Genomic DNA, 115,343 nt, shown 5'->3' with positions numbered 1-115,343 from the left:
AATTTGTTTTTTCCTCAACTCAACAATTTAGTGTTCAGTTGCAGCGCTTCATCTGCAAATAAACACATTTTAAGAAATATATCAACAGTTTATTAATATATCTTAGCTAAAATTGATCTTTTTTTTGTTAGGGGGAGTGGGGAGTGGTGAGTGGGGAATAGTGAGTGATAAGTGGTGAATTCCCTACTCCCTACTCCCCTTTCAGGAAGCGATTACCTTTTGTAGTTCAGTAGTGACATCTTCTTGGGACTGGTTGCCATTGACTGTTAGGAGTTTTTTGCGATCGCCGTAATAATCAATTAAAGGTGCAGTTTCAGCGCGGTACACTTCTAAACGACGACGAATCACCTCTTCGGTATCATCTTTTCGTCCTCTAGCTAGCAAACGTGCGATTACAACTTCATCTGGTGCATCTAAATTGACTACCCTTTCGCCACTCTGATGTATTTCTTCCAGTAACTTCTCCAGAAAACCTGCTTGAGTCACTTTCCGGGGAAAACCATCAAGAATCCAACCATTTTTTGCATCTGGTTGACTGAGGCGCTCCTGTACCAAGTCTTCCACTAGCTGGTCGGGTACTAACTCGCCGCTATCAACATAACTTTGAGCTTTGATTCCTAAAGGAGTCTGCTCTTTCATGGCTTGTCTTAATATTTCACCAGTAGAAATATGGGGAATATTCAAGTGTTCAGCCAGGGTTTGAGCTTGCGTTCCTTTACCCGCTCCAGGTGGCCCCAAGAAGATTAATCGCGTCACTATTATTTCACCATTCCTTCATAGCGCTGAGAGATCACATAAGTTTGAACTTGTTTGGCTGTCTCAATTGCCACACCAACTAAAATTAACAAAGAGGTGGCACCTATTCCTTGGAAAGTTTTCACATTCAGAGCGCTTTCCACTGCGGTGGGAATAATAGCAACGAAGCCTAAAAAGATCGCACCCAAAAAAGTGAGTCGGTTGGACACGCGTTCTATATACTCGCTAGTTGCCTTACCGGGACGAATTCCGGGAATACTAGAACCCATTTTCTTCAAGTTCTGCGCCACATCTACTGGGTTGAGAATCAACGAAGAATAAAAGTAGCTGAAGAAAATGATGGAAACCATGTACACCAAGGCATAGACCCAGGAGCTAGAACCACTTGGACTCAAATAAGTGTTAACTATATTCGCCAAATCGGCATTTTTAGTAAAATTGGCGATCAGCAGTGGCAAACTGAGGATGGCAGCAGCAAAAATAATTGGCATGACGCCGCCTTGATTCAGCCGCAGGGGCAGATAACTACGCTGCTCTGCCAAAACTCGCCTACCTACTTGGCGACGAGCCGAAATAATTGGGATGCGGCGCATTCCTTCCTGCACAATCACAATACCAACAATTGTTGCTAGGAAGACTAAGAGCAGCACTATCACCCGACCCACTGTTTCCCGACCGCCAACTTGTACCAAGTCAATGGTATCGCCTAAAGCTTTTGGTAATGATGCGACAATATTGACAAAAATCAACAATGATGCTCCGTTACCAATACCACGTTCTGTAATTAGTTCTGATGCCCACATTACAAACATAGAACCAGCAGTCAGAGCGATCGCAGTTTCAGCTACGAAAATTGGCCCTGGCTTTAAAGCAAATTGCTGGATGAATAATGCCGAAAAAGCTGTACTTTGAAGAATTGCCCAACCTACAGTTACATAGCGGGTAATTTGCGATATTTTTCGCCGACCTGCTTCGCCTTCATTTTTCTGTAAATTTTCTAAAAATGGAATTGCTGCGGTAAGCAATTGGATGATAATAGACGCATTAATGAAGGGCAAAATCCCTAAAGCAAAGACTCCCAAAGTCGAAAGTCCTCGCCCGGAAAATATATCCAATAAGCCAAATATGGAATTATTGCCCGATATGGCTTCGGCAAATCTCGGTCTATCAATCCCTGGTACGGGTAAGAAGATACCCAGGCGAACCAAAATTAAAATACCGACGGTGACAAGCAGCCTACCTCTAAGCCCGGCTGCCTGTGCCATCTGCATAAAAGTTTCTTGAGCCGTTGGGGCTTTATCTCGACTGATCATAGAGTGCTACCTTTATAGTGAACCAGGCGCTGACAGCGAGTTGGCTTCCATTTAAGTGCGCTGTTCCGGCTCACTCATAAGACTTCACAACTACCACCAGCTGCCTCAATTTTGCTACGAGCTGAACCTGTGAAAGCTGCCGCTTGTACCTTGAGCGGAATGCTCAATTCTCCGTTACCTAAAATTTTCAATGGCCCCTTGACAGCAGTCAGGATACCTGCGGCTTTCAATGAGGTCAAAGTTACTTCCGTATTCGCGGGAAGGGAGGCTAGCTTCTCTACATTAATCGTAGTGTAAATCTTCTGATTAACAATCGGAAAGCCCTTGAGCTTAGGTAAGCGGCGGTACAATGGCTGTTGACCACCTTCAAAACCTGGTCGGGTACCACTACCAGAGCGAGACTTTTGACCCCGCATACCTAAACCTGCACTGGCACCTTGACCGGCAGAAATACCTCTAGCTACACGCTTCTTGCGTTTCTTTGAGCCTTTTTGCGGCTTAACATCATGGAGTCTCATAATTTATCAAGTTCTGATTTGTCGTTTGTCATTCGTCGTTTGTCATTTGTCATTTGTCCTTTGTTATTCACTAATGACTAATGTACAGACGCGATTAATCGCGTCTCTACTGACCAATGACTAAATTAGATGTAGAGACTTTCAATAGGAATACCGCGATCTTCGGCGACTTCAGCAAGGGTACGCAGTGTAGATAAGGCATTAACTGCGGCTCTAGCATTATTGAGCGGATTATTAGAGCCAAGTTGCTTGGCTAAGACGTTCCGAACTCCTGCCAATTCCAGCACAGTCCGTACAGCACCACCAGCAATTACCCCAGTACCAGGTGAGGCTGGGCGCATCATCACCTTGGCACCGCCACCGACACCATTGATAGGATGGGGGATGGAGTTAGATTTGGTGATTGGGATATCAATCAGGTGTTTTTTGCCGTCGGCTACGCCTTTTTTGACAGCACCAATTACATCTGAGGCTTTGCCTACTCCGACACCAACTTGACCGCGTTCGTTACCAACGACAACGATCGCTCGGAAGCTGAGTTTTTTACCACCTTTGACCACTTTACTTACGCGTCGGATTTGGATAACCCGTTCTTGCCAAGTGGTTTCTTCTTTTTTGGCACGCTTTGTTCTACTTTTACGCTCTGTTGCCATAATTTAGTGCTCTGGTGAACGTCATTTGTCAGTTGTCATTTGTCATTTGTCCTTTGTCATTTGTCCAATAACTAATGACTAATGACCAATGACTTTAGAAATCTAAACCAGCTTCGCGGGCTGCATCAGCTAATGCTTTGACACGACCATGATATAAGTTACCACCGCGATCAAAGACTACTTTGGTGATGCCTTTTTCTAGCGATCGCACTGCGATCAACTTCCCAACTTGCACCGATGCGTCGCGGTTTGCACATGACGCTAAACTAGATTTCAGTTCTGGTTCTACAGTCGATGCTGCCACGATGGTTTGATGCTGAGTATCATCAATTATCTGGGCATAAATATGCTCATTAGAACGAAATACCGCTAAACGCGGACGTTCTGGGGAGCCAACAACTTTGCCACGAACACGTCGATGACGACGGTTTTTTGATTCTCTACGAGTAAGTTTCATTTCTATTTCTTACCACCCTTACCAGTCTTACCAGCTTTCCGTCTGACCACTTCACCGGCATAGCGAATGCCTTTACCTTTGTAAGGTTCTGGTGGACGAACGGCGCGAATTTTGGCGGCTGTGTTACCGACGATTTCTTTGTCATAGCCACTGACAATAACGTTAGTGGTACCTTCTACAGCAAACTGAATTCCTTCTGGTGGTTCAATTTGCACCGGATGGCTGTAACCCATATTCAAAAGTAGGTTACGCCCTTGAAGTTGTGCCCGGTAACCAACACCTTGAATTTCCAAACGGCGCTGAAAACCAAGGGATACTCCCTCGACCATGTTGGCAACTAAAGTGCGGCTTAAGCCGTGTAGCTGCTTTGAGGTACGAGTTTCATCCCGACGATTTACCTGTAATATGTCTCCCTCTTGAGAGAGTGAGACATTAGCTGTGAGAGTGCGAGAAAGTTCTCCTTTCGGGCCTTTCACCACAATATTCGTACCATCGATCGCCACTTGAACTTTGGCGGGAATAGTAATTGGACGTTTACCAATACGAGACATTACTTTTGTCCTTTATCCTGTTATGAGTTACGAGTTATGAGTTATGAGTTTTTTTAACTAACTTTTCACTCCTCACTCTTAACTCCTCACTTAATAGTGACTACCAAACGTAACAAAGCACTTCGCCACCCAAGTTCTGACGCCGCGCTTCGCGGTCAGTCATAATCCCACTGGATGTAGAAATAATGGCAATGCCAATACCGCCTAGTACCCTTGGTAATTCTTTTCTATTGGAGTAAACACGCAAGCCTGGCTTACTCACTCGCTTTAAGGCGGTGATTAGAGGCTGACGATTTTTACCTTTGTACTTCAGGGAAATCACTAGGTTGTGTTTTACCCCTTCTTCTGCTTCTTCGATTTCAGCAATAAAGCCTTCCTCCCGTAGCACTTTGGCAATGCTTCGGGTCATTTTTGTCGCTGGCACTTGTGTAGTCTGATGCCGCGCCAGGTTGGCATTGCGGATGCGCGTCAGCATATCTGCAATTGTGTCGTTAGCCGCCATCGTTCCCTCTATAGATGAACTTATTGATCGCGAAAGGGCATTCCTAATTCTTTAAGTAAGGCGCGTCCCTCTTCGTCGTTTTTTGCTGTGGTGATGATGGAAATATCCATCCCACGCACTTGATCGATGCTGTCGTATTCGACTTCTGGAAAAATTAGCTGTTCTCTGACACCCAGAGTGTAGTTACCACGTCCGTCAAAGCTTTTAGGGCTAACGCCACGAAAATCTCGAATTCTGGGCAGTGATAGGCTAACCAATCGGTCGAAAAAGGCATACATCCGTTCGGCTCTGAGGGTAACCATGATCCCCACAGGCATCCCTTGACGAATTTTAAAGCCAGCGATCGCCTTTTTCGCCCGCGTCACCACTGGTTTTTGACCTGTTACCAGGGCAATTTCATTGATGGATGCTTCCAGCGACTTCGCATTTTGAGCTGCTTCACCCAAACCTCGGTTAATAGTAACCTTTACCAACTTCGGTACTTGATGAACGTTGGTATATTGAAACTGATTGATCAGTTTGGGGACGATTGTCTCTTGATATAAGCTTTTGAGTCTTGTTGTCGCCATAGTTTTTTGTCCTGATATCCCTGGGCTTGGTCAGGGAACTTTTATTGTCCTTTGTTATTTGTCCTTTGTCTTTTGTTATTTGTCTTTATAACTAATGACTAATGACCAATGACTAATGACTATTTATCCAGAATCTCGCCAGTTTTCTTGAGTTTTCTGACTTTTTTACCTTCTGAGGTAAAGGTATAACAAACACGACTAGCAACGTTTTGCTTGGTGGAATAAAGCATCACGTTGGAGCTATGAATTGGGAATTCTTGGGTAATAATTCGCCCTGATTCCCCTTCCTGCTGAGGTTTTACGTGCTTGGTTTTAATGTTGACACCTTTGACGATGACTTTACTCAGTTGGGGAAGTGCCTGGATAATTTCACCAACTTTTCCTTTGTCTTTGCCAGCAATCACTTGTACAGTGTCGCCAGTTTTAACATGCATTTTGTGGAATACTTTGGGCGTACCCTGTTTGGTTGCCATTAAAGCACCTCCGGAGCCAGAGAAACGATTTTGGTAAAGTTTTTATCGCGCAGTTCCCGGGCTACTGGGCCAAAAACCCTTGTACCTCTGGGATTACCGTCTTTGTTGATGATTACAGCAGCGTTATCATCAAAGCGAATACTCATGCCACTGTCACGAGATACAGCTTTACGAGTGCGGACAATTACTGCCTCCACAACATCAGACTTTTTTACAGCCATGTTGGGTGTAGCATCTTTGACAACGGCGATAATTTTATCACCGATAAAACCATAACGGCGGTTGCCTCCGCCTAAAACGCGGATGCACATTAGTTTGCGGGCACCGCTATTATCTGCGACATTCAGGTAAGTCTGGGGTTGAATCACAATTATTCTCCCTTGTAATGTTGTTAGAAACTAACAACGATGAGGTTTAAGTAGGCTTGACGTTCAGGACTTCTGTGATTTTCCAGCGCTTGGTTTTGCTCAGGGGTCTAGTTTCCTGAATGCGAACGCGATCGCCTACTTTACACTTATTTTCTTCGTCGTGAACTTTATATCGTTGGGTGTTAACCACAATCTTGCCGTACTTGGGGTGAGGAGCGCGGTTTTCTATGGCAACTACCACAGTTTTTTGCATTTTATCGCTCACTACCAAGCCAACTCGTTCTTTAACTGCCATAATCTCCTACTTTTTTTCTTTAGCCGATTGACTTGCTGCCCGTTTGCGTTCTGTTTCTAGCGTTAGTAACTGGGCTAGGCGGTGGCGCAATTGTCGGAACTGATGAGGCTTTTCTAATTGTCTTGTAGCTTTTTGCAAGCGCAACTGAAATAGTTGTCTTTTGATCGCGACAATTTCTTCAGAAAGCTTCTCGTCACTTAATTCTCTTGCTTCTGAAATCTTGGGAAGAGGCATAAGTTACTCCTGCTCCTGTGGTTGAGAGCGCACAATAAACTTAGTTTTTATAGGCAGTTTAAATGAAGCCAAACGCATAGCTTCACGGGCGATTTCTTCCGAAACCCCACCGATTTCAAACAAAATTCGTCCTGGCTTGACTACAGCTACCCAAAACTCTGGATTACCTTTACCGGAACCCATCCGGGTTTCAGCAGGACGCATGGTTACAGGTTTATCAGGGAAAATCCGAATCCAGATTTGTCCACCCCGACGAATATAACGAGTCATTGCCCGCCGGGAAGCCTCGATTTGCCGTGAGGTAATCCAAGCAGGTTCTTGCGCTTGGAGTGCGAAATCACCGAAGTTGAGGGTGCTACCACGGCTGGCTAGTCCCTCCATCCGTCCGCGCTGTTGTTTGCGGAATTTAGTTCTTCTAGGGCTTAACATGGTTTGTTACTTGTCATTTGTCATTTGTCCTTTGTCATTTGTCATCTGCCATTTCCTAATGACTAATGACTAATGACTAATGACGATTTATCCTTCATTTGATCGGTCTTCAAATTGCTGGCGACGACGTTGTTGTTGACGACGACGGGGTTCACGATCGCGATCGCGGGGGTCACGTTCGCGATCGCGGCTTACTGGTGGTAGTGGATCTGGTTCCTGTCCAGGAATAATTTCTCCCTTAAACACCCAAACCTTGATACCCAAAATGCCGTAAACAGTTTTTGCCGTGCAATAAGAGTAGTCAATATCAGCCCGTAAGGTATGTAAAGGTACTCTACCTTCACGAGTCCACTCTGTCCGGGCAATTTCTGCACCGTTTAGCCGTCCGCTGACTTGAATTTTAATACCTTGAACACCAGCGCGTTGGGCACGCTGAATTGATTGCCGCACTACTCGACGAAAGGAAACCCGGCGTTCCAATTGTTGAGCAATGTATTCCGCAATTAGGTAGGCATCAGCATCAACTCGTTGAACTTCAACTACGTTGATCCGAATTTGGCGATTACCACCTAACACTCCTTGGAGTCCGGTACGTAAGGATTCAATACCTTGTCCACCACGACCCACTACTACGCCTGGCCTAGCTGTACGTACTTCTAAGTCAATTTGGTCGGCTTTGCGCTCAATCCGCACTTCGGAAATTCCGGCGTTGTTTTGAGCCTGTCTACCCAGCTTTTGTTCTATGTATTGACGGAGTTTGTAGTCTTCTTGTAAAAGTTCTGGATAGCGGTCAGGAACAGCAAACCAACGGGATTGATGTTCATGTGTAATACCCAGGCGAAAACCAACTGGATGAATCTTCTGTCCCACGAATGCTTCCTCTAAGATTTCTTACTTTACGTAATTTATTCGTGTAAGCGTGCTTATTTTTCTGGTGCGGCTCCAACGGCCACAGTAATATGACACGTCGGCTTGCGAATTTGGTAAGCTCGACCTTGCGCTCTTGGTTGGAACCGCTTCAACGGTGGCCCTTGATCGGCATAAGCCTGAGTAATCACTAGTTGAGTCCGATCTAACCCAGCGTTGTGTTCAGCATTAGCAGCAGCGCTTCTGAGAACCTTCAATATGGGTTCAGTGGCGCGATAGGGCATGAATTCCAAGATGATTAGCGCTTCTCGGTACGAGCGCCCCCGGATTTGATCGAGTACCCGACGCACTTTGTAAGCCGAGATGCGGATAAAACGAGCGATCGCTTTTACTTCAGTAGTATTAGTAGCCATAATTTTCTCCAATTTTGTCATTTGTCATTTGTCATTTGTCACTTGTCTTTAGCTAATGACTAATGACTAATAACTAATGACTACCTACCCGCTTTTTTGTCGCTTTTTCCATGACCCCTGTAGGTGCGTGTTGGGGCAAATTCACCCAATTTGTGTCCTACCATCTGTTCATTTACAAAAACTGGAACGTGTTGGCGTCCGTTGTGAACAGCTATGGTATGACCTACCATTAGAGGCAAAATTGTTGAAGCTCTTGACCAAGTTTTAATAACTTCTTTTCTGTTATTCTCGTTGAGCTTTTCAATTTTCTTTAAGAGATGATCCGCAACGAAAGGACCTTTTTTTAGAGAACGACCCATAGTTCAATTTTGGATTTTGGATTTAGGAATTAGGAGTGAGAAGTGAGGAGTGAGGAGTGAGGAATTAGGAGTTAGATTTTACTCTCAACTTATAATTCTTAACTCATAACTCTTAACTCCTAACTCTTTAAGACTCACGGCCACCGCGACCGCGTTTAGAAGACTTACGGCGACGACGCACAATGAATTTGCTGCTAAGTTTCTTGCGATTGCGTGTCTTCGCGCCCAATGTGGGTTTACCCCAAGGTGTAACAGGTCCTGATCTACCGATAGGAGCCCTACCCTCACCACCACCATGTGGGTGATCCACTGGGTTCATGACGCTACCTCTAACCTTCGGACGGCGACCTTTCCAGCGATTGCGTCCTGCTTTACCTGCACTCAGGTTTCTCGCATCGGTGTTGCCCACTTGCCCAATGGTGGCGTAGCAATCACGCCGAATTAAGCGGACTTCTCCCGAAGGCAACTTGAGAGTTACATAATCACCTTCTTTTGCCACCACTTGAGCGCTAGCACCAGCAGCACGCACGATTTGACCACCTTTGCCAGGAGTCATTTCTACGTTGTGAACACTAGTACCCAAGGGAATCCTCGATAGAGGTAAAGCATTACCATCTTCAAAGGGAGATTCGGGGCCAGAAATAATTATTGTTCCAACTTTTAATCCGTTGGGATGAAGGATGTACCGTTTTTCGCCATCTTGGTAATACAAAAGGGCAATTCGGGCATTGCGGTTAGGATCGTATTCAATTGCTGCAACTTTGGCAGGAATATTATGTTTATCCCTTTTAAAATCGATGATCCGGTAAAGTTGTTTGTGTCCGCCACCCCGACGACGACTGGTAATCCGCCCTGTATTATTCCGACCTTTGGCACGATGCTTTGAGGTCGTTAGGGATTTTTCTGGCTCAGTTTTTGTGATTTCCGCAAAGTCAGAAACTGTAACTTGGCGAGTGCTGGGGGTATAAGGGCGATAAGAACGAGTACCCATAATCTATTTTGGATTTTGGATTTTGATTTACTTAATTTCGGATTTTGAATTTTGGATTTAATGAGTGTTTAACTAATTGCGACCATCTTTGGTATTTATTCAGTAAACTTCTCAATCTAAAATCTAAAATCTAAAATTCCTAGACTTCTGGGAATAGAACTTGTCTAATCTTGTCTTCATCCCCAGGTGCGACTGTAACAATGGCTCGCTTATATTGGGGCTTGTAACCGATAAATTTACCAACGCGCCGCTTTTTACGTGGTGGTAAGTTAGTGTTGACTTTTACAACCTTGACCTGAAATAAGTCTTCGATCGCAGCCTTGATTTCTGGCTTGGATGCCTTTGGAATTACTTCAAAGGTGTACTTATTTTGCTCCATCAAGATAGTCGCCTTCTCGGTGACTATTGGGCGACGTACTAAGTCGGCAAGATCGCGGGGGTCAAAGCTAGGCACTGTAGACCTCCTGAATTTTTTCTAGGGCTGATGCCGTAACTACAATTTTGTCAGCGTGCAGTAAATCAAAAACATTTAACTGGTCGGCTGCAATTAGTTTTAAATTTTCAATGTTGCGGGCTGACAAATAAACATTATCTGTATCCGCAATTGCAGACAAAATTAACAGTGCCTTGCTTTCTGGTACTACTCCCCAACGGGCAAGGGCTGCTACTAATTCTTTAGTTTTGGGGCGAGATAGCTCGGTGCTAAATTCTTCTACTACGATTAAGTCTTCAATACGACCGACAAATGCTGTCCGCAGTGCTAAACGTCGCTCTTTGCGGTTCAACTTCAGGTCGAAATCTCTAGGCTTTGGCCCAAAGATCACACCACCACCACGCCACAATGGTGAACGAATAGACCCTGCACGAGCGCGACCAGTACCTTTTTGCCGCCAAGGTTTACGGCCACCACCTCTGACTTCAGCACGAGTTTTTGTACTGGCATTTCCTTGACGAGCATTAGTCAATTGCCGTACCAAGGCACGATGCACGATATGAGACGCTGTTTCTTCTTTGGCAACGCGCAACTCGAAGGTCGTCTCACCGACCTGTTCTCCTTGCCAATTTTTAACTACGCTTTCAACCATTTTTGTTATTTGTCCTTTGTCATTTGTCATTTGTCATTTGTCTTTTGCCATTTGTCCTTAGCCAATGACTAACGACTAATGACTCTTGACTAATAATGACTTTTGACTATCCCACTACTTTTGCAGGTACAACACTTACTAGAGCGCCTGGTTTACCAGGAATGGCTCCCTTGATTAGCAATAAATTGCGTTCTGCATCAACTCGCACTATGGTCAGCTTACGGATTGTGATGCGTTTACCACCTAAACGCCCTGCCATCCGTTTACCTGGATAGACACGACCTGGTGTTGTACCAGCACCAATAGAACCTGGCGCTCTGTGGTTTTTGGAACCGTGTGACATGGGCCCACGACCAAAGTTGTTGCGCTTCTGGTTTCCTGCAAAACCGCGACCGATGCTTGTGCCGACTACATCGACAATTTGACCCGCACTAAAAATATCTGCTTTAATCTGTTGACCTAAAGCATAATCACTAGAACTATCAGTGTGATATTCATTTAGGTGACGCAATGCTGGGGCAGATGATTTAGCCAAATGACCCAGTAGTGGTCTGTTTAGTGCCTTTGGTTTAACTTCGCCAAAACCAACTTGAATGGCAAAGTAACCGTCGGTTTGTTTCGTTTTCACTTGTGTAACAGTGCATGGCCCTGCTTGAATGACAGTCACAGGAATGGCTACTCCTGCTTCGTCAAATATTTGGGTCATGCCCAGCTTGGTGCCGAGAATACCTACAGACACAGTAACTGGTTCTCCTTTCTACTTGCTGACCTTGGAATTGGACTCTAGAGGACACGCTTTGTACGCATCAGTTTAGGCTGAGTTAGCCTGCGAAATTTGGAATGGTTTCTGTAAACCAGTCCAAATACTTTGGGACACAACAAACCGTGTCCGTACTGCTTGGTGAATCTGTTTAGCTTCACTCAATAGATCACCAGAACAGCTACAATTCTCTTCCGTTTGGGAAGGAGTAACTTCTGGAATCAATGCAAGGCGCTACAGCTTTAAGCTGTGTGCAGCAATGCTTTCGTCCAAGCAATTGCTCTGGCACTTTCTCGAAGCAGCGCTGTCGGCGGGTTTTCCGATTTGTGTACGTGCTAATGACGGTTTCCCGGAGATTGGCTACTGCCCTGTTGCAGTTGGACTTAAGCGGTGTTTACCGCCCAGTATCCATTAACTGAGACTGACGTAATGCCATGAAACCAACATTGCTGCTCAGTTTTACTTCCTTAAATACCTTAAACCATTGTTTAAGATTTCGCCTGCTTTTTCAGAGGCACGGGAGCAAATTCACTCTGAAGCTTAGGATTGGCTTTGATTGTTCATCCATAAGTTCCAATGTTGACCTGAAAGCTTTCTTAGTTTACCAGTCTATGATCAATCTGAGTTAGATTATCCAATTTGGATTGAGTTATCAGCTTTTGATGCTAACACTATCTCAAAATGACAGTAAGAAGGGAGTGTAATTTGCGTCTTTGGTCACAATCTAATAATATAAATTATTTATTTATGTTTGTCTAGTAATTTATAGAGTTATTTTTGGGGAGTGGGGAATGAGGGAGCAGGGGAGGCAAAGGGACAAGGGGACAAGAGGTGAGAACTTGAAACAAATCTTTCCCCTTGTCCCCAATTCTCCTCGTCCCCAAGTCCTCTTACCCATGCGCCATGCCCAATGCCCAATTCCCAAAAAAATGCTTTTAATCTATCGGTTCTGGGTAAATAATAGAGATATCTAAGTGGGATAAGACGAAAATCTATGGCACTAATTACCACTGGCAATGGTTTAATCCGCGATTTGGAAAAATTTGGCGCTCTTGGGGTGTATGTACCTCTGGAAGGGGGTTATGAAGGTCGATATCAGCGCCGACTACGCGCAGCTGGCTATACTACCCTCCACATTACCGCCAAGGGACTAGGTGATATAGCTGCGTATCTCACAAGAATTCATGGAGTCAGACCTCCTCATCTTGGTAAAAAAAGCACTGGTAGTGGTGCAGCAGTAGGTCATGTATACTATTTGCCACCAATTATCAGTTCTCATCTAGAACAGCTACCACCAAAGTCTAAGGGGCTGGTGTTGTGGATTATTGAAGGGCATATTCTTTCTAATGAGGAACTTGAGTATTTAACGAATTTGCCTCAGCTTGAACCACGAGTAAGAGTAGTCATTGAGAGAGGTGGCGATCGCGCCTTCCGTTGGACTTCTCTAGAAAAAACTCTGTTAGCTAGTTAGTCTTTTGTCATTAGTCATTAGTCATTAGTCATTTGCTCATGACTAATGACTCAATCCAATCAGCATACACCCCTCCGATTTTTATTCCTGGAGGGGATTTTATTGCTTTAACAAGTGGTAGGGGTTTAAGTCAAGAGCTTCTATCAAGCAGCGCGTGAAAGTGTCGGGGTCTAAATCCCCGTCACAAAACGTAATTGTGAATTGCGAATTGCAAATTGCAAATTGTTTTAATGACACCTTGCGATCGCCTAATCTATAACTAGCAACTTGGGTTCATACGAAAAATTCGTCTAGAAAATTTATAAGCACAGGTTTCCTTTGCTCAGACCTTTCGCAAAATTACAAACAAAAAGCTAGATAATTCAAGCACTATCACTGCATCGGTTGTGTAAATTGAATCAAGACTATCTGAATAGATATCAAAAATATGCTAGAATACCTAAATAAAATATAGAACTTAAAGACAGTTACTCTGTGATTTCGATGTGAAGCAGCACAAAGGTAATAACAATTCCTTAACCGACAAATAAATAAAAATATTCACCAATTCTTCAAGATGGAAAAAATAACCGACAAGGTTGAGATTCTGTCCAGTTATCTAGATAAGTTCTTATTTTTATCATTTAAGAAGAATACTGGACAAAAAGTCGCAGACAATTACAGTTAAGAATAGGCATACTGAAAGAGGGAGAAAAGTTTAAACCACTCCCTTCCAAATCGGCGTGAAGGTGATTAAGCAACAATGAGACGTAAACCCACTGGTAAATCGGCTACTACCTCTAAACCCTCTATTTTCCAATCCCCAATGTTTAACCTCTTCACCATCGCAATTATGGGAGGAGTGTTGATTTTGGGAATTGGTATTGGCATTGCTTTTAGTTCTACAGCCACGTTGGCGCCATCAAATGTGGCTTCTCGTGAATTCATTGATTTGAAAGCACCTAACCCTGAAATTTGCGTGCAGTACGGAGCCAGCGCGATGGTGATGGACGCTAGACTGTTCGTCACTCTCAACCCCTTCAATGTCTATGTTGCCCAGCCGAGTATGCGTCCTGGATGTGTGATCCGACAAAATAACTGGGCGCTTTTAGAGCAACGTAAGCTGGTGACATCTGATCAGGTAAGAGATTGTAAAAACCGCCTGAATACCTTTGGCTTTACAGGTAACTTGGACAGTGACAAACCTGATATTAGGTGTATATATCAGAATGAAGCTGCTCAAAACTTCTTTACGGCTCAACCAGGAGCAGTTGGAACACCTCAAGAAACTGACAGATTTTAGAATTGGGAATGGGGCATTGGTTATAACTCTCCTTCCCCTGCTCCCCCTACTCCCTCATCCCCCCACAGACGCGATTAATCGCGTCTCTACCCACTCCCTACCTATTTTTAGGAAGGGGTTGACCAAACTCGATTACCTGGGGATTGGGAACATTGGGAATGTTTGGAACTGGAAATTGTGACATACCGAAAGAAGGAATGCTATTCAAGTTACCGGGTTTATTTGGGAAAGACGGAGGGGGAAGAATTAAAGCAGGTTGTTGAGAGGATGTATTAGGAGTTAGGGGAGGTACAGTGACAAAAGGCTGCCCTGAGCTATTAGTAATTGTTGAGGGCAGGTTATTTGATATAGGCGGAACTGTGAGTAAGGGTGCTTTTAGATTATTAGTGGTTACGGGTAGGTTAGTAGGCGGCTTTTTGGGTGTTTGAGGTTGTTTCTTGGGTGAAGGTGGGGAGTTCGCTGGTTTCACGGCAGTAGTTTTACCAGAAATAACCGAACGTAATACCCAGCGAGTGAAGTTTTTTCGGGAAACGGGTTGCAGTTGTATCTGTTTGGGATTTAAAACAGTCCCTGGTGCTAAATCTAGGACAATGCGTGTATCATTTGCATTCAGTTGAGAAACGCGAATGCTTTTGATTGATCCAGAATAATTTTGTTGTGTGGTAACTTTGCCCAACTTAGTATTCGGTATATCTACAACCAGACGAGAGGGTTGTGCCAGGTAGAAATAACGGGGGGTTGTGCCTGCTGAGAGGGTGATTTCGAGTTGCTGTGTTTTTGGGGAAAAACGCCAATTTTCTAGCTTTGCCACTGGTGTAGCAGCAGTAGTGCAAGTTTCGAGGGCGATCGCTGCATAAAAACTTAATATACTGATGCTAAATAGCTGCTTGCGCCATTGGCAAAATTGCCTAGTCTTTACCTGATTCATTCTTTTTATCTGCTCCATAAAACACATACAATGCGCTCACAATCCCAAAGACGCGATGAATCCTGTAGAGGCGATGAATCCTGTAGACGCGATGAATACTGTAGACGCGATGAATCCTGTAGACGCGATGAATACTGTAGACGCGATGAATCGCGTCTCTACAAAGGCGATGAATCGCGTTTTTATCCACTTCCCAATTCAATTAGCTTTTTCGGACACAGCAGTAAATTTCAGAGTTTGTGGAACGCCCTTTACGGTTAATTGACCTGTCATATTAGCTTTATCCACAAGTTGCATTTGAATTGTAACTGCGGTTAGAGGATCATTTTGGGGGTGAGGAATATTACAAATTGGGGGTGAGGAATATTACAAAGGATTGATTTACCAACTTTTCCAGATAAATTTAATTGTTGATTTCGGAAGATGCCTGCCAGAGAGTGCTTTTCGTCAGTGTCGGCGTTAGGGTTTGCCCGTAATACAGAGGCATTTAAGTAAATACCCGATTGCTGAATGTTTAACTTTAGAGTATCCGATTTTTCCCAATTAGGCAAATTCTCTGACAAGGTTAGACGATACCGACCGTTAATTGCAGGAGGAGCCTTGAGATTGTTTTCCCCGTAAACGGTTACAGTTTTAAACAACACTAGCACTGAACTTATTGCTACTCCGTAAAAAATTAAAGATTTGAGGTTGAAATGATTCATGAATTTCAACTCCTCAATGTTGGCTCTTGACTACTAACTTCAGGAAGTATAGAGGCAAGGTGAGCGGTGACTTGGCTGTAACGGCGGGTAATCAGCAAGGAAGAACGACTGGAAACAAGGAAACTGCTACATCGGGAGCAACTAAACCAAATAAAGATGGGCCGAGCATAATTCCGGCGACAATCTCACCAATTACTAGCGGTTGCTTATCCCTCTTCTGTCACTCTCCGGGAGAGCGATCGCTAGAAGCCTCATGAGGCAATCAATACAAGCTATACTATAAAATTAACTATCTGGTTTCTTTAAGAGAATTCTTTAAAAGACTGGAAAATATCAAGCTTGTTAGATACAGCCAAGGTTAATTTGTGCTTTGTTGTAATGTCAATTATTGTTATACTTAAATATGCTTTAGCGCCTCTTCATACAGAATCGGTATAACAAGCGGACACGATATCACAACCACTCACCACCCCGGAAACGCCAACGGGGAAAGATAATTCGCATCAGGCTTTGTGAACTAATAAAAACCGCTAGCCACACGACGGTATAGTGCAATAAAAAAACTGCTAACGGTAGTTCTTCTTTAGGTAAAGGTATTGGTAAAAAGCCAAATAGTTTTACTCCGCAGAACACAAAGACTAATTCCCATATACCAGCTAAGAGTTGATAGGCTGCGGGCCAATCCCGATCCCATCGGAATTTTTGGAGATAGTTATAAAGCATATCCCAACCTAAGCCAAAGAACGCGACATAACCAAGTATCCAAAAATAAACCGAGTTAGGACTAGAACCAATCCAACCCATTGCAAAAGGCAAAGATACAAGTACGCCCACCGTTGCAAGTAATAATAATCGAGTTTGCCAACGACCAAATAATGTTGGTGTCATAGAAGTTAGGAGTTAGGAGAGACGCGATTAATCGCGTCTGTACAGGAGTATTGAGTAGAGACGCGATTAATCGCGTCTGTTAAGAGTGCTGAATAAAAAATAGGGAAAAGATGGATTTAAAAATTCAGCACTATTGTAGTGCTTTTTGCAAGGATGGGAGATACGAGAATATTAGATTAGCTCCAAAGCACCAACACATATATATTATTACGATCGCTCAAGCTGGTAATCAAATTTAGAATGGTAAGTTGCTATAGCATCCCAATTGATCACATCTTCTAGCAAAGCTTGATAACCTAGTGTATTGGGATGTAGACCATCTTCACTCAAGCGTTTAAGCCGCCAATTTTCACCACGTTCCATCCATTGCTCAAAAATATCTAAATAGGGAATCTGCCGTTTAGTACAAGCAATGCGAGTTGCTTCTTTGTAGCGATACTGATCGGTATGATTATAGTAAAAACAATCTAAAAATGGCATCTTGGCTTCATCCACTGGCACCATGCCCACAAATAACACAGGACATAGTTGCTGTGCTAAATCTAAAAGAGTTGCAATTTCCTTTTCAAACAATGCAAAATCTGTGTAACTTCGGCCATCGGGACGCGCCAACCGCGCTGAGTCATTTACGCCTACTGATAAAATAATCAAGTCAGGAACACGGTTTCGTAGTTCACCCCGGTGGCGGAATTCAACTTCTAGCCTTTGGGCTACTTGTTGCGTGCGATCGCCTCTTACGCCTAAATTATAAAGAACATGACCCGCACTATCCGGCAACATCCACCATCGCCGTAGTTGCTCAATCCAGCCTCCTTTTTCCGGGTCGCCGAATCCATAAATTAAGCTGTCCCCCAGTGCGACAATCTTCATGGGCTGAAAGTGATTTGGTGGTACAGACAGCTGCATTGAGGAAGAAGCTACAAATGTGTGCATTTAACAACTATATTTTATATCTTTACAAGATTCTATACATTTCTATACCATAGATGGCTATCTTTAGTGTCCAAGCATATATGGGGTTTCTACTTGTTGATATGGTTGCAAAGTTAATATTGCCGCAGTTGAGCCTCAGAAGGTCAATGTCGAGCCTCTGAGGGTGAAAGTTGAGCCTCAGAAGGTCAATGTCGAGCCTCAGAAGGTCAACGTTGAGCCTCAGAAGGTGAAAGTCGAGCCTCTGAGGGTGAAAGTTGAGCCTCAGAAGGTCAAAGTTGAGCCTCAGAAGGTCAACGTTGAGCCTCAGAAGGTGAAAGTTGAGCCTCTGAGGGTGAAAGTTGAGCCTCAGAAGGTGAAAGTTGAGCCTCGGAAGGTCAAAGTCGAGCTTTGGAACTCGAAATAGCTAGGCAATATCTACGAAGGGCTACGTCTACGCGCTTTGGCAATGAGTTTGAGAATCGAACCGCAGAGGCGCAGTATTTCGACTTCGCTCAATAACCGGGCGCGGAGGAAGAGTTTGAGAGGGTGTGTTGGTGCAGCTTATTAAAGGTATCGCTATTTGTGTGTCTTTGCTTAATTTTGTCATCTGTCGTTAGGATATGTTACAGGTGTAAAAATTATTTCTACTGTTAGCAAAGATGAATATTGACCCTGTAGTTAATGCACTTAAAAGTATTGCTAAACCTGCGGCTTCTCTAGTTATTAATCAAGCTCAACGCAATGAAACTGTAGTTAGAACTTTAAAAAAATTCAATTTTGACCCAGTACAACCGCCTAAAGATGTTGATGGTGTTTATGTTTATTCTTTAATTGAGTATGGTGTGGATAAGCAGGAAGTACTGCTGAATCTTTTTCGAGAAAGAGAAATTAAAAATGCTTTTTGGAGTGCTTATACTTCAAAGGATCCTTTGGGTTTCTACAAGGTAGTAGAAAAGTTTTTGCAGGGGAAAGATTCAGAATTTGATATCCGATTGATGAGAATTGAACTGCGAGCAGAGTTAGAGGAGTTTGGGGAAATATTTATTAAGGTTGCTAAAAGAAGTAAATCAACAGAGTTTGAACCTTTCCCTGAATGGAATTTAGATGAGTATCCAACAGAATTTAAGTCATTAATTAAAGAAAAAATTCGCTCGTTTTGTGGTCGTCAGTTTGTTTTTGACGCATTTAAGCAATTTTGCAATAAAAATCGCAGTGGTTATTTTACAGTAGTGGGTGATGCGGGGATGGGGAAGAGTACCATTGCTGCTAAATATGTCTGGGATCATAAATCACCATGCTATTTTAATATTCGCCAAACTAGTAGCAATCGAACGGAGCTATTTCTTGAAAGTATTCGCAAGCAATTAAGTAAGCGTTACCAGTTGCAGAATGTCGAGAAGGCTAATTTAGCTGATTTACTAGAACAAGTTAGTAAGAAAATTCCTGTTAGTGAACGTCTGGTAATTGTAGTTGATGCTTTGGATGAAGTGGAGCAAGAAGCTGGGGGTAATCTTTTAGATTTACCAACGGCGCTACCAGAACGTGTCTATTTTATGCTGACTAGACGACCATATACTATAGATAAAAAACGCTTGTCTGCACCAGATGTGACGATGGAGGAGCTAGATTTAAGGGCAAATGACTATGTTAATTTGAGCCGTGAAGATATCAAACAGTATATTAGGTTCTTTTTGAATTACGATGAAGACCATCATAAGGCACTTAGACGATGGATTAAAGACGGCAAAATTGATGATAATGATTTTGTTGAGCAGGTAGCAACCAAGAGTGAAAATAATTTTATGTACCTGCGCTATGTCTTGCCAGGAATTGCTAAAGGTGACTATAAAGACCTGAAGTTAATGCAATTACCCAATGGTCTTCAGGACTATTATCAAGTTCATTGGGGACGTATGGGGATGGATGCAAAGCCCCAAGAAGTAAAAGTATTTATCCTGTTTATTTTAGTGGAGATTGGCACACCAATTACCTGGAAGATGATAGCAGATATTGCCAAACAGGATGAAGATGATGTGCAATCAGTTTTAGAAGAGTGGGTTGAATATTTGAAGCAGCAGGATATCAAAGGAGAAATCTGCTATAGCATTTATCACGCTAGTTTTTTAGACTTTTTGAAAGCAAAACGGGTTTTGGATTCCAAACGGAAGCTATTTCAAGAGGTTAATCAACGCATTGCAGACTACCTTATCGGGAAGATGGCGTGAAATGGGAGAATTTGCTGACAAATTAGCGGCACAAAATCCTGCCTTTCAACGTGCTTACTTGGGTAGTTTAGCGCCAAGCTTGGTAAAGTCGGGAAATTTAGAAAAGTATTACAAAACTCTGACTGATTTTGATTTCATCACTGCCAAGATTAACTATCCTGAGTTTGGGGTGCAGCCGCTAATTGACGATTATGATTTGATTGATGGTGAAGAGACATTAAATTACTCAGAATATAACTCTGAAAAAGTCAAAAGTCTCAAATTGGTTCAAGGAGCATTAAGACTGTCAGCACATATTTTAGTAACAGATAAGCAACAATTAGCGAGTCAATTGCACGGACGGTTACTAAATCAGAAAATGCCAGAGGAAATTCAGGCATTATTGGTACAAATAAGGCAAAGGACAACTACCCCTTGGCTGTGTACCTTAACCCCTAGCTTAACCCCATCAGGAGGACGCTTACTCCGCACCCTCAATGGTCATAGTAGCTCGGTAAATGCCGTCGCCGTCACCCCCAATGGGCAACAAGTGATTTCCGCATCTGATGATAACACCCTGAAAGTCTGGAATCTGGCAACAGGGGAGGAACAATTCACCCTCAATGGTCATAGTAACTCGGTAAATGCCGTCGCCGTCACCCCCAATGGGCAACAGGTGATTTCCGCATCTGATGATAACACCCTGAAAGTCTGGAATCTGGCAACAGGGGAGGAACAATTCACCCTCAATGGTCATAGTAACTCGGTAAATGCCGTCGCCGTCACCCCCAATGGGCAACAGGTGATTTCTGCCTCTTATGACAACACCCTGAAAGTCTGGAATCTGGCAACAGGGGAGGAACAATTCACCCTCAAAGGTCATAGTTACTCGGTAAATGCCGTCGCCGTCACCCCCAATGGGCAACAGGTGATTTCTGGATCAATTGACTCTCTAAAAGTCTGGAATCTGGCAACAGGGGAGGAACAATTCACCCTCAAAGGTCATAGTAATTCTGTAAATGCTGTCGCTGTCACTCCCAATGGGCAGCAGGTGATTTCCGCATCTGATGACAGCACCCTCAAAGTCTGGAATCTGGCAACAGGGGAGGAATTATTCACCCTCAAAGGTCATAGTTACTCGGTAAAAGCCGTCGCCGTCACCCCCAATGGGCAGCAGGTGATTTCTGCATCCAATGACAAGACTCTCAAGGTCTGGAATCTGGCAACAGGGGGGGAACAATTCACCCTCATTGGGCATAATTCTTATGTGAATGCAGTCGCGATCATTCCCAATGTACAGCAGGTGATTTCCGCATCCAATGACAAGACTCTCAAGGTCTGGAATTTAGCAACTGGGGAGCAACAATTCACTCTCACTGAGCATAATTCTTCAGTAAATGCAATTGCTGTCACTGCCAATGGTCAGCGGGTAATTTCTGCATCCGATGACAAGACCCTCAAAATCTGGCATTTAGCAACAGGTTTAGAACTATTTTCTCTAAGAGGTCATCGTACCTCAGTACGTGCTGTGGCTGTTACCCCTGATGGCAAACAGGTGATTTCTGGTTCAGTGGACAATACTCTTAAAATCTGGAATCGTCTAACAGGTCAGGAACTTGCTACCCTTACTGGTCATTTTGCTTCAGTAAATACAGTAGCTGTTACCCCTGATGGCAAACAGGTGATTTCTGGTTCAGTGGACAATACTCTTAAAATCTGGAATCGTTTAACAGGTCAGGAACTTGCTACCCTGACTGGTCATAATTTTTCAGTAAATGCAGTCGCAGTCACCCCCAATGGGCAACAGGTGATTTCCGCATCTGATGACAACACCCTGAAAGTCTGGAATCTGGAAACAGGGGAGGCACTATTCACCCTCAATGGTCATAATTTTTCAGTAAATGCAGTCGCAGTCACCCCCAATGGGCAACAGGTGATTTCTGCCTCCCGTGACAACACCCTGAAAGTCTGGAATCTAGTAACAGGGGAGGAACTATTCACCCTCAAAGGTCATCGTGACTCAGTAAATGCCGTTGCCGTCACCCCCAATGGGCAACAGATGATTTCTGCCTCCTCTGACAACACCCTGAAAGTCTGGAATCTGGCAACAGGGGAGGTCATTGCCACCTTCATAGGGGAAAGTTCCATTAATTGCTGTGCAGTTACACCCGATCGCATGACAATTGTGGCAGGAGAACAATCGGGTAGAGTGCATTTTTTGCGCCTTGAAGGGATGAGAGAGGAATCAAAGGAGAAGTAATTTTATCTGCCAAGGATTTCATTGACGGTAATATTCACATCGCTTAAGGCTTTAATTGATAAACTTTGACCGCCAGCGAACTTTTGCATAAGCTGATATCCTGCGGCTGTTGATTGTTGATAAACTTCCACAATTTGCTCGTTAATATCTACTAACCAAACTTCAATTATGTTTGCTTCTGCATATAAAGGAATTTTCTCTTCCCGGTCATACATCACAGTCGAATCAGATACTTCAATTAATAAAAAAATATCCTGGGGTTGGGGGTGTGCAGTGGCGTAAAAATCATCACGGGGTTTGAGTAATGCTACATCTGGCTGAGGTTGTGAGTTATTGTTTAATGCAACTGGATTTTGAGCCGCAACTATGACGCGCTTACCTAACAACTGCACCAACAGATTAATCAGGCGATTTACACAAGCCGCGTGTTTTGTCCCAATAGGCGACATCTCTATAATCTCTCCCCGTATCAATTCCACTCGGTCATCTTCTGTGAGAATCCCCGACTCAAGCATTTTCTGATATTGCTCAACCGTGAATTTTCGTCTTAATAACTGCACAGTCATGATACCCCCAGTCTTGCCTTATCTTTTAATTATTCTCCAAAATAGAGAATGGGGATAAATATTCTAGCGAATGGTGGCGATATTTTTTCTTTTCCACTAGCTCAGAACTTCTACTTTTCTCCTAATTCAACATAATATTAAGCAAATAGGAGTCTTCCATGAAAACAGTACCAATCCAATTACCATCAACGGTATTCTCGGCACTCCGCAAGAACCCTGAAGAATTCGTTCAAGAAATGCGAATCGCTGCCGCAGTAAAATGGTATGAGTTAGGCGAAATATCTCAAGCAAAAGCAGCAGAAGTGGCTGGACTAACACGCGCAGAGTTTATTAATGCTTTATCGCGTTACCGAGTTGATTTTATGCAATATACTCCAGAAGAACTAGCCCAAGAAATCGCAAATGTCGATTAAGCACATTATTATCAACTCTTCACCTCTGATTGTGCTGTTTAAAAGTAAACAAGCAGAATTACTCCCACAACTATTCAAAGAAATCATAGTTCCAGAAGGTGTTTTTACAGAAGTTACCTCAGCAGGAGAAGATGATGCGGCATCAAGACAATTACCCAGCGTTTCTTGGATACAAGTAGTGAAAATTACGGCTGTAACTCCTGAAGTTGCTGCTTGGGATTTGGGTTTAGGAGAGTCACAAGTATTAAGTCTAGCTTTGGAAACTTTAGATTGTGCAGCCATTGTTGATGATAGAGCCGCAAGGCGTTGCGGTCAATCGCTGGGCATTACTACTATTGGCACAGGAGGCTTACTAGTACTAGCAAAACGACGCGGCATAATTTTAAGCGTATCTCCCGGAATTCAAGCTTTACGTGATGCAGGTTTATGGTTATCTGATACTTTAGTGAATTTGCTTAAACAACAGGCTGGAGAATAGGTACAAAAATAACTATGAATTCACCACCCAGACCACCCACTACTAATCATCTCAGAGGACATCCAAGGGAATTTAAGCAAATCATTCAAGAAAAAAGCCAAAACTTTGTCGGTCGTGAATTTGTCTTCACGGCTATTAATAACTTTCTCGACCGCGATCGCCACGGTTACTTCACTATCATTGGCGCACCCGGTAGCGGTAAAAGTGCCATCCTCGCCAAATATGTGACAAACAATCCTCAAGTTATTTATTACAATGCCGAACTTGAGGGTAAAAATCGTGCTGACGAATTTCTCATAAATATCTGCACGCAACTCATTAATCAATACTCGCTTAATTACACCTCTCTCCCAGATAACGCCACAGAGGGAAGTTGGTTTTTCTCTAGTCTTCTCCAGCAAATCAGCGATGAGTTAGAACCTCATCAAAAACTGATAATTGCCATTGATGGGTTGAATTGCATTGACCGCAACAGCCAACCACCCAGTACAAATCTGTTTTATCTCCCCCGCTATCTCCCGGATAAAGTCTATTTCCTCCTCACTCGTAGACCTTTCTTGCGCGAGAAGTCGGGTTTATTAATTGAAACACCGTCGCAAAGTCTTGATTTAGCAGATTATCCAGAAGAAAATCGGCGGGATATTCAAGCATATATTCAAAATTACCTAACCCCCCTAACCCCCCTTCCCTACGAGGGAAGGGGGGGACAAGATTACTCCCCTCCCCTTGTAGGGGAGGGGTTGGGGGAGAGGTCAAGTCTTAAATCTTGGCTGAGTAATCACCAGATTAATGAGCAAGAATTCTGCGATCGCATCACCACTTTGAGCGAAGATAATTTTATGTATGTTAGCCAGATCATAGATGCGATCGCAGAAAATTTCTACCCGGAATCTTTCGAGTCCAATCAACTCCCGCCTGGTTTAGAAGCATATTATCAGCAGCATTTACACAAAATGTTTCCACCCGAACAAGACACGGAACATAGCACAGATGTGTTAAATGTCTTAATACAGCAGCAAAAAGCAATATCAGTGGAAGCTTTGGCGCAGACCACCGCAGCGATCGCACAAATCATTGATACTGATGAGTATGAAGTCGAAGAAGTGCTAGAAAATTGGCTAGAGTTCTTACAACAACAAAAAATCGCCTCAGAAACCCATTACAGTCTCTATCATTCCAACTTTCGAGACTGGCTAGGTAAACAAGCATTTAAAACCTTCTGAAAACTTTTATAACTCTCTCGGTTAGTAAAGAGAATTAAGATATTAATAATGGAGCTAAGCGGATTCGAACCGCTGACCCCCTCAATGCCATTGAGGTGCGCTACCAACTGCGCTATAACCCCTTATAATCCATTATACATATTCACTTAATTATTGGTACTTTGTCAAGCTTTTTGTGAAAAATAAATTTTTAATATCTCCTCAACCACTGGGCAATTACAACGAAACTTGCAACAAATAGGTCATACAGTGCCCCATCAAAAAGTAAACTACTAACATGGCAGCAGCAGCCAGAGCAACTAATGTACCAGCCAACATGAGAGAAAATTCTTTACTCTCGTAGGCTTTTTCCATTAAGTGCAGTGACCACGCCACCAGGGCGACATCAAAAAGTAAAATAGGAAGCAACATATTTTTTAATAATTGTTAATACTTGTAAAATAATATTAACACCCTTTTCAGGAAGTGTGCCCAACCTTAGATAGATGTCAATAAGTAGTAAATTGTGGTTCAAGATAATATTCTTACTGGCACGTTGCGATCGCGCAAGTAATTTTTGATTTCTGCTACGCTTAATTGTCCGTAATGTAACAGAGATGCGAGTAATGCTGCTTCAGCTTTGCCTTGGGTTAGGGCTGTGTAGATATGTTCACAATTACCTGCACCACCTGAAGCAATAACTGGAATTTCTACAGCATTGGCAATTGCCCGTGTGATCTCAATGTCATACCCAGCTTGGGTTCCATCAGCATCCATACTTGTTACTAGCAGTTCACCGGCCCCCCGTTTTTCAACTTCTTGTGCCCACAGTAGAGCATCTAAGCCTGTATTTTCCCTGCCACCCCGCACATACACATCCCAACCTGGATTCTCCGGGTTATTTCTGCGTCTGGCATCAATTGCAACAACTATGCACTGATTACCAAAGCGATCGCTGGCCCGATTAATCAACTCTGGATCACGCACCGCCGCAGAATTAATACTAACCTTATCTGCGCCCGCTCGTAACAAAGCTTTAACATTTTCTAAGGATTGAATGCCACCACCCACAGTCAATGGAATAAAGACCTGTTCAGCAGTTCGGTAGACTACATCTAAAATTGTAGCTCGGTCTTCATGAGTAGCTGTAATATCCAGAAATACTAACTCATCAGCACCGGCTTCGTTGTAAACCTTGGCCAGTTCTACCGGATCGCCTGCATCTTGGAGATTAACAAAGTTAACTCCTTTTACAACCCGTCCCGCCTTTACATCTAAGCACGGTAAGATTCTTTTAGATAACATAATAACTTTTGTACTTCTGGGTAATTGACCGGAATTTAAATTTTAAATTGGCGCGGGTATTCTCAAACTAAAATTTTCACGGGTATTGGGCAAAGAGAGTGTTGAGTTAGGAGTTAGGAGTTAGGAGTTATTTATTCTCCCCCTAATCCCCAGTCCCCAGTCCCCAGTCCCCAGTCCCCAGTCCCCAGTCCCCAGTCCCCAATCCCCAGTCCCCGAAAACCTAGTCCCTTAAAAGTAGATAGCTGAATTATGGCGATAATCTCCTCGAAAAAACAGCCTCCAGAACCCAACGGAGAACCAAAGCAGCTTCGAGAGTCGGCGAAAGCACCATCCACAGAAAATATTCTGAAGCCTGAAGCTGCTATTGATGAACAAGAACAGCAGGAAGAGGGTATTCGGCCACACCGATTTGCTGATTACATTGGGCAAAAAGATTTAAAGGATGTGCTAGATATTGCCATCAAAGCAGCCAAGTCTCGTGGTGAGGTGCTGGATCATTTGCTGCTGTATGGGCCGCCGGGATTGGGAAAAACCACAATGGCAATGATTTTAGCATCGGAAATGGGGGTAAATTACAAAATTACCAGTGCGCCAGCCCTAGAACGTCCACGGGATATTGTTGGGCTACTGGTGAATATGAAACCAGGTGATATTTTATTTGTTGATGAAATTCATCGCCTCTCGCGGATGACAGAGGAAATTCTCTATCCGGCGATGGAAGATTATCGGTTAGATATTACTATTGGTAAGGGTTCTAGCGCTCGGATTAGAAGTTTGCCGCTATCAAAGTTTACCCTAGTGGGTGCTACAACCCGTGTCGGCGCTTTAACTTCACCACTGCGCGATCGCTTCGGTTTAATTCAAAAACTGCGATTTTACGAAGTTGACGAACTGACTCAAATTGTACTGCGAACCGCTCAATTACTCAAAACCCCAATTACAGAAGATGGTGCCACAGAAATTGCCCGTCGTTCACGCGGAACGCCACGGATTGCTAATAGGCTACTAAAACGGGTGCGTGATTATGCGGAAGTAAAAATATCTGGGGAGATTAATGAAACCATCGCATCGGAAGCACTGCAACTATTCCAAGTAGATCCTTGCGGTTTAGATTGGACAGATCGGCAAATGCTGAGTGTGATAATTGAACAATTTAATGGCGGGCCAGTGGGGTTGGAAACAATGGCAGCAACGACAGGTGAAGATACTCAAACAATTGAAGAGGTGTATGAACCTTACCTGATGCAGATTGGGTATTTAACTCGGACTCATCGTGGGAGAATGGCAACTAAGGCAGCATATAAGCATTTGGGGTTTACACCGCCTAATGAACAATTGTCATTATTATGAAGAAAGGGAAAGGGGGAAAGGGGAAAGGGGAAAGGGAACCAGTGACTTAAAAGCAGGGGTTTCAAATATGGACACTGATTTTTATCGCACTACGTGGCGGGTAAAATCTTCTTTTTTTGTTCTCCGCAATTAAGACAGGCGATGCACTGAGCGTAGCCGAAGTGGGCTTTATACCTTGTGGGGAAAAGTTCTAAATTCTGTGCCCTTTCCCCCTTTCCCCTTCCCCTTTTCCCCTTCTTGGTAATTATGGGCATTGGGCATGGGGCATTGGGCTTTGAACTCCTTTAATGAGTCTTTGAACTCCTTTAATGAGCCTTTGAACTCCTTTAATGAGTCTTTGAACTCCTTTAATGAGTCTTTGAACTCCTTTAATGAGCCTTTGAACTCCTTTAATGAGTCTTTGAACTCCTTTAATGAGTCTTTGAACTCCTTTAATGAGTCTTTGAACTCCTTTAATGAGTCTTTGAACTCCTTTAATGAGTCTTTGAACTCCTTTAATGAGTCTTTGAACTCCATTCCTCTGCTCCATGCTCAATGACAAATGACAAATACTTCGGCTTACCTCGGCTTCGCTCGGCACAAGTCGCTCAGTACAAGTGACAAATGACAAATTAGGTAAACCTAAATGATTAAGTTAATTAGTATTTTTCTGAGTCTGTTACTTGTGTTTGGCTGGGGTACTCCAGTCATGGCACAATCTCAACCGGCCATTACTCAAGAACAGTTAAAACAAGGCGATGAGTGGGCAAATCAAGCCTTTGCAGCGACGAATCAAGGTGATTTTGCGACGGCTGAAACTTACTGGACAAAGATTATTGAGCAATTTCCCACTAATGCGGGGGCGTGGAGTAACCGGGGAAATTCGCGGGTGAGTCAGAATAAATTGCAAGAAGCTCTGAAAGATTATAACAAAGCGATAGAATTAGCACCAAATGTCACCGATCCATATTTGAATCGGGGGGCGGCGTTGGAAGGGATGGGAAAATGGGATGATGCGATCGCAGATTATAATCATGTCTTAGAACTCGATCCTAACGATGCGATGGCGTATAACAATCGGGGAAATGCCAAAACAGGTTTAGGAAAATGGGAAGATGCGATCGCAGACTACAAAAAATCTAATGAGATAGCCCCAAATTTTGCTTTCGCCCGTGCTAACTACGCTCTCGCTCTTTATGAAACAGGTAAAAAAGAGCAAGCAATCCGTGAGATGCGAAATATCGCCCGTAAATACTCCAAATTTGCTGATGTGCGTGCCGCCCTCACAGCTGCATATTGGGTAAATGGAGAACAAGGTGAAGCCGAAAGCAACTGGGTAGCAGCTTATGGACTTGATAGCCGCTACAAAGATATCGACTGGGTAAAAAATATCCGCCGTTGGCCTCCTAGCCTGGTTACAGCTTTGGATAAGTTCTTGAAAATTCAGTAGGCACTTGTAACTCAGCAAAATTTTTTCTTTGCCTATATAACTGTTTTCTGGTATACATCATTGTAAATATACAGAAACAGCATTTATGACTCATTTTGGGCTGATCTGTCCAGCAACAACTGGTCATCTCAACACTATGCTCCCCTTGGGTAAAGAACTCCAAAAGCGGGGTCATCGCGTCACCTTATTCGGTATACTTGATGCTAAATCCAAGACACTAGCGGCAGAGTTAGAATTCCAAGCTGTTGGTGAATCTGAATTTCCCACTGGAGCGATCGCTGAATCGATAACTCAGTTAGGTAAACTGAGTGGACTCGCGGCACTGCAATATACTGTCAACTTCCTCAAAGATCAGGCGGCTGTTATGCTCAGAGATGCACCAACAGCAGTCAAGGAAGCAGGTGTGGAAGCACTTTTAGTAGATCAAGTTTCACCAGAGGGAGGTTCTGTTGCAGAATTTCTGGGCATTCCTTTTATTACAGTTTGCAGTGCTGTGGTACTGAATCGAGAACCGAGTGTCCCACCTTATTTTAAAACCTGGAGCTATAATCCAGCCTGGTGGGCGCGATTACGTAACCGAGGTGGCTATGCATTGCTGAGTCGCACCGTAAAACCTATTACAGGGGTAATCAATCAGTATCGCCAAGAGTGGAAATTGCCCCCACAGTTTAGCTCTAACAATCGCTATTCCCAACTAGCTCAAATTAGTCAACAGCCTGCACAATTGGAATTCCCAAGGGAAAATTTGCCCCAGTGCTTCCATTTCACAGGGCCTTATCATAGTCCAACTGGTCGGGAAGTTCCTGATTTCCCTTATGAAAAATTAACCGGACAACGATTGATTTACGCCTCAATGGGGACTGTCCAAAATCGCCTATTGGGAGTTTTCAAGTCTATTGCCGAAGCTTGTAATGATTTGGATGCCCAGCTAGTGATTTCGTTAGGTGGTTCTGCAACTCCAGAGTCTCTGGGGAGTTTGCCGGGAAATCCCCTGGTAGTTGGTTATGCACCCCAATTAGAATTGCTGCAAAAAGCGTCTCTCACCATTACCCACGCAGGCATGAATACTACTTTGGAGTCCTTAAATAATGGGGTACCAATGGTTGCCATTCCGGTTGCTAACGATCAACCAGGAGTAGCAGCGCGTGTAGCTTGGGCTGGTGCTGGTGAGGCTATACCCCTGAGTCGTGTGAATGTTCCTAAACTGCGAACTGCTATCCAAAAGGTGTTGAAGGAGGATTCTTATAAACAGAATGCAGTCAGGTTACAAGAGGCAATTCAGAAAGCAGGGGGTGTAAGTCGAGCTATTGATATTGTGGAACAGGCTGTTTCTACAGGGAAGCCTGTTTTGGCTTAAACAAAGTAATCAACAGTATTAATTGTGAACAAACTAAATAATATGGACTGGAACAATAATTCAATCGTAATTTATGCTAATTTTCCCTTTCATGTGGAAGATTGGTCACCTACTTCTGTCAAAAATGGTATTGGAGGCAGCGAAGAGGCTGTCATTTACTTAAGTCAAGAACTGGTGAGATTGGGTTATCAAGTCACAGTTTTTAATAGATGCGGTGACATGGAAGGGGAATATAATGGTGTAGTTTATCAGTCTGTTGATAAATTTAATCCTCAAGACAACTTTAATGCCTTAATCTTTCATCGCGCTTGGACGCAACCGATGATGATGAAAGTAAATTCAAAAAAAACTGCTATTTGGATGCACGATAACCCTAATTTATTTCCTGCAATAGAAGATTCTCAGCAATCAGAATTTTTAGCAAGTTTTGACAAGCTGTTTATGCTGTCAAATTTCCATAAAGCGATGCTACCCAACTGGATTCCTGAAGAAAAAATCTTTCTGACAACTAATGGTATTAATCTAGAAGATTTTAATTTAACAGGAATTTTTAGAAACCCCAAAAGACTGATTTCCATTAGTGACTATACAAGAGGCATTGAAAATTTACTTACTCAATGGGACAAGATTACCCAAGAAGTACCTGATGTTGAATTGCATATTTTCTATGGTTGGCAAGGAATTGATGCGCTAATTAATTCACCTTACATTAATAGATTTCCACAATTACCAGATAAAAAGAAGCAAATTTTGCAACTTTTTGAGCAAAGAAACGTATATGAACATGGCAGAATTGGACACAAGCAGTTAGTTGAAGAATTATTTAAATCTGGAATCTGGGTTTATCCTTGTCATACTCCTGTTGAGATATTCTGTATTAGTGCTTGGAAAGCTCAAGCGGCTGGTTGTGTTCCTGTAGTCACAACTTACGCCGGCTTAGATGAGACTGTTAAATCTGGTATCAGAATTAAGGGGCCTGCTGGAGATGAACAGACAAATAATGCTTTTATTGAAGCTGTAATTGACTTATTGAAAAATCCAAAGAAACAAGAAAGTCTGAGAAAGGAAGCATTATCTTTAAAAGATTACTTTGGTTGGGATAAAGTTGCTAAACAGTGGCACGAGGAATTTTTCTCAGTTTAAATAAAATCCAGGATTGTTTGTGAGTGTAGCCCGTCATAGACATCGCTCTCACCCTATCTCATCCCATTCTCCCAGTCTTTAAACGGAACTAGAGCTAGTCTGAAGGATAGGCTGATTTTGAGGACGCTTACCCTTCACCACCATCTGCACACCCCCTCTTGGGCTAAATAGCAAACCCTTACGTACTGGCTGCACTGGTTTGCTATCAGCCAATTCCATCTCCCAGTGAGATAGCACTTTTGCCAACACCAGTTTCATCTCAAACAAGGCAAATGCCATTCCAATACAGCGACGGTTCCCGCCACCAAAGGGTAAATACTCATAAGGAGAAAATTGCCGTTCTAGAAAACGCTCTGGTTTAAATTGCTTCGACTGTGGATATAAATCTTCTCGATGATGGGTCAAATAAATAGAGGGATTGAGCAAAGTACCAGGCTCAAAGTTGTATCCTCCAATTTGTAGCGGTGATTTAACCAATCGATTTAGTGCCGAGGTTGCTACTGGGTAAAGACGTAGCGTTTCAGAACAGACAGCATTCAAATAAGGCAATCGAAAAATAGCGTTTGCATCTGGTTTTTCACCCAAATTATCTAGTTCTTGCAGCAGTTTTTCGCGCACCTGGGGCCGATGATGAATCCAGTACAGCGCCCATGATAAGGAAGTTGCAGTAGTTTCGTGACCCGCCACTAATAGGGTCATCAGTTCATCACGTAATTCCAAGTCTGTCATTGGCTCTCCCGCCTCATCACGAGCAGCCGTCATTAAAGATAGAATATCAGTCCGAGATGAGTCAGGTTGTGCTTTGCGTTCTTGAATCTCGGCGTAGATAATTTGATCAATCTGCTGTCGTAAACGCAAGTATTTTCCCCAAGGACTCCACGCTCCTAAATCCTGTCGAAGTGATGGAAAAAGAAGCAGAACTGTTCTTAAAATAGGGATTTTGGGATTCAGGATTCCAATCAGGAGTTCATTGAGTTTCTCGTAACGTGGCCCATCTTCTAGACCAAATACGGCCTTCAAAATTACTTGGAAAGAGATTGCTTGCATTGATGGCAAAGCTGCAAAGGTTTCTCTAACTTGCCACTGATTAATCACTTGCTCAGTGATCTCACGGATTAAATCACCATAAGCAAGCATTCGCTCTCCATGTAAGGGCGGTGTCAACAGTTTTCGTTGTCGCTGATGAGGCTTTCCTTCCAGTGCCAGTAGTGATTGCCGTCCTAATAAAGGCGATTTAATCCCTGCTGGCTCACCAGAGTCTAAATATTTTGGATCTGTAGTAAAAATCTGTTGAATCGCTTGAGGATTGCTAATGAAAACTTGAGGAGGAACATTTTGTCCAAGCTGAAGGGTGAAGATATCACCGTAACGTTTAGCACAATCTTCTAAATATTCCAATGGGTTAGTTAGCCATTGATACGTCTGTACCCAAGGGTGAGTTTGAGGGCCATTAGGCAGTTTAAGTGCAGACATTTTTATTAATCTCCCAATGATTAAAGCAAGATTGTTATCAGCCAGTTATTCATGCACCCCTAGCTTGATTAATCTTAGACCACAGATTGGGCAAATGAACTTACCAACTCTTGAATCTGTCTTGGAGTCAATTCTTGCACATTACGCAAAACTACTGCTGCTCCTGCTGCTATTAGCGTCTCACTGTATGCATCACTACGCGCTGCTGTTTCCTGGACATGAGGCGGTAAAACCCCCACTCCAATCCAAGTGTGAGCAGAATCTAGATTCCGCGCTTTCTCGACGGTATACATATCTGCTACCGTATCTCCCACATACACGATCGCTAATCTTTCCTCAATTCCATTATCTAACTCCCGAACTGTAGCGAAAAGTCCAGTGGGGTCAGGTTTACCTGGTGCGTCTTCCATCGCAATCAACACCGGAGATTGCAAACCCAGGCGTTTTTCTAAGACATAGTTAGCAGAAGCACGAGTTGCACCGCTAAAAAATCCCCAAGCAATCCCGGCTTGGGTAAGTTGTTCTAAATAGCTAGGTTGTAATAATAAAGGTTCATTACAGATATACCCAGTAAAATTATTTGGATCTGAGCCTCGGTAGCGGGATTGAAAAAAAGCAACGATCGCATCATAATCTAGTTGCAGTTGTTCGCGGCTCTGTTTTTGGGTTTCAAAGTAGCGGTAAATTAATTCCTGCGATGCTTCCCAATCGTTATTCCACACGCCTTCAGACTTGAGTTGGTCAATATCTAGTGGGGTTGGACGATATGCTTGGGTGGTAAAATGTTCTACGGTATCTGCGATCGCCCGGCGATAGGAACCGCTAACATCGCGCACAACGCCATCAATATCGAAAATAGCGATCGCTTTTACAGAAGTTGGTTGAGTCATGGGTAGGGAGGAAAAGAGTTTTACATCATCTTAAGTGCCAAATTTGGATACTCCCCTATTTAAGATACCTATAAGTATCAAAAATTATCAAGGCTCTTATTTTGGCTAAGGTATTGAGCAGAAAACCTAATTTTAATCTGTTTTAATTTCAGACGTTGCATGGTGACTGGTAACAGCTTCATCCTGAATACTCCAATTTTTAGATTGCCACCAAAGAAAAACTGCCAACATTATTGAGGACAAGGTAATCAGAGCCATTGCCCTAAAAGTAGTGTCTATACCTATAATTAATGCGGCAACAGGTAAATTTGCCAGATCAAGCATTTTGGGGGATACAGACGTGATCTCAGTGCTAGTTAATAACTGAGCATTAAAGAAAGTGACTCTCGAAAAAAGAGTGCTTAATAAGCACATGCCGATAATGATCCCCAATGATCTTGATAAAGCCAATAAACCAGAGGCAATCCCTAATTTTTCACGCTCTACCGTTTCCATAACTGTATTACTGATCGGTATTACAGAGATTATTAGCCCCAGTTCTATGAGAATTCCTCGGACACAAAAGCCGATAGTGGTTGATTCAGCATTCAAACTACTGGCAGTCCAACAACCAATTTCTAGTAATAAAAGGCCAATGAAGCTGACTATCTGTTCACCAAAACGGTCGGCAATAGAGCCTGCGATTGGTGCAACTATTACTGATGCCAATGGTAATAACGTCAGTAACAAGCCGACCTTTTGGGCAGAATAGTGCAAACCTAACTCTAGAAATAAAGGGAGGATTAACTGGATAATACCAACGATGCCATAAATCATTGCAAACAACAGTAAATTCAGGCTGAAGCGTGAAAAGCGGAACATTTTTATATCAAGTATTGGTTCTTCTATCCAAGATTCTAAAAGTAAAAAACACAGTAAAAAAACTATAGCTAGGGTAATCAATATTACCTCTAGAGGATCGCCAAAGCCCAATTCTTGTACTCTTGTCATTCCCAACACAAAGCAACTGAGTGCAAGGGACATCAATAACAATCCCATCACATCAAAATTCTTACGAACCCCGGTACTAACAGAAGAGGGGAGACATCGGGCAACAATGACAGTAGCAATAATCCCAATGGGTAGATTCACCCAAAAAACTAACCGCCAACCGCCAAAACTAATCAGCAATCCACCCAATCCTGGCCCCAAGGCCAATCCCAGAGAAGCAAGTCCAGTCACCCAGCCCAATACACGTCCGCGATCTTCTTCAGGAAAGATTTCTGTAATGATTGCATTACGTAATGCCCATACAAATACAGCGCCGAGTCCTTGTAATCCTCGAAAGGCAATTAAAAAGCCGATATTGGGTGCTAGACCACAAAGCAGTGAACTGATAGTAAACAACACCAAACCGCTCAAAAATAACAGTTTTTTACTATAGATATCACCTAAACGAGCTACACCAAGTACCAGCACAGTCAATACAAAAGTGTAAATTAAAATTATCCACTGAGCAGTTGCGAAGGTGGTATTAAAGTATTCGACGAGTATAGGAATAATTGCACCGACTATGTAGAACTCCGTAGCAATCATGAATGCACTCGTGCCGATGCCTAAAGTCGCCCACCATTTTTGAGATTTACTTAGTTCATCTGTCATATTTTATTTATGCCTATAAAATGCTGAATATTTTTCAGCAAAAGCAAAACTGACTCCAATCTGGTTTTTCAGAAGTTTGAACTTCTAAAGGCCTATAATCATCTTCGGTGTCAGGGATTCATCCTCATCTAAACCAAATTGTTCATGGCTGGGATCGAAAGTTTCTGGATCTATATAAGTGCCGAAAATGCGATCGCAAAAGGTGAATATATCACCAAGATTTTTATGTTGATATTGAATGTCAGCAGAATGATGTATTAAATGATATCTTGGTGTTACCAAAATCCATTCTACTGTTCTCATCCAAGGTAACCATTGAATATTACTGTGAACAAAAAAAGTAAAAAATGAATAAGCAAGTACACAAGTAAAGGTTATATCCAAAGGAATTGCTAATATAGGAAACGCTATAAAATCCGATTTGGCGATAATCTTAGCAATCAAAGAATTTTTATTTCCCTTGAGCCAATACATAGGCTTTTGCAAATGATGCCACTTATGAACTCGCCAAAGAACAAAAGTATGATGCATGAACCAATGATTAAAATAGGCAATCAAATCCTTTATCAAAATAGCAATAATCAGCCTGAACCATAAAGGCAGATGTAAAACTGATGTCCAACCTACGGAATGAGTAACTGCTTCGATAATAGGGAAAATGAATAAATCGCTTATATAAGAATAAATTTGGGCAGAAAGAACTATAAACAAAAAAATTATCGGTAGTTCTCTGATATCTTGGAGAAATATAGGCAAATGTTGGATTTTGCGGAAAGGTTGTTTAATTTCCCATAGCCAGAGGATCGTACCCGATATCAACAGTGTTAAGAAAGGGATTAAAAACTGTTGTATAAGATGGATAACAAAATTCATAATTAGAAAATAAATGCAAATATAAATTCAACATTTTATGCGGAAAAATTAATTTTTATAGTGATTTATCAAGCCAAGAATATTATGATTTTTTACTATATTTATCTACCTCTGCCATAGTAAAAACTTCCTCATTAGTAAGAATTCTGTTTTCAGCACGGGCTTTAGTTAAGATTTGGTCAGCAATTTCATCTGTTATTTCTATCCCTTTGCGATACAATAAAAACCTGACATTTGCACGACCACTATAGGGGCCAACCTGAATACCATAGTCCAATCCAATTAAACTTGGATCAACTGCGGAGTAAACACAAGCCGCTATATCTTTGTTATGTTGATCTTCAGCTTTAAGAATAGCTGACGCATGAACTCCCATCTGCGTTAGGAAGCTATTTGCTCCAAAAATTGGATATTTATCGGGAATTTTTAACTTACAAAGTCGAGCAACTTCCATACAGTATTCTCTGAGTACCACTAAATTTCCATCATTCCAAAGACCCTCCATTTGGAGATTAATCATGATTAAATCTAAAGGTGCATTACCAGCACGTTCTCCAATACCGAGAATAGTACCCTGGATACAATCAACCCCCGCATTTACAGCCGCGAGGGAATTTATTAATGCTAAACCTCGATCATTATGACCATGAAAATCTAAGCGGACTTTGAAACCATTTTCATCTAAAAAATGTCGCAGATGCTGAACTATTTGCTGTGTTCCTGTGGGAGTTAAATAGCCTACTGTATCGCAAATGGTAATCTCTGTTGCTCCTTCCTCAATTGCAGCCTGACATAAACGTTCTACTATTTCTGGTTCTGCTCTAGAAGTATCTTCAGGAGAGAAATTAACAGGTAAACCCAGTTGAGTTGCTAAACCAACACCAAAGCGAGTCAGTCTTTCTAGTTCATCTACTTCCCACTTTTCTACATAACGACGGATAGGAGAACAAGGAATGAATAAATGAGCAATTACAGGATGACTGCTACTCTGACGAATACTCTCAATAGCATAGATATCTGTTTCCACCATACGTCCTAGTAAACCAAATCTGATATCTAATCCTCTAATTTCTGCTCCCTGACAAAGAGCCAGAGCTTGCTTATACGCTATTTCCTGCCCAGGAAATCCCACTATGGCATCGTTAATTCCCGAATCGTTGGCTAGGCTGAGTAAGTCCAATTTTTCCTCTAAAGAGGGAATACGATTAACTCCACCTTCTAAACCATCTCGTAAAGTTTCATCACATAGCTTAATAGATTTTAAGTTGTTGCTTGATGATTTATTCCAGTTATATATCAAATCTTTTGATTGCATAATTTAATTTGCCTAAAATGCTTTGATATTTTTCAATGATTTGCAGTTTTTAGATTGGGGGATTTTGTAGAGTTGATCAGCAATTCTTCTGTTTTCCAGACACTTTTCTCTAACTTTAATATCTCTAATCCTTCTTTCAATAATTTCATCCCCTGCATGAAATTATCTGTATCTCTTGCTAAAGCAATCCTGATATATTTCTCACCTTGAGGATGATTGCTCCAGTAAAAGAAAGTTCCCGGTAAAATGTAGACTCCCTTAGCTTGAAATAGGAACTCTTGTAACTCTGTAGACTTGATACTGGAATCCTGAATTTCACACCAAGCTACACAAGTTTTTGTCATTGTCTCTGGTAGGTGTAGAATTGTCCCCTCTAACGTTTCTTTAAGAATAGTTTGATTTTTTTTGAGCAAGTACCTAGTAGAGCTAAATTGGCTACGGTGCGATTCCAAAATATATTCACTCAATAAATTCAGAATAAAAGGGGAAATGCTCAGAATATAAGCAGTATAGATGCTATACATTTCCTCGTATAAACAATCAGACACTTTTAACATGGCTACTTTGGTATTCTGAATAGGCCAATATTTTCCCGTATCTTCAATTGCCATATAGTTGATGCCAGATTCTTTCAATACCTGATAAGTATCATATAACTCAACTTCATCGTCATACATCAGAAAATTAGCAAAGCAGTAATCAATTATCAGGAGTTTGTTGTAGTCTTTACAAAACCTGACGATTTCTGCAAAAATCTTCTGGTTTTTAATACCTAATGTTGTAAATCCTGTGGGATTATTCGGATCAACAAGAAAAATTGCATCTGTTTTAATATATTTTTTTAAGTTCTCATAAATACTATCACCATCATGGAGAAGTTCTTCTTTTAGAGGATAAATGGGTACTTCTAAATGCTTAAATACATTAAAAAGGCTATCAAAACAGGGTTCAATTAAACTCACACTTAATCGCTTTTTTACCAAATAATTTGCAATATGAATTATGGCAATTGAAGCCGCATAATGTAGCATAATATTGTTTGGTTGTAAGGCACTCTTTAAGCCACGAGTAGTGTAGAAAGTTACTATAAATTTCTCGTTTGAATCCTTTTGTTTTGTTCGTTTTGCATCTAACCATATCTCGGGTAATTTGGTGATGATATCCATTTGTGAAGAAGATTGAGTCTGTTGATTAAAAGCATTAGCAAAATTGAATTCTTGATCTATAGCTTCAGCTTCGTGTTGGGTAAGATCCGTCAAATTGAGTATGTTCATATGTATTAATTAGTATGTAAGCTGTACTCTATGTAACCGTTCACGGGGGGATAGAAAAATGCCCAATATGAAAATCTGGTATTTCCCTTGACCGTAATTAATCTGAAGAAAGCAGGTTAAATCTGCGATGGGCAAAACCCACCGCTCACATCAAAATTGAGCAAACAACTAATTCCGCAAATACTTAGCCAATAAATCCTGACCCTGAGCGCCCATATCATCAAGCTTCTGCTCAATAAGCTTCATCGCCATCGGCGACGGTTTAGAGCGTCCATTTTCCCAACGGTTAATTGTGCTATACGTAACGCCTAGAGAGGTTGCCAACTGTTCTTGCGTAAGCCCGAAAGCAAGCCGCAAATCATAAATTATCTGCCCCACTTCTGGCTGGTTGATAGCCAAGGGTTTTTTAATAGTCATTTAACCAAAGAAACTTTACCTTTTAGCTTAAGTAGCCGATGCTATATTATTTGCTACATATTAACCATGCAAAATTGCACCATCCATCAGTGAATACGCGCAATTTGTGTTTTTATAGTAAAATTTCTTGCTTTAATCCCCAGTCCCCAGTCCCCAGTCCCTTTTTCAATTACTGTTTGGTCATTTGATAGAGTATTGCGTTAAAATAAGCGATCGCTATCCTAGTTCAGTAATGCCCGGAAATTCCCGGAGGTGTGATTGACCAAGTTTATTTTAAAAATTCTGTGGTTAGACGAGAACGTTGCTCTTGCAGTCGATCAAATTGTCGGCAAAGGCACCAGTCCCTTGACTAAGTACTTTTTTTGGCCCAGAAATGATGCCTGGGAAGAGTTAAAAAAGGAATTAGAGTCCAAACATTGGATTACTGATGTGGATCGTGTCGAGTTGCTTAATAAAGCAACAGAAGTGATTAACTACTGGCAAGAGGAAGGTAGAAACCGTCCAATGGCAGAAGCTCAATTGAAATTTCCAGAAGTTGCCTTCACAGGTAGCGCCTGATATTACACAATATTAGCGATTCTGCTGTTCTACAAGCTGCCACAGTTTGATAGTCTTGTCCCGGCTGCCACTTGCAATTAATTGTGTAACTTTGCTCACAGCAACAGCAGATACTGAGTCTATATGACCAGAGAGAGTAACAATCTCTTCTGCTGTGCTTACTCTCCAAAGTTTAACTGTTTTGTCGCAACTTGCACTTAGGAGTGTTTCGCCATCGGCAGTAAAAGCCACAGCCACCACAGACCAAGAATGGCCTACAAGTGTGCAAATTAGCTGACCAGTGTTTACCTCCCACAATTTAATAGTGTTATCATCACTACCCGTCGCCAAAATTTTCCCATCAGGACTAAAAGCGACTGTCAAAACCGCCCATGCATGACCCGAAAGGGTGCTTAACAAGCTATAGCATGGGCGGTTTTCAAATTCTGTTCGGGAACTTTCTAATGGAGGTATCTGCCACAGGCGAATTGTTCTGTCATAACTAGCGCTAGCTAAAAGTTTTCCATCAGGACTAAATGCCACTGAACTTACTTGCAATTGGTGTCCAGTTATGCTGTACAATTCTCTACCAGTATTTACATCCCAGAGTTTGATTGTCTTATCCCAGCTACCACTAGCGAGCATCTGCCCATCTGGACTGAAAGCAACTGATTTTACAGCGTGTGCGTGTCCTAAGATGGTGCAGATTTGCTCTAATGTCTCAACCTGCCACAATTTGATAGTTTTATCATCGCTAGCAGTTGCCAGAATTTTCCCATTTGGACTGAAGCTAACTGATTTTACAGCTTGAGAATGTCCTGATAAGATAGCTATGACTTTTTGGCTATTTAAATCCCACAATTTTATGTTTTTATCATCGCTAGCGCTGGCTAAAGTGTAACCGTCAGGACTAATGGCAAGGGCATTGACACTACTCAATGTCCCAGAATGCCCAGTTAAGGTATGCAAACATCGCCAAGGAGGATTTTGGATTTTGGATACTTCGACTTCGCTCAGTACAAGTTTTGGATTTTGGATTTTATATTCCATACCCATTGCTTGCATAACTTCATTAGCCGATTGAAAGCGACGGTTAACAGCGTTTTGCAGCAGCTTGTCGAGGATTTGCGCCAAGCGATCGCTTACCTTAGTAGTAAGATATTGTTGCCAGACCCAGCAATCATTTGCAATATCATATAAATCAAAGGGAGGAATCTGGGTAAGTAAGTAAATGCAAGTAACACCTAAGCTATATAAGTCACTAGCAAAAACTGCTTTCCCCTTCGCTTGTTCTGGTGCAGAGTATTCTGGACTGCCAATACTGGTTTCAGATGTTAACCGATCAATTTCTGTGACGATTTTCGCAGTACTAAAATCGACTATGACGAAATCCCCCTTCTTGGTAATTGGGGATCTACGGATGATATTTTGGGGTTTAATATCGCGGTGGATGATGTTGCTGCATCTACGCCCGCCGCAGGCATCGCTAATCAACTGGAAAACTGGCAACACATCTTCTAAAAGTTGCCAAATCTGAGTTTCATTAAAAGCACCTTCTTCTTCAACCACTTGAGCTAAATTAGTGCCTGCAATAAACTCCTGCACTAAATAGAAATGCCCATTCTGCTGATAATAAGCCAATAAAGCGGGAATTTGCGGATGTTTCCCTAATTGCTCTAGCTGTTGCGCCTTTTGCTGAAAATCTTGAAATGTTTCGTATTCCTGCGATAATTCTTGAACAACGCAAGGAATTGGCGGAAACTGACCCTCATCTACAGCAAGGAAGGTTTTACAGAATCCCCCTTTACCAATCTGTTTCATTAAACGATAACGCTCTTGTAAAAGCAAAATTTCCTGCCTAATTTAAACTTTTATTTTTTCGTTTTTAGGAATTACGCAATACTACATCCTATAGGGGCAATTCATGAATTCGTAAAATAAATAGCTATATTTAGTATTAGTACATATATTCCAAAGTGTGGGTTAAAGATAAATGTTGTAACACATCTAAAGATAGATTACATTAAATCTTAAGATGCTGGTAATTGTACTGTTATTAAGGAAGTAATAAAATTTCCTTTTCTCGTAACGTCCATAGGTGATTTCCAGATTATGGAAATGGCTATCAGCCTGTAAGATGACCCACTAGTTGAACGCAGAAGAAATTCATCGGACGCGATGCGATCGCAAGCAAGTTTTAATCCTGGAAATTCTGATTATTTGGAACTTCATTACCTAAAGTGACTCCTACAACAGCGAACTCAATCACTGAATCGCTCTTGGATAAAGGATTCCGGGAATTTTTTTGAAAAACTGCTCATCTAAATGAGCAAACCGACCGTACTAAACCCAATTAAGAGGATTTTGATCATGCCTAGACTTACCGTTCCACCCAATTTCATTGGCACCCCCAGCACCGACACTTTAGTTGGAGAAGAATTAAATGCCGATGCAATAGGTATTGATATTTTAACTGGAGGTTACATTCGTACACTCTCAGGGAAAGATGCGATCGCTGGCACAGGGAAGGGCGGCAACGGTGGCAACGATCAGTACAGCGTCAGTAGTGGTGGTACTGGGACAGGCATCGCTAACAACGGTGGCAGTCTGAATGCAGGGAACGGAAATGACACGATCATCGGCACCGGTACTGGTGGCAGCGGCGGCCAAGGTTACTATGAGGGTAGTAGTGGTGGTACTGGGACAGGCATCGCTAACAACGTTGGCAGTCTGAATGCAGGGAACGGAAATGACACGATCATCGGCACTGGTACTGGCGGTGCCGCCAACGCTCCAAATCGTTATCAAAGCTTCCGCGAGGGCGGCTACAGCGGTACTGGGACTGGTATCGCTAACAGTGGCAAACTGGATACTGAAAACGGAAACGATACGATCATCGGCACCGGTACTGGTGGCAACGGCGGCAGCGGTTACGGCAGGTACGATAGGGGCATAATCGGCGATGGAATTGGCATCGCTAACAGTGGCGAACTGGACACCGGGGAAGGACAAGACATGATTATCGGCACTGGTACTGGTGGCAGCCGCAGCAGTTACGGTGACCATAGCACCGGTGCTGGGATCGGCATTGCTAACACCGGGAGTCTGAATACAGGAGATGGAGAAGATACAATCACCGGCACAGGGAAGGGCGGCATCGGCGCGGCTGATCTCGAAGGCTCCTACGGTGGTAATGGGATTGGCATTGTTAACAGTGGTAGTCTGAATACCGGAAACGGAGAAGACACGATCGTTGGTACAGGTACTGGCGGTACTGGCGGCGTTAACGTTCCTAACGGCGAGGGTACTAGCGGCGTTGAGGGTGGTACTGCAACCGGCATCGTTAACAGTGGCAGTCTGAATGCAGGAGACGCAAATGACATGATCGCCGGTACAGGTACTGGTGGCATCGGCGGTGAGGCTTATTATGGTGGCAACGGCGGTACTGCAACCGGCATTGTTAACAGTGGCAGTCTGAATGCGGGGAACGGAAATGACACAATCGTCGGTACAGCTACTGGCGGCATCGGCGGCGATGGTGGTGAGGCTGGCAACGGCGGTACTGCAACCGGCATTGTTAACAGTGGCAGTCTGAATGCGGGGAACGGAAATGACACAATCGTCGGTACAGCTACTGGCGGCATCGGCGGCGGTGGTGGTAAGGCTGGCAACGGCGGTAGTGGGACTGGCATTAGCAACAGTGGCAAACTAAATACCAAAGACGGGGAAGACACTATCATTGGCAGAGGTACTGGTGGCATCGGCGCCTTCAGCGGGCCCGGCAACATCGGCGATAGCGGTGCTGGAACTGGCATTCAGAACACTAAAGACGGCACTATCACTACAGGGTGGGGCAAGGACACGATTAGGGGTTATGGCAACAGTTCTGGAACAAACTTTACCGCCTATGGCATCGTCAACGACGGAATCATTGATACTGGCAACGGTTCTGACAAGCTTACCGGCCAGGCTACAGCAACAATTGGTGGTACTGCCTATGGCATTTATGGAGAAGGAATCATTAAAACTGGTAATGGTAATGACGAAGTTATTGCCACCAGCACCCTAGATGGAGTTCAACAGAAAGTCACTATCGGTGGCGGAATCAGCGTTGAACTGGGCGCTGGGAATGACTACTTCAAAGGATTTGGGGAAGCAACTGTTGATGGCGGGTGCGGCTGGGATACTCTCGATCTTAGAGCTTTCAATCGCTCTGAACTCATCGTATCTGGTGTTATTTGTGGCAATCCCCTTAAAAGTGCCAACATCACTTTCAACAACAATGAAAACCCCATTACCTTGTCTACGACTGGCTTTGAGAAATTTATCTTTGCAGATAGCTCTTTCTGCTACAGTACTTTAGCAAACGGGGCATAGGTTTGTTAATTCCTCTAGGGAGCGATGCGATTTTGTTAGATCGGACTTTTATTCTCAGTTACAGAAAAATACAGATTTAGGACTTACGCACTGTACAAAATAACTATCTTGTGCATTAACGAAAATACGTTGGTTCAGGCTTTTTTCAATCACCGTTGATTGGGTGCGATCGCCAAAATCTCATTGAAAAACCTAGCTATAAACCTTGAAAACTATACCTGTTATTTTGGCTTTTCTGTCAATGCGTAAGTCCTAAGATTAAGTAAGTAGGCGTGAATAATTAAAGGTTTGTAGTAAGGGCTTCAGCCCTTAAAAGCAGTATTGTTATCTATGTTCGTTCATTTGTAGCTTATTTTCCAGATAGAGACGCGAGAAACATCGCATCTCTACCTTTTATAAATTATTGATGTTGCTTATCGATTGGAAAATTTACAAGTATAGGTGGAAGACCGTTTTCTGTGGTTGGTTGTGCTTGGTTAACTACTGGTTGCGGATGTAAAGGCGTTGGTGTCAATTCACCCTTACCAGTTTGATTCCATAAAATCAGCGATAGTAGGCCATCTACTAAACCGTTATTGCTGCCATTACTGCCAACTAAGACATCTGGAATCAAGCGGACATTGCGATCGCCTATAATCTGCATTAGCTGCATTGCTGTATAACCATGTGAACCCAAGGCTTCCACACCAGCCTGGTAAGTTTCAGCTTTGGCGTTACCTGTGGCGCGAATACCTTCAGCCTCAGCAATTGCTCGGAGTTTTGTCCCCTCAGCTTCACCGTTCGCCTGCTTAATTTGGGCTTGGGCTTTCAAATCGGCAATTTGCACACTCTGCTCTGATTGCACCATTTCTTCTTGGATATCAGCCAGTGCTGTCTCCCGGACAAGTTGTTGCCGTTGGGTTTGCGCCATCTGCTGAACTTCGTAAGTTTTGCGTTTTTCTTCAGCAATTTTCCGGTCTGTCAGTGTGTGCATTAATTCATCGGGTGGTGTAATCAAACCAATCAATGAATCCACCGCTTGCACATCATAAGCACGCAAGGCAGATTTAACGTATTCGGAAGCTTCAACTTGGCGCTCGCTTCGCGCAGTCAAGAAATCTAAGATAGTATACTCTTGAGCCGAGTTGCGGAAATAATTCCCCACAATGGGACGCAAAACCTGATCGATGACGTTTTGCATCGAACCTAAGCGGGAAATTACTTTCGGCGCATCAGAAGCACCAATATGGATAATTTGGAATATTTCTAAATCAAAGGTGAAACCATCAAATGATAGCAGTTTGAGCGCCTGCAAGTTGGTATCATAACCGTGCTTACCACTAATCCTTTCAGTGAAGTTTAAGACAATATTTGTTGTCGGTACTAGCTCAATTTTCATCACCTTAGTATTGAGCGGGTGTTTTCCAGGATACAACGGCTCAACCCAAACGCCCTTATGTCCTTGGTTTACTAAATTCCCGTGGGTGAAAGATGCTCCGCTTACATCTTCATGTTCTTTGCCTACGAAAGAAATCACCACACCCACATAACCGATAGGGATTTCAGTCATCGGGACTTGTTCAATATTTACCAACCAAGGGTTCAAGTTCCACGAACCCGATAATAATACTTGTTCTTGTAAACCCCGTTGCCCCCCTGCATCAATAAATTTCTGACCATTTTGAAAATTATCATGGCCGGTAATGACGCGTCCAGCAATTTCACCTGCTGCGATCGCTGAACCATCTAAAGTAGTAACAATACCAACCTTCTCTGCTGCTATTTCATAAATGTGCAACTGTTGTGGACTCATGCCATGACTACTGGCATTTGCAGCTGTAATCACTTTAAAGAGCGCAGTGTTGATGCGGTAAGTACCTGCGGTGAGAAAACTCATTTGCCGCCCTTTTTCCCCGCCTTGGGTGAGGAATTTCCGAGCATCTTGGAAGTTGTCACAATCGACGATTTTACCCAGAATGCGCTCTGGTGGGTTTGATTTGCCGTCTGCTGCCACAATCAAGGCGATTTCCCCTTGGGGAATAACAATTATCGACTCTTTCTTGACAGAATATTGCCAAGGCCAATAGCCCCAGTGCCAACCAGGAGCTAAAGTATCTGCCTGTAAGCCAGCTTCGCCGTTGAGGGCAATTAAACTGCCGGCGGGTAATCCGCGCCCGGAAAGGGTGAATTTCCTTACCACAATGCCGACTTCACGTTCACCAATAACCACCAGTCCGCCAAAGAATAGGGGGACAAATATGACTAAACCACCGATAAGTACGATGGGAACTAGTGCAAAACCATCAATTCCAGCAGTTTGAAATTGAATCTTGCTAGTTTTTAACTGGACAATATTTGGTGTGGTGTGATTTAGCTGTACTGATGCCGAATTGATTTCTTGCGGAGTATTTATTTTTACAGAAGTAGCACTGCTAGAATGAATACTACCAGCGATCGCTAAGGCTGCTACAATAGATGTGGCAAGATTAGCTAGCTTATTTTGTTTAAGTGTACCAAGCAAAGATGAAAAGCTTTTCATAATTTGTGCCCATTTGAGCAACTAATTAGTTAAGTTAACACTTCACCAGGGCAAGCCTTGATTTCTTAAACTTGGTGTAATTTTTTTAAAAATTAATAAATAATTTGTAGGTTGGACGTTACCCAACCTACAAAGTTGAAATAGAAAGTAAAATTAGACCAAACCGCCAGCCGCTTGAAACCGAGCGCGGGCGCGTTTGAAGGCTTGATTTGCCTTGATTTGGGCTTGGCGATCGTCTGCTGAAACTTGATTCAGAGCCGCTTCTGCTTGGTTGTAAGCAGTACGGGCTTCATCAAGGTTAATTTTGTCACCACGTTCAGCGCCGTTAACCAGAATTGTCACTTCATTTTCTTCGACTTCGGCAAAGCCACCCAAAAGGGCGATCGCTTCCCAATTCTGATTTTTAGCGCCGCGAACTCGCATTACACCAGTATCCAGGGCGGTTAAAAGTGGTGCGTGTCCAGTGAGGATACCTAGTTGACCAGTTGTGCTAGGTAAAACTACTTCTTCAGCTGGAGCATCCCAGACTGTTTTATCTGGAGAAATTACCCGAACGGTTAATGTCATTTGTCTTTTGTCCTTTGTCCTTCGTCCCTTGTCCTTTGTCATTTGTCTTTTGTAATTGCCATTAGTCATTAGCAGTTGAACTAATGACTAATGACTAATGACCAATGACTAATAACTAATGACTAACCTTTGATTTTTTCAGCTTTAGCGATCGCTTCGTTAATATCGCCAACCAAGTAGAAAGCCTGTTCTGGCAGAGCATCCAACTCACCAGACAGAATTTTTTGGAAGCCTTTGATGGTGTCTTCCAACTTCACATACTTACCAGGAGAACCGGTAAATACTTCTGCTACAAAGAACGGCTGAGACAAGAAGCGCTCAACTTTCCGCGCCCGCGCCACGATTAGACGGTCTTCTTCAGACAATTCATCTAAACCGAGAATGGCGATAATGTCTTGGAGTTCTTTATAACGTTGCAGAGTTGATTGCACCGCCCGCGCAGTATTGTAGTGTTCTTCACCGACAATGTTTGGCTGAAGCATGGTGGAAGTGGAACCAAGGGGGTCAACTGCGGGATAAATTCCCTTAGCTGCCAAACCGCGAGACAGTACTGTGGTTCCGTCCAAGTGGGCGAAGGTGGTAGCAGGTGCGGGGTCGGTGAGGTCATCCGCAGGTACGTACACTGCCTGAATGGAGGTAATGGAACCCTCTGTAGTCGAAGTAATCCGCTCTTGCAGTTCACCTACGTCGGTTCCCAATGTGGGCTGATATCCTACCGCAGAAGGCATCCGGCCTAGTAGCGCGGATACTTCCGAACCTGCTTGTACAAACCGGAAGATATTATCAATAAACAGCAGCACATCCTGCTTGTTCACATCCCGGAAGTACTCTGCTACTGTCAATCCCGACAAACCAACCCGCATTCTCGCTCCGGGTGGTTCGTTCATTTGACCGTAGACTAGAGCAATTTTTGATTCGTTGAGGTTCTCGTTATTGATAACCCCAGACTCAATCATTTCGTTGTAGAGGTCATTGCCTTCACGGGTGCGTTCACCCACGCCAGCAAATACGGATACTCCACCATGCTGGGTAGCAATGTTGTTAATCAACTCCATCATGATTACGGTCTTACCAACACCAGCACCGCCGAACAGACCAATCTTACCGCCGCGTCGATAGGGAGTCAGAAGGTCAACAACTTTAATCCCAGTCTCAAACACGGAAGGTTTGGTTTCCAGGTCGGTGAATTTGGGAGCAGAGCGGTGGATGGGTAAACTTGCCTCAGCATTTACAGGCCCCCTGTTATCCACAGGTTCGCCAAGGACGTTGAAAATCCGGCCCAAAGTGGCTTTACCAACTGGCACGGTAATGGGAGCGCCTGTATCGGTGACTTCAAAACCGCGCACTAAGCCTTCGGTGGAACTCATCGCAACAGTCCGCACTTGGTTGTCGCCCAGCAGTTGCTGTACTTCAACGGTGATGTTGATTTCCTGTCCACTTTCGTTGGTGCCAACGATTTTCAAAGCGTTGTAGATTTGTGGCAATTTCCCGCCGGGAAATTTAACGTCTACAACTGGGCCAATGATTTGGGTAATGTAGCCAATGTTTGTTTTTTCTGCGGTTGTGACCATGCTGCGCCTAATGATTGAAGCTATATTTCAGATACGGTCGGAGAAGACATAAGAATAAGCAATGTCACCTTTCACTGTAGCACCGGACGGGGACATAACTCCCTTAGTAATTCCTTAAAAAGCAGCTTGGCTATTTTAGCTGCAACCCTCATCTTGAAAAGCTTGTCTAGACAAGCGGATGCTTTTTCTTTATCCAGTTAACACCCTAGTTTTTCACCAAGCTCATTTTAAGCCGCGTTCGCCCTTGGCGTTGGCGGAGCCATCGCTTTGGTTCAAGCCGCTTAAATAACAGTACAAGCGTTATGCGTGTCAACACAATAAAACAGGACTTACGCACAAGCAACGGAAAACGAACCACAGAGGACGCAGAGGACACAAAGGAATAGGAGTTTGAGAGGTTTTTTGCGTAAGTCCTATAAAAATGCTGTGTCTTGCGATCGCAGACACAGCCGATATTACACAGGGACAAAAAACAGTTTTCAGTGAAGGCAAGCCTTTGTTACTTAACTGTTAACAATCAGCTTGGAATTTCTTATTGCGTTTGAGCATTGAACTAGCACCAATAGTACCAAAAACTAGCAAGCCTACTATAGAAGCTGGTTCCGGAACAGAGGTTGGCTTGATTTCTGCCTTAATTTTTTTATCAATTGCAGCACCAAAGTCTTGGAAGTTCTGTGCTGCTAGAACAAAAGCAGGGTCACCATTGGCATTAGTACCGCCAATTACGTTATTTTGATAGAAGGCTTGAAGTCCAGCTTCGCTCCCGATAGTTACACCGTTAATCGCATCGACACCTAGTGCTAGAGCAGCATTGCGGGCAGCTATTGTATTAGCCCCATCGTTTGTAGCACCGTCACCAGACACATCGATAACTTGGCGTGCACCATCATAGTCATTATTGAAGAATTTAGGTGCGGCAAAATTGAGTGCAGAACCAATAGCAGTACTGCCACTGAAGACACGCGTTGTTGCTGCTATATTATTAGCAAAAGTCTGTGCAGCAGCTACACTATCGATCAAACTCCACCCTACAACTTCTTGCTGCTGGTTCGCACTAGACCAGTAAATCAGGTTTACTGCAATCTTGCCCAGATTTCCTTTAGAGATGAAATCATTAAAAAGGTTGGCATTTGAGAAAGCATTAACATAGCCTTGTTTTTGCAGATTGAACTCGCTATTATCTACGCTTCCAGAAACATCAACAAGTAAAGACAATTCCAAATCAACGGGAACTAAAGTAGCAGCGTGGGCGCTGGTTGAAATAGCTAAAATAGACAGACAGCAAGATGCTGCCGTGAGTGTTGCACGAACAAAGTTAGAAATTTTCATGATTGACCTTATTAGTTCCAAAAAGCAGATGTGAATAATAAAAATGCTTGACTAGAAAAATATTTAGGCTTGCCAAGCATTTGGACACAATTGACATAACGCATCCTGTACAAGAAGCTATGAATAAGCCTCTTACAGCGATCGCAGATATAAGCACTAGTGAAAATAACTCAAGTTTTGAACTTAGCTTTTGTCTTCTAGTTATTTAAAGAGGTGATTAACAGTGTTTTCCTCATTGGCTTATTTACCTAGATTAGTGGCAAATTTTTTTAGTGGCTAGAGTTTTTGCGTATATTCACATAATAATTACATTATAAATTAGATTAAATAGTAGCCACAACCTAGATGTAAGGCGGCTTATATAGGCAGTATCAAATGAATAATTGACTAAAGCTTTGTAAACTTAAGTTGTTGCTTTAAGATAGATTTATCAACGTAATTATGCGTAAGTATGGCTATGTAAGCATAATCTACAGTTAAGAACATCGTAGTAGCACACCGTTATAATAAGTAGGTGGGCGCTAAAAAACATAACTAGATTAAGAAATGTAAATTGCTTAAAAGCTTATATTCAAAGCATTTACGCTGCTTTACATAAGTTTACGTAGTTAGGTTTAATTGTCCCTACTTACTTACCTACCGATTAAAACCACAGTGGTTAAAAACTTAGGGTAGCGATGCCTGCGGCGAGCTTCTCTAGGAGACGCTCCGCGAACGCTTGCTAAATTCAGTTAGGAAAGTTTACATAAAAAATCTGCTCTTTCTAACGATCGCAGAAAGAGCAGCGCTATACCATTTATTCAAATAGTTACTACACGTCCTCTCAACGCCATTTCGGAATCTGAGTCATTAATAATTACTAATTTGGTACTTGGATACCATACATTTTTACGTTTATACTACGTTAAGAAAGTTCACATAGAAAATCTGCTCTCCCTAGCGATCGCAGAAAGAGCAGCTTTATACCATTTATTCAAATAGTTACTACACATCCTCTCAACGCCATTTCGGAATCTAAGTAACTAATAATCACTTATTGGTACTTGGATACCATACATCTTTGAGATTGCTCAAAACAGATTTAGCACAAACCTATACCACAAAAGTGTGTATTAGTCAAGAAAAAACAGCTACATTAATCTAATTCCATCCCCTGGATAGATTAAGGTCATGAAACTTATGCACAAACTAGATTTCCAAATCTTCTGAATATCCCTAATATAAAACAATACAGTTCAGTTAAGGATAATCGTAGGTTGGGTTGAACTTTAGTGTTACCCAACAAATTCTGATAAATGTTGGGTTTCGTTCCTCAACCCAACCTACGCAGTTTAAGGTTTTTGGCTCTAACCCAAGCGTATTGTAATATAAAAATAGGTACAAAAAACTGTTTTCAGTTCAGCCAAGCCGCTCTCGCTTCATCCTCACACTTCCACCGAGCAACAGCTTATGAATTTCTCGTCAGCACGACAATATTTTTACCAGGAGATTCAGCAGTCTGACGAGCGCATTGATCTAGCAAAGGCAGCTTTGTATATTGCCCAAGAAGAATATCCCAAGCTAGACCCAGAGGAATATCTCAACGCCCTTGATACAATGGCATGGGAGCTACAAGAACGCCTGCCTGATTCACGATATCCTTTGCGGATGGTTCAAAGTATTAACCAGTATCTTTACGAAGATTTAAAGTTTTCTGGTAATAAAATTGACTATTACGACCCACGCAACAGCTTTTTCAATGATGTAATTGACCGGCGGCTGGGGATTCCTATTAGCTTGGCGTTGGTTTACCTGGAAGTTGCTCGACGGATTGATTTTCCGATGGTGGGTGTGGGGATGCCAGGACATTTTCTAATTCGCCCAGATATTCCAGATATAGAGATTTTTGTGGATGCCTTCAATGGCGGTGAAATAATATTTGCCCAAGATTGCGAAGAACGGCTGTCTCAACTTTATCAGCAACCTGTGACGCTGCAACCAGAATTTTTAGCTGTAGTCAGTAATCGGCAATTTTTGGCGCGGATGCTGACAAATTTAAAGTTTATTTATATGAAACAGCAAGAGTTAGAAAAAACGCTAGCAGCAGTTGAACGAATTTTGTTACTGTTTCCTGGTTTAACTTTAGAGTTACGCGATCGCGGTCTAATCTATTATCAACTCGGTTACTACCCCCAAGCCCTAGACGACTTACAAAATTATTTAGCAAAAGTTCCCGATGCCCAGGATGCATCTGTGATTCGGCGGCTACTTACAGAGTTAGGGAAAGATGAGTAGGGGGTGGGGAGTGGGGAGTGGGGAGTGGGGAGTTAGGAGTTAAGAGTTAGGAGTTAAGAGTTAAGAGTTAAGAGTTTGAAGTTTGGAGTTTGGAGTTATAAGAATTCTTTCCCCAATGCCCAATACTTCGACTGCGCTCAGTACAAGTGCCCAATGCCCAATGCCCAATTACGAATTACGAATTACGAATTACGAATTTTCTGCGACTCGTTTGAGGCGGCGCAGTTGGGCTTGCATATCTTGTTTTGTCCAAGATGCGGCAAAGGTGTTGAAACCCCAATTAACTAAAGGGTTAGGGATATCGTACTCAAAGCGGTTGAGTAGGAGCGTTCCCAATTCTTTTGGTTGACATTCCCAGCGATCGCGCCCTTGAAAAAATCCTTGAAATTCCCAAACTACCAAACCCGGTTGTCGTTGTACAACTACGCTATTCAACGTGGGTTTCAGTAGAGGAATTTGAATGATAAAACGACTTTTACTGCCAACATCAGTACTCCAAGCACCCACAGGTTCGCAACGGAGAACGGGGTTAAGCCAGCGATGCATGAGAGCTAAATCGCTAATGCAGCGCTCCACCACCGTAGCTGTAGCATTAATTTGAATCGATTGCTCCAAAACTTGGGACATTCTATATCTGCTCTAAAAAACTTACCTAAACTTGACTAATCCTAGTTTAGTGTTCTTTTCCTGCTTCATCCAAGGTAGTCGGCTACTGCTTGTCCACAGGCGTTAAGTTCCGGTTAAGCCAACCGTACTTTGCACGGGCGGAGTATTTTCAAGATTAGTTGCGGCGTTCTCGTCGCGGTCTTGAATATGCTTACATTTTTGACAATTAAATATTCGGTCTGACAACCTCATATCTTGGATATGATGACATTTAGAACAAGTTTTAGAACTCGGATACCAACGGTCTACAAGTTCAACCCTTGTTCCGTAGTGAGCTTGCTTATAAGTTAACTGACGACGAATTTCATAGAAGCAGTTGTTGCTTACAGCTTGTGCTAATTTATGATTTTCTTTCATCCCCTGAACATTCAGATCCTCAATTCGGATCACATAAGCTTTACGACTTATGTCAGTGGTCATTTTCTGAGTCGTATCTTGTCGGATATTGGCAATTTTTGAGTGCTGCCTAGCTAGACGAGTGTAGTATTTTTTGGCGTTCTTTGATGCCCTTATTTTCAGGTTTTTGTTTCCAAGAACTTTATTTCGATTGTGCCACTGCAACTTACCCAGCTTGGTTTTCGCCGTTTGCAGTGTAATAGGCATATCGTATTTTGTACCATCGGAACAAGTCGCCAAAATTTTGACCCCTAAATCCACTCCAATTTTTTCAATTGGATGAATAATAGGTGGTATCTTCTGGGCATCAAGCATAAATGCCACAAACCATCTATCTGCGGTTCTAGAAACAGTAAATGTCTGAGAGCTACAGATAAAGTCAATTCGTTCTTTTAACCTAAGTTCTTTCAACCCAGGTAACTTTATCCTCTGACCACGATTGATGACAACTCGGTTAGTAAATGCCAGTGGTGGCTCCCCAATTACTGGGTAAATGCCAGCAGTTTTGTATACGGTAAACGAGTCTCCTTTTTTCTTTGATTTCTTTTTCGGGAACCCGGATATCCCTTTACGCCATCGCTCAAAAGCCTTTTTCAAGTCAATGAATGCTGACTGATAGACTGTGGATGGATATAACTTCATCCAAGCATACTCAGGCTTCTGCATTGTCACTTGAGTAAATACCTTTTTGATGGTATCAAGGCGCTTACTATCAGAGGCTTTTATATCTTCAAAATCCCAAGAGGATTGAATCAGGTCTAGCCCATAGTTATATACCCAACGCTTAAAACCAGCATTGCCACGCATCAACGAAGTTTCTACATTATTTAGTTTTAACTCTCTCTTGATGGCAAACATTGATTTATGTTTTATACTCATACAAGTATACCAGTATTAGTAACTCTAAGCAATGCCCTTTAAGAAAAATCACGAATTTCGTTTTCTGCCAACGGAAAGTAGATCATTGGATTCTAAGCCATTAACTTTAAAGCTACGTCCTGGTATCCGAGATAAGCTCAGGTCAATCCCTAATTGGCAGTCAGAGTTAAGAGATGTAATTGAAGTGTGGTTACAGGAAAAACTTGATCAGATTGATCAGGATTGAAGTGTTTTAGGCAAGAAATTGCTGATTAAGTAATGCTCTGATGCTGTTGCTGCAATTACAGTAACGCAAAATTCAGCACTGTCAGTAGGTTAAATCAAATATTTAGTAACAAAGTCAAAAATTACTCTTGATATCAATAGACATCTCCAGAAATTAAATATGCGTTACCCAGAACCCTTGTATAGACGCGAAATTTCGCGTCTATACATTCTTTTTCGGAGATGTCTAATGGTATATAGAACTAGTATTTGATTGCATGAAATACACGTAGTGTCATGACACAGCTAAAATACTGCATTAGCTTTCCTCTTGTGGGATGGGCGTCTCGCCCGTCCAGTGCGGGCAAGATGCCCACACCACAAGAAAAATTCTTGCATCATTTTAGCTGTGTCGCACTACTACAAGACTACCGAGATTTTTTCAGAAATCAAATATGATTCCTATAGATGTATGTTTTTACTGGTAAATTGATAGGCAAAACACTGACTCAGTGTTTGCGGCGAATACTTAAGCATAATTCCCGAAAACCATGAACACAACTTGGCAAGGAATAACCCAGGTGATAGGAGTTGCTTTGTCCACAAGGACGCAGCAATTTTTGGCACAATCGCCCAGCCTGCAATCGGCGCAACCAGCAGTAAATCAAGGAATTGCTGATGTGCAAGGTATTGTTCAACAGTTAATTCTGTTTACACCCCGTCTGCTGGGGGCAGTGGCAATTTTGTTAGTAGGTTTGCTAATTGCCTTTGGCGTAGCCGCGCTGACGCGAGGAATCCTCAATCGCACAAATATAGATAACCGCATTGCCGCAGGGGTAACGGGTCGTCAAGATGTTCCCCAAGTGGAGAAATTAATCTCCAGCTTAGTCTTTTGGAGCATTATTCTACTGACGGCAGTAGCTGTTTTACAGGCATTAGATTTAGAGGTAGCGTCTCGACCTCTGAATAATTTTCTCAATCAACTTATTGGCTTTTTGCCAAAGTTAGTTGGTGTGGGAATCCTTTTGGTAACTGCCTGGTTTTTGGCGACCATTGTGAAGATTATTACTGTGCGCTCATTACAGGCATTTAACCTGGATGAGCGCTTGAATCCACAACCAGAAGACAGCGTACCTAGCCTTAATCAGTTGTCTCTAAGTGAGACGATTGGCAATGCTCTGTATTGGTTTATATTTTTACTGTTTCTCGCCCCAGTTTTGGATACTCTCGGACTACAGCAGGCTTTACAACCAGTACAAGCTTTAATTACAGAAGTTCTGCTAATTCTGCCGAACATTCTCGCGGCAATATTAATTGCTGTAGTTGGCTGGTTTATAGCTAATGTGGTGCGGCGGATTGTGACGAACTTGCTGGCGACAACTGGTATAGACCATTTAGGTAGTCGATTAGGATTATCTGCGGCTGCGGGGGTGCAACCTCTATCGAATATTATCGGCACAATTGTTTATGTTTTGATTTTGATTCCTGTAGCGATCGCAGCGCTGAATGCCTTGCGAATTGATGCGATATCTGTACCTGCGATCGCCATGCTGCAACAGGTTCTCAATGCGCTACCTGGAATCTTTACAGCCGTGGCAATTTTGCTTGTTGCCTATTTCGTCGGGCGGTTTATCGCAGATTTGGTTACAAGTATCCTCACCAATTTAGGGTTTAATAACATTTTCACTATTTTGGGTCTGACAACACCCAGCAGACGAATCGTCATTTCAACAGAATCAACAAACCCCCCGATTCCAACCCGCACACCATCGGAAATTGCAGGTATTGTTGCCTTAGTGGGTATCATGCTGTTTGCAACGGTGGCGGCGGTGAATATCTTGAATATTCCAGCCCTAACAGCATTAGTTTCTGGAATTGTGATCATATTCGGGCGGATTTTGGCGGGATTGGTGATATTTGCCATTGGTTTATTCCTAGCAAATCTGGCTTTTAACATCATTACCAGTTCTGGCGAACGTCAAGCCCAGATTTTGGGACAAGTGGCGCGGATTGCCATTATTGCCTTAGTTTCTGCAATGGCACTACAACAGATTGGAGTTGCCAGTGATATTGTAAATTTAGCCTTTGGACTTTTACTCGGTGCGATCGCAGTTGCTATTGCCCTTGCTTTTGGTCTTGGAGGGCGCGATATTGCCCGCGAACAAGTTCAAGAATGGCTAAACTCTTTCAAAGGTAGAAACTAAAAGTTGATGAAGGCGCAATTTCTTCTGTAAATCTCGGAAAGTGCAGGCCTAAGCATCAATAGTGCAGAAAATCTATCAGCAATTGTGCTTAAAATGTTGAAAGTTAGAAGCTCAGAAACTCGGTGTTTGAGTGTAGAACTTGAAAGTTCACGTTCTCATCTCGAAGTTCCGAGTTCCTAGCTCTAGCCTTCAAGTTCAGAGGTCGAAGTTCCGAGTTCAGAGGTTGAAGTTCCGAGTTCAAAGGTTGAAGTTTCGAGTTCAAAGGTCGAGGTTCCGAGTTCAGAGGACGAAGTTCCGAGTTCAGAGGTGGAAGTTCCGAGTTCAGAGGTGGAAGTTCCGAGTTCAAAGGTCGAAGTTCCGAGTTATAAAATCAGGTTCAATCTTTATTACCTTTAGCACCGTTAACGCGAACAGATTCAGCCCAAGCGTTAGGGACTTCCAAGAAATAAATTATCCTAATAAACGAACCACAGAGACGCAGAGAACACAGAGAGAAGAGAAATAGAGAGGATTTTTGCGTCAGTTTTGGGATGTTTTTTTATTTAGAAGTCCCTAGTTGAGAGAATTCGAGTCTTATCTACTGAACAATTAGGAGAAGAATTTTTAGATTTTTCAAATGTGTCTGATTTAGTTGCTTGGCTTGAGGAAAATACAAGCAGTTGAAATAAGTTGATACATCACTTTTTGAGTTTTACCTTGTGGAGCAATTCATCTTTAATGCGGTTGAGAATTGAAGTCTCATCCAGGTTTGCCAAAATCCGATTAATCACTGCTTTTGGCCCATCAGGCCCCCAAGTCGCGCCATTGGCTAAATAAACTTTGGTAACTTGTCCAATCCCGTAAGAAGAAACACCAGCTACTCCCCCTTGGGTGATTGCTACCGATATATAAGGGCCTAGCGCAATACCACCCGTAGCTGTTGCAGAGATCCCAAGTAAAGTTTTTAATCCACTCAAGCCCAAATTTGCTAACAATTCACTAGCACCAATTCCGCCCATACTCAGGGCGATTTTTTGTAGCAATTGTACAGCCCCGGCTTCGGTCATGGAGAAGCCATAGAGTTTAGATAAACCCAAAATCAGAGCAATATCAATGACCACACTACTGAGAATATCTACCACAGTTACGGGATTAAGTGCGATCGCTAATGCCTTAGTCATCACAGCCTTCCAAATCAACTGATTGGCATTCTCTTCCCGAATCATCAGTTTTCGTTCTATCAACTGCTCATTTACGATATCGGCATAAAGCATAGTATTGAGGGCAACCAAAGCTTTACCCTCACGGTGGAGAATCTCCAATATTTTCAGCTTGAGTTCTTCTACTTGGGCATTACCTGTACGCAACTGTATGCCCCTAGTACCATCAGGGCGACGAATCGCCGTCTTCACCAATGGCGATGCCGCAGCCATGACAATTTCCAAAGGTGTGAGTAATTCCCGCACCCTTTCATCCCGAATTTTGTGATAAATTGCCATCCGGTCTGCTTCTGGATACTGGTCTACTTTGTTAAATACCAGAATGATCGGTTTACCTGCTTCCCGCAACTGAGAAAGGGCGGCGTATTCTAGCTTAGTCATGTCGCCAGATATCACAAACAGAATCAAATCGGCTTGTTTTGCAATCTGTTCAGCTAACGCGGCACGGGTTGCACCATCTACCTCGTCTAACCCAGGAGTGTCAATTAATTCCACCTGCGATTGACCTACACCAGGGAGAGTAACCCGCAAAGCACGTTCAGTTTCCCCAATCGCTTCCTCACTAATACTCCAATTAACTCTTTGTGCAGCACGAGTGACACCGTGCAGCGGCCCAGTTTCAAATACTGTTTGCCCAACCAAAGCATTGAGTAGCGAAGACTTACCACGTCCCACCATGCCAAAAGCCGCAATCTGCACCACCATGCGGTCTAACTTCCCCAGCATGGTTTCCAAATCAGCAATTTCCGTCTCTAACCCGGTCTTTTCTTGGGGGGTGAGGTCGAGATTGGCTACCAAGTTTCGCAGCGCCGTTTGTGCTTGTTTATAGTTCAGTTCCGTCTGAATGTCCTCAAAGCTGAAAATGGCACTATCCAGTTCTTCCTCCCAACTGAGAGAATTTGCGTTAGTCTTAGCGGAATCGCTTTGATGAGGTTCAGGCATGGGTAGTGTCGAAGTCATATTAATTTTAGATTTTAGATTTTAGATTTTAGATTTTAGATTTTAGATTTTAGATTTTAGATACACCCCGTTTACTATCCTAGTTATTTTTAGGAGCGGTTTGGGGAGATAAGGCAGACAAAGGAGACAAGGGGAATTAAGTATGCCCAATCCAGTTGGGGAAGATACCGATAAATATGAACTTCAGAACAACGTGCAATTTACGAAAATGACCAAAGAGAGATTTAAAAATTAAGTGATTAGGGTTCAAAAACGGGAATCTTAATACTATATGTAGATGTAAATGTAAAATAAACGTGACAAAACTAAGTTTAGATTTATACTAAAGAGATTTTTATATGGATAATGACAATCAGATAGACAATAACAATTTTCTCTACCAGCGCTATCGATATCTTGGCAAGTACACGCCTCAAAATTTTTTATTCAATGCTAATCTTCAAGAATTTTCTGAACGTGTCTGTTATCTCTCTAATCTACAGACTTCGGGAAAAATTTCTTCAGAGGAATGCTATGAGAGAATTGAGTTACTCTGGCAGCAGTTAACACAGAGCTTTAAGACGCTAATAAGTGATGAGTTTGACGTAACTGAATAATTGTTATAGCAGTTATCGTTTACGTGAAGTACACCCGTAGGGGCACGGCAATGCCCATTGGTGTCAACTTAAGCTAGAAATCGCTTGTTGACTTCCACGCCCGCCCAGAAATAAATTTCAGGGCTAATAGCCCAAGTCTACTGAAGTAGACTAAAGATTTTTCAGATTATTTAGTCATCTTCAGATGACTTTAGCTATTATTCTTGGAACTTCAGTTCCTTGCGGGACATGGCTTTTACGTTAAGTTGACACGTATGGGCAATGCCGTGCCCCTACACCTCGTGATGTAACGTTGTACTGCATCTGAATGGGAACCGCTATACGCCAATACGGTTCAGTTAAGGATTTTTGGTACTAATTTTAGACCTGTAGAGACGCGAAATTTCGCGTCTTTACCAAGGTTTTTGGGCTTAACTGAACTGTATTGCGCTATACGCTTGATTACTCCTAGTTTGCTAGTATTCTTTTAGTTAAATTTTATGTGCTAAATTATACACAAAAAATGAGTATTTATGGGTTGACTCTGATGATTTGTCTATATTGTCAACAGCGTATACATAGTGATATATATAGTGTGTACACTGTTGACGAAGTGGAGAAGTATGGGAAAAAAAACTAAGGAATCGCCTATTGTAAGCTTCCGTGTGCCACATTCTGTTGTCGAAAAGTTAATTACAGAAGGCAGATTGAAGCCTAACCATATAAAGTCAGAGTTATCCAACCTAGTCAAAGATGACTGGTTAACCTCTGTTGATGCTGGTGTAGAAGCGACTGTGAGTGTAAATACTGTTTATGAGCAACTAGCAAAAATAGATAGAGTTCTAGAAATACTTGAGGACAATAAGACTGTAAGGGTTGTTGATGCGAATGTAGACAGTGTTGACAAAATTAATTTTTCTCAAAGAGTAGACTCAATCTCGCCGGATAATCAGCTTGGAGAGGTTGCCAACAGTAATGTTGTACATCCCGTAGAGGAAATAAATGAGGATAATAAGTCTGTAAGCGTTATTGATGAAAACAGTATTGAGTCATTGAATTTGAAAAAAAATACTTATACGGCGCTTAAAGATGCACAAATTAACACAATAGAAGATTTAAATAAATACGGTGTCACAGGCTTGCGATCGCTGAAAAACTTGGGACATAAATCTGTATCTCAGATAGTTGAAGCATTGCAAAGCCGAGGGATTGAGTTACCAGAGTTACCAGACCCGGAACATACGCCTTCTCTCTGAGCAGTAATTCCAAAAGCTACGCGCTAGGACTTGATCAGCCATTTTCTATATCGCAGTGTAAAATTCGTTGTAGGCTGTGGGTTACAGGTTCTACAGTCTGACGATAAAAATCAATCAGCACAGATGCGCTAAGGTTCTCGCACAGTCAGAGATACAGTTATAAATTGAAGGCTAGAGTTAATTTTCTAACCCTAGCCTTCAATTTGTTATATGTATTGCTTTTCAACTATCTGTAGTTTAGACAGAATATTAGAAATAAAGCTTCAATTATTGTTGCCTTCCTTTCTTTTCATCCAGTGCTTTTTGTATAGCATCCCTGCAAAACTGAGGTGGATCGTCTTGCGCTTTGACTTCTTCTTTCATCTCTTTAGTAACCCGAAAACTTAATTGATCAGTTAATTCCTTGCTTGGTGGATTATCAAAGTTTTCGGGTTTACCTTTAGCTTTAGCCATTTATGTAGAAAAGTAAATATAGCTTGAAGTCGATGAAACCATCGGATTAGAGTTTCATTCGGTAGGCAATTCACCGTCGAAAGTTGTTACCTACCGATACCACTTTTGAAAAATGGGTAACTCTATTTTATGTTCACACGGTCAGAACTGGAAATCAAAAGCATCACCCAACTGAGAGATTTATGCAGACGCTACGGCATTAAGCCCACTGGCAACGCCGGATATAAAGCAAGCTGGATTACATCTTTAATGGCATTTCCCGCGCTTGCACTTTCTCAGATGGAAGAAGGCAAAGGACTAAAGCGATTATCCTTTGAGGCATACCAGAACATTGCAGTCGCACTTGATCAGCTAAACTCACCAACGGATGAGCAAGCCGCGCTAATCAAGCTAACGCTGGAGGGTAAACGGTATGAAGCTCCTAAGCGTTGGGAGCAAGAGAAGCTACTTAATCTCTACAAGGCGAAAATGAAACTTGAAGAAGTTATGGAACTGTTAGGGCAATAATTCGATTTGCGACCTAAGCTGTCTAGCTCACGACCGAATAAGGTTTGTGAGCTTTTTTGTGCTTATCTCTAGCTATAATTCTAAGTTGTTTAATAACTAGGATTATAGGTAAAGGGGTAGGGGTCTACCCTGCCTAAAATGGTTTTCGAGTTTTTGGACTATTTTCGCCAAAAAATTGTTCACGTTTTCAAGTAACGTCTATCTCTCTCTACCTTTTTTAGTTGTTTAAGAACTTGTTTAATAATTTGTTTAAAAACTGAGAATATAGGTAAAGGGATGACATAGCGGTGAATTTATGAGCATTTATTGAGCATGACTACTGTGTATAGAAGAATGCTAAAAACGACTGATAATTCACTTAAAGTAGCTTGTTTGACCATCAAATGAGCATTTTTAAGAGTAAAAGGGCTGAAAATGCCTATACTTCGCTTGTTTTCTTATGTACTGAAAAATGCATCTAAATAACTCGTTAGGATCTGGACTAAATTAACTGTGCGGAAAATCGTTATTGCCGGCAACTGGAAAATGTACAAAACCCAGGCAGATACCCAGGAGTTTTTACAAGGATTTCTGCCCCACTTAGAGGAAACCCCCGAAGGGCGAGAAGTGATATTGTGCCCTCCGTTCACTGATTTAAGTGTTTTGTCCAAGAGTTTGCACGGTAGCCTCATCCAACTGGGGGCACAAAATGTCCACTGGGAAGAATATGGAGCCTATACGGGTGAGATTTCTGCCCCAATGCTGACAGAACTTGGTGTGCGCTTTGTGATTGTCGGTCATAGCGAACGACGGCAATTCTTTTGTGAAACGGACGCAACCGTTAATCTACGCCTCCGAACTGCTCAAAGGTTTGGTTTGACCCCTATTCTCTGTGTTGGCGAAACTAAACAACAACGAGATGCGGGAGAAACTGAATCACTGATTTCTCTCCAACTCGACAAAGGCTTGGTAGATATCGATCAGGATAATTTAGTGATTGCTTATGAACCGATTTGGGCGATTGGTACTGGTGACACTTGTGAAGTCACGGAGGCGAATCGGATAATTGGCTTAATCCGTAGCCAGTTGAGTAATCCAAATGTATCAATTCAATATGGTGGCTCAGTTAAGCCGAACAATATTGATGAGATCATGGCTCAACCAGAAATTGATGGTGTTTTAGTAGGAGGAGCAAGTTTGGAAGCTGAGAGTTTCGCTCGGATTGTAAATTTTCAGTCCCTGTGATGTGCTTTTTTCTCGTTCCCATGCTCTGCATGGGAATGCCTAATGTAGATTTATGCCAAGGAACTTGATAATTCGAGGACGCTGTTTCGAGTGGGGACAGCGCACTTATTTGATGGGCATTTTGAATGTAACGCCTGATAGCTTTAGTGATGGGGGTGAGTTTAACACTACCTCTGCCGCTTTAGTACAGGCGCAAGCCCTCGTAGCTGCTGGTGCTGACATTATCGATGTGGGCGGTCAATCAACTCGACCAGGGGCAAAGCAAATAACTCTGGCAGAGGAACTTGACCGGGTGTTATCGGTGTTACAGGTGCTAAGACCAGAAATTTCAGTACCGATTTCTGTAGATACTACCCGTGCGGCTGTAGCCAGGGCATCTGTAGAAGCTGGAGCGGATATTATTAATGATATTTCTGGCGGCACTTTTGACTCAGAAATGTTACCAACTGTTGCAGAGTTAGGTGTGCCGATTATTTTAATGCATATCCGGGGAACACCACAGACAATGCAGCAACAGACTGATTATCAAGATTTGCTCAAAGAAATTTATAGTTTTTTAGATCGGCAAATTGAGGTAGCAACTGCTACGGGCATTGACCGGGATAAAATTATTATTGATCCTGGTATTGGTTTTGCTAAGAACTATGAGCAAAATTTAGAGATTTTTCGCCGCTTGCGATCGCTCTCAACACTCAACTGTCCTATCTTAATAGGAGCATCCCGTAAAAGTTTCATTGGTCGCATTTTAAATCAATCAGATCCCAAAGCACGAGTTTGGGGAACGGCGGCAGCTTGTTGCGCTGCTATTTTTAATGGCGCTGATATCCTCCGAGTTCATGATGTTCAAGAAATGCGCGATGTTTCACTAGTAGCCGATGCGCTACTGAGACAAGACGCATAGCCTGACTGTTAGGTATTACCGTTTTCGGTTTTTTTGCCATTACCTTCGTTATTTACTGACTCGGCTATCAACTCCTGAAACATTTCACTTGAGTTAGCTGGGTCTACAAAGACAATTTTGGCATTACTGCTCTCACCAAGTTTTTGGCTAGCATCTACGTAATCTTGAGCCACAAGATACCGCAGAATGTCCCTACTATCTGGATTGGAACGGAGAGCTTGAGAAATGATTTGCACTGAAGCCATAGTTCCTTCTGCTTTTTTAATCGCAGCTTCCTTTTCCCCTTCTGCTTCGGTAATTAGCGCCCGTTTTTTGATTTCAGCTGCTTGCTGTTCTTCCCTTGACTTCCGTACACTCTCAGGTAGGGTAATTCTCTGAAGGTCTAACCGGAGAATCTCAACTCCCCAATCTCCCGTTATCTCATTCAACTGGACTATGATAGCTGAGTGCATATCCGTTCTGGAGGCATTGGTCTGCTCCAGGGTATGCTGGGCAATGATTTCCCGGAGTGTGGTTGTAGTCACCTGTGTCAGTGCCCCTTGCAGATCCTCAATAGCATAAAAGCTTCTCTCAATATCTCTGATGCGCCAGTACACAACAGCGTCCACTTCCACGTCAATATTATCTTGGGTGATCACCTTCTGAGGCTTGATGTCTAAAATTTGCTCTCGCGTGGTATCTTCCATCACAATCTTATCTACCAAGGGAACAATAAAGTTCAGCCCAGGTTTAAGTTTGCGATGATACTGCCCCAGGCGTTCGACTAGGGCTTCATTACCTTGATTAATCAGTTTTGCAGAACCTAAGGCATAACCTATAAGCACTAAAACTATAAAAATGATTGGCGTCTCCATATATACTCCTATTCAGCTTTTGGGAGAATTTAGTGTCAAGGATATGCTAATAGCTTGTCATATCTTTGAGTTTAATGTTTTGAGTCTGTAATCTTATGAACACCAGCAGCGATGTCTGATGTCGATTCGCTGCGCGTCTTGTACATATTCTGTAAGTAGTCTGTTTGCAGAATGCGTAGAGAGCTACGCTTCTTGTCGTCAGACATCGCTATTAAAGCACCTTGATAAAACGCTGGCAAGGACTACTTGATGTAATCAATATTACTTGTACTGGCATTTTCAGATGCTTAGTAATTTAATTCAGTATATATACTTAAGTATATTTAAGTATATGTAAAATTTTAAAAGCTCCCTATAATCGGATTAAAATTGGTTTCAGCTATTAAAAATGCAAAAATATTATGGTCGGGCTGTTAATTAGACTTATAGGTTTAATCCTACTTTTTACAGGCTTACACTTTTTTAGCCAAAACATTATATTTGTTAGCGGTTACTATCTACCTTTTTTTCGCAGATTACCTACTATTGTTTACGTATCAGCGATTATGGCAGGTGCATTTGTATTGGTGTTTTTGATGAGACAAGGTACTAATCTTGCATGGATTTTTTTATGGATTGGCATAATACTAGTTTTCTTAAGCGGTGGAGTTATTTTAAAGCCAACTAGCTTATGGAATTTCATAATTGCTTTTGCAGCATTAATATCGGGATATAAATTACTAAATCAGGGCAGAATCAACTTTTAAAACCTGTCAATATAATCATATTTTTTTCATCTAATTTAGTAGCTAAAATTACATTATTAGCCAGTTGATAGTACAGGGATAAAAATTTAGCATTATAATTTCCCCCTTTTCTCTATTGCTTCTGAGATTGCATTAAGGCACTTAGATTAACTTTTAGTTAAGTAACGATTTCACGAGGCAGAAGCATACATAACCCTTGTCAACCGGACGAATAGCCTCTTAATCATGACTTTAGCTTAGGGGGGTTTTACTAAGGCTGAGGGTAATATTAGAATGGAAACTATTGATGATGAGGAACAGGCAATAATGACCCAGGTGGTTCTAGGAGAGAACGAAGGAATAGACTCAGCTTTGCGTCGGTTTAAACGTCAGGTTTCCAAAGCTGGGATATTAGCTGATGTGAAATATCATCGGCACTTTGAAACACCGATAGAAAAGCGCAAACGTAAGGCAGTGGCAGCTAGACGCACAAGACGTTTTAAATAAAGCTATTTGGTGTGATACTGGCGTTGCTTGAGGTTATGACCGAAAACAGGCAACAGCGCAAACGCCATTATCTTTACAAAAATTAAGCTATCAATGCCGCACCGCCAATTAGGGCGTAGATGAGTCACTTTTCCTATACATAGAGAGCGTTAAAGGCTTTATCTTGGTTGGATGGAGGAAGCTAAAATCGTTACCCATCAACCAAAACAAGCACCTTTAAACATCGGTTAGCTTTCTTTAGGAAGCTGACAGGACAGTATTCATCCAACCCTAAGATTCAGAATTATTAATGGTGCGGCTATTACAAACATTCATCGCCTTTTCTACCCCCTGCTTAAGGCTTAGTTCAATACACTCAACCACGAACTGAAGTACAAGAGACATCTGCTGATTTTCGGGCGCAGAAAATCGCCCCAGCACATGAGAAACAGCATCAGAATCATCGTTATTAGCTGCACCTTTGGGTTTACCAATACCGATTCGCAAACGGGGAAAGTTTTGGGTACTAAGATGTGCGATCGCACTTTTCATGCCGTTATGTCCCCCAGCTGAACCAGATAAGCGCAGACGAGTTTTTCCCAAGGGCAAATCCATATCGTCGTAAATCACCAGCACTGATTCAGGCGGCAATTTATACCAACTTGTCACCGCTTGTATTGCTTGTCCTGAGCGATTCATATAAGTTGACGGCTTTAGCAAACGAATTTTACCTCCACCTGGGGCCATACCCTCGCCATACTCACCCTGAAACTTGCGGTTTTCTGCTAAGGGAATGCGCCAAGAACGGGAGAGAGTTTCTACAGCAGCAAAGCCGATATTATGGCGTGTTTGGTCATACTTGCTTTCTGGATTCCCCAACCCGACAATTAGCTGGGGAATCACCAAAGCTGGTTGTGTAACAGCTTCTGTCATTTTGCCTACAGTCAATTGATCTGCATCACTCTTCTAGTACTCTGTCTCGTTAATTTTGATGAGTTTGTAGTAAGCACTTCAGTGCTTAAAAAATCCAGGACTAAAGTCCTTACTACGAACTTCACAGACTACTGCTAGGTTGGGAAGAACTAGCGGTATCCTGCTCAGATTTAGCAGGGTAGATTTGCTTAGGTTCCAATTCAGCAGTAGTTTTTACAACTTCTTCTAACTGTTCTGCTTCTTTTTGAAACTCGTTTTGAAAATCTTTGGAAGCTTCTTGGAAACTACGAATTGTTTTACCCACACTCCGACCAATCTCTGGCAGCTTTTTTGGGCCAAAGATTAACAGTGCTACTACCATAATTACAGCCATTTCCGGCAGACCGATACCAAATATATTCATTTTTGTCTCCTGTAAACTCTAAAACCACTACAGAAACTCACATATTATTTAGTCTACTCAATGGTTAGTATGCACTGAGCATTGACAAAAAAACCCGGAAGAACCGGGTGTAACATAACTTGTTATCCAAACTTGATAGCTGTGTATGCTTTAGCGCCCTAAACTCCGCCAATCGACTACTACATCCTCAACCAACAGTGTTCTATTGTAAAGTTGCAGAATAATTAGCAGAAACACAAAAAATAGCAAGATAAAAACAGCCATTACAGGGGTAGTACCCCAACCTGGAGCCACTTTCCCATACTCAGAGTTCAGTGGTTTCAGGATATCTCCCAACCTAGTCCTTTGTGCCATAGTTCACCTAATATTACTTGCCAAAGCTTTTTTTAATCTTCTGTAATATTCTATAAGAATAGCACTCATCATCTATTCTTCAATTATGGAACCCGCAATAGTTCTTAGCATTTCTGTGGCCGCCGTGGTGGTTGCCATCACTGGAATTTCGATTTATACCTCCTTTGGCCCTCCTAGCAAGCAATTGAACGATCCGTATGATGACCATGAAGATTAAAAGAGTCATTAGTCATTTGTCATTTGTCAATGGTCTGTGGAAAACCACAACTGACCACTGACATAGCACTAGTTACTTACTCCAGCCAGGGATTAATCGTCGGTATCACCTTGAAACTGGCGATTTTCCAAGGCTGTATTGTCAATACTTGTTGCCCAGATGAGAATTCAGTAGTAGAGGAACGCTCTAACAAATCTACAGGATCTCCTAGATTTAACCCTAAATCACTTTGCAAAGATAACTCGGCTGTTTCTCCGTGACATTCATAACACCGCAGAATTAACTGTTGTGGATCATCCTCAGATGGCTTGAAGGCCATCAAAATTAAATTTTCAGATGATAAATCTAGGAACCTCACCCCCAACTCCTCTTTGCTAGCGCAGAGGGGGGAATTTTTATCTAAGTTTTGATTAACGGGATTCAATATAACTTGCAACGGTATATTCAATTCATAGCCACGCCGTACTGTATGGGCTGATTCCCAGCTACCAGCATGAGGATACAAGGTATATGTGAACTCGTGAAAACCTCTATCAGCCTCTGAGTCTGGCCAATTGGAACTACGTAGCAGTGTCAAACGGAGTTGATTGGGTTTGCTGTCGTAACCGTATTTACAATCATTTAGTAAACTAACTCCGTAAATACCCTGTTGTGTTTCTCCTGTTAAATCAGCCCAATGCAAGGCGGGGACTTCCCATTTTGCCTGTTCTGCGGGGGTTTGCGGTTTAGTTGGGCGGCGAATCGCGCCACAGGGAATTTCATAAGTAGCAAAGTCTGCTTCGATATTCAAAGGAAAAGCAGCTTTCACTAATACATGATTTTCTTGCCAATTAACGGTAGTAGCTATTTTCAGCAGAGGTGAATTAGCTGGCAAAATATAGTCTTGGCAAAATTCCGATTCACCCAACTGACGCACCACGCGCACACGACTTTGCACTGGGCCTTGTTCTAACCACTGAATAGATAGAAGATTTGTTGAGGGTAAGGGATGTTGAGCATAATTGGGATCTATATTCCAAGCATCCCAATATTGACCACTGTCTTTAAAAGCTTGTAGTTGATTCCCAGCCCCACTCAAAACTTCTCGTTGATAAGTTTTATCAAAAACACTTGATAAATCTCCAGTATCAGGATCTATAACAACTCGTAGGAATTCATTTTCTAAAATCCAGTCTGGGAGCAGTGGGGGAGATGAGGGGGATGGGGGGGATGAGGGGGAAAGCCAAAATATCCGGTAGCCTACGGATGGAATTTCGGTGGCGAGAAATAGTAGTGTTGATGGTTTAGATAATTGAGAGACAACCTGCTTTCCAGAAGCATCGTAAATCTGCCATTCCTCTGGCGTGGGTAAAGCTACAGAGACTACCTCAGAGCGTTGCCAATTGAGAGAATTGAAAACGAAAATAGGCAAACTATCGGGTATTGGTGGTTCTGATAGGGTAATGTGAGATGCGATCGCTAAAAGTGATTCCTGTAATATCTTCGTTCCCATTTGTTCCACTTGCTGCCATTCGGGCAACGCATCTGTGTAAACTTGGGTAATTGAAGAACCAGGTAAAATATCATGAAACTGTTGAAATAACACCTGCTTCCAAGCTGCTTCGATTTCGGCTTTAGGATATGTCACACCACAGCTTACGTTTGCCAAGGTAGCAAATAGTTCAGCTTCATACAATAAATTTTCACAACGACGATTCCAGCGTTTTTGGTCTGCGTGTGTAGTGTAGCAACCGCGATGGAATTCTAAGTATAGTTCGTCATCCCAGGTGGGGAAGGGAGGGGAGGCGGGGGGGGAATCATGATTATCAACAGACGCGATGAATCGCGTCTCTACAATTTGCTGTAAATACTTTTCAGCCGTTGTGAATTCTAAATCTGGGAAGAAAGGGGACTTTTGCCAGCGTTGGGCGGTTTCTAACATATCACGGGTGGGGCCGCCGCCGTGGTCGCCGACACCGGGAAGCCAGAGGGATTCTGGTAAACTAGTTTGGGTTTGCCATTCCAGAGCGTAGGATGCCATTTTAACTGGGTCTATAGCTTCACCGATGGGTGCAGACATCAAACTAAAAACTTCGCTACCGTCAGGCGATCGCCACCAAAAAGTCCCATAATCAAATTTAGTAGTATCATTCCACCGCAACTTCTGCGTGACAAAATACTCAATGCCAGCATTAGCGAAAAACTGCGGTAAAGTGGCACAAAAACCAAAAGAATCTGGAACCCACACCACAGTCGAAAGCGTGCCAAATTTTTCTTGAATGTAGCGTTGACCATACAATAGCTGACGGACTATTGATTCACCAGCAATCAAGTTGAGTTCTGGTTCCACCCACATCCCGCCGACAACTTCCCAACGTCCAGCAACTACCTGTGCTTGAATTGCCCTGAATAAATCCGGGCGATGTTCTTCAATCCAAGCATAAAGTGCGGGAGTCGAATGACAAAAAATTAACTCAGGAAAATCTTCTTGTAACTTCAAAACCGACTCAAAAGTGTTTTGCGCCGCATTCCAAGTTTCACTCACAGGCCATAACCATGCTAAATCTAAATGAGCATGACCCAACAAGAAAATTTTAGATTTTTGATCCCCCCAACCCCCCTTAAAAAGGGGGGCTAAGATATCGGATTGAATTAGGTTTTGGCGTAATCTTACTAACTCTTCCTCCGTGTCCTCTGCGCCTTGGCGGTTCGTAACCTCCCCCACCATCGCCGCCAAAACATCCAACCTCTCCGGCGCAAACTTTTCCAAATAAAGTTGCACCACAGCTAACTCATCAGCCACAAAACCCGGATCGGGATTATTATCAATAGTAGACTCATAAACTAGGAGCGATCGCACTAAAGCACCATCACAATATCCCGGACTCACTAACCGCAAAGCCACAATAAACTCTTCCCCTGGCGTCACCCCTCGACCCAGAAGCACTCTAGGCGAACAATCAAATAAATCACCCTCCAGCACTAACTCCCCATTTACATAAATCTCAGCAGAATCTGCCCACCAAACCAACGCCAGCCGCAAAGATAACCCAGCTAAGGGATAGCCCTGTAAATCTTGAGGAACCACCACTCTTTGCACTAGCCATAACACTTTTTTCCCACCTGTCCAAGGGATATGTTCTTTAACATTTAACTGGACAGGTTGCCAATGAGACAAATCAGCAGCTACAACATCAGTAATAATCAGGTCAGATTCCTGGTATAGCCAAGTAGACTGAAGATTAACTTGACAAAAAGAGCGCAGTTGCTCAATTGCTTGTGAGATGATTTTGGTCTGGGATTGAGAGACAGTCGGGGTCATATATTCGCTAAGATGAGGTGTTGGTCGTTTTTATTGTTTGGCGCGAGTCTCACAACTTATACAAGACTTGAACTAAAAAATTACTACTATGTCTTCTGGTTCCTCTGGTCGTTATCAAAGCAGACTATTTAACTTTGTCCACCAGCAATCTCGGCGGGTGACACAACAGTGGGAACACACCTTCAGGCATTTGCAAGTTGCTACTAAGTGGGGTGTGGAGGTACTACTTTACCCAGTGTATCTACTGTTTCAGTCATCTGAATCATCTGGGAAAACGCTACAGACCAAAGAACCACAAACTAGACTAAAGTTACAACCAAATGATACCGATTTCCAGCCCGAAATTCCAAATGTAGATAGTCCCATTCAACATGTACTAGAGGCAGTCAATTATCTGTCATCTAATGAAGCTGCTTCTACTCCTACAAGAGTCAAACCTTTGGCTCTCCTGGAAGTTTTACGGATGAAATTCGCTGATAATAAGTCTACAAATAATCCTAATTTTACTCAATTATCAAATATTACTGAAAATCAGAGTGGAAGTCTCAACCCTTTACAGCTAGAAAATGCTCTCAATCAGCATCTTCTAGTAGTGCGGGGGATTGCCACAAATTTGATGACCCGTCGTTTAGTACTTGTTACTGCCGACAATGAAATTCTAGATATTTTGACACTCCAGCAGCAAGCAAAATTAGAAGACCGAATTATTAACGAAATTGCTAATTACTGGAAGTCCTGGCGATTGATTATAGCTAAACAAGAAACAAAGCTATTACCACAAATTGACCGTTTATTAGCAAGGCTTACTGATGGGGATACAGATAAAAATTCAGTTTTAGCCGAGGGCATACCAAAAGATTTACTTAATACAGATAGATTATTAGAATTTATAGATATAGCCGTTGCTAAATTGGAATCAAATGCTTTAGTACCTGTGCAAGAACGTAGCCAAGAAATTGTTCAAGTTGCCCAAACTCAATTAAATATATTTCTTTATGGCAAAGAGCAATTAGCTGCTAAGGGAAAAATTACAGCCAATGCTGACGGTTTAGAAACTCATACACTGAATCTTCAAGCTTTGATTGAGGCAGCGCTTAATTACTTTTTTGGTATTGGAAATAGAAAAACACTTGAGTCAACAACCAGTGATGATAAATTGCCAGGTAAAGTATTATCATCACGCCAGAGAAAGTCTTTATCCAAAAACTCTCAGTTAGAGAACCAGGATTTAACAGATGATCCTTGGCTAACATGGAATGATTTATTTGGCGACACCGAAACCATCGCCCAAAAACCAGTTACACTTTCTGGGAGGACAAATCCGGCTTTAGTCTCAAGTTTATCATTAGCAGATGTTCCACAAAATAATTTGACTGTAAAACAACCTAAAGTTGGATCTGGTTTGATGCGAAGAAGTCAAAAAACATCTAGAATGGCTTCTGCAAAACAAACTCGAACTAGCATTTCCCAAAGTAAAAGCGAGAGTTGTAAAGGGGAAATTTTACACCAGCAATTTCACCAAAACAGTCAAGTTGAGGCGCAGCCAGACTGGATAGAAACCAAAGCAACTTCAGCAGGTTACGAGAAACACCCCTTAGAGCAACTTCTAGAATGGGTTGATTATGTTATGCTCTGGCTAGAAGAGAGATTTGTAAAGATTTTTCAGTCGTTATGGCAACTATGGCAGAGGAAATAATTCGTAATGACCAAATAATTATAAATTCATAATTCATAATTCATAAATTTTAAAATGGGTGTAGCTTGCTGGGAAAATATCTAAAAAACTAACCAGATGATTGACCATAGCGATCGCCTCATGTCTCGTAGAGAAGGCAGATTTCAGGGTGTTGGAGGACTTGACCTGTATTACCAAAGCTGGCATCTTGAGGGTAAAGTACGGGCAATATTAACCATTGTACATGGACTTGGAGGGCATAGCGATCGCTACAATAATATAGTTCAGCATTTGATACCTAAACAATATGCTGTCTACGCCTTAGATTTGCGTGGTCATGGACGCTCATCAGGTCAGCTCGGCTATATCAACGCTTGGAGTGAGTTTTGCGAAGATTTAGGAGCCTTTTTAGAGTTAATTCAGACTCAGAATCCTGGATGCCCAATTTTTCTTTTGGGTCATAGTTTAGGTGGGGTGATTATCTTAGATTATATTCTGCGCCATCCTCAACAAGCATCAGTTTTGCAAGGTGCGATCGCTCTAGCGCCAAGCTTGGGGAAAGTTGGGGTTTCACCGATTCGGCTGCTTTTAGGAAAAATGCTCTCACGGGTGTGGCCGCGTTTTAGCCTGAATACAGGCATTGACCTGAGTGCTGGTTCACGAGATCCGCAGGTTTTAGCTGCATCCGCTCAGGATACACTACGACATACCCTTGCTACTGCCCGTCTGGCTACAGAATTTTTTGCAACACTTGATTGGATTAATGCTCATGTAGCTGATTGGCAATTACCATTGTTGATTCTCCACGGTGGTGCAGACCGAGTGGCTTTACCTGCGGGAAGTGACATCTTTTACCAACGGGTAAAATGTAAAGATAAGCTGAGAATCGAGTATCCGGGAGCCTATCACGAAATTCAGAGTGACCTAAATTACCGTGAGGTACTGGCTGATTTAGAAGATTGGTTAGAGCGACATCTACCACCCCAGACAGCGCAGTTAGGACGGGGAAGCAGTGAGTTAGCTTGATCAAAAAGAAGCCTCTCGCCGTTCCCGTTGGGAGGCGACGAGATGAATTTTTGGGCGATAAGGAGTCCCACCCCCGACCAATAATGACTGTCACTCATTGAGGGAGTGGGGTGGGCGACGAATCGCCAAGCTCTGAACTAGGGTTCTCAGCGCTTCAGACATCGGTATATCTAAACTTTGTGCAAACTCCTTTAAAAGCCTCAACTCCCTATCATTAAGCCTTGTTTCAACTCTATTTGTTCTAGACATAGTTACGACAATTCACCGTAACTATGATATACTTAATTGGTGCAGGTTTAATCAAATTAATAGCTAACTGCTTCCTGCACGCAGTAAAATTGACAACTCAGAGTATGGGGTTCTACCCAGTAATAGACGCTTCTGCGTCGCCACTGTGGGTAGGTAAAACTCTGACAGTACAAAGGTATTTGAACATTTTTGTATTGTTCAACTGTGCAAAGGGGCATCTCGTGCAGTCTAAACAAAGCGAAAGTTTTTGTCCGACGGGATACCGGGAGTCGCTGAGAAGCCTACACTGTATTGCTTGCAATCAGTGTAGGAGTATGTCACAGTTTCCTAGTTTTTAGAAGCTAAGTTTTAAAAGTAGATCAGCCCGAATTATCAACTTTACTTCTATTAAAGAGGCGATCGAGTCACAGCATAATCTGACAACACTGGTAAATTTGACCCAACACATAGTGCAAATTCGTCAGCTAACTTATCTGCAATGAGTTCAAATTCCTCATCGTTGAGTTGACCCTGTGTCTGAAGCTTCGTAATCAACTGAGTGCGTTTTCCTTCTTGACCTTTGCACTGTTGATCTTGAAAGATTAGCTCTTGAAGATATTCACTGGCGGAACTATAATCGCCTTTAGCTACTTGTTCTTCGACAAAGACTTTCATCGACTCAGGTAAGGAAATCTGAATGTTAGTCATAGCTTGAGATATCTAGTGAGCGATTTTATCTACTACCTTAGCACTGCGATCGCATCTACTTCTATCAAACAAGCGATCGCATATTAAAGAATCAGTTATGTACATTATCTGAAAAATATATTGCTGAGGATACAGAGTTTTTGCCAACCAAGATCGGTTCTCCCTTTACTCCTCCACGGGTAAGAGTACAAATCTTATAAAGGTTTTCGCACTCAAAGATTGCCATAACTAGCTCTTTCCCAGTTTGATAAGAAGGTGGTAAGGGTTTACCTACCTCGCATTCCATATCAATTTCGCGATCGCGCCATTGTAACTTCCAAATACGCTTTTCGGTTATTGGTGCTTTGACAGACCGAGCAAAAGCACTATACACCTGCTCTGCTTTGATATCATCCTTGGCTGCTGGCACAAAAAACTTCATAGGCTTTGGTTACAAGTAACGTAATTTTACTAGCACCAGCGTAACGCAGTTACCAAGGTAATCGGCTTCCATCCCATGAGAAAAACTGTCCACTATCGCCTTCTTGAAGCTGTTCGATGACAGTCAGTAATTGGGTAACAGTGCGTTCCACTGAGAATAATTTTTCCGCAGGTACATTTCCCTGGAAAGGACGGGAAAGGCGCGTATCAGTTGTACCAGGATGCAATGTCACTATTAATGCTTTAGGACAACTTCTTTTATACTCAATTGCCGCAGTTCGCATCAACATATTGAGTGCTGCTTTAGAAGCGCGATAGCCATACCATCCACCAAGTTGGTTATCGCCAATACTACCCAATTTAGCAGAAATAGTGGCAAACACGCTGCGTTCTCCATGACGAAACAAAGGCAATAGATGTTTAGCCAGTAAAACAGCACCAATACTATTTATTTGAAAGTAGCGCAGCAAATTTTCTGAATTGATCTGTCTTAAGCTTTTTTCTGGTTGTAAAGTATCCTCATGCAACAGTCCTACACAGTTGACTACCAAATGCAATTTGTCAACTTGGGTACGTATTTTTTGAACAGCTTCAACAATCTGCAATTCGTCAGTAATATCTATCTCCAAACAAATTAATCGCCCAGAATGTTCGCCTGCAAGAGCTATTAAATCGGAGGCTGATTCCGGTTGACGAGAAGTTGCATAAACTTTGGCTATTCTGTCATCTTGTAGCAATTTTTTTACAAAACCCAAACCAATACCTTGGCTAGCTCCCACAATCAATGCATTCACAGGATTAATTTCATCGATAAAAGACATATAGCAATTCTATTTGATTTGTGAAAAATATAGATTAGGAAACGAACCGCCTTCGCGTTAGCGTCTCGTTAGAGAAGGACGCAAAGGAAAGAAAGAAGAAAGAGAGATATAATTTTCACGAATGATTTAGGACTGCTATATCAATTTAGGGGGAGCAATGCGATTTTGTGAGGTGCTTAAAATTCGGGTACTAAATCACCCATTTAGGGCTGCGATCGCAGCCAAATAACTGTTTTTATTGAGAATCTAGCTCTATAACTGAGAATTAAAGTCCGATCTAACAAAATCGCATTGCTCCCCAATTTAGGTCAGTTGTGGAGGTATTTTATATTCGTAGCGAGAGACAAAATAAGCGCCAACTTGTCTGTCGCTGTGATGACGGAAACCAAAGTCTTCATATACTGCTCTTAAGCGCGGACGCGAAGCATCGCAATCTAGACGTAAATAACGTTTACCAAATGTTTGTGCGTGTTCAACAGCCCAAGTAAGTAGTGCTGAAGAGACTTTACCGCCAGAGCAATGTCGCCGAATAGCAAGACGATGTACAAATGCTGACTCTTCCTGAGAAATGTCAGGCCAGAAAAGTAAATCCTCAAGCTGAAACTTGATTGTACCAACTGGTTCACCCGCCCATTCAGCAATAAAAAACAAGCCGTTGGCAACATCTTCCGAGATATTTTCTGGCGAAACCTCGCTATCACGCCACAGAGGCATACCACGCTTCTGGAGCCACAAAGCTGCTTCTAATAAAACATCTGAGACTATCAGCGTATCTTGTATGGTTGCTTGGCGAATTGAGATGTACATTTAGTTATCAATTGCAGGTTAAGTTGAATAATAGTAAAACTTCACACAGATTACTATAAATGTTGGGTTGCATTTCGCTTTTGGCAATATACCCTTTATTTACCAATACAAAATTTGCTAAAAATTTTATCCAAAACTGATTCTGTAACCTCTTCACCAGTAATTTCTCCTAATGCCTGAATCGCACCCCGTAAGTCAATTGTCCAAAAATCAAGAGGTAGCTGCTGGGCAATTGTTGCTTGTACTTGTTCCAAAGAAATTTTAGATTGAGTTAATGCTGCTGCTTGCCTTTGGTTAATGGCTAAATCCATATCAGCAGCTTGGAGTTTTCCTGCTCTAACTATCTCTAAAATTGCTGTTTCTAAAGCATCAATGCCTTGATTTTGGGCTGCGGCTGTGACAATTTTAGATTTTGGATTTTGGATTTTGGATTGAAGATATTTGCTTTCGTCTTCTTCTAATAAATCGATTTTGTTAATAACTAGAATTAATGGACGGTGTTTTACCTGTTCGTAAATTTCTCGATCGCCTTCCGTCCAACCGGCTGAAGCATCAATGGTAAGCAAGACTAAATCTGCTGCATTTGCGGCACGACGCGATCGCTCGACGCCAATTTTCTCCACTTGGTCTGTTGTTTCCCGAATCCCTGCTGTATCAAGCACTTGTACAGGAATTCCCCCGACAACTAACTGAGATTCCACCACATCGCGGGTTGTACCGGGTAAATCAGTCACAATGGCGCGATCGCTCTGGCTCCAAGCGTTCAATAAGCTCGACTTACCCACATTCGGACGCCCCACAATTGCCACTTTTAAACCTGTACGTAGCAACTCACCTTTGTCTTTGGTTGCCAATAACCTAGTGATTTCTGCGGCAATTTTCTCGATTTCTGATATTATGACTTTATCATCCAACGGGGGCAGGTCTTCCTCAAAATCGATTCGAGCTTCGATTTCTGCCAAAATATCCAAACAGTTGGCGCGTAACTGCCGGATCGGATGAGCTAATTTCCCCTGCAAACCAGCTAAGGCAGTTTGAGCAGCTTGAGGCGATTTAGCTCCCACTAAATCAGCAATACCTTCGGCTTGAGTTAAATCCAATCGTCCATTCAAAAAGGCGCGGAGAGTAAATTCTCCTGGTTGGGCTAGTCTAGCGCCGTTTTCCAAACAGAGTTGTAATACCTGTTGCACTGCCATAATTCCCCCGTGGCAATGGAATTCCACCACATCTTCACGGGTGTAAGAACGGGGTGCTTTCATAATCAGCAACAGGGCTTCATCTACCAGTTGTTGCGTCTGAGGATGGCGAATGTAACCGTAGAGAATCTGGTGACTTTCCCAAACTTGCCGTCCTGGTGCATGAAAAAGAGTTTGGGCTAGAGCCATTGCTTGGGAACCAGACACCCGCACAATACCAACACTACCCTGTTGGGGGACAACAGCAGTGGCGATCGCAGCGATAGTTCCAGTAATAGCAAAAACTTCTGACATGAGCGCCTTTCATAAGAATGAGGAGAGACACGATTAATTACGTCTCTAGTTAGGAGTCAAAATCATAACTCATAACCGATAACTTTCTAAATGGTAAGTATTTAGACTAATAGGATGGCAACTGGCAAGGTAAAATTTACCTGGAGGGTAATGCCTGATAGGAAAGAGTTAGGGGTGAATATTATAACTCTTGTACAGACGCGATTAATCGCGTCTCTGCTCATAACTTTTAGAGAGAGGAATTTACTGTGGAGCAAAAAATTAACTGCGCTGTAGCCTGTGTTAACGGGTGTGTTTTAGGGGATAAATGCCCCAATATCGAGTATAGAGAGGCGGCTGCAAAATTTATTGAAGAGACTCCCTTAGACAAAATGTTGGAGTTGGCACAAGAACGCCTGCGAAAAAAAATGACAGAACCGCCAAAATGGGTTCTTCCTGAAGATATATAACATTCGCGCCAACAGGCACAAGCAAGACAGTGCAAAGGTTAAATAGTATCTGGATCTATATTTAATTCTCGCAGTTTTGCCGCCAAGCGATCGCTACGTTGCTTTTCTTGTTCAGCGCGTTGCTTTTCTTGTTCAGCGCGTTGCTTTTCTTGTTCAGCCTGTTGTGCAACTTCTTCCGGTGTTGGAACCAGTTCTCCTTCAGGCGTGAAAAAGCGTAACTTTTCTTGATAAACACCTAAATATAAACCTAGCTGTTGACTCCACAACCAGCCTTGGGGATTGGGTTCTAGTGGTTGATATTCACCATCAAGCAAATGAAACCCTGTAAATTCTAAAGTTTCTGGGTCAAACCAGAAGTAATCTGGTGTGCGAAAGATATCTTGGTAAATTTGTTTTTTTAAGCCCTTATCAGTATCGCCTGTGCTATTTGAGAGAATTTCTATAATTAGATTGGGATATTTGCCATCTTCTTCCCAAACAACCCAGCTTTTACGGGGTTTGCGTTCAGTCCCTAGTACTACAAAAAAATCTGGCCCCCGGAAGTTTTCTGATTTGCGCTGGCGTGGACTGTAGTAAATGGTGAGATTACCCGATGCATAAAAGTCATTACGATTTTGCCACAGCCACTCTAAGCATTGAATCAGCAGTGTCATTTGTAGCCGATGTAAGTCAGTTTCCAAAGGCGGTTCGTCACTATATAAATCCCCTGGCGGAAATATAACATCTTTTGAAACTTGAAAATCTTTGGCGACAGACATGGCAGCAAGTGTCTTAGTGCTATAAGTTTAGCGTAGCAGTGAGGAGCGTAGACGTGCAGCAAGCAGTTTGTCAGTATATCTCTCAGGTATTATGAAGCTAGTCCACAAGAGGTTGTACAAGAACTTTTTCGGATGCAAGCTGTCCCTTTTGATGTAGAGTCAGCAATTACAAAAGGTGTATACATTCAGCTAAGAAACAGAGTAGAAAATCTTTTAAATGAACTGTATATCATCACAAAAGGACTTGAGGAATTTCATGCTGACTATATTCAATGTAATTCCTATATGCTTCCGATTCTTCAGCGCCTTGCCAATATTACAAGTAAGGCGGCGTTAAAAAAACAAATTGGCAATGTATCGGATAATGCTATTTCACAACCAGCAGCTAAAAAACTGGCTGAAATATTGAATAAACGAAAGCCTGGCCAGACTATGACTCGCCAACAAATTTTGCAGAGTATTGAACCAACTCTTGAGGGCATTGTCCGTGATTTAGTAGGTAGAGTACTTCTTGAACGTATTGTTGCTAAGGCTCTTGATGATGCTAACGTTCCTTATAAGTTAGAGTCTGAATATAGCTCTCTTGAGGGTGTTATTTATAACTTCCGAGCCGACTTTGCTATTCCAGATGAAAAATTTCCAAAAGCTCTTATAGAGGTAAGAAAGTCATCTTCCAGACACGCTTCACTATATGCAAAAGACAAAATGTTTTCAGCGATTAACTGGAAAGGCAAGAATAAGGAATTGCTTGCAGTTCTTGTAGTAGATGGAGAATGGACATCTGAAACTCTGAAAGCGATGACAAGGGTATTCGATTATGTTGTTCCCCTCAATCGATCTTCTGATGTAGCGACGGCTATTTATGAATACTTACAAGGTGACATATCTAAGCTGAAATGGCAAATCAACTTTTCAATTACTCCAGCTAATTTAAAGATTGATAAAGATTAGTTTTAATATGCTGAAAGGCTAAATATCTAAGCCAACAACCATTAACTCAGGCGGATGCTCAACAATGAACTGGTAATATACCTCTCGTCGCTCCTGGGGTGGAAGAGTTAACTGCCATTCTAAAATTCCCATTTCACCAAGTTGAATTTGCGGGTTGCTGCGGCTCAGACGCACTTTAATTTGCTCGTTGCGGCTAACTGGCAATTGTTCAGTTATTTCCAGATTTACTTCTTTCTCTAATAAGTTAGTAATGAACAACCGATAACTATAAGTAATCCGGCGCTGGTTGCTAATTAATTTTTTATCTACCAGACGTTCAACTAATTCGCGCTCAATTTTTAAACCTTCATCAATCCCTAAGTTCAGTTTAAATTCTTGCCCTGGTGCAATATTTTCTAACTGAGTTGTTCCTATAAAAACATTGTCGCGGAAAATATTCGCTTTGCCTGGTAACAAAGTCGCACCGTTGGAATTATTTTTTACATTGGCTTGCAAGTAAGCAAAACTTACCAAGCGTGGCATTGCCACATAATCGAAGCTACAAGGATAATCATCATTGAAAATTGTAGTTTTATGAGGTGCGCCATCACTAGGAATGTTACCGCCACCATTCAATTTAAAGGTAACTACACTCCCTTCTTTGGATACTTCTGCTGTAACGGTTTCTGCTGGGATGAGACTATCCTCTGTAACTTCGTCTTGTTCTTGCCAATTTTCTTCACCAGCAGGGGCTGCTATGGTAGGTAGGAGTGGTGGCTGGGCAGCAAATCGTCGTTGTCGTAACAGTTGTGGACGTGGGGCATCAATATACCAGGGTTCAAGTTTGGGTGGGAGTGTACCTAATCCCGGTTTAGCGGTAGAAAGGGTGAGAACTGCACCAATCCAATCTTCACCAGTGCTTTGAGTGATTTCTGCAAGGTAGCTCAAATGGACAATATCGCTGGTGGTGCTACGCAAGTCATATAGCGGAGTCCAACTGGCGCGATTTACTATGTAAGACACCTCTAATTCAAATTTACCTTCACCTGCAACTTCAACTCCTACAACTAAGCTAAAACTCTCTTTAGGATGGGGTGTTTGGATTTTTTGCAATGAAGTGTGGAGTGCTTGCAGTTGTTTGTCTAATTCCTGCTGTTGGGTTTTGCACTCTCCAGATGCGATCGCATACTCACTATACTGGCTTCCGAGAAAGTTTAAAAAATCCAAAGTTTCACTCAGGCTAAGATTTTTCCGAGACAAACTCTGTGCAAAGGGTTCCTCTGTTTTTTCACGCAACCCGGCGATAAAACTAGACTGCAATGCTAAAGCATCGACTTGGGCTTGCAGGTGGCGTTTTTCTGCTTCTAACTGCTGAATTTGCCTTGTTAAATGTGCAAGCTCCGCTACAGGTTCAGTGGTGTAGATGCGATCGCTACTTACTCCAAGCATTCGCACCCCTACCGTACCAGTACCACTCACCCTGATAGACTCAGTTTCCATCTCTGGCACTGGGGTAATTACTAATTCCTGTTCAATTCCTGTTAAATCAACTACACCACGCCGTGTAACCAATGCTCTGTCAGCATATACGGTAACAGCTACAATCTCGCTTTGTACTGTTTTGCGCCAAGACGGTATTTCCGGGTTAACCACTGCCAGTTTTCCCCCATTCTTAATGGTTCTGCTGGTTAATTGTCAATGCTTCTCGGTCTAGCCGTCAACCCCTTTAGGTAATTCGTAATTAGGAATTATTTTACTCGTGATTTAGATCAAATGTACTATAAGCACTATCAGCGTTTTGCTCTACAAAATTCTTTGCCGCAGCCAGGAGATATTCATAATAGGCACGAGCGACTATCGATAGCTGTTTGCCAGATGGGTAAACCATGTACCAATTTCGCTGAATGGGAAAGTGTTGTACATCTAAAATGCTAAACTCTGAGGCGTCTAATAGTAAGGTATGACGGGATAAAACGGAAATTCCTAAACCACCTGCGATCGCTTGTTTAATTGCTTCGTTACTTCCCAATTCCAGCTTGACTTTTACTGTCACCCCTTGTTCTTCAAACAGACTTTGGACGGCGCGACGAGTTCCTGAACCTGGTTCTCGCATAATAAAAGGTTCGTTAGACAGGCGTTGGATCGGAATATTTTTTTCTTTGGATAACGGATGATTAACTGGTGCAAAAACTATCAAAGGATTTTCTAAAAATGGTTCACAAGTCACATCCATATTGTCTGGAACTTGGCTCATAATATATAAGTCGTCCAGATTATTACTCATCCGTTCCAAGATTTGTTCGTGATTTGTTACTTGCAGAGAGATATCAATCCCTGGATAAAGTTCGCAAAACGGCCCTAACAAACGTGGAATAAAATATTTTGCTGTTGTAACTACTGCCAAACGTAATTGCCCCTGTTTTAGCCCTTTTAAATCTGCTACCTTCATTTCATACTGGGCTATAGTTTCAAAAATCTGCCGACAAGTAGCAAATAATTCTCGTCCTGCTTCGGTGAGATACAACCGCTTTCCCACTTGCTCAAATAATGGCAACCCTACCGATTTTGTGAGTTGCTTAATCTGCATCGAAACGGTAGGTTGAGTGAGAAACAATTCCTCAGCAGCGCGAGTAAAGCTACTGTGCCGTGCCGCCGCCTCGAAAACCTTTAATTGGTGCAGCGTCGCTTGCTTCAAAGGTGGTTCTCCTGTATATAGCTATTTATCGATATAAAACTAACGTGAGTTCGACAAGCCTTATTTGACCTCTCCCCCAGCCCCTCTCCGGCGCACAGAGGGGAGCAAAAAGCTGAATTATTTCGTTGCTCCTCCCTTTCCGTTTCCCAGAGGGAGGCTGTCCGGGAGAGGTTCATCGAACTCAGGTTAAAACTAGTAGTCTGTCTCATAAGTTCTGATTGATTAGTTTGTTACCAAAACCCTGTAGAGACGCGAAACTTCGCGTCTTTACAACCCCGCAAAATTAATGAAACAGACCACTAGTATTACTGAACAGTTGCAAATTTTATAGCAATGCTCATAGAAAGTTATGAGTTTTATATATTATAGACAAAACTCTATTACTTCTATTAAAATAAAGGTATTTTATTTATGGATTCAAGAAGCTATTATCAGAACAACAAGAAAAGCGTAAGATTCCTTCCACTTTCCGATGAATGATGGTTTTCCCAAATTCATCTATCATCATTCATCATTCCATAATTCTTCGGCAATTTTTGTTGGGAGCTTGGTTAAATCTGGTAATCTTAGTACCTCAATTTCGGCAACTTGTTCTTTAATATTCACTGGTAAGTTTAACGGTTCGCGTTCTTCTATCCAGCATCTTGCTAATGGCAAGGTTAGCTCCATTTCATCTAGTGGTCTGGGAATTACCATTACTGCATTTAATTCCCCAATGCGTTCTGCCTCAAACATTCCCGCTTCCACTGCTACTGCTACATTTGCTACGGAACCCCGAATAATGGCTGTACACAAACCCGCACCAATTTTTTCATAAGCTGCTAAATGAACATCAGCAGCTTTAAGCATGGCATCACATGCTCCTACCATTGCTGGAAATCCTCGCGTTTCTACCAAACCAATTGCTTGGTTACTCAGACGGCTGTAATTCCCCTCTTCCATCAATTTAGTAAAACGGGTTGTGATGGGAAGTACTATATCTAGGTTGGGATAAGGTCGGGGAATCACCAAGCTAGAAACCAACTGACCAAACTGTTCAGCCGTTTGGACACCAGATTCTACGGCAAGACGCACGTCAGCAATTCCACCCCGAACGATCGCAGTACAATGCCCGCTACCAATTTTTTCATACCCCACTAGGTGAACTCCTGCTGATTTCAGCATCATATCCGCCGTCCCAACTATTGCTGGAAAGCTGCGGGTAGAAACTAAACCTAAAGCAGTGTCCTGGAAGGTTTCTTGACTACTGGCTCCATGCATGGTACTCATAGACCGTTGATTAGATGTTTCCATTATGAACTTTCCCAGATAATCACAAAGCTGACAACTTACAATTAACACTTACTCAGACTAAACGTCAGAGTTTGGGTCGCTCAAGGATTGTCTATGGGGAAACAATGTAGTCAACAGTCTGTGTATGCTCCCTTGTCCATAAATTTGAGTCCCGAAACCGTTAGAGGGTTCTGTGGCTAGCTGATTGGGGTCTGAGTCATCTTCTGTAGACTCTTGGGCGGCTTGTTGCGACGTGGGGTTAGCATCATTGGCGGGTTCCTCTACGGGAGGAGACTGGCTTTCTGGAGTGGCGGGAGATTTAAAATAAGAAATCGACTTATTTTGTTTGAAATCCACAAAAGCTGAAGCTGAGAATTTAGTTGAGGAAATTTCTTTTTCCTTAACTCCCCCTGAGCCATTTTCCTCTTCCTTCTGCGGTGCTGCACTTGTAGAAGCTGGGTTATTGGTAGATGGTTCTGGTTCCTTTGTTTGGGCTGTTTGGGTAATTTGCCGACTGGTGTCTCCCAAAATCGAACCAGGTGCAATTACTTGTCCAGCTTCAACTGAACAGTTAAAAACTGTTGTTGCCGAACCAATGCAAGCATTTGCTCCAATTTTGCCTTTGCCAACCATCAAAAAACCGGCTCCCAAGTTTGCGCCTGCTTCTACCTCTAGGGTTCCTTCATGGACTTGGAGAATTGCTCCCATGCCAATACAGACCCCTGGCCCAATGATGATCTTGCTGTTTACAGCCGCTTGGAGGATCACCCCAGGTGCAAGTACTGCGCTTGGATGAATAGTCACCTCACCACTAATGTAAGAATCAAAGTTATTGCTGAGGCGCAGTGACAGCACAGACATGGAAATTTTAACCTCGGAAGCCGGAGTGGGGAATGGGGATGAGGGGGTAGAGGGGGCAGGGGGAGCAGGGGAGGCAGGGGAGGCAGGGGAAGAAGAATTATTTATTGATTAATCTACCAATGCCCCATTCCCCACTCCCTACTCCCCACTCCCTACTATGGTCTTTGAATAATCGTTTCTAATACCCGACGCTTGGCTTTGGGGTCAATACCAATTAAGCGTACATATTCCCCTTGGTATTCGCCAAGGTGTCCTTCTACGGCTGCGAATCGCTTCTCTTTCTGAGGAGGCTTGAATTTGACCGGTACTAGTCCAGGAACCAGTACGGAACCGCCGTTGGTCTACGTGTTCAAGGCTAATTTTAGAGCCGCCAGCCAATAATTGCCGGAGTTGGTCTACAACTTCAGTACTCAACCGGGTACTGGTAGCTGTTGCTGTTGCTGTCGCAGTAGCAGAGGGTGCATTGCTAGTAAATGATTTCTGACTGCTAGAAGTGGCTACTTGGCCATTTGGACGTTGGATAATCGTTTCTAATACTCGCCGCTTGGCTTTGGGGTCAATACCAATTAGGCGGACATATTCCCCTTGGTATTCGCCAAGGTGTCCTTCTACGGCTGCGATCGCTTCTCTTTCTGAGGAGGCTTGAATTTGACCGGTACTAGTCCAGGAACCTGTACGGAACCGTCGTTCGTCTACGTGTTCAAGGCTAATCTTATACCCACCAGCCAATAATTGCCGGAGTTGGTCTACCACTTCTGTACTCAAACGGTTGCTGGTAGCTGTTGCCGTAGCAGTACCAGAAGTTCCACTGCTAGTAAATGATTTCTTACTACCAGAAGAGGCTACTTGACCATTTGGACGTTGGATAATTGTTTCTAATACCCGCCGCTTGGCTTTGGTATCAATGCCGATTAAACGCACATACTCGCCTTGATGGCTTTCTATACATTCTTCCAAGCCGGAAATTACTTGATTTATGGAAGTTGCTTCAATTGGCTTGCAGCTAGTCCAGGAACCAGTACGGAAACGGCGCTCGTCTACGTGTTCCATGCCAATTTTGTAACCCCCTGCCAAAAGTTGGCGGATTTGCTCTACAGTTTCGCCATTAACTTTGCCACTGCTAGAGCCGTTACTATTACCATTACTGCTGTAGCTGCCATTGCTATGACTACTAGCCGGAGCTTTAAAATTGCTAGCTGGTTTAAAATCACCATCCGGGCGTTGGATGATGCTCTCTAACACACGTCGTCTATCTTTGTCAATACCAAACAGCCGGACATACTCGCCGCTATGGTCACTTACACAGCTTTCTAATGCTGCGATCGCTTCACCGATGGATCTCGGTTCAATTGGTTGGCAACTAGTCCAAGAACCCGTGCGGAACCGTCTCTGGTCTACGTGTTCTGTACCAATCTTATACCCTTGTTCCAATAGATAGCGCACCTGCTCTATTGTTTCTGCACCCAAGCTATTGCTCGCCACTTCACTACTCCTTTCTAGCTCTAAAACAGTAACACCATTACCCTTATAAGATTTAGTGTTCTCATCCCGAATTGGTGCAATACATTTGCTATCCGCAGCACAAAGATAACCAGCTCGCAGCGCCTGATTAATCCCAACCACATGATGAGCAAAGTCCTTATCCTGATCTTGCACATCTGGCAAGCGGTCAGCTTGCTGCTGATTGGTAATGATCGCTCCCGAAGGTATATACTTACCTGCGGGAATTTCTACGTCTTGAATCAAAGCGTGCATCATCACGATGCAGCCTGCACCTACCCTGGCATTAAACACCGTAGAGCGAAAGCCAATGAAGGAATTATCCCCTACATAAGCTGGCCCGTGAATTAGAGCCATGTGGGTAATGCAAGTGTTTTTACCTACCCACACCGAGTATTTATTTTGATCATCGCCAACTACTCGACCTTGCTCCAAGCCATGAATCACCACACCATCTTGAATATTAGTGTTTTCACCAATATAAAAAGGTGTGCCTTCATCCGCTCTAATCGTAGTCCCCGGAGCAACGATTACATTTGCACCTATATGTACATCTCCAATTAGATTGGAGAACGGATGCACAAAGGCTGTTTGATGGATTTGCGCTTCAGCTAAATTCCTCGACCACGGGGTTGGAGGTGCCGCCGTGCTGCGGACTGCCATTTCGAGATTCCTCCTGTATTGTCATTTGTCATTTGTCCTTTGTCCTTTGTCATTTGTCTTTTGTCGAGAGCTAATACTTCGGCTTCGCTCAGTACAAGTGACTAATGACTAATGACTAATGACTATCGATATTGATCTTTTTTGCTGTAAATTAGGCGATCTTCAACGTGAATAGTATCTATAATCGCTACTACCACTGCATCTAATGGTCGCTGTTCATTGCCAATAACTTGACGAGCGGCACTGCCACGACTGACAAGTACCCACTCATCTACTCCTGCTCCCACACTATCTGCTGCTACCTCGTATTGTGGCAGGATGTTGCCGTCTTCATCCACTAATTGTAACAACAGTAGTTTCACACCTCGAAGACTTGGATCTTTTTGCGTGCTAACTACTGTGCCGCGAACTTTGGCGACTTGCATTCTTTAATTACGGTCTTCTACCGAAAGGACGAATTGCATTCACATTTTCCCGGAATTGCTCTACGTCTTCGGTATAACGAATTGGTAGGACGTATTCCAAGTTTTCGTGAGGACGAGCAATGATGTGAGTAGATAGCACTTGTCCCCCGTTAACTCGCTTTACAGATTCAACTCCTGCGGCTACGGAAGCTTGCACTTCTGACACATCACCCCGAACAATCACGGTAACTCGACCACTGCCGATTTTTTCATAGCCTACGAGAGTAACGCGGGCAGCCTTCACCATCGCATCAGCAGCTTCTACTACTGCTGGAAAGCCTAGCGTTTCAACCATTCCCACTGCAATTGACATTAGATTTTAATCCCTATTTAAAGTTTTTAGCCTTGGACAAAAGAAAGTGATGCTCAAAAAAGCAAAGAGCGTTAATTACTTTGTTTAAACAGCTTTTAGGTACGGAACTGTTCCACAGCTTCTGTGTAACGTATCGGCAATACGTATTCTAGGTTTTCGTGAGGACGAGCAATGATGTGAGTGGATAACACTTCACCACCAAAGACTCTTTTCGCCGCTTCAACCCCAGCAGCTACGGAAGCTTGTACTTCCGATACATCTCCCCTAACTATGACGGTGACGCGAGCGCTACCAATTTTTTCATACCCTACTAAAGTGACACGGGCGGCTTTCACCATCGCATCAGCAGCTTCCACTACTGCTGGAAAGCCCTTCGTTTCAATCATCCCAACTGCAATTGGCATCGCAGAACTCCTACAATATTAATCCAATCTGTACTGTCGCTTAAAATTTTTGACGGGGAGAGCTTGATCTTAATAGCTAAGAAAACACTTCCAAATTAAGCATAGGAAAGGTTGGCCTTTCTGGCAATATAAATTACTATAATAGTTTATGATAAGAAAGTTTTAAAAAACTTAACAAAAATTTATCTGTCCTCCTGAGCAATTAAAGTTTACTGATTCCTAGAGGAGCCACTTATGCTTTATAATTTCTTTATCACATTTACAAAACGACATTCATAACCAAGGATAATTTTATCTGGGGAGGGAGGACAAGCTGCTGTATCTTATGCTGTCTCTAGGTTCTGCCAATTTTTGCTATATGTACAATGACTAAGTGAAAAATAGATAATTTTTTCAAATATATCGTATAAAGTAGTTTGTTCAAAGTAGAAATAAAAATGTAAAAACAAAGGTGAAGTTAAAGCAAGTAAATGCTTTAACCTATGTAAATTTATATTTTATCGAAATTTAATAGGGTAAATTAAAGTAAAAATACTTATGATAATTTAGTTTAAATAAGAGTAAAAAAATATTGATGTTTCTACTAAATTAATTTTGTAAAATAAATAATAGTATAAAAGCTTTTTTAAAATTAAGGTTGAGTCGTCAAGGTGAATTTAAATGGATCAATTTCTATTTTCAACAAGTTGGTTTGTGCCTTTATATAGCTTATTAGGCGCAATTTTGACGTTGCCGTGGGGAATAGGAATAATTCGGCGAACAGGGCCAAGACCTGCGGCATACATAAACTTGTTGACGACGGTTTTGGCTTTTGCCCATAGCCTGTTTGTATTTAACATGATCTGGGATAGAGAACCAGAAAAGTTACTGGTGACGTGGTTTAAAGCTGCTGATTTAGACTTATCTTTTGCCTTGGAACTCTCAACAGTGAGTATTGGGGCAACAGTTTTAATTACAGGGTTAAGCTTACTTGCACAAGTTTACGCTCTGGGTTACATGGAAAAAGACTGGTCGTTGGCGCGTTTTTTTGCGCTGCTGGGATTTTTTGAAGCAGCGCTGAGTGCTTTAGCAATCAGTGATTCTTTGTTTTTCAGCTATGGACTTTTGGAAGTGCTGACGCTTTCGACTTACTTGCTAGTGGGATTCTGGTATGCTCAACCGCTAGTAGTGACAGCAGCACGGGATGCGTTTTTAACCAAACGGGTGGGGGACTTGTTGCTGCTGATGGCAGTGGTGACGCTTTCCACCTTAGCCGGGAGTTTGAACTTTTCGGATTTATATGAGTGGGCGCAAACGGCTAATTTAAGCCCAATGACATCAACATTACTGGGGTTGGCGTTAATTGCTGGGCCTGCTGGTAAATGCGCCCAATTTCCCCTGCACCTTTGGTTGGATGAGGCTATGGAAGGGCCCAATCCCGCCTCGGTAATGCGAAACTCGCTCGTAGTCGCAGGTGGTGCTTATTTACTGTATAAATTTCAACCATTGTTAGCATTGTCGCCAGTTGCTTTAAATGCCTTGGTAGTAATGGGTACGGTGACAGCAATTGGGGCGACATTAGTATCCATAGCTCAAATTGACATTAAGCGATCGCTATCTCATTCCACCAGTGCATACATGGGCTTAGTGTTTTTGGCGGTGGGTTTGCAGCAAGGGGGAGTAGCCTTGATGTTGCTGTTAACTCATGCGATCGCTAAAGCATTATTATTTATGAGTTCCGGTTCAGTAATTTTGACCACCCAAAGCCAAGACCTAACAGAAATGGGCGGTCTATGGTCAAGGATGCCAGCTACAACTACTGCCTTTGTTGTCGGTTCCGCCGGGATGGTAACACTGCTACCATTAGGAAGCTTTTGGGCAATGTTAGCATGGGCTGACGGTTTTGTGAATATTAGCCCTTGGGTAATTGGGGTTTTATTATTAGTCAATGGCTTGACAGCATTGAACTTGACCAGAGTATTCAGATTAGTATTTTGGGGTAAACCGCAACAAAAGACCCGTCGTACCCCAGAAGTTGGTTGGCAGATGGCCTTACCAATGGTGATTCTCACAGTCTTCACTCTGCTTGTGCCTTTGATGCTACAGCAATGGTACTTGCTACCAAATTGGGAAAGTATTAATTGGTATGTGGCATTAGCTTTGTTTACTTCTACCGTCGTGGGGGTAAGTATAGGGTCTACAGTTCATCTACACAAAGCTTGGTCAAGATCCAGAATCTTGGCGTGGAGATTTGTGCAGGACTTGTTAGGTTATGATTTTTATATTGACCGAGTTTATCGGCTAACGGTAGTGGGTGCAGTCGCACTGCTATCTAAAATCTCTGCTTGGAGCGATCGCTATTTAGTCGATGGTTTAGTAAACTTGGTTGGCTTTGCGACTATTCTCGGTGGACAAACTTTAAAGTACAGCATTTCGGGGCAATCTCAGGGCTATATGTTGACTATCTTAGCGGTCGTCAGCGTTCTGGGTTTATTCATCAGCTGGTCATCTGGTTTACTAGATAAATTACCTTTTTAAGCGAGTTAGGAGACGCGATGAATCGCGTCTGTACAAGAGTTAGAAGTAGAGACGCGATGAATCGCGTCTGTACAAGAGTTAGAAGTAGAGACGCGATTAATCGCGTCTGTACAAGAGTTAGAAGTAGAGACGCGATTAATCGCGTCTGTACAGGAGTTAGAAGTTAAAAGTTTTTACTCTCCCCCTGCTTCCCCTGCTTCCCCTGCTCCCCTTAACTGAATTCCGTCTATGCTTAGTGTTTTAATTCTGGTGCTGTTAATCGGCGCAGCTTTAATTGGTTTCTCGCCGTCTGGCATCAATGGTAAATTTGCCCGTGGTGTGGCTTTAGTCTTTGCCAGTATCGCTTTCTTGTGGACAATCGTACTAGCAATTCAGTTTCATCCAGGAGAAATCACTCAACAGTTTGCCGAGTCTGTCCCCTGGATAGATGTTTTAGGCTTGAACTATAACTTGGGAATAGATGGTTTATCTTTGCCACTGCTGGTTTTGAATGCATTGTTAACTTGCATTGCCATTTACAGCAGCGATGAATCCCTACAGCGTCCTAAATTTTATTACTCTTTGATACTATTATTAAGCGCTGGGGTGACTGGAGCTTTTCTGGCACAGGATTTACTATTATTTTTCTTATTTTACGAATTGGAACTAATTCCGCTATATCTGTTGATAGCTATTTGGGGTGGGGAGAAGCGGGGTTATGCTGCAACAAAATTTCTCATTTATACTGCCGTTTCGGGAATCTTGATTTTGGCAAGTTTTCTCGGCATGGTTTGGCTGAGTGGTTCCTCTAGCTTTGCACTAGCAACCTTGAACCCTACGACTCTACCTCTAGCGACACAGCTTTTACTGCTAGGGGGAATTTTGGTAGGTTTCGGGATTAAAATTCCTTTGGTTCCCTTCCATACTTGGTTGCCAGATGCTCACGTTGAAGCTTCTACACCAATTTCTGTGCTGTTGGCTGGAGTGTTGTTGAAGTTGGGAACTTATGGCTTACTGCGGTTTGGCATGAACTTGTTACCAGAAGCTTGGGCTTATGTGGCTCCTTGGTTAGCGACTTGGGCAGTAGTGAGTGTACTCTATGGTGCATCCTGCGCGATCGCTCAAACCGATATGAAAAAAATGGTAGCATACAGTTCTATTGGACACATGGGCTACGTGCTTTTAGCGGCCGCGGCTTCCACACCATTAAGTGTGTTGGGTGCTGTTATGGAGATGATTAGCCACGGCTTGATTTCCGCCATGCTGTTTTTGCTGGTAGGAGTTGTGTATAAAAAAGCCGGAAGCCGGGATTTAGAAGTTCTCCAAGGACTGCTGAACCCAGAACGCGGTATGCCCGTAATTGGTAGCTTAATTGTTGTGGGAGTTATGGCTAGCGCAGGGATACCGGGAATGCTAGGTTTTATTTCCGAATTCATCGTTTTTCGGGGTAGTTTCCCAGTTTTTCCAGTGCAAACGCTGCTATCAATGATTGGTACCGGCTTAACTGCGGTTTACTTCCTCATACTTCTCAACCGTGCTTTTTTTGGACGCTTGTCTGCACAAGTTATCAACTTACCACGGGTGTATTGGAGCGATCGCGCCCCGGCTGCAATTTTAGCTGTGCTGATTGTAATTTTCGGCATTCAACCTGGTTGGTTAGCACGCTGGACTGAACCAACAATTACAGCAATGGTGAATAGCCAAAACGTAGTAGTAGCAGTGTCCTTGGATAAAGCAATGGGGGCTAAGGATTAGGGAGTAGGGAATGGGGATTAGGGATTAGTGACTAGGGACTGGAAACGGGAAAGAGTTTTCCCAATGCCCAATGCCCAATGCCCAGTACCCAGTACCCAGTACTCAATCCCCAATACCTAAATTTTTTGGAGAGATATCAATGGTAACTATTAAAAATAAAGCGGTTCACAATCCCTTAGCTGAGTATATTGAACGTTTGCAAAAAGGAGAGGCATTACTCCCGGATAATCCAGAAAATGTCCTGGAAGTTGTTGGTATTCTTAAAAGTTATGGCGTAGTTTTAGATGCCTATTCAAAAAATCTTAATTATATTGCCGAGCATCAGTTTTTAATATTTTTCCCATTTTTTAAATACTTTAATGGAGAGGTTTCTTTTCAGAAATTACTCCGGCATTGGTGGCATGACCGAATTAATTTTGAATATGCCGAGTATTGTCTGAAAGCCATGATGTGGCACGGTGGCGGCGGATTAGATGCCTATTTAGATACAAAAGAATTTAAAGAAAAAGCCCAAGCCGTTATCGCCGTCAAATTTAAAAATAATCCTTTCATTCCGGGTATTAACCAACTGTTTCCAGATTTCTTAACAGAACACTTGCGCGTCTCTGCTTACTACACCGGTTTAGGTCAATTCTGGCGAGTAATGGCCGATATCTTCCTTAGCTTATCAGACCTCTACGACCAAGGCAAAATCAAATCGATTCCCCAAGTTGTAGAACACATTAAAGCAGGGTTAGTGGCAAATGCATTAAACCCAATTACCTACGCCGTCAAAATTCGAGGTGAGGTCTATGAAATTATTCCCAAAAGCGTTGGTTTGACCTTTTTAGCAGATACAGCAATACCTTATGTAGAAGCAGTATTTTTCCGAGGAACTCCTTTCCACGGGACAGTTTCATACAACGCCCAAGGATATCAAATTCCCCCAGATCAAACTCGATTTCAATATGGGGCATTGTATGCAGATCCTTTACCCATCGGCGGCGCCGGTATTCCTCCCACCTTGTTGATGCAGGATATGCGTCATTATCTTCCAGAGTATTTGCACGAAATTTATCGTCATAGTCTTCGGGGTGAAGATGATTTGCGGGTACAAATTTGTATGAGTTTCCAAAAATCGATGTTTTGCGTAACAACAGCAACGATTTTGGGACTGATGCCTTATCCTTTGGATACTAAAGATCCAAATGAGGAAAAAGGTAATCGAGTTTATTTAGAGAAGTGGATGAGTCGGTTAGAAACTTCGCAGTTGCTGGATGTGAATAAATAGTTGATTTTTGGTCAGGATTATGCTTCTGGTTCGATGCCTAGCGATGTCTAACGACAAGCCGCTCCGCGTCTACGCAGTTGAGCAGTCAAGCGATCGGCTCTTTCTTCACCAGTCAACAACAAATTACCTTCCAAATCCCACCAGCGTAGCCAAGGTAATTCCATAGTGTAATATTGTCCCTGCCAAATTTCTAACTCAACTCCTAAAGGATTTATGGGATAATGTCCGCGTTCATTTGCTGTTAATAACTGATATTGTCCACCAATTAATTCATAAACTTCTACACTGGCTTTATTCACTTCATAAATGCCGTAGAAGGGAGGACGAATCACCTGCTCATAAATCCAAAATTTCCCCTTCCAAGGAGTTTTATCTCGCTCCTCACTACCATCCCCAGAAACAAATTCTAAGGCAATTAATGGGGCAATAAATTCTCGCCATAATACATAAGACCTGCGCGTTTGCCCATCTAGAGTAGGGGGTACATTCCCTACATAAAACCAGTCTGGTGCTTCTGCGCCTTTTTCTGGGGGGTCAGTGATGCGCCAGTAGATACCGCTATCTTGACCAATACAGTATTGCCCATCAGGATGACGTTTTTGTAATATCGGTTTAATCGAGTCTGTTAAGAGAATGCTTTGGGGATGTTCCTGAAAGTTTTTCACGAAAGTACCATCAGACTCAGGAAGTTGTGTATGGTCTGGGAACGGGGTGAAGGCGGTGGATGGATCGGTTGCAGAGGTCATAAGTCTAGCCTCGCGCTGGGGTGAAGTTTATTTTTTAGTTTAGCTTGCGTACTTAACCAAGTTTTACTCGCAGCTTGGTTTGTATAAAATGGAGATTGTAATCCTTTGAGGTAATTAAGAATTGGAGCAAAGCAAGTTGACGAGCTTCACTCCCGACTAATCTCAAAGTACACGGAGTAAGCTGGGAATGCTTTCGATCGCTGACAAATTCCGAATTTCTGCCAAAGCTTGCCGAAAATTACCTTCCCGCACATCATGAGTAACAACTACAATCTCTGCTAGTTCCCCTTGAAAGCCAGTTTGGACAATTGACTCTATGCTAACGCCATAGTTACCAAAGCAAGTACCCAATTTACCAATAACTCCCGGTTGGTCATTGGTGAGAAAACGGGCATAAAACCGAGTGATCAATTCTGCCATCGGCGCAATTTCGCAGTATTCCTGATGTCCACAAGCTAATAATGGATTTGCAACTGCTGTATTGGTTTTGAGGACAGCAATTAAATTCAAAATATCTGATGTTACAGCACTGGCGGTTGCACCAGCACCAGCACCGGGGCCAAAAAACATTACTTGCCCAATTGGTTCTCCTTCCACAAGAATGGCATTGTAAACGCCGTTGATGCTAGCCAAAGGGTGGGCTTGGGGCACTAAGGTAGGGTGAACTCTCACAGAAAGGGGAGATGAGGGAGTATCACGTTTAGCGATCGCCAACAATTTAATCACAAATCCCAATTTTTCAGCATAAGCAATATCTGTTTTGCTAACTTGCCGAATCCCCTCAGTATAAACATCTTGTAAGTTGATGCGTCCACCAAAGCCTAATGATGCCAGAATAGCAATTTTATCTGCTGCGTCTAAGCCATCCACATCGGCTGTGGGGTCAGCCTCAGCATAACCCAATCGCTGGGCATCAGCTAAAACATCATTGAAGTTGCTACCTTCGGTCTGCATCCGTGTCAGTATGTAGTTCGTTGTACCGTTCACGATGCCTGTTACCGTATGAATACGGTTAACACTTAACGACTGCTTTAGGGGTTGAATCACCGGAATGCCACCACCCACAGCAGCTTCTAACATGACGTATACGCCAGCTTCATTAGCCGTTGTGAAAATTTCCGCCCCAAAGCGGGCGATCGCTGCTTTATTGGCAGTGACTACATGCTTTCCATTACTTAAAGCTTTGAGGATGAGCGATCGCGCCGGCTCCAGTCCACCCATTACCTCGACAACTATATCTACCGCCGGATCGTTGACAATTGATTCTAAATCTGTAGTTAAGACTTCCGTAGACAATTCTACTCCACGGGGCTTATCTAGCGATCGCACTCCCACACGATAGATTTCTATCTCTTGCAACAATGGGTGACGCCCAGCGCTATCTTGCAACAACTGCACTGTTCCCGTTCCCACGGTGCCTAATCCCAGTATTCCTAGTTTCACACCCACAATTTTTGCACCCAATTATCACCAATAACAATTGTAGGTAGAGCGTTTGCCCTACCTACTGATTATCCTGCTTCCTTTGTCATTTTGTCATTTGTCCTTTGTCCTCTGTCTAAAACTAATGACTAATGACTAATGACTAATGACTAATTTAGGGAACTCCAAAAAATAAATTATTCCACATTCAAGTTGTTGACTGTTGACTGTTGACTGAAAACCCGTGAACCGTCAACGGTCAACAGTGAACAATAGCAATGGAATATTTTTTTACTTGGAAGTCCCTTAGTAAGTTTCTACGTGCCAGCGACCAGCTTTCTTGATTTCCTTCTGGTAAACACTCCAGGTTACGCCTTCCTTAGCAGCAGCAGCAGTTAAGGCTGCATCAATACCTTCTTCCATACCGCGCAAACCGCAGATGTAGGTGTGGGTTTTTTCATTTTTAATCAATTGCCACAATTCATCTGCGTGTTCAGCTACGCGGTCTTGAATATACATTCTACCGCCTTGGGGATTTTTTTGTTCGCGGCTGATGGCAGCAGTCAGGCGGAAGTTATCAGGATATTTTTGTTGAATTTCTTCCAGTTCTTCCTTATATAAAAGGTTTGGAGTTGTCGGAACGCCAAATATTAACCAAGAGAATCCTTTAAATTGGTATTCTGGGTTAGCTGCTCTTTCTGCATCTTTAAACTGACGCCACAGATAAGCCCGCATCGGTGCAATACCTGTTCCGGTTGCCATCATGATGACATTAGCATCAGGGTCATTGGGTAACAACATTTCCTTACCCACAGGCCCGGTAATTTTTACCTCTTCCCCTGGCTTGAGGAAACACAGGTGTGTAGAGCAAACTCCGTAGACTGTTTCGCCAGTTTCTGGGTGCTTGTACTCCAATTGGCGGACGCACAGTGATACGGTTTTATCATCTACATCATCGCCATGACGAGTTGAGGCGATGGAATAGAGTCTAAGTTTTTCTGGCTTGCCATTCTTGTCTGATCCTGGCGGAATAATCCCAATACTTTGACCTTCTATATACTTTAAATCACTCCCAGAGAGGTCAAATTTAAGGTGTTGAACAATACCAATACCGCCTTCTTTAACTAGCGGTTCGTTAGATATTACCTTACCAATAAACGGAGCATTGGGACGATAAGTATTAACAGGAACGTCACCGTGGTCTTTTTTGGCTTTCGCTTGAGTCATGGTGTTGCCTTTCTTGTCCTTGTTCTCTTCAGCACTATGAGCATTCACAGGTGTGGCTTTACCATTCCCTTCACTGTTAGCAGTTTCCCCAGATGTAGCTAACTCGCTGACAACGCTTGTAGCATTCCCAAGTGAGGCTTTACCATTAACTGGCTGTAGCGCAGTTACAGGCTGAATGCTAACAATTGTGCCGCCTAGACGAGTGATACGTCGCATTTCTTGATTCATCCGGTTGTAAGGCACTCTGATGAACACACTGCCACTTTTCCGAATTGGGTAGTTAGTTTGATCGGTTTCTTCGCTCTGACGCAAACCCACCACTTCATAAAGGAAGATGCGGCTACCTAATTCTGTGTTGGCAGCACCCTCAACAGCACCTTGATTGTACATTCGTTCTAGCACTCCGATAATTTACTTAACCGTTTTTCAAAAAAAACTATTCCCTTACCTTGCCAGCTTTAGTTTACCGGATTTTCGTTTCACAAAACTAGCCATGTAGGAAAAACGGCATCATTAAATTAATGCCTAGCTAAGTACACTCACCAAAGACATGCAGGCATAGCAAAAAACACACCTGTTCACCTTCTAAGGTAAAGGATAAGTCTTGTGGAGAATGTTAATAATGAGTCAATTTAATCTTTTTTTCGTTAACTATTACCCCTATCACAATACCTTCGCCATTTTTTTGTAGGTTGGGTTGAGCGTTCGCGTAGCGTCCCGTAGGGAAGCAAAACCCAACGTATTTGTTGGGTTTCGTGCCTCAACCCAACCTACGAATCGAGGTATTTTTCGATTTGGCGAAGTTATTGCCATCAGGGAGATAGTTTTTTGCTTTACTACCCAACGAGCAACTTAAAGGGACAGATATTTTAGCAAGCTTGCTTCGATTAGTGGAAGCTACACTCAGTTGACTTCCAAAAATTGCGGTTGCGCTTGCCTACTCCAAAGCTTTAAATCGTAAATGCCAATCTCAGAAGGTTTTCTTCCGATTGGTTTTACTTCTTGAAATCTACTATTTCGGAATATTGTTAGCTATATTGATGACCTGTCTATGGATAATGACATGACTCTGACAACTCAAGCTACAAACATAACGACATAGAGAACCGTTATTTTAGCAACTGTAATCAGTTTCACTTGATGTGAAAAATCTGTCAACCTTTATCAGTACTTGGCCATAACGTCAACGCTTCTATGTGAGCATATCTATAAATTTACAGCTAAAAATTTGACTAATGCAAGTTCTTTGCTCATTCGTTGGATAGATTTTTGCTTTGAATATATTAAGTATTGTCGAGCAGGAATTACAATTTAGGAACATCAAAAAATTCGCGGCAATAATAAATTATACCATTAAGTCTTGTTTGTAGTCACAAGTAGCGGACTGATAAAGGCGCAACGCTGATGGGCGGTGCTGATCCCCATTTTTAAATTAACAACTAAATCAACAAAAAAATGATTCATGAACCACCCTAATTCTTCTTGAGAGCAATATTGTATGGGATACCCCCTTCTGTTAAAATCAAATATACCACTAGGATTAAATACTTACCGGCACCAACATTCAGGCTAGTCCGACGAGTAGCAACTTAATTACTTTTGTTGCCTACTTGCTTGGTGTCTTATAGATGTGCTAGGTAGCAAGAACGCAGGATAAACCAATGGGGTAAACTCCTGGCTTCAGAATCTGCTGTGTGAAAAAATATTGAGACAATTTTAGTATTTTAGAGGAGATTTATGACAAATAAGCCGGAACGCGTGGTACTGATTGGAGTAGCCGGAGACTCTGGGTGCGGGAAATCTACGTTTTTGCGTCGTTTGATTGATTTGTTTGGTGAAGATTTAATGACAGTCATTTGCTTGGATGACTATCATTCCCTAGATCGCAAACAGCGTAAAGAAACTGGGATAACGGCATTAGACCCCAGAGCAAACAATTTTGACCTGATGTATGAGCAAATTAAAGCGCTCAAAAGTGGTCAAGGGATTGATAAGCCGATTTATAACCACGAAACTGGCTTAATTGATCCGCCAGAACGGATTGAGCCGAATCATATTATAGTTGTTGAAGGGCTGCATCCTTTATATGATGAGCGGGTGCGATCGCTAATCGACTTTAGTGTTTATTTTGATATTAGCGATGAAGTCAAAATTGCCTGGAAAATCCAGCGAGATATGGCTGAACGCGGTCATCGCTACGAAGATGTCTTAGCGCAAATCAATTCCCGCAAACCTGACTTTGATAAGTTTATCGAACCACAAAGAGAATTTGCTGATGTGGTTCTGCAAGTATTACCCACCAACTTAATCAAAAACGACACGGAGCGCAGAGTCTTGCGGGTACGTATGCTTCAGCGCGAAGGTAAGGAAGGCTTTGATCCAACCTACCTATTTGATGAAGGGTCAACAATCAATTGGACTCCTTGTGGACGCAAACTGACCTGTTCTTATCCTGGTATGCAACTGTACTACGGTTCAGATGTTTACTACGGCCGCTATGTCTCAGTACTAGAGGTCGATGGTCAATTTGACAACTTGGAAGAAGTAATTTATATCGAAACCCATCTTAGCAATACATCCACTAAATATCAGGGTGAATTGACTCACTTGTTACTCCAGCACCGCGAGTATCCAGGTTCCAATAATGGTACTGGTTTCTTCCAAGTGCTTACCGGTTTGAAAATGCGTGCTGCTTATGAGCGCCTAACAGCTACGGAAGCAAAGTTAGCAGTTCAAGTTTAAAGCAGCAGTGTTTCTATCAAAGCTTGTGGGGGCGCTTTCGGGTGTCCCTTTTTTTGTGTTATTAAATACATTTTAATCACAAAATAATTAGCATAGATTTATCTTTTTTAAAGATACTTACCTTATAGCTACTGGTTTTTATCAATATTCAGAAGATACTAACTACTGAAGTATAAATATTGTTATGATTTCATAAATTAATGTAAGTTCAACAACTTATGTGGTGTTCGCCTAACGAGGTGAATCAAAAGACCTCTAAGAGGTTTTACTACTCAAAACCGTCCCTCTCCGATAGCTTGAGGGACAGACTTGAACTAAAGTTCAGGTCAGGGAAAGGTTGGTCGAACTCACGTTAAATTTAGGTAGTTGAACTAAATACTCACATTTAGTCAGCGAAAAAACTCAAGTCAGGAGGAATTTCCTTTGTCTCGTCGATATTTATTTACCTCCGAGTCAGTCACCGAAGGTCATCCAGATAAAATCTGCGATCAGATTTCTGATACCATTCTAGATGCCCTACTGACACAAGACCCCAGCAGTCGTGTCGCTGCTGAAGTAGTAGTTAATACTGGTTTGGTACTAATCACTGGCGAAATAACCACCAAAGCCAATGTGAATTTCGTTAATCTTGCCCGCAAAAAAATTGCCGAAATTGGCTATACCAATGCCGATAATGGCTTTTCTGCTAACAGCACCAGTGTTCTGCTAGCTTTAGACGAACAATCACCCGATATCGCCCAAGGCGTTAACACCGCCCAAGAAACCCGCGAACAAGATAGTGATGAACAATTTGACAAAATTGGCGCGGGCGATCAAGGTATAATGTTCGGTTTTGCCAGCAACGAAACACCAGAACTGATGCCCTTACCCATCAGTCTCGCCCACCGCATTGCTCGCCGATTGGCAGCAGTCCGCAAAACAGGTGAGCTGCCATACCTGCGTCCTGACGGTAAAACCCAAGTAACTGTGATCTACGAAGATGGACGCCCAGTAGGTATTGATACTATCTTGATTTCTACCCAGCATACAGCCAGTATTGGGGAAATCACGGATGAGGCGGCTGTACAAGCCAAAATTAAACAAGACCTCTGGTTAGCAGTGGTCGAACCTGTTTTTGGCGACATTGACGTTAAACCTAATGAGGAAACACGTTTTTTAGTCAACCCCACTGGCAAATTTGTCGTTGGTGGCCCTCAAGGAGACTCTGGTCTGACAGGACGGAAAATAATTGTTGACACCTACGGTGGTTATTCACGGCATGGTGGCGGCGCTTTTTCTGGCAAAGACCCCACGAAGGTAGACCGCTCTGCGGCTTATGCCGCTCGTTATGTGGCGAAAAATATTGTCGCCGCCGGTTTGGCAGAAAAAGTTGAAATTCAGCTATCCTATGCGATTGGTGTAGCACGACCAACAAGTATCCTAGTGGATACCTTTGGCACTGGCAAAGTGGATGAAGAAACCTTACTGGAATTAATCAACAAGCACTTTGAACTCCGTCCAGCGGGGATTATTCATACCTTCAACTTACGTAACTTACCAAGTGAACGAGGCGGACGTTTTTATCAGGACGTCGCGGCTTACGGTCATTTTGGGCGGGCTGATTTAGACTTACCTTGGGAACAGACCGATAAAGCCGAATTGTTGAAGCAAGCAGCAAACGAGTCACTTTCGGCAGTAGTTGCTCAGGCACTAACTTAGAGTTATACGCTACTGCAAAAACTTAGCATATTTATTTGAGGGTATTGGCAAGTTATTAAGTTGCCTATGCCCTCATTTTTTGGTAGGCACAAGAATATTAAGCTGTTACGCAAATAATATTGTACATTTACCTGATGACTGATGACTGATGACTGATGACTGATGACTGATGACTGATGACTGATGACTGATGACCGTTTTTTGAATTCAAAATTCAAAATTCAAAATTCTGTTAGGAAGAATAAGAATAATTTTGAATTAATTAATTCTGGGTACAAGCCCCCACTGATTTTTAAAATCAGTGGTCTACAATCAGTGGTGGGTTTCAAGCCCCCACTGATTGCAATTTTGAATTAATAATTTTGAATTTTGAATTGTTTTGACTGAAAACCCGTCAACAGTCAACAGTCAAAGACCATTAATAGTGTTTATATATTTTAGACGTGCATTAGCTTAAAAGCTATGGGTACTCACTCCAAAAATAACTCCTGAAAAAATAGGCGAACCGGGAGTAATTTTACTTAATTATTAAATGTAAAATATTAAAACAATTCGCAATTCGCAAAGACGCTCCTTCGTCGCTAACGCAATTCGCAATTACATTTTGTGACGGGGATTTAGATTTAGGCATTCAATTCGCGCTGCTTGATAGAAGCAGGGGACTTAAACCCCTACCACTTATTAAAAAAAGTACTTATACTGAAGCTTTCTTAGAGATAACTAAAATATAGGGGGTTGCATATTTGCGGGATGATTTTACTATTTTTCTGAGATGGGCATCTTGCCCGTCCCTTGTATTTGCGGGCGGGCAGGATGCCCACCCCACCAGAATCATCCCTTAATTCAGCAACGCCAAATATAGTTTATCGAGGAAGGCGTTAGCGTAACTATCTGTACGATTGCTCATTTGACCCCTTTACTGTCTTGTACAGCGATTAATGCACGAGCGCAAATTAGTTTGCACCTGTAACACCAGTTGTAGGCATTTTTCTAGCGAGGGTTTTGATGTTGGCAATCTGGCAAAGTTAAAACTGAGGTGAGCGAAAAACATCTGCAACGCCTGCAAGCTCACGAGTCAGCGATCGCTCAAAAGACAGAAGCCTTGCAGACATACATCACTAGCTAATGTATATCACAGCTTTCAGAGAAAACCAGTCAATTTTCCGAACGTTTGTCTCAAGTAGCCAAACCTAGTCCAATGCGATCGCCAGACTTTAAAGAATCACCACAAACAATACTTGACTGATTTGTTACCACAATTAGCTAATCAGCTATTCTTCTATTTCCTTACTTATGCTGCTGGTTTGTTTGACTCATTAGATGAAGCTGATTCTGTCTTCTCGGATTGCGTCTCACTCGTTTGTTGCAATTGGTTGAGATGAATATTATTCACTTGAACAATAAAGTATTCTAATGCTTGACTTGCCTTTTGTTGCTGTTGGGTTTCGTCAGACACATCATAACAACGATAAGGTGGAGTGACCCCCAATATAAATTTCTCTTGTTCAGCTTCTAACAATTCAACGGCTGTGTTAGCAGCAAGGGAATTCTTCTGAAAAGGAAAAGAGGTAACTATACTGGCAACTATAGAAGCAATAGCTGGGCAGAGTACAGGGAGCCACTTGAGCCAAGCTTGTCCTGCTTCTAATTTGTCTACCAGAACTAAAATTGGTGTGACTCCTGATAAAATCACTGTCGCAATTTGCAAACTATAGTAAAGGTTCCTTGATACACCCCTAATTTTTTTATAATCGTCAATCAAGTCTTGGCTGTATTGTAAAGCCTTTCCTCTTGTTAGAGTCAGTGTTTCTTTATCCCAAGAATTAGGGTTAGTTAATAGATAACTATAGAGTTCAGCTTTTTTGGTAAGTTCTGACTGATCAGAGGCCTTCTTATAGTTCTGAAATATTTGTCTATTGATCAGCAATAAAAAAAACACAAAAGTTAGAGATACTGCTCCAGAGATTACAACTGCTTTATCATCTGAAAGAAAAAGAATAAATAGTCCAGAAGATACAAAAGCTGCAAGTAATAAATACTCAATTACCTTCAAATTAAACAACTTTTTCTCATCTGACAGAGAGGATATATTTTCGATCCTATTGGAAATCTTACTTTGGTTTCTTTGTTCAAGATTAGCTAATTCAGAAGTAGTCATTGTACCTTACTCAATTGGTTATCGGGTGAAGTGTAGGAATATAATAAATCGCAACAAGTAGAATTGCTTTCAGGGGGTATAAGTTAGGATAAGTTCGCCAGAGAGTAGCTTCAACTTTTGCTGAGACATGCTTTTTATTACCGCTCCCATGAACTTTCTCGCTTTCCAAAACCTTCTAACATCTGCTTTTAGCTCTCACTTTGCGATTGACTAGTTGGCTTAGAATGCTTACAAAAGCTAAAAACGTTTCTTTCGGTTGACGTGAAATCATTTTTGCCAAGCTGTACTAGTCAATCCTAACCATATATATATTTGATTGATAATGCAAGGCTTTTTTGCCAGTAATTTTACGTAGTTTTTAAGATACTTATGATACGATTTACGTGCTTTCCTCAAAAAATATATGATTTGGACTTTGCAATAGTCGAATTGTTTTTTGGGGAATTTTAAGCCTATCGGGGGAGTTAAGCTGTCGTATCGAGGCTGACAACTATTTCGACAGGAAATTATGCAAGATTCTCTGATTTATCAAGATATCCTTCAGAGAGGAAGACAGCAGGAAGCGCTAGCACTGATAAAATGCGAACAATTGCAGAAATTAACGAAAAAATCAGCCGCCAACGTGCGGTAGTGTTGACAACTGAAGAATTAAAAGCACGAGTTGTAGAAATTGGTGTTACTAAAGCTGCTAAAGAAGTTGATGTAATTACCACTGGCACATTTGAGCCGATGGAATCAAGTGGTGCAATTATCAATCTCGGACACACTGACCCGCCGATAAAAATTCGCCGGTGCTGGTTAGATGGTGTACCAGCATACTCTGGTTTTGGGGCAGTAGATTTATATTTGGGTGCGAGTTCTGCTGTGGAGATGACGGACGGGGAAGAAGTCCGAGAACGTGGCGGGGGTCATGTAATCGAAGATTTGATCGCGGGTAAATCTATACACGTAAAAGCGCAAGGACAAGTAACAGATTGTTACCCCAGAGCAACTTTTGAAACTACAATTACCAGTGAAACTATTAATCAGTTTTACTTATTTAATCCGCGCAATCTTTATCAAAATTTTATTGTGGGTGTAAATGGTGGCGATCGCCCCCTCTTCACCTATCTCGGCCCTTTACAACCGCGTCTGGGAAATGCCGTTTACTCTAACCCCGGTGCTATTTCGCCCTTACTCAACGACCCAGATTTGCAACTCGTTGGGATAGGGACTCGAATTTTTTTAGGCGGTGGTATTGGCTATGTCGCTTGGGAAGGCACTCAGCATTTTCCTTTACAAAAACGTTTAGCTAATCGTACACCGATTGGGCCTTCCGCGACTTTAGCTTTAATTGGTGATGCCAAGCAAATGGATGCTCACTGGGTGCGGGGATGTTACTTCAAAAGTTATGGCCCCTCATTGATGTTAGGTGTTGGTGTACCACTCCCTGTATTAAATGAACAAGTAATTGAACACTGTGCCGTCCAAGATCAAGACTTAGTAGCCCCAATAGTGGATTTTTCCATTCCCCGGCGCGTCCGTCCCACCTTTGGTTTAGTGAGTTACGCCCAACTCAAATCTGGGCGGATCACCATTGAGGGCAAAGCTGTACGCTCTGCCCCCTTAGCGAGTTTGTTTTTTTCTAGGCAAGTCGCCCTAGAGTTGAAAAAGTGGATCGAATCAGGTACGTTTACCCTGACAGAACCAGTTTCCCCAATTCCGATGGAGCGATCTTTTCTACCCCAAGACCGGCGGACGGATTTTTAAGGGGATGAGGGGGATGAGGGGGATGAGGGAGAATTTACTTCCCTATCTGCCCCTGCTCCCCCTGCTCCCCCTGCTCCCTCATCTCCCCATACCCTATTCTTGAGTCGGTTTCGGTCGCTTGATGGGTTTAGGAGCGGGTGTTTTGGGTATAGGTTTTGACACCACAGAGGTGTCACTGCCTGCGCCTGTTTTCTTGATAGGACGTGGGGTTTCGCCACTACTGCGTTTGGGGGGGAATGGTTTTCTACCACCAGCACCACCGCCACCGCCAGCACGAGGGCCACCTTTGAATGGTGGTTTGCGTTTTTTGGGCAAGTCAGCGATCGCCTCAGCTTTTTCTACTATCAAAACGTCAGCTTCTCGCTTGGCTTGAAAGTCCCAGAACTTTCCTACTGCTTTGGTGGTCAGCACACCCCTCAATTTCAACTTGAAATACTTGGGTTTCTCAGTTGGTTTGCGTGCAGCCTGCCTAATTTTGACTACCAAGCTCTTAGCGTCAAAAGATTGGTATACTACCTCACCACGAACAGAAAAACCACCATCTGCAACTTCTGATGAGGGAATTGTGGGAATTGTACTTAGTTCAGAATTTTCGGATAAGCCATCATCGGGTGTCTGTAACTCCTGCGACTCTAAGTCTGAATCGTCTTCATCTGTTGAGTTTTTTGCCAGATTTTCTGGCTCCCAAACTCCGACGATTTGGATATGCAGGGTATCATTCTCTTGTCTTGTACGTGGATATACTACCCACAAGTGTTCTTTTTCTAAGTCTAGATGATTCTTGACTAAGCTCATAATCCGGCCTAGGAGGACGGCATTGAGTTCTACACCATCTGTGGTCAGCAGCGTACCTTGAGTAAATTGTTCGCTGCTAGCATGATAGCGACCCCTAACTAACCCGATCGCTCGATATTGCATCGGCTCACTGGGAGGCGGAATCGGTTGCTGTCGATTAACTAAGTTCCCATTTGAGTCAGTCTCAAAGGGGTTAACAGGCGGATTTTCAGCTTTAGAGGACTTGGCTGCTATGTGAACATTAGCGGCTGCCTCTACGTTAGTTGGGCCCTGGTTAGAGGCAGAAGAATTGGAAGATTCAGGCAACGGCATCAGGTCGGAATTCATAAAAACTCCTTGCGGCGGAGACACATCCCATTGTGGGATTTTACAAAGGCAGCTGGAAAGAGCATTTGTGCGACTGATGAAAGTATATTTGCTTTTCACAAAGTCCCACTAGGGTACTCTATACAATACTAAAGGCGCTAAATTGAGTGTATAAACACTAAATGTGTAATTTAGCGCCTTTACACTAGTTTCGGAAGCATATCATAGCTACAATTCTGACGGCTCCTCCTAAAGTCATCACTTACTTTAGCAGTGTAAATAGTTAATTGTTATAAAATTCACAGGCAATTGACGGTATTCCGCAAAGTTTTGGAAATTTTTAACTTTACGATTTGTGTAAATGATAATGTCATTAAAATTTAGGAGAAAGACAAAACTGTGTCTCAACCGCGCAATCGTTGGATAGTTCAAGTAGTCTTGGCGGTGGCAATTCTTGCTTTTGTGGGTGTTTCGGTGATTCCCATAATTGGAGCATTTAATAATACGCCACCCTCAAGCCAGAATACCGCTAGCAGCAGAGGCACTTTGACCTCTGCTGACCAAAAATCAAAACTGGAAGACGAAGTACGGGGTTATGAACTGGTTTTGCAAAGGGAACCAGAAAATCAGACTGCGCTCAAGGGCTTATTACAGGCGCGGCTACAATTACTGAGCCAAAAAGAAAAAAGTGAGGTTAAACCAGCTGATATCCAAGTTGTCATTGAACCTTTAGAAAAGCTAGCCAAGCTGAATCCCGAACAATCAGAATATTCAGTGCTACTGGCTCAAGCCAAACAACAAATTGGCGATCGCGAAGGAGCCGCTCAAGCTTATCGCTCGATTTTGGATACTAAACCAGGCGATTTGAAGGCTTTACAAGGAATGGTAGCTTTGTTAATCAGTCAGCAACGCCCAGAAGCAGCCATTGGTATGCTGCAAGAAACCCTCTCTAACGCAGCCCAAGCAAATAAAATTCAGCCTGGAAGTGTAGATACAGTAGCCGTGCAGGTGCTGTTAGGTTCTGTTCACGCTTCCCAGAAACAGTACGATCAAGCTAGCTCTGTATATGACCAAGCAATTAAGAAAGATCCCAAGGATTTTCGCCCCGTTGTTGCTAAAGCAATGCTCTTGAAACAACAGGGCAAAGACGCAGATGCAAAACTTTTATTTGATAGCGCCGCAGCTTTAGCACCCGCTCAGTACAAAGATGAAATTAAGAATGCAGCAACGGCTTCCCCCATCCCTAATCCTGCTGCATCTCCCGCGCCTCCATTGAAAAGTACTCCGAAGTAATGGGCATTGGGGAGTTAGGAGTTAGGAGTTAGGAGTTAGGAGTTAGGAGTTAGGAGTTAGGAGTTAGGAATTAGGAGTTAGGAGTTAGGAGTTAGGAGTTAGAATTCTTCCCCTGCCTCCCCTGCTCCCTACTTCATCCCCTCATGCTCCCTCAATGGCAGCAACGACACCAAACACTAAAAACAGGCATCCGCCAATCAGGGTGAGTTGACGCTCAGAAATTCGTCCGGCAATCATTTTGCCGCCGATAACTGCGATCGCAGCACAAATGGCATGTCCTAAAATTGCCCCTATTGTCACTCCAATGGGATTATTACCTGCGGCTAGGGCAATAGTGGCAATTTGGGTGCGATCGCCCCACTCTGCCATAAATGTCAACACAAAGGCTTCTATGACAATTGCCAAGGAAGTCTTTTGCTTTGGTAAGTCCAAATCTGCTTTTTTCACCGCAGCTTCGGCTTCTTCTACAACTTCTGTATCACAAGCAGCAGGAGACATTTTACTAGCGTCATATAACAGCTTCAGACCAAAGGCAATAAACAAAGCTATTTCGGCGTAATGAATATAACTTTTTGGTAACAAAGATACCGCTTGTCCAAATAGCACCGAAAGGATTGTCATCGCGGCTAAAGCGGCTGTCACACCTATAAATACCAGCCGCCGCGAGTGGTGCATCGCCAAAATCACAGCAATAAAAAATGTTTTATCGCCTAGCTCTGAAACTGTAATTAATAATAAACCTGCGGTAAAAGCTGTTAACACTCTCTCAAGCTCCTGAAAAATCGTTTACCGATGTGAAGCTTGATGAGAACCAAAAGACCTCACCAAGTTTACACTTTTCGGTGTGAACTTAGTGAAGGTCTCGCTTTCAAATATTGATTACTTGCCATCTGAACCAGGCTCATCGCCAGTATGTTGATTCAGATGTACTGGCTTTTATGTTTTTATGCCAGCAGCTACTCCCCTTCTATGAAAGTAGATTATACATTTGTTACAGGTACAAGTCAAGAGTAGGGAATGGAGAGGATAACTGTACAGAGAATGAAGCGCACATAAGCCCGATTCAGTGCTTACTGAGGTAAGAAATCATCATTTGTAACTTCTGGTAGCTGATATGGACACACCAGAGGAAAGGATTCCACTAACAAACCAGTTTCAGCTTTTGCTTGCTTAACCGCTTGTGCATAACACTCCGCAAAAACGCTCTCAATATAGGATTTAAGACTAGGCGAATCATCTAGAGCTTCTTTGACACGTCTACGATGTTCAATGATGCTTCCTTCCCAGCTACCGCTTCTCTTTTCAGGCTGAAATTGCCATTTGAGCAAATGCACCAGAATTACAATCAGATTACTCTTGAGGCTCCGACGCTCACTCCTTCCCATGTCGGCAATTTCTTCGATGAGATTTTCCCAGTCCACGTTTGCGTAGTCATGACTGTGCAATTTTGCCACAGTCGTTTCTATCCATTGCAAATAATCCGTGTCATATAGCGTTTGGGAATGCGCCTTTAGGGAAGACATGGCAGTTTCCATCGGAAATGGTTAGATAAGGGATTTCCAAGAAATAAACTATACAATCTTGTGGGGTGGGCGTCTCGCCCGCCCTTGATTACGGGCGGGCGAGACGCCCACCCCACAATAAATACAATAAATAATTGGATATTTTTTTATTTGGAAGTCCCTAATTTCTCGGATATCTTTATGATTAACATCGGTGCGTTAACAGAGTGTAACGCACCTTACGGATTCTAAGAATTGGGAGGTATTAATTTTGTCAGAGGTGTAGTCTCGCGTTCTAGTATGTAAATTTTGCGATGTTCTGTTGACTCATTAGCATCGAGTGGAACGGTGAACAATAGATGAGCATAGTTTGTCTCTTCCTCTGCTTTCGTGAAAGGAACAGCATGACAAATTACTGGAAACCTATCTTTGCTATGCACAATTAAGGGTTCCACTAATCTAGCAAGAATTCGAGTCCCTCCAAAAATATAGCTACGCTCTTGAGCAACTTTTAACTCAGAGAGAGTCCACCAATTGAAAACCATATCACCGTCACTTTTATCAGCAAGTTTCCATTTTTGCCGATAGCTTTTTGGGGTTAAAGTTAACAAACCTTTACCTTCTTCAAGCCTTCTTCTTCTTGCTAAGTTCACTAAAGATGATTCAAATGCAGTGCCAATAGCGACTCTAAAATTTGAGAAATCGTCATTCAAATCATTGTAGGTTAGGAGTCTAAACATATCTCCAATCCCTTTGGTTGCATCTGTAATTACGTTGGCTACCAAGATTTGTTTGCCGTTAACAAGTTCTTCAAATTCAAACGAATCATCAATACCAGATGGCTTAGGTGGTTTGCCAAAACCTTTTCCACCAGAGCGTTTTTCCTTTGCCATCACTCACCTCACTTTTCTAAATCATTTATTAAGTAAAAATGAAATTATTGCACTTTTTACCATTATGCCAGTCCAACCAATTTGGCGCTTAGTTCCCACATGCGATCGCCTTTTTCATCATCGCGGGCTTGAGGAGAGACTTTTTGAACAAAGGACTTGCCGTCTTTCTTCTGGCGATTTCCCCAACTCCAATAAGCACCAGATTGATTGTACTCAGGATCGGCAACTACCGCAGCAACCCGTTCTCCCGCCAACTCTTGAGACACATATCCCCCAGTGATGTACTTCTGGAATAAAGGGAAGATTTTCTGAAATAGGGGATAGTGGTTTCTAAATAGCGGCGTTTCTGCAACACATCCCGGATAGAGAGAGCTGAAGGCGATACCGGTTGACTCGTGATAGCGCCGATGCAGTTCCCGCATAGTCAGCACGTTGCAAACCTTGCTGTCTTTGTAAGCTTTGACGGGTTCAAACTTCTTGCCGTCAATCATCGAGATTGGCTCTTTAAATCCTTCTGCAAAGCCTTGCAAATCGCCCAAGTCTGGACGCGGCGGAATCTTCCCACCCAGTTCGTCTGGATTGTGGGTAACAGTTCCCAAAATTACCAGCCTTGGTTCTGAAGATGACTTCTTCAAATCCTCTAGCATCAGGTTGCACAAAAGGAAGTGTCCGAGGTGATTTGTAGCAACACTTAACTCAAATCCTTCTGGGCTTCGCAGTGGCTCTTTTATTAAGGGCATATAAATTGCAGCGTTGCACACCAAAGCGTCTAGGGAGTTACCGCTTGCTCGGAAGTTCTTCACAAATTGTCGAACACTTTCCATTGAACCAAGGTCGATATGCATGATGGTGTAGCTACCCTGGTGGGGGATTCCCACAGATTGGGCTGCAAGTTGAGCCTTCGCTATATCCCGACAGGCCATCACTACATACCATCCCCTTTCAGCAAGAGCCTTGGCAGCGTACAAACCGACCCCTGAAGATGCACCTGTGATTATAACCGTTGGCTTGTGATGTTGTTCCATTCTGTTCAGCTTCCAATGACTGTCTCTAGGATCTCACACCAGTGAGCCATCATTGTCACCAGCTTTTTCAATGTCAAGGGTAATGATTATCGCCTAATTGTCGGTATTGATTATGAAGACCAGGTAGTTTACTACAAATACTTTCCGCTCTTGGGTATATATGGGTATGAAATCAATAAATATTTACAACACATACTGAATACGATAAAGGAAAATGGAAAAATGACTTTTACTTTTGACGAAATTGCTTATCGCAATCTGGTAGCTGAAGTTGCTCCCAAGGTAATTGAGACGGAAGACGAATATGAACGTGTTTTGACAGTGGTAGAGCGTCTAACCTTTGCGAGAAATCGCACTCCAGAGCAGCGAGTTCTACATAAATTGCTGGTGAAGCTGATTGAGGTATATGAAACACAGAACTACCCGATGGATTTATCTGTGCCTCATGAGATACTTCAACACATTATGGAAGCAAGTGGAACCCGTCAAGCTGACTTAGTAGGCGTTATTGGATCGAGCGGTGTGGTGTCTGAAGTTGTTAATGGTAAGCGTTCGATTAGCAAGGCACAAGCCAAAATACTTGGTGATTACTTCAAGGTTTCACCTAGTTTATTTATCTAAGCCTCAATTTAAAATATAGGCGATCGCTTCTCACTCAGTTCGATTGAGTTTTTCTAAGAGGAGAGCTTCTACCTTGCTCTCAGGATTGTCAAGATCGAAAGGATAAGGGTGTTGTGTAGAGAAGTCAGAACGACTCATCAAAACTTGTAATGCAGCCCGAAACGCTTCTTCCTCATTTCTATGTTCTGAAATATATCGTTTTATTTCAGTATTGGTCATCTGGTTGAGGTTTTGCATCATAGAACAAATTTCCAATTCCCATATTGATCAATTAAATGATCCGGCTTGGGAAGAAAAGATAATAGCTGTGATTCAGAAACAATTAGGTTCTGATTGATAACTTAATCATTTAAAATTCTTAATCGAGGTGGACAAAATTTTTGTAGTCCCCTCGATTTCTCACATAAATTTATCTTTGGCTAATACTTCCGCTCTTTTGGTTCAAACATGGTAATCGCCACCGCTCGATATTGAATCTCAATTCCTGCTGGTGAATAGTAAGCCATTGTGTGTTTGAGAAAGTTGGTATCATCTCGCTCAGAATAATCTTCGCGGAAATGAGCGCCACGACTCTCTTGGCGATTTAAAGCTGATGCCAAAATAGTCTGTCCCACTACCATCAAACTTCGCAATTCTAAGGCTTCCACAAGTTCTGTATTCCAGCAACTACCTTTGTCATCTAAATAAATTTGTGGATATTTTTGTTGGATTTCTGCTAATTTGTGTAACCCTTCACTCATTAATGCCTCAGTGCGGAAAACACCGCAGTACTCAGTCATACAATCCTGGAAGGCTTGACGGACTTCATTAATGCGATATTGTCCTGGTTGTTCTAGCAAAGCTTGGATTTGTTGCTGGGCTTCCGTTACATATCGTTGCTCATCTACAGAGGGCAGCTTACGTTTTTGGACAAATTGCGCGATCGCAGCCCCAGTTCTCTTGCCATAAACGACACATTCCAGCAGAGAATTACTCCCCAAACGATTAGCACCATGTACGGAAACACAAGATGTTTCGCCAGCAGCAAAGAAAGCTTCAACTAAACCATCACCACTACTACGGACTTGCCCATCAGTATTAACTGGGATACCACCCATACAATAGTGAATTGTCGGGCGGACTGGCATAGGTTGAGTTACCGCGTCAACACCTACCAATCGGTGTGCTTCTTCCCAACAGAAGGGGACGCGACTCATAATTTTTTCTTTACCCAGATGGCGGAGATCCAGATAGACAAAGGGGCCACCAGCACTACCATCAAGATGAACACCACGACCGGCGCGAATTTCGTAAGCGATCGCTCGTGAGGTAATATCACGAGGAGCCAGTTCCATGCGACTGGGTGCGTAGTTCGCCATAAAGCGATCGCCTTCACTATTTATCAGATACGCCCCTTCACCCCGTACTGCTTCTGAAATCAACACGCCTACTGGATATAAGCCAGTGGGATGAAATTGGACAAATTCCATATCTTCCAGGGGCAAACCTGCGATCGCAGTCATTGCCAAACCATCCCCAGAAGAAGCGTAATCATTAGAGGTGGTGTTATAAACGCGACCATAGCCCCCTGTGGCAAACATCACTGCCTTGGCTCGCACCACCTCTATACGTCCATCCAAAAGATGGAACATTACCACACCCTTCGCCTCATTTTCTTCTAAAATGAGACGCATCACATACCATTCTTCATAAACTTGCACCCCATAACGCCGCAAGTTATTAACCAATTCGTGCAAAATCGCGTGACCGGTTTTATCAGCAGCGTAGCAAGTGCGATTGTGGGAATGTCCGCCAAAAGCCCGTTGAGCAATGCGCCCATCGGGTAAGCGAGAGAACAAAACCCCTAGATGTTCCAAGTCAATTACTACATCTGGCGCTTCTTGGGCGAGAATTGCCACAGCATCTTGGTCTGCCAAATAATCAGAACCCTTGACAGTATCAAAAGCATGTGCTTGCCAACTATCTTCGGAATCAACATTTCTCAGCGATGCAGCCATACCACCTTGAGCCGCCACTGAGTGCGATCGAATTGGGTGGGTTTTGGCAACCACAGCAATATTTAAACTAGGGTCAATACGGGCAATTTCTACAGCAGCCCGACATCCCGCCAATCCACCCCCGACAATAATCACATCGTGTTCCAGCATAATTAGCCCCTGATTGCAAACCCCTGCTGTTCTATTGTAGAGAGGTGATTAATCAGGTAGTGGGTTGCATCTCTACAAAAAAATCCCTGCCTATAGACAGGGATGCTATTACAAATTTTGAAATTAAGGGACTTCCAAGAAATAAATTATCCAATCTTGTGGGGTGGGTAACATAAGTGCCTTTGACTATGGGCGGGCGAGACGTCCACCCCACAATAAATAGTTGTATATTTTTTTATTTGGAAGTCCCTAAGAGCTAAAAATGAAGTCTCTCCTGTACAGACGCGATTAATGGCGTCTCTACTCCTAACTTTTGTACAGACGCGATTAATCACGTCTCTACTCCTAACTCTTCAGCTAGCCGCTTCTACAGGTTGTTGTTGAGACACATTACCTGGCATGGGTTCCATTTTGGTTCCAGGCCCTACAGGAGTGAGTTCAATATGATTTAACAAGGTAGTGACAAACGCAAACAACAAGAAAGGTAGCGATAGCAGAACGACCAGACCCGCTGTTGCTAAAGCGTACACGGGCCGCTTGGCACCCATAAGCGCTAAGGCTGATGCCAAACTTAGGGTAATTGTAATCAACCAAACAATTATTTGACCGTAGATATCACCGAAAGTCAGGGTACAGACAAACCGATACTTTTGAATATTATTTCCGCTCATCACATTTGCCTCAAGTCTCTCCTAATAGGTTCTACGTTAGAACTATGTTTGCCTTCTAGAGAATTTCTAAATATTTTTGCAAGCTTCGTAATATAACTTCATAAT

At 42.6% G+C, this 115,343-nt stretch carries 118 protein-coding genes, 1 tRNA gene and 3 pseudogenes (1 of these 122 running past the window's edge); 42 read left to right on the top strand and 80 right to left on the bottom strand.

All coding sequences use genetic code 11. The features are described from left to right. From infA to rplC, 21 genes are all read right to left on the bottom strand, one after another. Positions 1–2, bottom strand: a 2-nt sliver of a protein-coding gene (gene infA, locus D1367_RS17860) for a translation initiation factor IF-1 (RefSeq protein ID WP_006276978.1). Its footprint begins 223 nt before the window's first position; a 2-nt sliver of its 225-nt coding sequence is all that appears in the window; its start codon straddles the left edge of the window (only 2 of its three bases are visible, at positions 1–2); its stop codon lies off the left edge, out of view. 199 nt (positions 3–201) lie between these two features. Beyond that, positions 202–756, bottom strand: coding sequence for an adenylate kinase (locus D1367_RS17855; protein ID WP_118167589.1), 555 nt, complete (start codon positions 754–756; stop codon positions 202–204). 2 nt (positions 757–758) lie between these two features. After that, entirely contained in the window at positions 759–2,069 is a 1,311-nt protein-coding gene (gene secY / locus D1367_RS17850) for a preprotein translocase subunit SecY (protein WP_118167588.1), read from the bottom strand. A 74-nt stretch (positions 2,070–2,143) separates the two neighbouring features. Next, positions 2,144–2,587 carry a 50S ribosomal protein L15 gene (gene rplO / locus D1367_RS17845; protein ID WP_104906408.1) on the bottom strand — a complete coding sequence of 148 codons (444 nt, stop codon included), beginning with the start codon at positions 2,585–2,587 and terminating at the stop codon, positions 2,144–2,146. A gap of 125 nt (positions 2,588–2,712) precedes the next feature. Then, positions 2,713–3,240 carry a 30S ribosomal protein S5 gene (rpsE, locus tag D1367_RS17840; protein WP_100901249.1) on the bottom strand — a complete coding sequence of 176 codons (528 nt, stop codon included), beginning with the start codon at positions 3,238–3,240 and terminating at the stop codon, positions 2,713–2,715. A 94-nt stretch (positions 3,241–3,334) separates the two neighbouring features. After that, positions 3,335–3,697 carry a 50S ribosomal protein L18 gene (gene rplR / locus D1367_RS17835; protein WP_118167587.1) on the bottom strand — a complete coding sequence of 121 codons (363 nt, stop codon included), beginning with the start codon at positions 3,695–3,697 and terminating at the stop codon, positions 3,335–3,337. Positions 3,698–3,699: 2 nt separating this feature from the next. Further along, complete coding sequence (gene rplF, locus D1367_RS17830) at positions 3,700–4,248, bottom strand: 50S ribosomal protein L6 (protein ID WP_118167586.1); 549 nt, start codon at positions 4,246–4,248, stop codon at positions 3,700–3,702. Between the two features lie 100 nt (positions 4,249–4,348). Further along, complete coding sequence (gene rpsH / locus D1367_RS17825; protein ID WP_012410712.1) at positions 4,349–4,750, bottom strand: 30S ribosomal protein S8; 402 nt, start codon at positions 4,748–4,750, stop codon at positions 4,349–4,351. Positions 4,751–4,770: 20 nt separating this feature from the next. After that, positions 4,771–5,319, bottom strand: coding sequence for a 50S ribosomal protein L5 (gene rplE / locus D1367_RS17820; protein ID WP_118167585.1), 549 nt, complete (start codon positions 5,317–5,319; stop codon positions 4,771–4,773). Positions 5,320–5,438: 119 nt separating this feature from the next. Continuing rightward, a complete protein-coding gene (gene rplX / locus D1367_RS17815) occupies positions 5,439–5,792 on the bottom strand; it encodes a 50S ribosomal protein L24 (RefSeq protein WP_118167584.1) in 354 nt (117 codons plus the stop codon). Continuing rightward, complete coding sequence (gene rplN / locus D1367_RS17810; RefSeq protein WP_012410715.1) at positions 5,792–6,160, bottom strand: 50S ribosomal protein L14; 369 nt, start codon at positions 6,158–6,160, stop codon at positions 5,792–5,794. Before rplN ends, rplX begins: the two co-directional genes overlap by 1 nt. Positions 6,161–6,206: 46 nt before the next feature. Beyond that, on the bottom strand, positions 6,207–6,455 hold the full coding sequence (gene rpsQ, locus D1367_RS17805) for a 30S ribosomal protein S17 (protein ID WP_100901244.1): 249 nt from the start codon (positions 6,453–6,455) through the stop codon (positions 6,207–6,209). Positions 6,456–6,461: 6 nt separating this feature from the next. Beyond that, a complete protein-coding gene (gene rpmC, locus D1367_RS17800) occupies positions 6,462–6,689 on the bottom strand; it encodes a 50S ribosomal protein L29 (protein ID WP_118167583.1) in 228 nt (75 codons plus the stop codon). A 3-nt stretch (positions 6,690–6,692) separates the two neighbouring features. Beyond that, positions 6,693–7,118 carry a 50S ribosomal protein L16 gene (gene rplP, locus D1367_RS17795; protein WP_069070775.1) on the bottom strand — a complete coding sequence of 142 codons (426 nt, stop codon included), beginning with the start codon at positions 7,116–7,118 and terminating at the stop codon, positions 6,693–6,695. Between the two features lie 87 nt (positions 7,119–7,205). Further along, positions 7,206–7,988 (bottom strand): 30S ribosomal protein S3, encoded by a 783-nt coding sequence (rpsC, locus tag D1367_RS17790; protein WP_118167582.1) that lies wholly within the window; start codon positions 7,986–7,988, stop codon positions 7,206–7,208. Between the two features lie 53 nt (positions 7,989–8,041). Beyond that, entirely contained in the window at positions 8,042–8,398 is a 357-nt protein-coding gene (gene rplV, locus D1367_RS17785) for a 50S ribosomal protein L22 (RefSeq protein WP_012410720.1), read from the bottom strand. Positions 8,399–8,478: 80 nt separating this feature from the next. Next, positions 8,479–8,757, bottom strand: coding sequence for a 30S ribosomal protein S19 (gene rpsS / locus D1367_RS17780; RefSeq protein ID WP_118167581.1), 279 nt, complete (start codon positions 8,755–8,757; stop codon positions 8,479–8,481). 127 nt (positions 8,758–8,884) lie between these two features. After that, positions 8,885–9,748, bottom strand: a complete 864-nt coding sequence (gene rplB / locus D1367_RS17775; protein WP_012410722.1) for a 50S ribosomal protein L2 — start codon at positions 9,746–9,748, stop codon at positions 8,885–8,887. 139 nt (positions 9,749–9,887) lie between these two features. Then, complete coding sequence (locus D1367_RS17770) at positions 9,888–10,202, bottom strand: 50S ribosomal protein L23 (protein ID WP_012410723.1); 315 nt, start codon at positions 10,200–10,202, stop codon at positions 9,888–9,890. After that, on the bottom strand, positions 10,195–10,833 hold the full coding sequence (gene rplD, locus D1367_RS17765) for a 50S ribosomal protein L4 (protein ID WP_118171568.1): 639 nt from the start codon (positions 10,831–10,833) through the stop codon (positions 10,195–10,197). The genes D1367_RS17770 and rplD overlap by 8 nt, the downstream gene beginning before the upstream one ends. A 106-nt stretch (positions 10,834–10,939) precedes the next feature. Next, positions 10,940–11,572 carry a 50S ribosomal protein L3 gene (gene rplC, locus D1367_RS17760; RefSeq protein WP_094342450.1) on the bottom strand — a complete coding sequence of 211 codons (633 nt, stop codon included), beginning with the start codon at positions 11,570–11,572 and terminating at the stop codon, positions 10,940–10,942. Between the two features lie 280 nt (positions 11,573–11,852). Here rplC and D1367_RS30960 point away from each other — a divergent pair, with 280 nt between their 5' ends. The 3 genes from D1367_RS30960 (at position 11,853) to D1367_RS17750 (ending at position 14,346) form a co-directional block, all read left to right on the top strand. Next, entirely contained in the window at positions 11,853–12,008 is a 156-nt protein-coding gene (locus tag D1367_RS30960) for a hypothetical protein (protein ID WP_181984872.1), read from the top strand. 579 nt (positions 12,009–12,587) lie between these two features. Next, positions 12,588–13,064, top strand: coding sequence for an NAD(P)H-quinone oxidoreductase subunit N (gene ndhN, locus D1367_RS17755; protein ID WP_118167580.1), 477 nt, complete (start codon positions 12,588–12,590; stop codon positions 13,062–13,064). A 742-nt stretch (positions 13,065–13,806) separates the two neighbouring features. After that, a complete protein-coding gene (locus D1367_RS17750) occupies positions 13,807–14,346 on the top strand; it encodes a DUF3172 domain-containing protein (RefSeq protein WP_118167579.1) in 540 nt (179 codons plus the stop codon). A 97-nt stretch (positions 14,347–14,443) separates the two neighbouring features. Here D1367_RS17750 and D1367_RS17745 read toward each other — a convergent pair whose 3' ends face one another. Beyond that, on the bottom strand, positions 14,444–15,274 hold the full coding sequence (locus D1367_RS17745) for an AMIN domain-containing protein (protein ID WP_118167578.1): 831 nt from the start codon (positions 15,272–15,274) through the stop codon (positions 14,444–14,446). A gap of 55 nt (positions 15,275–15,329) precedes the next feature. Between D1367_RS17745 and D1367_RS30955 the strand changes: the two genes are divergently transcribed. Then, positions 15,330–15,539 (top strand): hypothetical protein, encoded by a 210-nt coding sequence (locus D1367_RS30955; RefSeq protein ID WP_181984871.1) that lies wholly within the window; start codon positions 15,330–15,332, stop codon positions 15,537–15,539. Between the two features lie 49 nt (positions 15,540–15,588). On the opposite strand, the gene D1367_RS17740 is transcribed toward D1367_RS30955, so the two are convergent. Continuing rightward, a complete protein-coding gene (locus D1367_RS17740) occupies positions 15,589–15,978 on the bottom strand; it encodes a hypothetical protein (protein ID WP_228674825.1) in 390 nt (129 codons plus the stop codon). 59 nt (positions 15,979–16,037) lie between these two features. Between D1367_RS17740 and D1367_RS30155 the strand changes: the two genes are divergently transcribed. Further along, complete coding sequence (locus D1367_RS30155) at positions 16,038–16,235, top strand: hypothetical protein (protein ID WP_147337382.1); 198 nt, start codon at positions 16,038–16,040, stop codon at positions 16,233–16,235. A 196-nt stretch (positions 16,236–16,431) separates the two neighbouring features. Here the strand turns inward: D1367_RS30155 and D1367_RS17735 are convergent, their stop codons facing one another. After that, positions 16,432–16,866 carry a hypothetical protein gene (locus D1367_RS17735; RefSeq protein WP_118167577.1) on the bottom strand — a complete coding sequence of 145 codons (435 nt, stop codon included), beginning with the start codon at positions 16,864–16,866 and terminating at the stop codon, positions 16,432–16,434. A 207-nt stretch (positions 16,867–17,073) separates the two neighbouring features. Next, a complete protein-coding gene (locus D1367_RS17730) occupies positions 17,074–17,799 on the bottom strand; it encodes a GDSL-type esterase/lipase family protein (RefSeq protein ID WP_181984870.1) in 726 nt (241 codons plus the stop codon). Positions 17,800–17,962: 163 nt separating this feature from the next. Between D1367_RS17730 and D1367_RS17725 the strand changes: the two genes are divergently transcribed. From D1367_RS17725 to D1367_RS17715, 3 genes are all read left to right on the top strand, one after another. Beyond that, positions 17,963–18,202: a hypothetical protein gene (locus D1367_RS17725; protein WP_118167576.1), complete on the top strand. Its 240-nt coding sequence runs from the start codon at positions 17,963–17,965 to the stop codon at positions 18,200–18,202. Positions 18,203–18,437: 235 nt separating this feature from the next. Beyond that, positions 18,438–20,003 carry a P-loop domain-containing protein gene (locus tag D1367_RS17720; RefSeq protein ID WP_118167575.1) on the top strand — a complete coding sequence of 522 codons (1,566 nt, stop codon included), beginning with the start codon at positions 18,438–18,440 and terminating at the stop codon, positions 20,001–20,003. Next, on the top strand, positions 19,972–22,242 hold the full coding sequence (locus D1367_RS17715) for a WD40 repeat domain-containing protein (RefSeq protein WP_323808688.1): 2,271 nt from the start codon (positions 19,972–19,974) through the stop codon (positions 22,240–22,242). The genes D1367_RS17720 and D1367_RS17715 overlap by 32 nt, the downstream gene beginning before the upstream one ends. Positions 22,243–22,244: 2 nt before the next feature. On the opposite strand, the gene D1367_RS17710 is transcribed toward D1367_RS17715, so the two are convergent. Further along, a complete protein-coding gene (locus tag D1367_RS17710) occupies positions 22,245–22,808 on the bottom strand; it encodes a Uma2 family endonuclease (RefSeq protein WP_118167573.1) in 564 nt (187 codons plus the stop codon). A gap of 158 nt (positions 22,809–22,966) precedes the next feature. Here D1367_RS17710 and D1367_RS17705 point away from each other — a divergent pair, with 158 nt between their 5' ends. Genes D1367_RS17705 through D1367_RS17695 form a run of 3 tightly spaced genes read left to right on the top strand, consistent with a single transcriptional unit; the run spans position 22,967 to position 24,922 of the window. Continuing rightward, positions 22,967–23,221 (top strand): UPF0175 family protein, encoded by a 255-nt coding sequence (locus D1367_RS17705; protein ID WP_118167572.1) that lies wholly within the window; start codon positions 22,967–22,969, stop codon positions 23,219–23,221. After that, the gene (locus D1367_RS17700; RefSeq protein WP_118167571.1) at positions 23,211–23,699 is read left to right on the top strand and encodes a PIN domain-containing protein; all 489 of its coding nucleotides are present in this window, start codon (positions 23,211–23,213) and stop codon (positions 23,697–23,699) included. Before D1367_RS17705 ends, D1367_RS17700 begins: the two co-directional genes overlap by 11 nt. A 14-nt stretch (positions 23,700–23,713) precedes the next feature. Beyond that, positions 23,714–24,922, top strand: a complete 1,209-nt coding sequence (locus D1367_RS17695; RefSeq protein ID WP_118167570.1) for an ATP-binding protein — start codon at positions 23,714–23,716, stop codon at positions 24,920–24,922. 49 nt (positions 24,923–24,971) lie between these two features. On the opposite strand, the gene D1367_RS17690 is transcribed toward D1367_RS17695, so the two are convergent. The 3 genes from D1367_RS17690 to hisF all read right to left on the bottom strand — a co-directional run bounded on the left by D1367_RS17690 (position 24,972) and on the right by hisF (position 26,206). Beyond that, positions 24,972–25,044: transfer RNA gene (locus tag D1367_RS17690), tRNA-Ala, on the bottom strand. 94 nt (positions 25,045–25,138) lie between these two features. Beyond that, positions 25,139–25,333: a hypothetical protein gene (locus D1367_RS17685; protein WP_012410736.1), complete on the bottom strand. Its 195-nt coding sequence runs from the start codon at positions 25,331–25,333 to the stop codon at positions 25,139–25,141. Positions 25,334–25,432: 99 nt separating this feature from the next. Continuing rightward, complete coding sequence (gene hisF, locus D1367_RS17680; protein WP_118167569.1) at positions 25,433–26,206, bottom strand: imidazole glycerol phosphate synthase subunit HisF; 774 nt, start codon at positions 26,204–26,206, stop codon at positions 25,433–25,435. A gap of 249 nt (positions 26,207–26,455) precedes the next feature. On the opposite strand from hisF, the gene ruvB reads away from it, so the two are divergent. Then, on the top strand, positions 26,456–27,556 hold the full coding sequence (gene ruvB, locus D1367_RS17675) for a Holliday junction branch migration DNA helicase RuvB (RefSeq protein WP_118167568.1): 1,101 nt from the start codon (positions 26,456–26,458) through the stop codon (positions 27,554–27,556). Between the two features lie 168 nt (positions 27,557–27,724). Here the strand turns inward: ruvB and D1367_RS17670 are convergent, their stop codons facing one another. Next, a complete protein-coding gene (locus D1367_RS17670) occupies positions 27,725–28,072 on the bottom strand; it encodes a hypothetical protein (protein WP_181984869.1) in 348 nt (115 codons plus the stop codon). 109 nt (positions 28,073–28,181) lie between these two features. On the opposite strand from D1367_RS17670, the gene D1367_RS17665 reads away from it, so the two are divergent. From D1367_RS17665 to D1367_RS17655, 3 genes are all read left to right on the top strand, one after another. Continuing rightward, positions 28,182–28,985: a tetratricopeptide repeat protein gene (locus D1367_RS17665; protein ID WP_118167567.1), complete on the top strand. Its 804-nt coding sequence runs from the start codon at positions 28,182–28,184 to the stop codon at positions 28,983–28,985. An 85-nt stretch (positions 28,986–29,070) separates the two neighbouring features. Further along, a complete protein-coding gene (locus tag D1367_RS17660) occupies positions 29,071–30,342 on the top strand; it encodes a glycosyltransferase (protein ID WP_118167566.1) in 1,272 nt (423 codons plus the stop codon). 24 nt (positions 30,343–30,366) lie between these two features. Beyond that, positions 30,367–31,485 (top strand): glycosyltransferase family 4 protein, encoded by a 1,119-nt coding sequence (locus D1367_RS17655; RefSeq protein WP_147337381.1) that lies wholly within the window; start codon positions 30,367–30,369, stop codon positions 31,483–31,485. Between the two features lie 78 nt (positions 31,486–31,563). Here D1367_RS17655 and D1367_RS17650 read toward each other — a convergent pair whose 3' ends face one another. From D1367_RS17650 to D1367_RS17620, 7 genes are all read right to left on the bottom strand, one after another. Continuing rightward, positions 31,564–32,958: a cytochrome P450 gene (locus D1367_RS17650; RefSeq protein ID WP_118167564.1), complete on the bottom strand. Its 1,395-nt coding sequence runs from the start codon at positions 32,956–32,958 to the stop codon at positions 31,564–31,566. Between the two features lie 74 nt (positions 32,959–33,032). After that, the gene (locus D1367_RS17645; protein ID WP_118167563.1) at positions 33,033–33,848 is read right to left on the bottom strand and encodes a TIGR01548 family HAD-type hydrolase; all 816 of its coding nucleotides are present in this window, start codon (positions 33,846–33,848) and stop codon (positions 33,033–33,035) included. A 132-nt stretch (positions 33,849–33,980) separates the two neighbouring features. Beyond that, a complete protein-coding gene (locus D1367_RS17640) occupies positions 33,981–35,489 on the bottom strand; it encodes a DHA2 family efflux MFS transporter permease subunit (protein ID WP_118167562.1) in 1,509 nt (502 codons plus the stop codon). A gap of 84 nt (positions 35,490–35,573) precedes the next feature. Continuing rightward, positions 35,574–36,362, bottom strand: a complete 789-nt coding sequence (locus D1367_RS17635; RefSeq protein ID WP_118167561.1) for a sterol desaturase family protein — start codon at positions 36,360–36,362, stop codon at positions 35,574–35,576. 82 nt (positions 36,363–36,444) lie between these two features. Beyond that, positions 36,445–37,677 carry a LeuA family protein gene (locus D1367_RS17630; RefSeq protein WP_118167560.1) on the bottom strand — a complete coding sequence of 411 codons (1,233 nt, stop codon included), beginning with the start codon at positions 37,675–37,677 and terminating at the stop codon, positions 36,445–36,447. Between the two features lie 32 nt (positions 37,678–37,709). Further along, positions 37,710–38,843: a pyridoxal phosphate-dependent aminotransferase gene (locus tag D1367_RS17625; RefSeq protein ID WP_244944946.1), complete on the bottom strand. Its 1,134-nt coding sequence runs from the start codon at positions 38,841–38,843 to the stop codon at positions 37,710–37,712. A 276-nt stretch (positions 38,844–39,119) separates the two neighbouring features. Next, positions 39,120–39,368, bottom strand: a complete 249-nt coding sequence (locus D1367_RS17620; protein WP_118167558.1) for a helix-turn-helix domain-containing protein — start codon at positions 39,366–39,368, stop codon at positions 39,120–39,122. A 258-nt stretch (positions 39,369–39,626) separates the two neighbouring features. Here D1367_RS17620 and D1367_RS17615 point away from each other — a divergent pair, with 258 nt between their 5' ends. Continuing rightward, positions 39,627–39,926: a 30S ribosomal protein PSRP-3 gene (locus D1367_RS17615; RefSeq protein WP_069071048.1), complete on the top strand. Its 300-nt coding sequence runs from the start codon at positions 39,627–39,629 to the stop codon at positions 39,924–39,926. 12 nt (positions 39,927–39,938) lie between these two features. On the opposite strand, the gene D1367_RS17610 is transcribed toward D1367_RS17615, so the two are convergent. Continuing rightward, positions 39,939–41,726 (bottom strand): serine/threonine-protein kinase, encoded by a 1,788-nt coding sequence (locus D1367_RS17610; RefSeq protein ID WP_118167557.1) that lies wholly within the window; start codon positions 41,724–41,726, stop codon positions 39,939–39,941. A gap of 549 nt (positions 41,727–42,275) precedes the next feature. Between D1367_RS17610 and D1367_RS30950 the strand changes: the two genes are divergently transcribed. Then, positions 42,276–44,282, top strand: a complete 2,007-nt coding sequence (locus D1367_RS30950) for a beta strand repeat-containing protein (RefSeq protein WP_181984868.1) — start codon at positions 42,276–42,278, stop codon at positions 44,280–44,282. Between the two features lie 400 nt (positions 44,283–44,682). Here the strand turns inward: D1367_RS30950 and D1367_RS17585 are convergent, their stop codons facing one another. From D1367_RS17585 to D1367_RS17570, 4 genes are all read right to left on the bottom strand, one after another. Beyond that, complete coding sequence (locus D1367_RS17585) at positions 44,683–46,800, bottom strand: flotillin family protein (protein ID WP_118167552.1); 2,118 nt, start codon at positions 46,798–46,800, stop codon at positions 44,683–44,685. Positions 46,801–46,953: 153 nt separating this feature from the next. Further along, the gene (gene atpC / locus D1367_RS17580) at positions 46,954–47,367 is read right to left on the bottom strand and encodes an ATP synthase F1 subunit epsilon (RefSeq protein WP_118167551.1); all 414 of its coding nucleotides are present in this window, start codon (positions 47,365–47,367) and stop codon (positions 46,954–46,956) included. A gap of 122 nt (positions 47,368–47,489) precedes the next feature. Then, a complete protein-coding gene (gene atpD / locus D1367_RS17575) occupies positions 47,490–48,938 on the bottom strand; it encodes a F0F1 ATP synthase subunit beta (protein ID WP_118167550.1) in 1,449 nt (482 codons plus the stop codon). Between the two features lie 510 nt (positions 48,939–49,448). Next, positions 49,449–50,267, bottom strand: a complete 819-nt coding sequence (locus D1367_RS17570) for a DUF1194 domain-containing protein (protein WP_118167549.1) — start codon at positions 50,265–50,267, stop codon at positions 49,449–49,451. Positions 50,268–51,716: 1,449 nt separating this feature from the next. Here D1367_RS17570 and D1367_RS17565 point away from each other — a divergent pair. After that, the gene (locus D1367_RS17565; protein WP_118167548.1) at positions 51,717–52,541 is read left to right on the top strand and encodes a SirB1 family protein; all 825 of its coding nucleotides are present in this window, start codon (positions 51,717–51,719) and stop codon (positions 52,539–52,541) included. A 189-nt stretch (positions 52,542–52,730) separates the two neighbouring features. Here D1367_RS17565 and D1367_RS17560 read toward each other — a convergent pair whose 3' ends face one another. Both D1367_RS17560 and D1367_RS17555 read right to left on the bottom strand, forming a co-directional pair. After that, positions 52,731–53,168: an SRPBCC family protein gene (locus D1367_RS17560; RefSeq protein WP_118167547.1), complete on the bottom strand. Its 438-nt coding sequence runs from the start codon at positions 53,166–53,168 to the stop codon at positions 52,731–52,733. A 102-nt stretch (positions 53,169–53,270) separates the two neighbouring features. Then, positions 53,271–54,461 (bottom strand): RNA-guided endonuclease InsQ/TnpB family protein, encoded by a 1,191-nt coding sequence (locus tag D1367_RS17555; RefSeq protein WP_118171566.1) that lies wholly within the window; start codon positions 54,459–54,461, stop codon positions 53,271–53,273. 52 nt (positions 54,462–54,513) lie between these two features. Here D1367_RS17555 and D1367_RS30945 point away from each other — a divergent pair, with 52 nt between their 5' ends. Beyond that, positions 54,514–54,708, top strand: coding sequence for a hypothetical protein (locus tag D1367_RS30945; protein WP_118167546.1), 195 nt, complete (start codon positions 54,514–54,516; stop codon positions 54,706–54,708). Between the two features lie 529 nt (positions 54,709–55,237). Further along, entirely contained in the window at positions 55,238–56,890 is a 1,653-nt protein-coding gene (locus tag D1367_RS17545) for a mechanosensitive ion channel (protein ID WP_118167545.1), read from the top strand. Positions 56,891–56,993: 103 nt separating this feature from the next. Here D1367_RS17545 and D1367_RS17540 read toward each other — a convergent pair whose 3' ends face one another. Next, positions 56,994–57,236 carry a hypothetical protein gene (locus D1367_RS17540; RefSeq protein WP_118167544.1) on the bottom strand — a complete coding sequence of 81 codons (243 nt, stop codon included), beginning with the start codon at positions 57,234–57,236 and terminating at the stop codon, positions 56,994–56,996. A gap of 203 nt (positions 57,237–57,439) precedes the next feature. Between D1367_RS17540 and D1367_RS17535 the strand changes: the two are divergent. Continuing rightward, a pseudogene (locus D1367_RS17535) lies at positions 57,440–57,553 on the top strand (DUF4351 domain-containing protein); the annotation flags it as partial. A gap of 14 nt (positions 57,554–57,567) precedes the next feature. Here the strand turns inward: D1367_RS17535 and D1367_RS17530 are convergent. Continuing rightward, positions 57,568–59,049: a GTP-binding protein gene (locus D1367_RS17530; protein WP_118167543.1), complete on the bottom strand. Its 1,482-nt coding sequence runs from the start codon at positions 59,047–59,049 to the stop codon at positions 57,568–57,570. A gap of 338 nt (positions 59,050–59,387) precedes the next feature. Between D1367_RS17530 and D1367_RS17525 the strand changes: the two genes are divergently transcribed. Together D1367_RS17525 and D1367_RS17520 are read left to right on the top strand one after the other, a co-directional pair. Then, entirely contained in the window at positions 59,388–59,645 is a 258-nt protein-coding gene (locus tag D1367_RS17525; protein ID WP_118167542.1) for a DUF7219 family protein, read from the top strand. A 602-nt stretch (positions 59,646–60,247) separates the two neighbouring features. Next, positions 60,248–60,880 (top strand): DNA-directed RNA polymerase subunit alpha C-terminal domain-containing protein, encoded by a 633-nt coding sequence (locus tag D1367_RS17520; protein ID WP_118167541.1) that lies wholly within the window; start codon positions 60,248–60,250, stop codon positions 60,878–60,880. Between the two features lie 267 nt (positions 60,881–61,147). Here the strand turns inward: D1367_RS17520 and D1367_RS17515 are convergent, their stop codons facing one another. Beyond that, positions 61,148–61,333, bottom strand: a complete 186-nt coding sequence (locus D1367_RS17515) for a hypothetical protein (RefSeq protein WP_118167540.1) — start codon at positions 61,331–61,333, stop codon at positions 61,148–61,150. 129 nt (positions 61,334–61,462) lie between these two features. On the opposite strand from D1367_RS17515, the gene D1367_RS17510 reads away from it, so the two are divergent. The 3 genes from D1367_RS17510 (at position 61,463) to folP (ending at position 63,965) form a co-directional block, all read left to right on the top strand. Then, a complete protein-coding gene (locus D1367_RS17510; RefSeq protein ID WP_118167539.1) occupies positions 61,463–61,840 on the top strand; it encodes a hypothetical protein in 378 nt (125 codons plus the stop codon). Between the two features lie 492 nt (positions 61,841–62,332). Beyond that, the gene (gene tpiA / locus D1367_RS17505; protein ID WP_118167538.1) at positions 62,333–63,064 is read left to right on the top strand and encodes a triose-phosphate isomerase; all 732 of its coding nucleotides are present in this window, start codon (positions 62,333–62,335) and stop codon (positions 63,062–63,064) included. A 52-nt stretch (positions 63,065–63,116) separates the two neighbouring features. After that, positions 63,117–63,965 (top strand): dihydropteroate synthase, encoded by an 849-nt coding sequence (gene folP, locus D1367_RS17500; RefSeq protein WP_118167537.1) that lies wholly within the window; start codon positions 63,117–63,119, stop codon positions 63,963–63,965. An 8-nt stretch (positions 63,966–63,973) separates the two neighbouring features. On the opposite strand, the gene D1367_RS17495 is transcribed toward folP, so the two are convergent. Continuing rightward, positions 63,974–64,819 carry an SPFH domain-containing protein gene (locus D1367_RS17495; protein ID WP_118167536.1) on the bottom strand — a complete coding sequence of 282 codons (846 nt, stop codon included), beginning with the start codon at positions 64,817–64,819 and terminating at the stop codon, positions 63,974–63,976. Positions 64,820–64,890: 71 nt separating this feature from the next. Beyond that, positions 64,891–65,025, bottom strand: a complete 135-nt coding sequence (locus tag D1367_RS32825; protein WP_267255659.1) for a hypothetical protein — start codon at positions 65,023–65,025, stop codon at positions 64,891–64,893. A 339-nt stretch (positions 65,026–65,364) separates the two neighbouring features. Between D1367_RS32825 and D1367_RS33105 the strand changes: the two genes are divergently transcribed. Both D1367_RS33105 and rpsU read left to right on the top strand, forming a co-directional pair. Then, positions 65,365–65,565 (top strand): hypothetical protein, encoded by a 201-nt coding sequence (locus D1367_RS33105; RefSeq protein WP_323808691.1) that lies wholly within the window; start codon positions 65,365–65,367, stop codon positions 65,563–65,565. A gap of 306 nt (positions 65,566–65,871) precedes the next feature. After that, a complete protein-coding gene (gene rpsU, locus D1367_RS17485; protein ID WP_069073049.1) occupies positions 65,872–66,051 on the top strand; it encodes a 30S ribosomal protein S21 in 180 nt (59 codons plus the stop codon). Positions 66,052–66,321: 270 nt separating this feature from the next. On the opposite strand, the gene pth is transcribed toward rpsU, so the two are convergent. From pth to psbH, 3 genes are all read right to left on the bottom strand, one after another. Continuing rightward, positions 66,322–66,963 (bottom strand): aminoacyl-tRNA hydrolase, encoded by a 642-nt coding sequence (pth, locus tag D1367_RS17480; RefSeq protein ID WP_118167534.1) that lies wholly within the window; start codon positions 66,961–66,963, stop codon positions 66,322–66,324. Between the two features lie 121 nt (positions 66,964–67,084). After that, entirely contained in the window at positions 67,085–67,366 is a 282-nt protein-coding gene (locus tag D1367_RS17475) for a TatA/E family twin arginine-targeting protein translocase (protein WP_118167533.1), read from the bottom strand. 150 nt (positions 67,367–67,516) lie between these two features. Next, positions 67,517–67,720, bottom strand: a complete 204-nt coding sequence (gene psbH, locus D1367_RS17470) for a photosystem II reaction center phosphoprotein PsbH (RefSeq protein ID WP_109011888.1) — start codon at positions 67,718–67,720, stop codon at positions 67,517–67,519. 85 nt (positions 67,721–67,805) lie between these two features. Between psbH and psbN the strand changes: the two genes are divergently transcribed. Next, complete coding sequence (gene psbN, locus D1367_RS17465) at positions 67,806–67,937, top strand: photosystem II reaction center protein PsbN (RefSeq protein WP_118167532.1); 132 nt, start codon at positions 67,806–67,808, stop codon at positions 67,935–67,937. A gap of 76 nt (positions 67,938–68,013) precedes the next feature. On the opposite strand, the gene D1367_RS17460 is transcribed toward psbN, so the two are convergent. Next, the gene (locus tag D1367_RS17460) at positions 68,014–71,238 is read right to left on the bottom strand and encodes an alpha-mannosidase (protein ID WP_118167531.1); all 3,225 of its coding nucleotides are present in this window, start codon (positions 71,236–71,238) and stop codon (positions 68,014–68,016) included. A gap of 88 nt (positions 71,239–71,326) precedes the next feature. Here D1367_RS17460 and D1367_RS17455 point away from each other — a divergent pair, with 88 nt between their 5' ends. Continuing rightward, positions 71,327–72,934 (top strand): hypothetical protein, encoded by a 1,608-nt coding sequence (locus tag D1367_RS17455; RefSeq protein WP_118167530.1) that lies wholly within the window; start codon positions 71,327–71,329, stop codon positions 72,932–72,934. Positions 72,935–73,030: 96 nt separating this feature from the next. Further along, positions 73,031–73,939, top strand: a complete 909-nt coding sequence (locus D1367_RS17450; RefSeq protein WP_118167529.1) for an alpha/beta hydrolase — start codon at positions 73,031–73,033, stop codon at positions 73,937–73,939. Positions 73,940–74,575: 636 nt separating this feature from the next. Here D1367_RS17450 and D1367_RS17445 read toward each other — a convergent pair. From D1367_RS17445 to mnmE, 5 genes are all read right to left on the bottom strand, one after another. Further along, on the bottom strand, positions 74,576–74,875 hold the full coding sequence (locus D1367_RS17445; protein ID WP_118167528.1) for a ribbon-helix-helix domain-containing protein: 300 nt from the start codon (positions 74,873–74,875) through the stop codon (positions 74,576–74,578). Positions 74,876–74,966: 91 nt separating this feature from the next. After that, positions 74,967–75,296: a hypothetical protein gene (locus tag D1367_RS17440; RefSeq protein WP_118167527.1), complete on the bottom strand. Its 330-nt coding sequence runs from the start codon at positions 75,294–75,296 to the stop codon at positions 74,967–74,969. Positions 75,297–75,345: 49 nt separating this feature from the next. Next, on the bottom strand, positions 75,346–76,116 hold the full coding sequence (locus D1367_RS17435; protein ID WP_118167526.1) for an SDR family NAD(P)-dependent oxidoreductase: 771 nt from the start codon (positions 76,114–76,116) through the stop codon (positions 75,346–75,348). Positions 76,117–76,419: 303 nt separating this feature from the next. Next, positions 76,420–76,923 (bottom strand): GNAT family N-acetyltransferase, encoded by a 504-nt coding sequence (locus tag D1367_RS17430; protein ID WP_118167525.1) that lies wholly within the window; start codon positions 76,921–76,923, stop codon positions 76,420–76,422. Positions 76,924–77,018: 95 nt separating this feature from the next. Further along, on the bottom strand, positions 77,019–78,413 hold the full coding sequence (gene mnmE, locus D1367_RS17425; RefSeq protein ID WP_118167524.1) for a tRNA uridine-5-carboxymethylaminomethyl(34) synthesis GTPase MnmE: 1,395 nt from the start codon (positions 78,411–78,413) through the stop codon (positions 77,019–77,021). 248 nt (positions 78,414–78,661) lie between these two features. Here mnmE and D1367_RS17420 point away from each other — a divergent pair, with 248 nt between their 5' ends. Beyond that, positions 78,662–78,862 carry a hypothetical protein gene (locus D1367_RS17420; protein WP_118167523.1) on the top strand — a complete coding sequence of 67 codons (201 nt, stop codon included), beginning with the start codon at positions 78,662–78,664 and terminating at the stop codon, positions 78,860–78,862. 38 nt (positions 78,863–78,900) lie between these two features. On the opposite strand, the gene D1367_RS17415 is transcribed toward D1367_RS17420, so the two are convergent. After that, positions 78,901–79,620 (bottom strand): Uma2 family endonuclease, encoded by a 720-nt coding sequence (locus D1367_RS17415; protein ID WP_118167522.1) that lies wholly within the window; start codon positions 79,618–79,620, stop codon positions 78,901–78,903. Positions 79,621–79,752: 132 nt separating this feature from the next. On the opposite strand from D1367_RS17415, the gene D1367_RS17410 reads away from it, so the two are divergent. After that, entirely contained in the window at positions 79,753–80,571 is an 819-nt protein-coding gene (locus tag D1367_RS17410) for a hypothetical protein (RefSeq protein ID WP_118167521.1), read from the top strand. A gap of 18 nt (positions 80,572–80,589) precedes the next feature. Here the strand turns inward: D1367_RS17410 and D1367_RS17405 are convergent, their stop codons facing one another. The 9 genes and pseudogenes from D1367_RS17405 to D1367_RS17370 form a co-directional block, all read right to left on the bottom strand. Further along, positions 80,590–82,203 (bottom strand): mucoidy inhibitor MuiA family protein, encoded by a 1,614-nt coding sequence (locus D1367_RS17405; protein WP_118167520.1) that lies wholly within the window; start codon positions 82,201–82,203, stop codon positions 80,590–80,592. A gap of 100 nt (positions 82,204–82,303) precedes the next feature. Continuing rightward, complete coding sequence (locus tag D1367_RS17400; RefSeq protein WP_118167519.1) at positions 82,304–83,245, bottom strand: LysR family transcriptional regulator; 942 nt, start codon at positions 83,243–83,245, stop codon at positions 82,304–82,306. Between the two features lie 504 nt (positions 83,246–83,749). Then, positions 83,750–84,538, bottom strand: a complete 789-nt coding sequence (locus tag D1367_RS17395; RefSeq protein ID WP_118167518.1) for a beta-carboxysome assembly protein CcmO — start codon at positions 84,536–84,538, stop codon at positions 83,750–83,752. Positions 84,539–84,595: 57 nt separating this feature from the next. Further along, the gene (locus D1367_RS17390; RefSeq protein WP_118167517.1) at positions 84,596–85,378 is read right to left on the bottom strand and encodes a beta-carboxysome scaffolding protein CcmN; all 783 of its coding nucleotides are present in this window, start codon (positions 85,376–85,378) and stop codon (positions 84,596–84,598) included. Positions 85,379–85,533: 155 nt separating this feature from the next. Next, positions 85,534–85,602, bottom strand: a pseudogene (locus D1367_RS33430) (hypothetical protein); the annotation flags it as partial. Further along, positions 85,583–87,541 (bottom strand): beta-carboxysome scaffolding protein CcmM, encoded by a 1,959-nt coding sequence (locus D1367_RS17385; RefSeq protein ID WP_476739223.1) that lies wholly within the window; start codon positions 87,539–87,541, stop codon positions 85,583–85,585. The gene D1367_RS17385 and the pseudogene D1367_RS33430, both read right to left, overlap by 20 nt. A 122-nt stretch (positions 87,542–87,663) precedes the next feature. Next, the gene (locus D1367_RS17380) at positions 87,664–87,966 is read right to left on the bottom strand and encodes a beta-carboxysome shell vertex protein CcmL (RefSeq protein WP_100899927.1); all 303 of its coding nucleotides are present in this window, start codon (positions 87,964–87,966) and stop codon (positions 87,664–87,666) included. 7 nt (positions 87,967–87,973) lie between these two features. Beyond that, the gene (locus D1367_RS17375; RefSeq protein WP_010995041.1) at positions 87,974–88,318 is read right to left on the bottom strand and encodes a carbon dioxide-concentrating mechanism protein CcmK; all 345 of its coding nucleotides are present in this window, start codon (positions 88,316–88,318) and stop codon (positions 87,974–87,976) included. 95 nt (positions 88,319–88,413) lie between these two features. After that, complete coding sequence (locus D1367_RS17370) at positions 88,414–88,722, bottom strand: carbon dioxide-concentrating mechanism protein CcmK (RefSeq protein WP_012410633.1); 309 nt, start codon at positions 88,720–88,722, stop codon at positions 88,414–88,416. 660 nt (positions 88,723–89,382) lie between these two features. On the opposite strand from D1367_RS17370, the gene D1367_RS17365 reads away from it, so the two are divergent. The 3 genes from D1367_RS17365 (at position 89,383) to D1367_RS17355 (ending at position 94,243) form a co-directional block, all read left to right on the top strand. Continuing rightward, on the top strand, positions 89,383–91,239 hold the full coding sequence (locus D1367_RS17365) for an NAD(P)H-quinone oxidoreductase subunit F (protein WP_118167516.1): 1,857 nt from the start codon (positions 89,383–89,385) through the stop codon (positions 91,237–91,239). A 228-nt stretch (positions 91,240–91,467) separates the two neighbouring features. Beyond that, on the top strand, positions 91,468–92,973 hold the full coding sequence (locus tag D1367_RS17360; RefSeq protein ID WP_118167515.1) for an NADH-quinone oxidoreductase subunit M: 1,506 nt from the start codon (positions 91,468–91,470) through the stop codon (positions 92,971–92,973). Between the two features lie 139 nt (positions 92,974–93,112). Then, positions 93,113–94,243: a CO2 hydration protein gene (locus D1367_RS17355; protein ID WP_118171563.1), complete on the top strand. Its 1,131-nt coding sequence runs from the start codon at positions 93,113–93,115 to the stop codon at positions 94,241–94,243. 47 nt (positions 94,244–94,290) lie between these two features. On the opposite strand, the gene D1367_RS17350 is transcribed toward D1367_RS17355, so the two are convergent. The 3 genes from D1367_RS17350 to petH all read right to left on the bottom strand — a co-directional run bounded on the left by D1367_RS17350 (position 94,291) and on the right by petH (position 98,028). Beyond that, a complete protein-coding gene (locus D1367_RS17350; RefSeq protein ID WP_118167514.1) occupies positions 94,291–94,989 on the bottom strand; it encodes a Uma2 family endonuclease in 699 nt (232 codons plus the stop codon). 162 nt (positions 94,990–95,151) lie between these two features. Next, positions 95,152–96,438, bottom strand: coding sequence for a homoserine dehydrogenase (locus D1367_RS17345; protein ID WP_118171560.1), 1,287 nt, complete (start codon positions 96,436–96,438; stop codon positions 95,152–95,154). A gap of 279 nt (positions 96,439–96,717) precedes the next feature. Further along, positions 96,718–98,028 (bottom strand): ferredoxin--NADP reductase, encoded by a 1,311-nt coding sequence (gene petH / locus D1367_RS17340; RefSeq protein WP_118167513.1) that lies wholly within the window; start codon positions 98,026–98,028, stop codon positions 96,718–96,720. A 1,347-nt stretch (positions 98,029–99,375) separates the two neighbouring features. On the opposite strand from petH, the gene D1367_RS17335 reads away from it, so the two are divergent. Continuing rightward, positions 99,376–100,380 (top strand): phosphoribulokinase, encoded by a 1,005-nt coding sequence (locus tag D1367_RS17335; protein WP_118167512.1) that lies wholly within the window; start codon positions 99,376–99,378, stop codon positions 100,378–100,380. 423 nt (positions 100,381–100,803) lie between these two features. Beyond that, a complete protein-coding gene (gene metK / locus D1367_RS17330; protein WP_118167511.1) occupies positions 100,804–102,078 on the top strand; it encodes a methionine adenosyltransferase in 1,275 nt (424 codons plus the stop codon). A 1,291-nt stretch (positions 102,079–103,369) separates the two neighbouring features. On the opposite strand, the gene D1367_RS17325 is transcribed toward metK, so the two are convergent. After that, on the bottom strand, positions 103,370–104,236 hold the full coding sequence (locus tag D1367_RS17325; RefSeq protein WP_118167510.1) for a DUF4231 domain-containing protein: 867 nt from the start codon (positions 104,234–104,236) through the stop codon (positions 103,370–103,372). A gap of 579 nt (positions 104,237–104,815) precedes the next feature. Between D1367_RS17325 and D1367_RS17320 the strand changes: the two genes are divergently transcribed. Further along, the gene (locus D1367_RS17320; RefSeq protein WP_118171558.1) at positions 104,816–105,985 is read left to right on the top strand and encodes a homocysteine biosynthesis protein; all 1,170 of its coding nucleotides are present in this window, start codon (positions 104,816–104,818) and stop codon (positions 105,983–105,985) included. Positions 105,986–106,078: 93 nt separating this feature from the next. On the opposite strand, the gene D1367_RS17315 is transcribed toward D1367_RS17320, so the two are convergent. Further along, positions 106,079–107,107, bottom strand: coding sequence for a hypothetical protein (locus D1367_RS17315; protein WP_118167509.1), 1,029 nt, complete (start codon positions 107,105–107,107; stop codon positions 106,079–106,081). Between the two features lie 378 nt (positions 107,108–107,485). Here D1367_RS17315 and D1367_RS17310 point away from each other — a divergent pair, with 378 nt between their 5' ends. Beyond that, positions 107,486–108,379 (top strand): tetratricopeptide repeat protein, encoded by an 894-nt coding sequence (locus tag D1367_RS17310; protein ID WP_118167508.1) that lies wholly within the window; start codon positions 107,486–107,488, stop codon positions 108,377–108,379. 141 nt (positions 108,380–108,520) lie between these two features. On the opposite strand, the gene D1367_RS17305 is transcribed toward D1367_RS17310, so the two are convergent. The 4 genes from D1367_RS17305 to D1367_RS17290 all read right to left on the bottom strand — a co-directional run bounded on the left by D1367_RS17305 (position 108,521) and on the right by D1367_RS17290 (position 111,799). Then, positions 108,521–109,141: a TMEM165/GDT1 family protein gene (locus D1367_RS17305; protein WP_118167507.1), complete on the bottom strand. Its 621-nt coding sequence runs from the start codon at positions 109,139–109,141 to the stop codon at positions 108,521–108,523. Between the two features lie 308 nt (positions 109,142–109,449). Further along, the gene (locus tag D1367_RS17300; protein ID WP_228674828.1) at positions 109,450–109,914 is read right to left on the bottom strand and encodes a DUF29 domain-containing protein; all 465 of its coding nucleotides are present in this window, start codon (positions 109,912–109,914) and stop codon (positions 109,450–109,452) included. A gap of 215 nt (positions 109,915–110,129) precedes the next feature. Next, positions 110,130–110,774 carry a hypothetical protein gene (locus D1367_RS17295; protein ID WP_118167506.1) on the bottom strand — a complete coding sequence of 215 codons (645 nt, stop codon included), beginning with the start codon at positions 110,772–110,774 and terminating at the stop codon, positions 110,130–110,132. Positions 110,775–110,836: 62 nt separating this feature from the next. Then, on the bottom strand, positions 110,837–111,799 hold the full coding sequence (locus D1367_RS17290; RefSeq protein ID WP_118167505.1) for a protochlorophyllide reductase: 963 nt from the start codon (positions 111,797–111,799) through the stop codon (positions 110,837–110,839). Positions 111,800–111,847: 48 nt separating this feature from the next. On the opposite strand from D1367_RS17290, the pseudogene D1367_RS33355 reads away from it, so the two are divergent. Together D1367_RS33355 and D1367_RS17280 are read left to right on the top strand one after the other, a co-directional pair. Continuing rightward, positions 111,848–111,907 (top strand): annotated as a pseudogene (locus tag D1367_RS33355) (hypothetical protein); the annotation flags it as partial. A 114-nt stretch (positions 111,908–112,021) separates the two neighbouring features. Continuing rightward, on the top strand, positions 112,022–112,420 hold the full coding sequence (locus D1367_RS17280) for a helix-turn-helix domain-containing protein (protein ID WP_118167504.1): 399 nt from the start codon (positions 112,022–112,024) through the stop codon (positions 112,418–112,420). 30 nt (positions 112,421–112,450) lie between these two features. Here D1367_RS17280 and D1367_RS17275 read toward each other — a convergent pair whose 3' ends face one another. From D1367_RS17275 to D1367_RS17265, 3 genes are all read right to left on the bottom strand, one after another. Further along, positions 112,451–112,660, bottom strand: a complete 210-nt coding sequence (locus tag D1367_RS17275; protein WP_118167503.1) for a DUF6887 family protein — start codon at positions 112,658–112,660, stop codon at positions 112,451–112,453. Positions 112,661–112,839: 179 nt separating this feature from the next. Further along, complete coding sequence (locus tag D1367_RS17270) at positions 112,840–114,567, bottom strand: succinate dehydrogenase/fumarate reductase flavoprotein subunit (protein WP_118167502.1); 1,728 nt, start codon at positions 114,565–114,567, stop codon at positions 112,840–112,842. Positions 114,568–114,920: 353 nt separating this feature from the next. Then, the gene (locus D1367_RS17265; protein ID WP_118167501.1) at positions 114,921–115,238 is read right to left on the bottom strand and encodes a hypothetical protein; all 318 of its coding nucleotides are present in this window, start codon (positions 115,236–115,238) and stop codon (positions 114,921–114,923) included. Positions 115,239–115,343 lie beyond the last annotated feature (105 nt).

It is taken from the genome of Nostoc sphaeroides (assembly GCF_003443655.1).
Lineage (GTDB): Bacteria > Cyanobacteriota > Cyanobacteriia > Cyanobacteriales > Nostocaceae > Nostoc > Nostoc sphaeroides.
This window is presented reverse-complemented; position numbering and strand designations above follow the sequence as displayed.

Excerpts from the sequence above, each read along its gene's own strand:
- D1367_RS17475 (WP_118167533.1), bottom strand. The coding sequence starts at position 67,366 with ATGAATATATTTGGTATCGGTCTGCCGGAAATGGCTGTAATTATGGTA.
- rplF (WP_118167586.1), bottom strand. The coding sequence starts at position 4,248 with ATGTCTCGTATTGGTAAACGTCCAATTACTATTCCCGCCAAAGTTCAA.
- D1367_RS17710 (WP_118167573.1), bottom strand. The coding sequence starts at position 22,808 with ATGACTGTGCAGTTATTAAGACGAAAATTCACGGTTGAGCAATATCAG.
- D1367_RS17750 (WP_118167579.1), top strand. The coding sequence starts at position 13,807 with ATGAGACGTAAACCCACTGGTAAATCGGCTACTACCTCTAAACCCTCT.
- D1367_RS17635 (WP_118167561.1), bottom strand. The coding sequence starts at position 36,362 with ATGAATTTTGTTATCCATCTTATACAACAGTTTTTAATCCCTTTCTTA.
- rplO (WP_104906408.1), bottom strand. The coding sequence starts at position 2,587 with ATGAGACTCCATGATGTTAAGCCGCAAAAAGGCTCAAAGAAACGCAAG.
- rplB (WP_012410722.1), bottom strand. The coding sequence starts at position 9,748 with ATGGGTACTCGTTCTTATCGCCCTTATACCCCCAGCACTCGCCAAGTT.
- rpmC (WP_118167583.1), bottom strand. The coding sequence starts at position 6,689 with ATGCCTCTTCCCAAGATTTCAGAAGCAAGAGAATTAAGTGACGAGAAG.
- D1367_RS17290 (WP_118167505.1), bottom strand. The coding sequence starts at position 111,799 with ATGGAACAACATCACAAGCCAACGGTTATAATCACAGGTGCATCTTCA.
- rpsE (WP_100901249.1), bottom strand. The coding sequence starts at position 3,240 with ATGGCAACAGAGCGTAAAAGTAGAACAAAGCGTGCCAAAAAAGAAGAA.
- D1367_RS30945 (WP_118167546.1), top strand. The coding sequence starts at position 54,514 with ATGCCCTTTAAGAAAAATCACGAATTTCGTTTTCTGCCAACGGAAAGT.
- D1367_RS32825 (WP_267255659.1), bottom strand. The coding sequence starts at position 65,025 with ATGTCTGACGACAAGAAGCGTAGCTCTCTACGCATTCTGCAAACAGAC.
- ruvB (WP_118167568.1), top strand. The coding sequence starts at position 26,456 with ATGGCGATAATCTCCTCGAAAAAACAGCCTCCAGAACCCAACGGAGAA.
- D1367_RS17745 (WP_118167578.1), bottom strand. The coding sequence starts at position 15,274 with ATGAATCAGGTAAAGACTAGGCAATTTTGCCAATGGCGCAAGCAGCTA.
- D1367_RS17375 (WP_010995041.1), bottom strand. The coding sequence starts at position 88,318 with ATGTCAATTGCAGTGGGAATGGTTGAAACGCTAGGCTTTCCAGCAGTA.
- rplX (WP_118167584.1), bottom strand. The coding sequence starts at position 5,792 with ATGGCAACCAAACAGGGTACGCCCAAAGTATTCCACAAAATGCATGTT.
- D1367_RS17545 (WP_118167545.1), top strand. The coding sequence starts at position 55,238 with ATGAACACAACTTGGCAAGGAATAACCCAGGTGATAGGAGTTGCTTTG.
- D1367_RS17415 (WP_118167522.1), bottom strand. The coding sequence starts at position 79,620 with ATGTCTGTCGCCAAAGATTTTCAAGTTTCAAAAGATGTTATATTTCCG.
- D1367_RS17445 (WP_118167528.1), bottom strand. The coding sequence starts at position 74,875 with ATGACTAACATTCAGATTTCCTTACCTGAGTCGATGAAAGTCTTTGTC.
- rpsU (WP_069073049.1), top strand. The coding sequence starts at position 65,872 with ATGACCCAGGTGGTTCTAGGAGAGAACGAAGGAATAGACTCAGCTTTG.
- D1367_RS30950 (WP_181984868.1), top strand. The coding sequence starts at position 42,276 with ATGCCTAGACTTACCGTTCCACCCAATTTCATTGGCACCCCCAGCACC.
- D1367_RS17565 (WP_118167548.1), top strand. The coding sequence starts at position 51,717 with ATGAATTTCTCGTCAGCACGACAATATTTTTACCAGGAGATTCAGCAG.
- D1367_RS17530 (WP_118167543.1), bottom strand. The coding sequence starts at position 59,049 with ATGACTTCGACACTACCCATGCCTGAACCTCATCAAAGCGATTCCGCT.
- atpD (WP_118167550.1), bottom strand. The coding sequence starts at position 48,938 with ATGGTCACAACCGCAGAAAAAACAAACATTGGCTACATTACCCAAATC.
- folP (WP_118167537.1), top strand. The coding sequence starts at position 63,117 with ATGCCAAGGAACTTGATAATTCGAGGACGCTGTTTCGAGTGGGGACAG.
- rplP (WP_069070775.1), bottom strand. The coding sequence starts at position 7,118 with ATGTTAAGCCCTAGAAGAACTAAATTCCGCAAACAACAGCGCGGACGG.
- D1367_RS17670 (WP_181984869.1), bottom strand. The coding sequence starts at position 28,072 with ATGGAGTTCAAAGACTCATTAAAGGAGTTCAAAGACTCATTAAAGGAG.
- D1367_RS30960 (WP_181984872.1), top strand. The coding sequence starts at position 11,853 with ATGCTTTCGTCCAAGCAATTGCTCTGGCACTTTCTCGAAGCAGCGCTG.
- rpsS (WP_118167581.1), bottom strand. The coding sequence starts at position 8,757 with ATGGGTCGTTCTCTAAAAAAAGGTCCTTTCGTTGCGGATCATCTCTTA.
- D1367_RS17685 (WP_012410736.1), bottom strand. The coding sequence starts at position 25,333 with ATGTTGCTTCCTATTTTACTTTTTGATGTCGCCCTGGTGGCGTGGTCA.
- D1367_RS17510 (WP_118167539.1), top strand. The coding sequence starts at position 61,463 with ATGTTCACACGGTCAGAACTGGAAATCAAAAGCATCACCCAACTGAGA.
- D1367_RS17700 (WP_118167571.1), top strand. The coding sequence starts at position 23,211 with ATGTCGATTAAGCACATTATTATCAACTCTTCACCTCTGATTGTGCTG.
- D1367_RS17385 (WP_476739223.1), bottom strand. The coding sequence starts at position 87,541 with ATGGCAGTCCGCAGCACGGCGGCACCTCCAACCCCGTGGTCGAGGAAT.
- D1367_RS17380 (WP_100899927.1), bottom strand. The coding sequence starts at position 87,966 with ATGCAAGTCGCCAAAGTTCGCGGCACAGTAGTTAGCACGCAAAAAGAT.
- psbN (WP_118167532.1), top strand. The coding sequence starts at position 67,806 with ATGGAACCCGCAATAGTTCTTAGCATTTCTGTGGCCGCCGTGGTGGTT.
- D1367_RS17275 (WP_118167503.1), bottom strand. The coding sequence starts at position 112,660 with ATGATGCAAAACCTCAACCAGATGACCAATACTGAAATAAAACGATAT.
- D1367_RS17705 (WP_118167572.1), top strand. The coding sequence starts at position 22,967 with ATGAAAACAGTACCAATCCAATTACCATCAACGGTATTCTCGGCACTC.
- D1367_RS17555 (WP_118171566.1), bottom strand. The coding sequence starts at position 54,461 with ATGTTTGCCATCAAGAGAGAGTTAAAACTAAATAATGTAGAAACTTCG.
- D1367_RS17695 (WP_118167570.1), top strand. The coding sequence starts at position 23,714 with ATGAATTCACCACCCAGACCACCCACTACTAATCATCTCAGAGGACAT.
- psbH (WP_109011888.1), bottom strand. The coding sequence starts at position 67,720 with ATGGCACAAAGGACTAGGTTGGGAGATATCCTGAAACCACTGAACTCT.
- petH (WP_118167513.1), bottom strand. The coding sequence starts at position 98,028 with ATGTACAATCAAGGTGCTGTTGAGGGTGCTGCCAACACAGAATTAGGT.
- D1367_RS17525 (WP_118167542.1), top strand. The coding sequence starts at position 59,388 with ATGGATAATGACAATCAGATAGACAATAACAATTTTCTCTACCAGCGC.
- D1367_RS17430 (WP_118167525.1), bottom strand. The coding sequence starts at position 76,923 with ATGTACATCTCAATTCGCCAAGCAACCATACAAGATACGCTGATAGTC.
- D1367_RS17515 (WP_118167540.1), bottom strand. The coding sequence starts at position 61,333 with ATGGCTAAAGCTAAAGGTAAACCCGAAAACTTTGATAATCCACCAAGC.
- rplR (WP_118167587.1), bottom strand. The coding sequence starts at position 3,697 with ATGAAACTTACTCGTAGAGAATCAAAAAACCGTCGTCATCGACGTGTT.
- D1367_RS17740 (WP_228674825.1), bottom strand. The coding sequence starts at position 15,978 with ATGAATCATTTCAACCTCAAATCTTTAATTTTTTACGGAGTAGCAATA.
- D1367_RS17610 (WP_118167557.1), bottom strand. The coding sequence starts at position 41,726 with ATGAAACAGATTGGTAAAGGGGGATTCTGTAAAACCTTCCTTGCTGTA.
- D1367_RS17325 (WP_118167510.1), bottom strand. The coding sequence starts at position 104,236 with ATGACTACTTCTGAATTAGCTAATCTTGAACAAAGAAACCAAAGTAAG.
- D1367_RS17335 (WP_118167512.1), top strand. The coding sequence starts at position 99,376 with ATGACAAATAAGCCGGAACGCGTGGTACTGATTGGAGTAGCCGGAGAC.
- D1367_RS17520 (WP_118167541.1), top strand. The coding sequence starts at position 60,248 with ATGGGAAAAAAAACTAAGGAATCGCCTATTGTAAGCTTCCGTGTGCCA.
- D1367_RS17630 (WP_118167560.1), bottom strand. The coding sequence starts at position 37,677 with ATGCAATCAAAAGATTTGATATATAACTGGAATAAATCATCAAGCAAC.
- D1367_RS33105 (WP_323808691.1), top strand. The coding sequence starts at position 65,365 with ATGGCAGGTGCATTTGTATTGGTGTTTTTGATGAGACAAGGTACTAAT.
- D1367_RS17460 (WP_118167531.1), bottom strand. The coding sequence starts at position 71,238 with ATGACCCCGACTGTCTCTCAATCCCAGACCAAAATCATCTCACAAGCA.
- D1367_RS17295 (WP_118167506.1), bottom strand. The coding sequence starts at position 110,774 with ATGGCAAAGGAAAAACGCTCTGGTGGAAAAGGTTTTGGCAAACCACCT.
- D1367_RS17455 (WP_118167530.1), top strand. The coding sequence starts at position 71,327 with ATGTCTTCTGGTTCCTCTGGTCGTTATCAAAGCAGACTATTTAACTTT.
- D1367_RS17450 (WP_118167529.1), top strand. The coding sequence starts at position 73,031 with ATGATTGACCATAGCGATCGCCTCATGTCTCGTAGAGAAGGCAGATTT.
- D1367_RS17585 (WP_118167552.1), bottom strand. The coding sequence starts at position 46,800 with ATGAAAAGCTTTTCATCTTTGCTTGGTACACTTAAACAAAATAAGCTA.
- D1367_RS17395 (WP_118167518.1), bottom strand. The coding sequence starts at position 84,538 with ATGGAAACATCTAATCAACGGTCTATGAGTACCATGCATGGAGCCAGT.
- D1367_RS17730 (WP_181984870.1), bottom strand. The coding sequence starts at position 17,799 with ATGCACACATTTGTAGCTTCTTCCTCAATGCAGCTGTCTGTACCACCA.
- rpsQ (WP_100901244.1), bottom strand. The coding sequence starts at position 6,455 with ATGGCAGTTAAAGAACGAGTTGGCTTGGTAGTGAGCGATAAAATGCAA.
- D1367_RS17625 (WP_244944946.1), bottom strand. The coding sequence starts at position 38,843 with ATGGATATCATCACCAAATTACCCGAGATATGGTTAGATGCAAAACGA.
- rpsH (WP_012410712.1), bottom strand. The coding sequence starts at position 4,750 with ATGGCGGCTAACGACACAATTGCAGATATGCTGACGCGCATCCGCAAT.
- D1367_RS17280 (WP_118167504.1), top strand. The coding sequence starts at position 112,022 with ATGACTTTTACTTTTGACGAAATTGCTTATCGCAATCTGGTAGCTGAA.
- D1367_RS17390 (WP_118167517.1), bottom strand. The coding sequence starts at position 85,378 with ATGTCTGTGCTGTCACTGCGCCTCAGCAATAACTTTGATTCTTACATT.
- D1367_RS17320 (WP_118171558.1), top strand. The coding sequence starts at position 104,816 with ATGCGAACAATTGCAGAAATTAACGAAAAAATCAGCCGCCAACGTGCG.
- D1367_RS17440 (WP_118167527.1), bottom strand. The coding sequence starts at position 75,296 with ATGAAGTTTTTTGTGCCAGCAGCCAAGGATGATATCAAAGCAGAGCAG.
- D1367_RS17355 (WP_118171563.1), top strand. The coding sequence starts at position 93,113 with ATGGTAACTATTAAAAATAAAGCGGTTCACAATCCCTTAGCTGAGTAT.
- D1367_RS17570 (WP_118167549.1), bottom strand. The coding sequence starts at position 50,267 with ATGAAAATTTCTAACTTTGTTCGTGCAACACTCACGGCAGCATCTTGC.
- D1367_RS17410 (WP_118167521.1), top strand. The coding sequence starts at position 79,753 with ATGCAAGCTGTCCCTTTTGATGTAGAGTCAGCAATTACAAAAGGTGTA.
- ndhN (WP_118167580.1), top strand. The coding sequence starts at position 12,588 with ATGGCACTAATTACCACTGGCAATGGTTTAATCCGCGATTTGGAAAAA.
- D1367_RS17315 (WP_118167509.1), bottom strand. The coding sequence starts at position 107,107 with ATGAATTCCGACCTGATGCCGTTGCCTGAATCTTCCAATTCTTCTGCC.
- D1367_RS17365 (WP_118167516.1), top strand. The coding sequence starts at position 89,383 with ATGGATCAATTTCTATTTTCAACAAGTTGGTTTGTGCCTTTATATAGC.
- mnmE (WP_118167524.1), bottom strand. The coding sequence starts at position 78,413 with ATGTCAGAAGTTTTTGCTATTACTGGAACTATCGCTGCGATCGCCACT.
- D1367_RS17350 (WP_118167514.1), bottom strand. The coding sequence starts at position 94,989 with ATGACCTCTGCAACCGATCCATCCACCGCCTTCACCCCGTTCCCAGAC.
- hisF (WP_118167569.1), bottom strand. The coding sequence starts at position 26,206 with ATGTTATCTAAAAGAATCTTACCGTGCTTAGATGTAAAGGCGGGACGG.
- D1367_RS17660 (WP_118167566.1), top strand. The coding sequence starts at position 29,071 with ATGACTCATTTTGGGCTGATCTGTCCAGCAACAACTGGTCATCTCAAC.
- D1367_RS17560 (WP_118167547.1), bottom strand. The coding sequence starts at position 53,168 with ATGTCCCAAGTTTTGGAGCAATCGATTCAAATTAATGCTACAGCTACG.
- D1367_RS17735 (WP_118167577.1), bottom strand. The coding sequence starts at position 16,866 with ATGACACCAACATTATTTGGTCGTTGGCAAACTCGATTATTATTACTT.
- D1367_RS17495 (WP_118167536.1), bottom strand. The coding sequence starts at position 64,819 with ATGGAGACGCCAATCATTTTTATAGTTTTAGTGCTTATAGGTTATGCC.
- D1367_RS17435 (WP_118167526.1), bottom strand. The coding sequence starts at position 76,116 with ATGTCTTTTATCGATGAAATTAATCCTGTGAATGCATTGATTGTGGGA.
- D1367_RS17720 (WP_118167575.1), top strand. The coding sequence starts at position 18,438 with ATGAATATTGACCCTGTAGTTAATGCACTTAAAAGTATTGCTAAACCT.
- D1367_RS17650 (WP_118167564.1), bottom strand. The coding sequence starts at position 32,958 with ATGTCTGCACTTAAACTGCCTAATGGCCCTCAAACTCACCCTTGGGTA.
- D1367_RS17265 (WP_118167501.1), bottom strand. The coding sequence starts at position 115,238 with ATGAGCGGAAATAATATTCAAAAGTATCGGTTTGTCTGTACCCTGACT.
- secY (WP_118167588.1), bottom strand. The coding sequence starts at position 2,069 with ATGATCAGTCGAGATAAAGCCCCAACGGCTCAAGAAACTTTTATGCAG.
- D1367_RS17665 (WP_118167567.1), top strand. The coding sequence starts at position 28,182 with ATGATTAAGTTAATTAGTATTTTTCTGAGTCTGTTACTTGTGTTTGGC.
- D1367_RS17640 (WP_118167562.1), bottom strand. The coding sequence starts at position 35,489 with ATGACAGATGAACTAAGTAAATCTCAAAAATGGTGGGCGACTTTAGGC.
- rplE (WP_118167585.1), bottom strand. The coding sequence starts at position 5,319 with ATGGCGACAACAAGACTCAAAAGCTTATATCAAGAGACAATCGTCCCC.
- D1367_RS17360 (WP_118167515.1), top strand. The coding sequence starts at position 91,468 with ATGCTTAGTGTTTTAATTCTGGTGCTGTTAATCGGCGCAGCTTTAATT.
- D1367_RS17270 (WP_118167502.1), bottom strand. The coding sequence starts at position 114,567 with ATGCTGGAACACGATGTGATTATTGTCGGGGGTGGATTGGCGGGATGT.
- pth (WP_118167534.1), bottom strand. The coding sequence starts at position 66,963 with ATGACAGAAGCTGTTACACAACCAGCTTTGGTGATTCCCCAGCTAATT.
- D1367_RS30955 (WP_181984871.1), top strand. The coding sequence starts at position 15,330 with ATGAATCCTGTAGAGGCGATGAATCCTGTAGACGCGATGAATACTGTA.
- rplV (WP_012410720.1), bottom strand. The coding sequence starts at position 8,398 with ATGGCTACTAATACTACTGAAGTAAAAGCGATCGCTCGTTTTATCCGC.
- D1367_RS17645 (WP_118167563.1), bottom strand. The coding sequence starts at position 33,848 with ATGACTCAACCAACTTCTGTAAAAGCGATCGCTATTTTCGATATTGAT.
- D1367_RS17300 (WP_228674828.1), bottom strand. The coding sequence starts at position 109,914 with ATGGAAACTGCCATGTCTTCCCTAAAGGCGCATTCCCAAACGCTATAT.
- D1367_RS17620 (WP_118167558.1), bottom strand. The coding sequence starts at position 39,368 with ATGACTATTAAAAAACCCTTGGCTATCAACCAGCCAGAAGTGGGGCAG.
- atpC (WP_118167551.1), bottom strand. The coding sequence starts at position 47,367 with ATGACATTAACCGTTCGGGTAATTTCTCCAGATAAAACAGTCTGGGAT.
- rplD (WP_118171568.1), bottom strand. The coding sequence starts at position 10,833 with ATGGTTGAAAGCGTAGTTAAAAATTGGCAAGGAGAACAGGTCGGTGAG.
- D1367_RS17370 (WP_012410633.1), bottom strand. The coding sequence starts at position 88,722 with ATGCCAATTGCAGTTGGGATGATTGAAACGAAGGGCTTTCCAGCAGTA.